At 44.2% G+C, this 115,343-nt stretch carries 100 protein-coding genes, 1 pseudogene and 1 riboswitch (2 of these 102 cut by a window edge); of the genes and pseudogenes, 54 read left to right on the top strand and 47 right to left on the bottom strand.

All coding sequences use genetic code 11. From position 1 onward, the window contains the following. The 12 genes from L4C35_RS15985 to L4C35_RS15930 form a co-directional block, all read right to left on the bottom strand. Window positions 1-1,430, bottom strand: partial view of an MMPL family transporter gene (locus L4C35_RS15985; protein ID WP_428463855.1) — the 5' portion only. It extends 859 nt beyond the left edge of the window; only the first 1,430 of its 2,289 coding nucleotides appear in the window; it begins with the start codon at window positions 1,428-1,430; its stop codon lies beyond the left edge, outside the window. 25 nt (window positions 1,431-1,455) lie between these two features. Beyond that, window positions 1,456-2,148, bottom strand: coding sequence for an outer membrane lipoprotein carrier protein LolA (locus L4C35_RS15980; RefSeq protein WP_428463830.1), 693 nt, complete (start codon window positions 2,146-2,148; stop codon window positions 1,456-1,458). Between the two features lie 4 nt (window positions 2,149-2,152). Beyond that, window positions 2,153-2,593, bottom strand: coding sequence for an acyl-CoA thioesterase (locus L4C35_RS15975; RefSeq protein WP_428463829.1), 441 nt, complete (start codon window positions 2,591-2,593; stop codon window positions 2,153-2,155). Window positions 2,594-2,610: 17 nt separating this feature from the next. Next, on the bottom strand, window positions 2,611-4,143 hold the full coding sequence (locus tag L4C35_RS15970; protein ID WP_428463828.1) for an HAL/PAL/TAL family ammonia-lyase: 1,533 nt from the start codon (window positions 4,141-4,143) through the stop codon (window positions 2,611-2,613). Between the two features lie 5 nt (window positions 4,144-4,148). Beyond that, a complete protein-coding gene (locus L4C35_RS15965; RefSeq protein ID WP_428463827.1) occupies window positions 4,149-5,864 on the bottom strand; it encodes a glycosyltransferase family 2 protein in 1,716 nt (571 codons plus the stop codon). Between the two features lie 3 nt (window positions 5,865-5,867). Then, complete coding sequence (locus L4C35_RS15960) at window positions 5,868-6,215, bottom strand: ApeI family dehydratase (protein WP_428463826.1); 348 nt, start codon at window positions 6,213-6,215, stop codon at window positions 5,868-5,870. A gap of 88 nt (window positions 6,216-6,303) precedes the next feature. Next, on the bottom strand, window positions 6,304-7,677 hold the full coding sequence (locus L4C35_RS15955; protein ID WP_428463825.1) for an AMP-binding protein: 1,374 nt from the start codon (window positions 7,675-7,677) through the stop codon (window positions 6,304-6,306). A gap of 10 nt (window positions 7,678-7,687) precedes the next feature. Next, window positions 7,688-8,287 carry a COG4648 family protein gene (locus L4C35_RS15950; protein ID WP_428463824.1) on the bottom strand — a complete coding sequence of 200 codons (600 nt, stop codon included), beginning with the start codon at window positions 8,285-8,287 and terminating at the stop codon, window positions 7,688-7,690. After that, window positions 8,287-8,544, bottom strand: coding sequence for an acyl carrier protein (locus L4C35_RS15945; RefSeq protein ID WP_048899615.1), 258 nt, complete (start codon window positions 8,542-8,544; stop codon window positions 8,287-8,289). The genes L4C35_RS15950 and L4C35_RS15945 overlap by 1 nt, the downstream gene beginning before the upstream one ends. A gap of 6 nt (window positions 8,545-8,550) precedes the next feature. Next, window positions 8,551-8,808 carry a phosphopantetheine-binding protein gene (locus tag L4C35_RS15940; RefSeq protein ID WP_428463823.1) on the bottom strand — a complete coding sequence of 86 codons (258 nt, stop codon included), beginning with the start codon at window positions 8,806-8,808 and terminating at the stop codon, window positions 8,551-8,553. Between the two features lie 31 nt (window positions 8,809-8,839). Continuing rightward, entirely contained in the window at window positions 8,840-9,616 is a 777-nt protein-coding gene (locus tag L4C35_RS15935; protein ID WP_428463822.1) for a lysophospholipid acyltransferase family protein, read from the bottom strand. Further along, a complete protein-coding gene (locus tag L4C35_RS15930) occupies window positions 9,617-10,357 on the bottom strand; it encodes a beta-ketoacyl synthase chain length factor (RefSeq protein WP_428463821.1) in 741 nt (246 codons plus the stop codon). A 139-nt stretch (window positions 10,358-10,496) separates the two neighbouring features. Here L4C35_RS15930 and L4C35_RS15925 point away from each other — a divergent pair, with 139 nt between their 5' ends. Together L4C35_RS15925 and L4C35_RS15920 are read left to right on the top strand one after the other, a co-directional pair. Further along, window positions 10,497-10,883, top strand: coding sequence for a hypothetical protein (locus L4C35_RS15925; RefSeq protein ID WP_428463820.1), 387 nt, complete (start codon window positions 10,497-10,499; stop codon window positions 10,881-10,883). 174 nt (window positions 10,884-11,057) lie between these two features. After that, window positions 11,058-12,125, top strand: coding sequence for a methyltransferase (locus tag L4C35_RS15920; protein WP_428463819.1), 1,068 nt, complete (start codon window positions 11,058-11,060; stop codon window positions 12,123-12,125). Window positions 12,126-12,184: 59 nt separating this feature from the next. On the opposite strand, the gene L4C35_RS15915 is transcribed toward L4C35_RS15920, so the two are convergent. Beyond that, window positions 12,185-13,063 (bottom strand): alpha/beta hydrolase, encoded by an 879-nt coding sequence (locus tag L4C35_RS15915; protein ID WP_428463818.1) that lies wholly within the window; start codon window positions 13,061-13,063, stop codon window positions 12,185-12,187. A 330-nt stretch (window positions 13,064-13,393) separates the two neighbouring features. Between L4C35_RS15915 and L4C35_RS15910 the strand changes: the two genes are divergently transcribed. Continuing rightward, window positions 13,394-16,690 carry a S41 family peptidase gene (locus L4C35_RS15910; protein WP_428463817.1) on the top strand — a complete coding sequence of 1,099 codons (3,297 nt, stop codon included), beginning with the start codon at window positions 13,394-13,396 and terminating at the stop codon, window positions 16,688-16,690. Between the two features lie 97 nt (window positions 16,691-16,787). On the opposite strand, the gene L4C35_RS15905 is transcribed toward L4C35_RS15910, so the two are convergent. Continuing rightward, window positions 16,788-17,954 carry a glutathionylspermidine synthase family protein gene (locus tag L4C35_RS15905; RefSeq protein WP_428463816.1) on the bottom strand — a complete coding sequence of 389 codons (1,167 nt, stop codon included), beginning with the start codon at window positions 17,952-17,954 and terminating at the stop codon, window positions 16,788-16,790. Window positions 17,955-18,163: 209 nt separating this feature from the next. On the opposite strand from L4C35_RS15905, the gene L4C35_RS15900 reads away from it, so the two are divergent. Then, the gene (locus tag L4C35_RS15900; RefSeq protein WP_428463815.1) at window positions 18,164-18,370 is read left to right on the top strand and encodes a ParD-like family protein; all 207 of its coding nucleotides are present in this window, start codon (window positions 18,164-18,166) and stop codon (window positions 18,368-18,370) included. After that, entirely contained in the window at window positions 18,363-19,136 is a 774-nt protein-coding gene (gene map / locus L4C35_RS15895) for a type I methionyl aminopeptidase (protein WP_428463814.1), read from the top strand. The genes L4C35_RS15900 and map overlap by 8 nt, the downstream gene beginning before the upstream one ends. A gap of 21 nt (window positions 19,137-19,157) precedes the next feature. Here the strand turns inward: map and L4C35_RS15890 are convergent, their stop codons facing one another. Beyond that, window positions 19,158-20,045: a LysR family transcriptional regulator gene (locus tag L4C35_RS15890; RefSeq protein ID WP_428463813.1), complete on the bottom strand. Its 888-nt coding sequence runs from the start codon at window positions 20,043-20,045 to the stop codon at window positions 19,158-19,160. 151 nt (window positions 20,046-20,196) lie between these two features. Here L4C35_RS15890 and L4C35_RS15885 point away from each other — a divergent pair, with 151 nt between their 5' ends. From L4C35_RS15885 to L4C35_RS15845, 9 genes and pseudogenes are all read left to right on the top strand, one after another. Beyond that, window positions 20,197-21,411: a serine hydrolase domain-containing protein gene (locus L4C35_RS15885; protein WP_428463812.1), complete on the top strand. Its 1,215-nt coding sequence runs from the start codon at window positions 20,197-20,199 to the stop codon at window positions 21,409-21,411. Window positions 21,412-21,580: 169 nt separating this feature from the next. Next, window positions 21,581-21,931 (top strand): hypothetical protein, encoded by a 351-nt coding sequence (locus L4C35_RS15880; protein WP_428463811.1) that lies wholly within the window; start codon window positions 21,581-21,583, stop codon window positions 21,929-21,931. Between the two features lie 329 nt (window positions 21,932-22,260). Beyond that, complete coding sequence (locus L4C35_RS15875) at window positions 22,261-22,701, top strand: hypothetical protein (protein WP_428463810.1); 441 nt, start codon at window positions 22,261-22,263, stop codon at window positions 22,699-22,701. Window positions 22,702-22,754: 53 nt separating this feature from the next. After that, a complete protein-coding gene (locus L4C35_RS15870; RefSeq protein ID WP_428463809.1) occupies window positions 22,755-23,288 on the top strand; it encodes a GNAT family N-acetyltransferase in 534 nt (177 codons plus the stop codon). 195 nt (window positions 23,289-23,483) lie between these two features. Continuing rightward, window positions 23,484-24,017 carry a molybdopterin adenylyltransferase gene (mog, locus tag L4C35_RS15865; RefSeq protein ID WP_048899633.1) on the top strand — a complete coding sequence of 178 codons (534 nt, stop codon included), beginning with the start codon at window positions 23,484-23,486 and terminating at the stop codon, window positions 24,015-24,017. A gap of 297 nt (window positions 24,018-24,314) precedes the next feature. Then, a complete protein-coding gene (locus L4C35_RS15860; protein WP_428463808.1) occupies window positions 24,315-24,593 on the top strand; it encodes a hypothetical protein in 279 nt (92 codons plus the stop codon). A gap of 921 nt (window positions 24,594-25,514) precedes the next feature. Next, window positions 25,515-26,947: pseudogene (locus L4C35_RS15855) on the top strand (EAL domain-containing protein). Between the two features lie 110 nt (window positions 26,948-27,057). Then, window positions 27,058-28,674 carry a methyl-accepting chemotaxis protein gene (locus tag L4C35_RS15850; RefSeq protein WP_428463807.1) on the top strand — a complete coding sequence of 539 codons (1,617 nt, stop codon included), beginning with the start codon at window positions 27,058-27,060 and terminating at the stop codon, window positions 28,672-28,674. A 143-nt stretch (window positions 28,675-28,817) separates the two neighbouring features. After that, window positions 28,818-29,153, top strand: coding sequence for a hypothetical protein (locus L4C35_RS15845; RefSeq protein ID WP_428463806.1), 336 nt, complete (start codon window positions 28,818-28,820; stop codon window positions 29,151-29,153). Window positions 29,154-29,183: 30 nt separating this feature from the next. On the opposite strand, the gene L4C35_RS15840 is transcribed toward L4C35_RS15845, so the two are convergent. Further along, window positions 29,184-30,092: a LysR family transcriptional regulator gene (locus L4C35_RS15840; protein WP_428463805.1), complete on the bottom strand. Its 909-nt coding sequence runs from the start codon at window positions 30,090-30,092 to the stop codon at window positions 29,184-29,186. Window positions 30,093-30,183: 91 nt separating this feature from the next. Between L4C35_RS15840 and L4C35_RS15835 the strand changes: the two genes are divergently transcribed. From L4C35_RS15835 to L4C35_RS15820, 4 genes are all read left to right on the top strand, one after another. Next, window positions 30,184-30,873 carry a CatB-related O-acetyltransferase gene (locus tag L4C35_RS15835; protein ID WP_428463804.1) on the top strand — a complete coding sequence of 230 codons (690 nt, stop codon included), beginning with the start codon at window positions 30,184-30,186 and terminating at the stop codon, window positions 30,871-30,873. A gap of 75 nt (window positions 30,874-30,948) precedes the next feature. Further along, window positions 30,949-31,938: a permease gene (locus tag L4C35_RS15830; protein ID WP_428463803.1), complete on the top strand. Its 990-nt coding sequence runs from the start codon at window positions 30,949-30,951 to the stop codon at window positions 31,936-31,938. Between the two features lie 37 nt (window positions 31,939-31,975). After that, the gene (locus L4C35_RS15825; RefSeq protein WP_428463802.1) at window positions 31,976-32,224 is read left to right on the top strand and encodes a thioredoxin family protein; all 249 of its coding nucleotides are present in this window, start codon (window positions 31,976-31,978) and stop codon (window positions 32,222-32,224) included. Window positions 32,225-32,376: 152 nt separating this feature from the next. Further along, window positions 32,377-32,898: an RNA polymerase sigma factor gene (locus L4C35_RS15820; protein WP_428463854.1), complete on the top strand. Its 522-nt coding sequence runs from the start codon at window positions 32,377-32,379 to the stop codon at window positions 32,896-32,898. Window positions 32,899-32,990: 92 nt separating this feature from the next. Here L4C35_RS15820 and L4C35_RS15815 read toward each other — a convergent pair whose 3' ends face one another. Beyond that, on the bottom strand, window positions 32,991-34,004 hold the full coding sequence (locus L4C35_RS15815; RefSeq protein ID WP_428463801.1) for a DUF3137 domain-containing protein: 1,014 nt from the start codon (window positions 34,002-34,004) through the stop codon (window positions 32,991-32,993). Window positions 34,005-34,192: 188 nt separating this feature from the next. Here L4C35_RS15815 and L4C35_RS15810 point away from each other — a divergent pair, with 188 nt between their 5' ends. Continuing rightward, window positions 34,193-34,762, top strand: a complete 570-nt coding sequence (locus L4C35_RS15810) for a LemA family protein (RefSeq protein ID WP_428463800.1) — start codon at window positions 34,193-34,195, stop codon at window positions 34,760-34,762. A 155-nt stretch (window positions 34,763-34,917) separates the two neighbouring features. Here L4C35_RS15810 and L4C35_RS15805 read toward each other — a convergent pair whose 3' ends face one another. Together L4C35_RS15805 and L4C35_RS15800 are read right to left on the bottom strand one after the other, a co-directional pair. Beyond that, entirely contained in the window at window positions 34,918-39,504 is a 4,587-nt protein-coding gene (locus tag L4C35_RS15805; RefSeq protein ID WP_428463799.1) for an SslE/AcfD family lipoprotein zinc metalloprotease, read from the bottom strand. A gap of 573 nt (window positions 39,505-40,077) precedes the next feature. Next, a complete protein-coding gene (locus L4C35_RS15800; protein WP_428463798.1) occupies window positions 40,078-41,028 on the bottom strand; it encodes an alpha/beta hydrolase in 951 nt (316 codons plus the stop codon). A gap of 488 nt (window positions 41,029-41,516) precedes the next feature. On the opposite strand from L4C35_RS15800, the gene L4C35_RS15795 reads away from it, so the two are divergent. Beyond that, window positions 41,517-42,620 (top strand): NADH:flavin oxidoreductase, encoded by a 1,104-nt coding sequence (locus L4C35_RS15795; RefSeq protein WP_428463797.1) that lies wholly within the window; start codon window positions 41,517-41,519, stop codon window positions 42,618-42,620. A gap of 58 nt (window positions 42,621-42,678) precedes the next feature. On the opposite strand, the gene L4C35_RS15790 is transcribed toward L4C35_RS15795, so the two are convergent. Together L4C35_RS15790 and L4C35_RS15785 are read right to left on the bottom strand one after the other, a co-directional pair. After that, window positions 42,679-43,653: a GGGtGRT protein gene (locus L4C35_RS15790; protein ID WP_428463796.1), complete on the bottom strand. Its 975-nt coding sequence runs from the start codon at window positions 43,651-43,653 to the stop codon at window positions 42,679-42,681. Window positions 43,654-43,666: 13 nt separating this feature from the next. Beyond that, a complete protein-coding gene (locus tag L4C35_RS15785) occupies window positions 43,667-44,359 on the bottom strand; it encodes an iron-sulfur cluster assembly scaffold protein (RefSeq protein WP_428463795.1) in 693 nt (230 codons plus the stop codon). A 166-nt stretch (window positions 44,360-44,525) separates the two neighbouring features. Beyond that, a riboswitch (Fluoride riboswitch) is annotated at window positions 44,526-44,647 on the bottom strand. A gap of 306 nt (window positions 44,648-44,953) precedes the next feature. Here L4C35_RS15785 and L4C35_RS15780 point away from each other — a divergent pair. After that, window positions 44,954-46,372: a cytochrome-c peroxidase gene (locus tag L4C35_RS15780; RefSeq protein WP_428463794.1), complete on the top strand. Its 1,419-nt coding sequence runs from the start codon at window positions 44,954-44,956 to the stop codon at window positions 46,370-46,372. Between the two features lie 76 nt (window positions 46,373-46,448). Here the strand turns inward: L4C35_RS15780 and L4C35_RS15775 are convergent, their stop codons facing one another. Then, complete coding sequence (locus L4C35_RS15775; RefSeq protein ID WP_428463793.1) at window positions 46,449-47,834, bottom strand: alpha-amylase family glycosyl hydrolase; 1,386 nt, start codon at window positions 47,832-47,834, stop codon at window positions 46,449-46,451. 381 nt (window positions 47,835-48,215) lie between these two features. On the opposite strand from L4C35_RS15775, the gene L4C35_RS15770 reads away from it, so the two are divergent. The 5 genes from L4C35_RS15770 to L4C35_RS15750 all read left to right on the top strand — a co-directional run bounded on the left by L4C35_RS15770 (window position 48,216) and on the right by L4C35_RS15750 (window position 56,159). Continuing rightward, window positions 48,216-50,936 (top strand): EAL domain-containing protein, encoded by a 2,721-nt coding sequence (locus L4C35_RS15770; RefSeq protein WP_428463792.1) that lies wholly within the window; start codon window positions 48,216-48,218, stop codon window positions 50,934-50,936. Window positions 50,937-51,183: 247 nt separating this feature from the next. Further along, window positions 51,184-52,584, top strand: coding sequence for an alpha-amylase family protein (locus tag L4C35_RS15765; RefSeq protein WP_428463791.1), 1,401 nt, complete (start codon window positions 51,184-51,186; stop codon window positions 52,582-52,584). A 367-nt stretch (window positions 52,585-52,951) separates the two neighbouring features. After that, the gene (locus L4C35_RS15760) at window positions 52,952-53,950 is read left to right on the top strand and encodes an ABC transporter substrate-binding protein (protein ID WP_428463790.1); all 999 of its coding nucleotides are present in this window, start codon (window positions 52,952-52,954) and stop codon (window positions 53,948-53,950) included. A 66-nt stretch (window positions 53,951-54,016) separates the two neighbouring features. Beyond that, window positions 54,017-54,916: an ABC transporter permease gene (locus tag L4C35_RS15755; RefSeq protein WP_428463789.1), complete on the top strand. Its 900-nt coding sequence runs from the start codon at window positions 54,017-54,019 to the stop codon at window positions 54,914-54,916. After that, window positions 54,909-56,159: a quaternary amine ABC transporter ATP-binding protein gene (locus tag L4C35_RS15750; RefSeq protein WP_428463788.1), complete on the top strand. Its 1,251-nt coding sequence runs from the start codon at window positions 54,909-54,911 to the stop codon at window positions 56,157-56,159. The genes L4C35_RS15755 and L4C35_RS15750 overlap by 8 nt, the downstream gene beginning before the upstream one ends. 114 nt (window positions 56,160-56,273) lie before the next feature. Here L4C35_RS15750 and L4C35_RS15745 read toward each other — a convergent pair whose 3' ends face one another. The 14 genes from L4C35_RS15745 to L4C35_RS15680 all read right to left on the bottom strand — a co-directional run bounded on the left by L4C35_RS15745 (window position 56,274) and on the right by L4C35_RS15680 (window position 72,110). After that, window positions 56,274-57,206 carry an endo alpha-1,4 polygalactosaminidase gene (locus L4C35_RS15745; protein WP_428463787.1) on the bottom strand — a complete coding sequence of 311 codons (933 nt, stop codon included), beginning with the start codon at window positions 57,204-57,206 and terminating at the stop codon, window positions 56,274-56,276. 669 nt (window positions 57,207-57,875) lie between these two features. Further along, window positions 57,876-58,493 carry a DUF1190 family protein gene (locus L4C35_RS15740; protein ID WP_048899673.1) on the bottom strand — a complete coding sequence of 206 codons (618 nt, stop codon included), beginning with the start codon at window positions 58,491-58,493 and terminating at the stop codon, window positions 57,876-57,878. 10 nt (window positions 58,494-58,503) lie between these two features. Beyond that, complete coding sequence (locus tag L4C35_RS15735) at window positions 58,504-58,920, bottom strand: DUF350 domain-containing protein (protein WP_428463786.1); 417 nt, start codon at window positions 58,918-58,920, stop codon at window positions 58,504-58,506. Window positions 58,921-58,948: 28 nt separating this feature from the next. Next, on the bottom strand, window positions 58,949-59,584 hold the full coding sequence (locus L4C35_RS15730) for a YjfK family protein (RefSeq protein WP_428463785.1): 636 nt from the start codon (window positions 59,582-59,584) through the stop codon (window positions 58,949-58,951). After that, complete coding sequence (locus L4C35_RS15725; RefSeq protein ID WP_428463784.1) at window positions 59,577-60,623, bottom strand: potassium channel family protein; 1,047 nt, start codon at window positions 60,621-60,623, stop codon at window positions 59,577-59,579. The genes L4C35_RS15730 and L4C35_RS15725 overlap by 8 nt, the downstream gene beginning before the upstream one ends. Window positions 60,624-60,655: 32 nt before the next feature. Then, complete coding sequence (locus L4C35_RS15720; protein ID WP_428463783.1) at window positions 60,656-61,342, bottom strand: PspA/IM30 family protein; 687 nt, start codon at window positions 61,340-61,342, stop codon at window positions 60,656-60,658. After that, window positions 61,339-61,740 carry a DUF2170 family protein gene (locus L4C35_RS15715; RefSeq protein WP_428463782.1) on the bottom strand — a complete coding sequence of 134 codons (402 nt, stop codon included), beginning with the start codon at window positions 61,738-61,740 and terminating at the stop codon, window positions 61,339-61,341. Before L4C35_RS15715 ends, L4C35_RS15720 begins: the two co-directional genes overlap by 4 nt. 561 nt (window positions 61,741-62,301) lie before the next feature. Next, window positions 62,302-64,296 (bottom strand): transketolase, encoded by a 1,995-nt coding sequence (gene tkt, locus L4C35_RS15710; protein ID WP_428463781.1) that lies wholly within the window; start codon window positions 64,294-64,296, stop codon window positions 62,302-62,304. Between the two features lie 90 nt (window positions 64,297-64,386). Further along, on the bottom strand, window positions 64,387-65,337 hold the full coding sequence (tal, locus tag L4C35_RS15705) for a transaldolase (RefSeq protein ID WP_428463780.1): 951 nt from the start codon (window positions 65,335-65,337) through the stop codon (window positions 64,387-64,389). Window positions 65,338-65,668: 331 nt separating this feature from the next. Beyond that, complete coding sequence (locus L4C35_RS15700; RefSeq protein WP_428463779.1) at window positions 65,669-68,497, bottom strand: ATP-binding protein; 2,829 nt, start codon at window positions 68,495-68,497, stop codon at window positions 65,669-65,671. A 296-nt stretch (window positions 68,498-68,793) separates the two neighbouring features. After that, window positions 68,794-69,123 (bottom strand): DMT family transporter, encoded by a 330-nt coding sequence (locus L4C35_RS15695; RefSeq protein WP_428463778.1) that lies wholly within the window; start codon window positions 69,121-69,123, stop codon window positions 68,794-68,796. A 146-nt stretch (window positions 69,124-69,269) separates the two neighbouring features. Then, entirely contained in the window at window positions 69,270-70,757 is a 1,488-nt protein-coding gene (locus L4C35_RS15690) for a transposase (protein ID WP_428463777.1), read from the bottom strand. A gap of 430 nt (window positions 70,758-71,187) precedes the next feature. Next, window positions 71,188-71,898, bottom strand: coding sequence for a purine-nucleoside phosphorylase (deoD, locus tag L4C35_RS15685; protein ID WP_062691591.1), 711 nt, complete (start codon window positions 71,896-71,898; stop codon window positions 71,188-71,190). A 41-nt stretch (window positions 71,899-71,939) separates the two neighbouring features. Next, on the bottom strand, window positions 71,940-72,110 hold the full coding sequence (locus L4C35_RS15680) for a XapX domain-containing protein (RefSeq protein ID WP_428463776.1): 171 nt from the start codon (window positions 72,108-72,110) through the stop codon (window positions 71,940-71,942). 610 nt (window positions 72,111-72,720) lie between these two features. On the opposite strand from L4C35_RS15680, the gene L4C35_RS15675 reads away from it, so the two are divergent. The 5 genes from L4C35_RS15675 to L4C35_RS15655 all read left to right on the top strand — a co-directional run bounded on the left by L4C35_RS15675 (window position 72,721) and on the right by L4C35_RS15655 (window position 76,988). Then, complete coding sequence (locus L4C35_RS15675) at window positions 72,721-73,236, top strand: porin family protein (RefSeq protein WP_428463775.1); 516 nt, start codon at window positions 72,721-72,723, stop codon at window positions 73,234-73,236. Window positions 73,237-73,434: 198 nt separating this feature from the next. After that, entirely contained in the window at window positions 73,435-74,775 is a 1,341-nt protein-coding gene (locus tag L4C35_RS15670; RefSeq protein WP_428463774.1) for an ABC1 kinase family protein, read from the top strand. A gap of 88 nt (window positions 74,776-74,863) precedes the next feature. Then, window positions 74,864-75,337, top strand: coding sequence for a GNAT family N-acetyltransferase (locus tag L4C35_RS15665; protein ID WP_428463773.1), 474 nt, complete (start codon window positions 74,864-74,866; stop codon window positions 75,335-75,337). Window positions 75,338-75,462: 125 nt separating this feature from the next. Beyond that, window positions 75,463-75,858: a DUF3302 domain-containing protein gene (locus L4C35_RS15660; protein WP_428463772.1), complete on the top strand. Its 396-nt coding sequence runs from the start codon at window positions 75,463-75,465 to the stop codon at window positions 75,856-75,858. After that, window positions 75,858-76,988 (top strand): HlyD family secretion protein, encoded by a 1,131-nt coding sequence (locus L4C35_RS15655; RefSeq protein ID WP_428463771.1) that lies wholly within the window; start codon window positions 75,858-75,860, stop codon window positions 76,986-76,988. The genes L4C35_RS15660 and L4C35_RS15655 overlap by 1 nt, the downstream gene beginning before the upstream one ends. A 98-nt stretch (window positions 76,989-77,086) precedes the next feature. Here L4C35_RS15655 and L4C35_RS15650 read toward each other — a convergent pair whose 3' ends face one another. Continuing rightward, entirely contained in the window at window positions 77,087-78,004 is a 918-nt protein-coding gene (locus L4C35_RS15650; RefSeq protein WP_428463770.1) for a M14 family metallopeptidase, read from the bottom strand. Between the two features lie 249 nt (window positions 78,005-78,253). Between L4C35_RS15650 and L4C35_RS15645 the strand changes: the two genes are divergently transcribed. After that, entirely contained in the window at window positions 78,254-78,634 is a 381-nt protein-coding gene (locus tag L4C35_RS15645) for a hypothetical protein (RefSeq protein WP_428463769.1), read from the top strand. Window positions 78,635-78,773: 139 nt separating this feature from the next. Here the strand turns inward: L4C35_RS15645 and arsB are convergent, their stop codons facing one another. Together arsB and L4C35_RS15635 are read right to left on the bottom strand one after the other, a co-directional pair. Next, window positions 78,774-79,799, bottom strand: coding sequence for an ACR3 family arsenite efflux transporter (gene arsB / locus L4C35_RS15640; protein WP_428463768.1), 1,026 nt, complete (start codon window positions 79,797-79,799; stop codon window positions 78,774-78,776). An 11-nt stretch (window positions 79,800-79,810) separates the two neighbouring features. After that, window positions 79,811-80,176 (bottom strand): ArsR/SmtB family transcription factor, encoded by a 366-nt coding sequence (locus L4C35_RS15635; RefSeq protein ID WP_428463767.1) that lies wholly within the window; start codon window positions 80,174-80,176, stop codon window positions 79,811-79,813. 265 nt (window positions 80,177-80,441) lie between these two features. Here L4C35_RS15635 and L4C35_RS15630 point away from each other — a divergent pair, with 265 nt between their 5' ends. Beyond that, window positions 80,442-80,660, top strand: coding sequence for a hypothetical protein (locus L4C35_RS15630; RefSeq protein ID WP_428463766.1), 219 nt, complete (start codon window positions 80,442-80,444; stop codon window positions 80,658-80,660). Window positions 80,661-80,982: 322 nt separating this feature from the next. Here the strand turns inward: L4C35_RS15630 and L4C35_RS15625 are convergent, their stop codons facing one another. Beyond that, window positions 80,983-82,008 (bottom strand): LysR family transcriptional regulator, encoded by a 1,026-nt coding sequence (locus L4C35_RS15625; RefSeq protein ID WP_428463765.1) that lies wholly within the window; start codon window positions 82,006-82,008, stop codon window positions 80,983-80,985. Window positions 82,009-82,071: 63 nt separating this feature from the next. On the opposite strand from L4C35_RS15625, the gene L4C35_RS15620 reads away from it, so the two are divergent. Further along, complete coding sequence (locus tag L4C35_RS15620) at window positions 82,072-83,352, top strand: serine hydrolase domain-containing protein (protein ID WP_428463764.1); 1,281 nt, start codon at window positions 82,072-82,074, stop codon at window positions 83,350-83,352. A 387-nt stretch (window positions 83,353-83,739) separates the two neighbouring features. Here the strand turns inward: L4C35_RS15620 and L4C35_RS15615 are convergent, their stop codons facing one another. Beyond that, complete coding sequence (locus L4C35_RS15615; protein WP_428463763.1) at window positions 83,740-84,135, bottom strand: type 2 periplasmic-binding domain-containing protein; 396 nt, start codon at window positions 84,133-84,135, stop codon at window positions 83,740-83,742. Between the two features lie 149 nt (window positions 84,136-84,284). Beyond that, window positions 84,285-84,623: a cytosolic protein gene (locus L4C35_RS15610; RefSeq protein ID WP_428463762.1), complete on the bottom strand. Its 339-nt coding sequence runs from the start codon at window positions 84,621-84,623 to the stop codon at window positions 84,285-84,287. Window positions 84,624-85,033: 410 nt separating this feature from the next. On the opposite strand from L4C35_RS15610, the gene L4C35_RS15605 reads away from it, so the two are divergent. From L4C35_RS15605 to L4C35_RS15585, 5 genes are all read left to right on the top strand, one after another. After that, window positions 85,034-85,750 carry a glycoside hydrolase family 19 protein gene (locus tag L4C35_RS15605; protein ID WP_428463761.1) on the top strand — a complete coding sequence of 239 codons (717 nt, stop codon included), beginning with the start codon at window positions 85,034-85,036 and terminating at the stop codon, window positions 85,748-85,750. Further along, on the top strand, window positions 85,740-86,228 hold the full coding sequence (locus L4C35_RS15600; RefSeq protein ID WP_428463760.1) for a hypothetical protein: 489 nt from the start codon (window positions 85,740-85,742) through the stop codon (window positions 86,226-86,228). Before L4C35_RS15605 ends, L4C35_RS15600 begins: the two co-directional genes overlap by 11 nt. A 127-nt stretch (window positions 86,229-86,355) precedes the next feature. Next, entirely contained in the window at window positions 86,356-86,610 is a 255-nt protein-coding gene (locus L4C35_RS15595) for a type II toxin-antitoxin system Phd/YefM family antitoxin (RefSeq protein ID WP_428463759.1), read from the top strand. Beyond that, complete coding sequence (locus tag L4C35_RS15590) at window positions 86,603-86,869, top strand: Txe/YoeB family addiction module toxin (protein WP_489685848.1); 267 nt, start codon at window positions 86,603-86,605, stop codon at window positions 86,867-86,869. The genes L4C35_RS15595 and L4C35_RS15590 overlap by 8 nt, the downstream gene beginning before the upstream one ends. 236 nt (window positions 86,870-87,105) lie before the next feature. After that, entirely contained in the window at window positions 87,106-87,594 is a 489-nt protein-coding gene (locus L4C35_RS15585) for a hypothetical protein (protein WP_428463758.1), read from the top strand. A gap of 170 nt (window positions 87,595-87,764) precedes the next feature. On the opposite strand, the gene yqeB is transcribed toward L4C35_RS15585, so the two are convergent. Both yqeB and yqeC read right to left on the bottom strand, forming a co-directional pair. After that, entirely contained in the window at window positions 87,765-89,363 is a 1,599-nt protein-coding gene (gene yqeB, locus L4C35_RS15580; protein WP_428463757.1) for a selenium-dependent molybdenum cofactor biosynthesis protein YqeB, read from the bottom strand. Between the two features lie 44 nt (window positions 89,364-89,407). Then, complete coding sequence (yqeC, locus tag L4C35_RS15575; protein WP_428463756.1) at window positions 89,408-90,322, bottom strand: selenium cofactor biosynthesis protein YqeC; 915 nt, start codon at window positions 90,320-90,322, stop codon at window positions 89,408-89,410. 27 nt (window positions 90,323-90,349) lie between these two features. Between yqeC and mocA the strand changes: the two genes are divergently transcribed. The 7 genes from mocA to L4C35_RS15540 all read left to right on the top strand — a co-directional run bounded on the left by mocA (window position 90,350) and on the right by L4C35_RS15540 (window position 100,177). Beyond that, window positions 90,350-90,940 carry a molybdenum cofactor cytidylyltransferase gene (mocA, locus tag L4C35_RS15570; RefSeq protein ID WP_428463755.1) on the top strand — a complete coding sequence of 197 codons (591 nt, stop codon included), beginning with the start codon at window positions 90,350-90,352 and terminating at the stop codon, window positions 90,938-90,940. Window positions 90,941-91,385: 445 nt separating this feature from the next. After that, entirely contained in the window at window positions 91,386-94,502 is a 3,117-nt protein-coding gene (gene ygfK / locus L4C35_RS15565; protein ID WP_428463754.1) for a putative selenate reductase subunit YgfK, read from the top strand. 14 nt (window positions 94,503-94,516) lie between these two features. Then, complete coding sequence (ssnA, locus tag L4C35_RS15560; protein ID WP_428463753.1) at window positions 94,517-95,845, top strand: putative aminohydrolase SsnA; 1,329 nt, start codon at window positions 94,517-94,519, stop codon at window positions 95,843-95,845. Between the two features lie 14 nt (window positions 95,846-95,859). Further along, complete coding sequence (locus L4C35_RS15555) at window positions 95,860-98,061, top strand: xanthine dehydrogenase family protein molybdopterin-binding subunit (protein WP_428463752.1); 2,202 nt, start codon at window positions 95,860-95,862, stop codon at window positions 98,059-98,061. Next, window positions 98,051-98,521, top strand: a complete 471-nt coding sequence (locus L4C35_RS15550; RefSeq protein ID WP_371701701.1) for a (2Fe-2S)-binding protein — start codon at window positions 98,051-98,053, stop codon at window positions 98,519-98,521. The genes L4C35_RS15555 and L4C35_RS15550 overlap by 11 nt, the downstream gene beginning before the upstream one ends. Then, window positions 98,515-99,408, top strand: a complete 894-nt coding sequence (locus L4C35_RS15545; protein WP_428463751.1) for an FAD binding domain-containing protein — start codon at window positions 98,515-98,517, stop codon at window positions 99,406-99,408. Before L4C35_RS15550 ends, L4C35_RS15545 begins: the two co-directional genes overlap by 7 nt. Window positions 99,409-99,754: 346 nt before the next feature. Next, window positions 99,755-100,177: a TIR domain-containing protein gene (locus L4C35_RS15540; RefSeq protein WP_428463750.1), complete on the top strand. Its 423-nt coding sequence runs from the start codon at window positions 99,755-99,757 to the stop codon at window positions 100,175-100,177. A gap of 3 nt (window positions 100,178-100,180) precedes the next feature. On the opposite strand, the gene L4C35_RS15535 is transcribed toward L4C35_RS15540, so the two are convergent. Together L4C35_RS15535 and L4C35_RS15530 are read right to left on the bottom strand one after the other, a co-directional pair. Beyond that, the gene (locus L4C35_RS15535) at window positions 100,181-100,321 is read right to left on the bottom strand and encodes a hypothetical protein (protein WP_428463749.1); all 141 of its coding nucleotides are present in this window, start codon (window positions 100,319-100,321) and stop codon (window positions 100,181-100,183) included. A gap of 126 nt (window positions 100,322-100,447) precedes the next feature. Beyond that, window positions 100,448-100,591, bottom strand: a complete 144-nt coding sequence (locus L4C35_RS15530; protein WP_428463748.1) for a hypothetical protein — start codon at window positions 100,589-100,591, stop codon at window positions 100,448-100,450. Window positions 100,592-100,842: 251 nt separating this feature from the next. Here L4C35_RS15530 and L4C35_RS15525 point away from each other — a divergent pair, with 251 nt between their 5' ends. From L4C35_RS15525 to L4C35_RS15500, 6 genes are all read left to right on the top strand, one after another. After that, window positions 100,843-101,382, top strand: a complete 540-nt coding sequence (locus L4C35_RS15525; protein WP_428463747.1) for a hypothetical protein — start codon at window positions 100,843-100,845, stop codon at window positions 101,380-101,382. Between the two features lie 740 nt (window positions 101,383-102,122). Then, complete coding sequence (gene ygfM / locus L4C35_RS15520) at window positions 102,123-102,917, top strand: molybdopterin-dependent oxidoreductase FAD-binding subunit (RefSeq protein ID WP_428463746.1); 795 nt, start codon at window positions 102,123-102,125, stop codon at window positions 102,915-102,917. A 2-nt stretch (window positions 102,918-102,919) separates the two neighbouring features. Further along, the gene (locus L4C35_RS15515; protein WP_428463745.1) at window positions 102,920-105,790 is read left to right on the top strand and encodes a molybdopterin-dependent oxidoreductase Mo/Fe-S-binding subunit; all 2,871 of its coding nucleotides are present in this window, start codon (window positions 102,920-102,922) and stop codon (window positions 105,788-105,790) included. Window positions 105,791-105,928: 138 nt separating this feature from the next. Further along, window positions 105,929-107,335, top strand: a complete 1,407-nt coding sequence (locus L4C35_RS15510; protein ID WP_428463744.1) for a nucleobase:cation symporter-2 family protein — start codon at window positions 105,929-105,931, stop codon at window positions 107,333-107,335. Window positions 107,336-107,423: 88 nt separating this feature from the next. Further along, a complete protein-coding gene (guaD, locus tag L4C35_RS15505; protein WP_428463743.1) occupies window positions 107,424-108,740 on the top strand; it encodes a guanine deaminase in 1,317 nt (438 codons plus the stop codon). Between the two features lie 308 nt (window positions 108,741-109,048). Next, on the top strand, window positions 109,049-110,431 hold the full coding sequence (locus L4C35_RS15500) for an NCS2 family permease (RefSeq protein WP_428463742.1): 1,383 nt from the start codon (window positions 109,049-109,051) through the stop codon (window positions 110,429-110,431). 201 nt (window positions 110,432-110,632) lie between these two features. Here L4C35_RS15500 and L4C35_RS15495 read toward each other — a convergent pair whose 3' ends face one another. Beyond that, a complete protein-coding gene (locus tag L4C35_RS15495; protein ID WP_428463741.1) occupies window positions 110,633-112,081 on the bottom strand; it encodes a sigma-54 interaction domain-containing protein in 1,449 nt (482 codons plus the stop codon). A 785-nt stretch (window positions 112,082-112,866) separates the two neighbouring features. Here L4C35_RS15495 and ygeW point away from each other — a divergent pair. Together ygeW and dpaL are read left to right on the top strand one after the other, a co-directional pair. Next, complete coding sequence (ygeW, locus tag L4C35_RS15490; RefSeq protein ID WP_428463740.1) at window positions 112,867-114,054, top strand: knotted carbamoyltransferase YgeW; 1,188 nt, start codon at window positions 112,867-112,869, stop codon at window positions 114,052-114,054. 171 nt (window positions 114,055-114,225) lie between these two features. Further along, window positions 114,226-115,343: the 5' portion of a diaminopropionate ammonia-lyase gene (gene dpaL, locus L4C35_RS15485; protein ID WP_428463739.1), read on the top strand. Its footprint extends 85 nt past the window's final position; the window shows 1,118 of its 1,203 coding nt (coding positions 1-1,118); its start codon is at window positions 114,226-114,228; its stop codon lies beyond the right edge, outside the window.

Raw genomic sequence — 115,343 nt, 5'->3', positions numbered from 1 at the left:
TGTAATAGCTGCTGCTGATCATTTGCCGTCACGACCAACATTTGCTGGCTGCTACTGAGTCCTGTGATGGCTTTAATGGTGTCTTCTTGTTGTTTTAAATCGTGTGGCAGTGCTTGTAGCTGGCGAATGTCATCGTTGTATTCAACATGGTAGAGGCCAACTAGAGCCAGGCTGAGTAATATCGCGGGCAGCCCTTTTCTAAATAGTGGTTGTTGCCACAGGGCCAACCAAGCGTGCATGGTGTGAGTGAGTGGTAGCGGCCGAGATAGACTCGGTTTAGCGGCCAAAACAGGGTACCAACATACTACCGTTGCATAGGCGGCAACGAGGCCAATGGCTGAGAAAAGGGATAGTTGTTGTAACCCAGGGAAGGGGGCGATCAACATGCCGAGGTAGCCAATTAGACTGGTGATGAGTCCTAGTGTAATGGCGGTAAAGATCTGTTTTAAACCTTTATTGGCATTCCAATGTTTCCCTGCGGCAAGGCGGTCGGTTAAAAAGTGGAACGCGTAGTCGATGGAAACGCCGATCAAGCTCGCACCAAAGACCAGGCTAAACAGGTGCACCTTGCCAAAAATGGCAACGGTGCCGACAAACGCGGCCAGTAAGCCACAGCCAATGGATAGCAGTGCTAAGGCTAATGGCAGTGGGCTGCGATATACCAGTAATAGCAATAAAATCACCCCCACTAGCGAGCCAAGTCCAATGGTGCTGATCTCACTTTTTGCGCTTTCAGTGCCGTGCTCAGCGTAGAAAACCACACCTGTATGCAGTAACTCAACATCGAATGCATCACGTATGCCTTGTTCAATATTTCGTAGTTCAGGCAATTGTTGTTGTAAGCGATAGCTGTACGGTGAATCGGCTAAGTCCGCACTGATCAGCACATACTGTTTGCCTTGATATTGAGTCGTCAGGTAACCCTTGTTTAACGCAAACTTGCCAGTTTGTTGGGTGAGCTGGGTTAAATAATCACGAAATAACAAGAAGGGGTCGCTGGCGAGTTCACGGCCAGTGACACCTGAAAATGGATTATAGAGCGATTGAATGACATATTGTGTTTGTTGTTCTGGGTGCTGTGTCAACCGCGCTTTTTGGTTTGTGGTAAGTAGTTGAAAGCGTTTAGGGAAATATAACTCGCCCCATGCTTTCTGAGTATCAATAGGCACCTTGGCGGTGATTTTGGTAAATAACGGTGAGGTGTGTAAGGCGTTATCAAACGCATCTGCCGCGGCTAACATTTGGCCTGCATCATCACTACCAACCAAAAAGATGACTTTGTTACTCATGCTGTTGGCAACATGATCAAAGGCTTGTTGGGCGACAGGGTCTTGGCGATTTTCGGGCAGTAACGCCAGTATGTTGGTCTCGATAGGGTTGCTACGCTGGAAAAAAAGCTGTTGCCCTAATGCAACAGCTAATAGCAGCATGACACACAGCCACGCGAGCGCCAGTTTAGAGTTGGAAAGCACGTTGTTCTTCTGCACTTAATGCCGCCGGCGTTGTTCGTTGATGAGAAAAATCGATCTGGGTGTTATCACCACGCACTTCATTGAGGCGAAGTTGATTGATGTGTTGATCGCCATTAATGGTGATGTCGCGAAAAACCGCGTTGAGCGGGGCAGACTTGGGCACTAAGACTAATTGCCATCCACTCTCTTGCTCGCTCAATGCCAGGTCAAACTGCTCCATCAATTGGCTGGTATCGCCTTTGAACAGTGATAAGAAAACGTGGCTAAAGTAAAACACCATAGGGTTATCACTAGCCGACATAACCTGCGCGGGTTGATCGCCAAACTGCTGACTGAGTTTATCCTGCGTCAGGGTTAAATTGACGGGGAAAGGCAGCGTTTGTTGCCATACGAGTCCTTGCTGTTGGGTTAGCAGAAAATGGCCTTGTGAAACCAAAGGTTGACTGAACATTTCCATGGTACGAGTCTGAGTAAAGTCACCACGCACAATGCTGTGTTTCGCTAACCGTTGTTGCAGTTCAGGCAGTGTGATTGTTTGCGCAGTTACCTGTGCATGCGTTACCTGTACATCAGTTGTGTGGGCGTCTGATGCTTGGACATTGGCGCAAAGGCTGAGCGAGCCTGCTAAGCCCAGCAAGTAAAGCGGCGCCTGCCAACGCTTATTAAATGGTTTCATTTTCTTACTCAGTTTTACCAGCATGGTAAGCCTCAACTTTGTCGGTAAACACCGTTGGCGAGACATAACACATCTCGCCGTTGTCTATGTGTACCGCCACTTGCATTGTATGTGCCTTGGTTAAACGCTTACCGCTATCAAGGTCGAAAATAACGTAATCGACCCGTAAGCGATTTTCCCACTCGGTCATGGTTGCACTAACGCGAATCGCATGATTGAAGGGTAACGGTTTTACGTATTTAACGCGCGTATCGATGATCGGCCAGACATAGCCCGAAGCCTGCATCTCGCGGTAGCTATAGCCAATTTTTTCCATCAGCGCATGGCGTGCTTCTTCAAAATAGCGAAAGTAATTACCGTGGTAAATTACGCCCATTGGGTCTGCGTCTTGAAAGGAGGTGACAATGGTCACCTCTGCAGTCAAGGGCTGTGCAATCTTGGTCATCGACAGCGTCCTTTTAATTAATACAGCGACCAGTGTTGTTGCTGGATCATGCTAATAAACTTACGTAGGTCAGCTTCTAGCGGGCGATCTTCAACCACAGGTTCGAAATCACTCAGTACTGCGGTTGTCATTGCTTTGAGCGCAGGGCTGAAGTGATTATCGTCTAACTCATTGTGTTTTTTGCGCAGTTCTAGTGCTTGAGTGGCTGCTAACAATGACGCAGCGGCGACTTGTTCGGTCAGTTGAAGTACGCGTAGACAGTCGCGCGAGGCAATTGTTCCCATGCTGACTTTGTCTTGGTTGTGACACTCGGTTGAACGAGAGAACACGCTCGCAGGCATGGTGTGTTTCAAGGCTTCGGCTGTCCAGGCTGAAATACCAATTTGTACTGCTTTAAAGCCGTGGTTAATCGGTTTACGTTCGCCCTCAGCACCCGTTAGGTTAAACGGTAAGCCATTGTTAAATTTGTAATCCATCAGCTGTGCCATTTGGCGGTCAAGTAGATCGGCAAGGTTAGCAACGGCTGTTTTAAGGGTATCCATCGCCATTGCAATGTGACCACCGTAGAAGTGTCCACCGTGCAGAACGCGCTCATTGTCACCATCAATGATTGGGTTATCGTTGGCACTGTTCAGTTCGTTTTCGATCATCTGGCGTAACCAAGGCAGGCTGTCTTGCAGTACGCCAATAACGTGCGGAGCACAACGCAGTGAGTAACGATCTTGTAGACGGTCACTGTTACGTGGTGGACGCTCTGATTGGAGATCTGAACGTAACCATGAGGCGATTTGCTGCTGGCCCGGGTGAGGTTTCACCGCAAATAAGGCTTCATCAAAGTGGAAGTCATTACCGTGCATACCAACTGATACCATCGCGGTAATACGCGTCGACAGCTGTGCTAGGTATTCCGCACGCTTGTAAGCAATACAGGCTAGCGCTGTCATTACTGAGGTGCCGTTCATCAATGCTAAACCTTCTTTAGGTTTTAGCTTGATCGGGTCGATACCTAATTCTTTGAACACTTCGGCAGTTGGGCGAATTTCACCTTTGTATAACACTTCACGTTCGCCGATAAGTGCAGCGGCAAGGTAAGACAGTGGCGTCAAATCACCGCTGGCGCCAACAGAGCCTTCTTGTGGAATACGTGGTGCGATGTCTTTGTTAATCAAGGTCACAATTTGATTAAGCAGATCATGGCTAACACCTGATACGCCTTGTGAAAGAGAACATAGACGGGTCGCTAGGACGGCACGCGCTTGTTGCGGGTCTAAATCTTCACCTAAGCCACAGCCGTGAAAGCGCGTTAAGTGTAACGGTAACTCATCGACTAAATCGGTTGGGATAGCAACGGTACAGGAATCACCGTAACCCGTGGTTACACCGTAGATCACGCCTTCTTCTTTGAGTAAGCGTTCAAGAAAAGCGACACCACGGTCAATTTTGTCATTAAAAGCGGCAGAGTTATTAAGTTCTGCATTCGCGCCATTAGAGATTGCAACGACGTCTTCAATCGTTAAACGCTCAGCGCCAAAAGTAATTGTCTTATTCATATAATTTAGTCTTTTTTATCACTTAACTGCCAGAAGTTGAAAAAGTTGTACCACTGAAGCGGTGCTTTCATCGTGTAGTGCTCCAATCGTTCCGCATAGCGGTCAACTGCAGCTTGTAATGCTTCGGTACGGTGTTTTCGCGGCAGCGTCAGCTGTTTAGAAAATGGTTCAAAGTACACGTCGAAATGGGGTGTTGCTTGCTGTTCGTCTCGTAAGCCAAACAGAAGATAAACAGGTGCTTTTAACACGCTTGCCAGCATGAATGGCCCTTGCGGAAATGGCGCTGGTTTTCCTAAGAAATTAGACCAGATAGAGCGTTGTTCTTTGGTGGTCGAGGTACGATCGCCAACAATCACTACCCATTCACCTTGTTCGATTTTTTGTTGTAATAAAATCGCGGTATCTGGCCCTAAAGCACTCACTTGAATCAAGTTCAGATCTGAATCTGGGTTTACGGCTTTCATTACAGAGTTAAAGCGCTCGGCGTGCTCGGTAAATACAAGTGCATTAATTTTAATGCTTTTATAGTCACGACTGAGCGCACGGCATAACTCAAGGTTACCCAAATGCGATCCTAAAATGACAATACCTTGTTTACTTTCAGTCAGCTCATCGAGGTGTTCACTGCCGTGCAGGGTAATATTTTGGGTGCTTAAATCGCCGCGCCACCCTGCCAGTTTATCTAGCATGGTATGGCCAAACGATAACAGGTGTTGGTAGCTATTAAAGGGGGTTGGTAGAGAAATCCCTTTTTCAGCAGCATATTGGTTAACTTGCGCTAAAAAGTCTTCAGACTCTTTACGTGCACGAGCTCCCGTTAAGTAGTAGTAACCAATGACTAACTTGAGCAAGGCGGCAAAGACACGGCGGCCAAATAGCGAATACACCGACATCAGCAACTTAATGCCAACCACAGTGCCACGTTCTTTTTGCTTCGACCAATGGATATTTGCGGCTGAATTTTGATCTTGTTGTGATGATTGCTGCTGTTGGCGACGTTTTAGAAGTCGTGGAATACGTGGCAACATACCGAAAAATAATCGAGTATGCATTGCACTGATTTTTATGTTGTCCCACAGAACATCGAAGTGAGATACGCCGTCTTCAGGGTAAATAACCTTGGTATCGATAAAGCGAATATCGCAGCCATCCCAATACATACGAACTAAGATTTCGGTATCAAAATCCATACGCTGACCAATTGTATTGCGTGACAATACTTTGATGGTCGGCCCGATAGGGTACGCGCGAAAGCCACACATGCTGTCTTTAATCGCCATCGATAGGGTTTCAATCCAAACCCATACATGGGTGACATAACGACCATATAAGCGTGATTTCGGCACCGATTCATCGTAAACCGGGCAACCTGAAATAACCGACGTTGGATATGAGTCGGCTTCATCAATGAGCTTAGGTAAGGCATCCAGATCGTGCTGACCATCAGCATCTATTTGAATCGCGTGGCTAAAGCTTTGGCGAAATGCTTCTTCAAAACCAGCAATAACGGCCCCGCCTTTCCCTTTATTTGTCGCAAGCGTTACCACGGTAACGTGAGCACGAAGGGCTTGCTCGGCTAAAATAGCTTTCGTTTCGAGGTTACTGCCATCATCAACAATAATGACGGGGTAATCATACTCAGCCAAGGCATCAATAACCGCAGGAACGGTTGTACCGTGGTTGTAGCAAGGGATCAAAAAGCAAGGGTGGAACGTTGTCATACTTTAATTACCTAGCTTAATACGACCTGATGAGTGCGTACCTGCATCAGAGAGGTAGCTGAAGTATAACTTTTGCTTATCTTCAACCCATTCAAGTTTTAGGGTAACAACCATGTCAGGTGTGATCGGTTCTTGAAACTTGATAACTTCCATTCCACCGAATTTCGGTGCAGCATTTAATAGTTGCTGACCGTAGTAGGTTGCCCAATCGATTTGACTTACACCCGGAAGAAGAGGGAATTGCGCAAAGTGGCCGGTAAAGTCGAGAATATCCGCATCAACACGCAGCGTTAGTGTCGCATGATGATCGGTGATTTGTTGATCGAGTATGGTTGGCTTTCTTTTGGTCATTGATATTTATTCTGCTTTATTAAGTGGTTGCTTATTGAGTGTAGCGGGTAGAAGCAACCACTTGTTGAAATAAGCACACGGCTACCGATTAGTCTGAAAATAGCGTGACAAGCGCTTGGAACTGGCGTTTACCTTGGCTATTTAATGGAATTTCTTCCACTGCACGAAAGCGACGAGGAACGCCTACGGGCTCTAACCATTGGCGTAGTTGCTGACGGATCGCTAACCACAATTTACCTTTACCGAGGTTTTCAAGTGCTTGTTTACCTTCTGGCGTTAACGTAATGACTGCCCCCAGCACTAGACGGTGGCCTTCATCGAGTGGTAACACTGCGGCTTCTTCCACCCAATCGAGTTGGTTCAGGCGCAATTCGACATCGACTAAAGAAATACGTTTTTCTTCGATTTTTACGATGCGATCAGCACGACCTTTTAGCTGAAATTGGTTATCTGCAAGTAGCTCACATTGATCGCTGGTTTGGTACCAAGCTGTTGCATCAATAAACGGCGATTGTAAGCGTAAGCATTGCTCGGCATTTAGCATGACTTGATGGCAAGGGAATAGCTGCCATGGTGTCGTTGCTTCATGCTGTTGGCGATAACCAATCCCTCCTGTTTCGGTACTGCCAAAGACCTCGACAGGTAAATGACCAAATAGCGCTTGGCTTTGTTGCGCTGCAGGGTAGGGTAAGGGGCCGCCAGATGAAAATATTTGGCGGTAAGGACGTGTTGTAGCCATATCTGCAAGACGCTTTAACAGCGCTGGGCTACTGATCAAGCTGGTATCGGAACAGGCCTGTGCCATGACTTGTTCAGGGTAAATGAGATCCTGACGAGCAAAAGTACGACCGCTGCAAAGTGGCCACAAGACGCGAAACAGTAATCCATAAATATGCTGGTGGGAGACAGTACTGGTGATTCTTGAACCTTGTAACTGCTCGCCCCAAATAGATTCAAGTACATCGATTTCTGTCGCAATGCCAGCTAACGATTTTTCGATGGCTTTTGGTGTACCGCTCGAACCTGAAGTAAACAGCGTGAGTTTAACAACATCAAGCTCTAATGCTGCCAGTTCAGAGAGCGTGAATTCGGCATTGCCATTACTGCTCAATGGCAGTGTCAGCGACGGCGTATTGGCAATAGCGGCAACGTCGTCATCGTGCAGTAAGATTTCAAATTGTTCAGCAAGTTCTGCTAAAGCTGCGGGCTGGTGGTTGCCCGGTAAAATAATATGTTTGTTGCTGTGTGCCAACGCCATGAAGGCAACAGCGAAGTAGTAACTGTCTGCAAAGCATAATGCCCAGCGCATTTGGGGCTGAGTATTGAGGTAAGCCGTTAACTCACACACATCATGTTGAAATTGCTGCCACTGGATATCATCTTGAAAAGCGACCAGCGAATCGGCTGGACGCTTTGCGAGCATGACATTTGCCAGTGAGGTATAGGAAATGGTCTGTGTCATGGCTGTCTCTTTACCCGTTTTTCTTGTCGTCTTGCTGCTGGTTGTTTTGTGGCTCGACCTCTTCTCGTACAAAGAAGCGAACAATGAACTCAGCGATAAATAAAGTACCAGCTGCTAAATAGCTAATCAGGCCATTATAAAGTGTCCATACCGCTAATGGCTGGAAACAGGTATATAGCGCAATTGAGCCATTGACGACAAAAAATGCACACCAAACCTTGGTGACCTTACGCGTGTATCGCACACCACTGGCGGGCAAATTGGGTTCTTGCAGGCGGGCTAAACGCTCAACTAAGGTTTCTTTTTGCCACAGGCTCATGCCGAATAAGCCAAGCATGAGTGTATTGACCACAACGGGGTAAAAAGTAAACCAGCCCTCTTGCTGAAAGACAGTACCCAGTAGCGTGAGTACAATACCTGTTGCGCCGCTTAGCCAAGCAACGTATTTAAGTTCTCGTAATCGAGTTTGGTTTCCAGCGATAATGCGTAGCAAAAATAAAAACGCTAGCAGCCCAGCTACAACCCCAAGTCCCCATTGGCTTAGGCCATAGTAAACTGCTAGCGGATAAGCCAATAAAGCAATCGCTGACAGAATAGTCAGCGCGCGCATTAGCTTTCCTTCAATAGTTCAATTACAGCATCAACCACATCATTCACGCTGCGTACTGATTTAAACTCTTCAGGTTTGATTTTTTTGCCTGTTAGATTTTGTAGGTGCACTACAAGATCCACAGCATCGATGCTGTCTAGGTCAAGCTCTTGATAAAGTTGCGCTTCTGGTGTGATGTCAGCAGCATCAATTTCAAATAATTCAACCAGCGCATCACGCACTTGCTCGAATACTTCGTTACGGTTTACGTCTGTCATAATGGATTACGCTTTGTTTGCTGCAATGTAGTTAGCTAGGTTTGCTACTGAGGCAAAGTGTTCACGAGTTTTCGTGTCATCGGCATCGATAACGATGTTGTATTTTTTCTTGATCGCAAGACCAAGTTCAAGTGCATCGATAGAATCTAAACCAAGGCCATCACCAAACAGTGGCGCATCGGTTTCAATGTCGTCGACAGCGATATCTTCTAAGTTTAGCGCTTCAATGATTAAAGCTTTTAATTCTGTCTGTAATTGTTCCATTAGAGCCTACTTGTTATGTCTATAGTCTTAATTAAGCCGAAGGCGGAAAGAGTACTTCCGCAAGGTGGCTATTCAAATGACGAGCAGCTGTTGTTACCGAATCTGCATCGTCAATAAAACGAGCGGTATGTATTTTATCTTTTACTTCAACGCGAAAAAAAGGTTTATTTTTTGGTACGTTATACCACTTACTTTCTTTGGTCAGAAAGGATGGCGATACCGTAATGTGAATTAATCTTATATCACTTCGAGTGCGTATCGCAATCTGCGCTGCCCCGCGTTGAAGTTTAGATTCTTGCTTAGGGGTTGTGCGCGTGCCTTCCGGAAATATCAGTAAAACATTGCCATCATTGAGGCGCTCTGAGCAGTCACTAATCAAGTTATCTGGATCGCGATTAGGAATATAGCCTGCTGCTTTCACTATGCCTTTTATAAAAGGGTTCTTCCAGAGGGCTGCTTTTACTAAGCAGTCACATTGTGGCATTCGAGACGCAATGAGAACGTAATCAATCAAACTTGGGTGATTAGCAATAACCAAGCAGTTACGATCTTGGCGTAGGATCTCTTCACCAATAAATTCATAATCAATAGCACCCGTAAATTTCATGGTGCGGCAGAAAAAAGCAAACGTACGCTGAATAATGGCTTGAACGCGCATTTCGCGTTGCTGTTGATTACGCGCTGACAAGGTCATTATTGGAAAGACAATGAAGGTTAACGCCAGAGCGCCTACGCCAAAAAGCGAGAAGCAAAAGCCCGTCGCAAAAATACGCCAATAGCGATTAAGGTTCACCTTCATGGATTTCATCTAGTTTGACTCTCTGCCAGTAACTCGCCAAATCCACTGGTTGCGCTGTGATTCAACTGACCACTGGGTACTGTTTCGATGGAAGTGTGAGACAAAATCGAGTGCATGCGGCAGCGGGTATTGCACTTGTGCATCACTACGTGCAGTCCAACTTAATTGATAGTTATCCCCTTGCGTTAATAGCATGGCGACAGCGTATCCCTCAAAATTTTCGTTAGTAAACTGGTGGTAAACATCAGGCACGGGTTGGTCAAAATCGACCACTAAAACTTGGTGTGAAGGGTTTTGTGCTAAATAGCTACTGGCCTCGATAAGGGCAGAAGGAAAAGTGTTTTCACCTGCGCTTAATGAAGAAACAGGAATCGCCTGCTTAGTCAATATGGTGTATAAGCCAGCCGCCGTATTATGAACGGATTGGGAAAAAGCAGTAGGTGAGGCGTCTTCGCCTGCAAGAATGTCTTGTAAAAGTTGAACAGTGCGAGTCAGCTCACCATGACGACTGGAAAAAATAATATAATCAATTTCTTGTTCTAAGCTGATGGCGATAGCAGATTGCACTGCTATTTTGCTGAGTGTACTCATGCGTCGACGTGCCATTGGCGGGATCAGATCGTGCGCGACAGCCGCCGATGGTGTAAGCCATTTATGATCGTTTTCCGCCCAACACAGCCAATCCGCATCAGAAGCTAAGCCAGCAGATAACGGCATCAGCTTTTTTATGTTGAAAGATATATTATTCATTTTCAATAGCTTACTTCTTCTTAGAAACGGAGTTTATTAAGATGAATGATAAAATCACTAGCGATTTTTCACTCAGGATATATGATTGCTAGCTAATAAATCAATGTTCTATTACAACTAAGTCGATTAAGGAACTCTCATGAAATTCATTAAAGGGCTTATTATTGCCGCTGTGTTAACCAGTGTTGTTGGCTGTAGTCGTACACATCCAGTTCTTAATGTTGAAAACGCACCTGTATCATATAATGTTAAAGTTGATCAGGTACGAAGCGCAATATTGCAATCAGGCGCTGATCGTGGTTGGATCATGCAAGAAACTAAGCCAGGTACGATTCGTGGTGAAATTACCAAGCGTACACACAAAGCAGTAATTGACGTTGAGTATAATGCAAAAACATATTCAATTCATTATGTTAGCTCTGAAAATTTACAGTACGAAAATGGTGAGATCCACCGTAACTATAATCGTTGGGTAAATAACTTAGATGTCGATATTAAGAAAAAGCTAGCAACGCTTGCGCTATAATTTAATTATACAGGTCGTCATTTTATATAATAGGCCAGTGCATTGTGCATATTGGCCTATTGCTACAAATAAAAAAGAGTATAGATAACAACCTATACTCTTTAATATTCTTAGAACGAATATAGCGACAAATTTAATAACGTTTTCTCATCTATATAAATAATTAGGTTTTTTGTGACTCAATATCAACAAGACCCGTTTACTGCTTTAGAAGCAAAAACGGAAGCTCAGAAATTGGCTTTTGCGCCTATCGTTTTTCACACCGCACGCACTCTTCGTGATCTTGGTATTTTAGAAGCACTCGATTCAGCAGGCAGCGAAGGCCTAAATGCCGATCAAATTGCAGCTAAAACGGGAGTGTCTGAATACGGTGTGAAGGTATTGCTCGATATGGCGCTGAGCGCATATATTGTGACATGGCAAAAACCTAACTATGTGTTAGCTAAACTAGGCTACTTCCTACAGCACGATGGAATGACTCGTGCGAATATGGATTTCACTGCGGATGTTTGTTACGCGGCAATGATGCACTTAACTGAAGCGATCACAGAAGGCACGCCAGCGGGTTTGAAAGAACTTGGTGATTGGCCGACGATTTATGAAGGTTTGTCACAGCTTCCTGAAAAAGCGAAAGAAAGCTGGTTCAACTTTGATCACTTCTATTCAGATCGTTCATTCCCTATTTTATTAGAGCGCGTGTTTGCAGCGAAGCCAAAGCGTGTGTTTGATATTGGTGGTAACACAGGCAAGTGGGCACTACAGTGCTGTAACCATGACGCCGATGTTGAAGTAACAATTATTGATTTGCCACAGCAGATCGAGATGGCGATGAAAAACGCTAAAGAGCAAGGTTTTGCTGAGCGTGTTAATGGTTTCCCTGCCAACATGCTTGATAAAAGCCAAACCCTACCAAGCGGTGCTGATGTTTGGTGGATGAGCCAGTTCCTTGACTGTTTCTCTCCGATGGAAATTTTAAGCATTCTTCGCCGCGTACGCGAAGCGATGGATGAAGATGCGACTGTGTATATTCTTGAACTATTTTGGGATGCACAGCGTTATGATGCCGCTTCATTTAGCTTGAATGCGACGTCGCTTTACTTCACCTGTTTAGCGAATGGTAATAGCCGTTTCTACCGCAGTGAAGACTTCCTTGAACTGGTTGAAGAAGCGGGCTTTGAAGTGGCAACCCGTACTGATGATATTGGTCTAGGTCATACGCTACTCGAATTGAAAGCGAAATAGCGTCCAGCCAATACATTCGCTAATCAACGGCGAATGCAGTGTCATTGCTATTGCTTCGTTTACAGTGATGGCACTGTTTGATTGTTCGCTAAGACCGTACTTGGTTCTTCACCATTCGGTGATAGATCTGGTGCGGTTTGTTGTAACCAGCCCACTAAGCGCTGCTGATATTCAGGGTGCTGAGTGGTTAATGCACGAGCATGCTTACACCCTGCTAAACGCCAAAATTCTTTTTCCCCTTGTAGCTGATCATAAATTCCCTCACCAAACTCGATAGGAACGACACTATCTTGCTCACAATGCAGTACCAATGATGGCGCGACAGGTAGGCTTTCAGCCACTTGGTTTGCGGCATAATCATCACGCATGATCAGGTGTACAACCCACGAGAATAACTCGCCAAATGCACCTTGCTCCACCACATGTTCTGCCGTGTCGATGTAGCTAGTAAAGGATGAATCTATGATCACGCCATCAATGGCAATGGGGTGATCGGCCCATGCACGAAGGAAAATATTTCCCCCTGTTGAGGTTGCTACTGTGTAGACAGGTTGGATGGTCGACGCTTTCACTTGCTCAATGTATTTGAGCACAGTTATGGCATCTAAGTAAGCGGCTTCGTCGCTAACAACCCCTGAAGAATGACCAAAACCTGAGTAATCAAACACCATTACATCGTAGCCATGCAGAGTGAGCCAATCGACTTTCTCTTGGGTTTCTTCCATGTGGCCGCTGTTACCGTGGAAATGAATCACAGCCCCTTGTGGCACTGGGTGTTCGGTTGGCAACCATAGGTATGCGATGTCGTTACCTGATTGCGATGTCAGCCAGCGAACTTCTGGGTTCAATGTGGCGCTTTTAGAGGGTGAGAAGAAGGTGCTGTTGGCGCAGCCTTGTAAATATAGTATTGCTAGAAAAAGCACAATCGATCTCAGCATAGTTACCTCTCACATTGCCTTTTGCTAGCAGCCTCGCTTTTACTAGCTTGAGTAAGTAATACGCACTTTGATGCGTTTTGGATCTGAGAGTTTAGAAAATAAGGCTTCCAAGCCAAGGGACTGAGAGTTAATAGACTGAGTATAAAAGGAATAAATCTTTATTTTTTTTGTATGAAAAGTCGGTGTTTCAAGATATTAACTGTAATGATGAGAGGTTAAAGGCAGAACTGTGCTTGTAAGTCGAGGGGATGAGTGTTAGTTATGTACGCTGTTCATAATAAATGAAATCATTGTCATTCACAAAACAGATGAGTATCAAGGAAAGGTCTTATGCCAACAACCTCGATTAAGTACCTCTGCGCATTCGTTGCAGCATGCTCAGCGTCTATGACTTACGCTAATACCGCCCCGCTTTGGCTGAAAAATACCGCTTTATCGCCCGACGGTAGTCATATCGCTTTTACTTATCAAAGTCGGATTTATATCGCCCCGAGTCAAGGTGGTGATGCGCGTGCGCTGACGAGCGGTGAGTTTTATCCGCATGCATTGACCTGGTCATCGGATAACGCCACTTTGGCCTTTGCGGCTAATCCCTTTGGTAACGATGATGTTTTTACTTTGTCGTTAGACAGTTTGGCAATGAAGCGCCTGACTTATCACTCAGGCAGTGATGTACCTACGGCATTCACCCCGAATGGACAACAGATATTGTTTTCCACCACGCGTGCCACGGCTGCAGATCAAGATTTTTATAGCCAAGCCAGTCCGTGGTCATTTGGTACACCAGGTAACCAGCTGTATGCTGTTAGCCTTACTAACAGCGCCATGCAAAGTGTATTTGCTATTCCTGCTCGCCACGCGATGTGGAATCCTCAGCAAGATAAATTGTTGTATAACACGCCTCATAAAGATCAGCGTTACCGTAAGCACCAATCTTCGTTTGCTGTTCCGACTATTTGGCTCTTTGATGCAAAAACGAAGCAACACCGTCAATTAACGCCAGACCGTGTCGCGGCACAATCGCCAATCTGGGATCACACCCGTGCAGGCTTTTACTACCTGAGTGAGCAAAGTGGTGATTTTAATGTTTGGTATTACGATTTAGCGACTAAAAATACATCGCAGCTTACTCGGTTTAGCAAGCACCCTGTGCGAGACTTAACCGTTGCCGACAATGGGGATATTGCCTTTTCTTACCGTGGTGAGTTATATCGCTTGGCAAAAGGGAGCGATAAACCTCAGAAAATTGCGCTAAACATTGCTCAATTTTCACCAAGTAAAGATCGTTATTTTACTGCCAGTCATGCCTCGGCATTTATGCCTGCAACCCCAGATGCTGATACCGATTCTAACGAAATGCTACTGGCGAGTTACGGTGATATTTTTGCTTTAGATACAGAGAAAGACAAAGTGCAGCGTTTGACTACTTCAGCGGCTGCCGAGCAACAAATGGTCTATACCCCCGATGGATATGGTGTGCTTTATGCGGCATTAAGAAATGGCAATTGGGGTTTATATGTTACCCGATCATTAGGCGATGAAGAGTCGTTATCGGTAGCACCTGTAGTGGATGAAGCGCCTTTCTTACAAGTAGACGGAGTAGACATTACGCAGCCTCAATATTCCCCTGATGCGACTAAGCTCGCGTTTGTTGTTGGTGGCCGCTCGCTCCATGTTATTGAGCTTGAAGATTACGATCCCAATAAAGCGCTACCTGCTAAATTAATTAGCACCTTGAAAGGCACTCAAAAACTGGCATTGGGGAATGAGCTTATTTCACCAGAAAATGTGAGTGAACGAGGAAGCCTACAATTTACCTGGTCGCCAGATTCGAGCCAGCTTGCAGTGCACGTTAACCCATCACCATACAATAACGACATTTTGGTGGTTGATGCTGAAGGTAAAAAGCCTGCAGTGAATGTGTCACAAAATGGCTTTTATAACACTTTGCCGAAGTGGAGCGATGATAGTCGTATTCTTAGTTGGTTATCGACCGAGGGCGGGCTGAAAAGTACTGATGGTGAAGATGCAAACTATGTCATCAAAGGGGTGTTTACCAATGGGCAGGCTAAGGCAGACTACCAAAACGAAGTAGAATTAGAAGAGGATGAAATACCGTCTTATCCTTTCTCGGCGCGTAACCTTGAATACCGCCAAGCCTTTGAGTTTCCATTCTCGGGTAATATCCTCGATTTTGCCTTGGCTGGCGATCAGCTGTATGTGGTGGATGCTAAGCAGACCCCAGACGGCGATGAGTTGACTCGTAGCTTTGTGTACGATATTCGTAAGCAGCAAACCGAGCCATTGTTCAATGATTTACCGCTCGCAATGGCAAGTGTGATACGTCCGCAACAAGGGGTAATGTATTTACAGTTAGACACCGATGTGGTGAAAGTTGATTTGGACACCGCAGAACAAACCTATATTCCGATTAATTTGCCGATTGATTATCGCCATGAACCGCGCAAAGTGGCGGCTTATCAGCAAATGTTGAAGCAAACCGAGCAGCTTTATTATCGTCAGGATATGGGCAAGGTCGATTGGCAATACTACAGTCAGTTCTACCAGCAGTTTTTACCGCATATTAATAATGATAAAGATTTTGGGGTGTTGATCAGTGAGCTGTATGGCGAACTGAATGCTTCTCATACCGGTGGATACGGTGAGCCTCGCGATGCCTATACCGAAGATGCTACCGCAGCGCTTGGTTTAGTGTTTACCAGCCAACAAGCCGTTAGCTCGGCGAAAACACCGAGAGAAGGGTTGGTGATTGATAGCATTTTGCCGGGCGGCCCTGCCGATCTTGGTGACGTAACGCTGCGGGCGGGGGATAAGCTGGTGGCGGTCAATGGTCAGCCTGTCGCGACCTTGCCTGAGTTGGCAAAAGCGCTCAACCACAAAGCTGATCAACAAGTAGAATTGACCCTAACCAAAAGTAATAAGCTGATAAATAATAAAGAGTGGCATGTTAGGATCACTCCAACAGACAGTGAAAGCCTATCAGCATTGACTGCCAAGCGCTGGGAGATAGAACGCCGTAATTATGTGACCAAGCAAACTCAAGGCAAAGTCGCCTACGTTTACTTACCAGACATGAGCAATGCATCGTTCCAACACTTACGCTCTGAAGCACTAGGGCGTTTCCGCTCTGCTGAAGCCTTGATCCTTGATGTACGCTTTAATGGCGGCGGTTTTTTAGCCGATACACTGATTGAGTTTCTCACTGCGCGTAAAGTTGCCGATGTGGTGCCGCACGCAGGGCGAGCCGCTTCAGATGCGAGTCGTCGTAATTGGTTGAAACCCTCGTTAGTGATTGCGAACTCGGCATCATATTCTGAAGCTTCTGCGTTTAGTCAGTATTTCCAAGATCTGAAGGTCGGTCCTATCATAGGTGAACCTGTACCTGGTACGGGGACTGCAGTCACTGGGTTTCAATCTGACGTATATGACGGAATCCGCTATCGTTTCCCGTATCTGCCCCTTAAAAATATGAAAGGGCAATATTACGAGAACTTAGAGCTTCAGCCTGATGTTTTGATGCTTAATACCCCAGAGCAAGTGTCAAAAGGTAAAGATGCACAGCTAGATGCAGCGATCAGCGAAGCGATGAAACGGCTAGCACCTTAGTACGCGACGAGTACTTTAGTTAACAGATCACAGCCTCATGATGAATGAGGCTGTTTTTATATATCCTGTGTTTTTGGTGGAAAAGCCTGTTGGCTGACTATCCCATGATCACATGCGGAATATAGCGTGACATATCTTGGGTGACCAGCGAGCTGTCCTCGCGAATGGAGATGCCAGCAGCTTCATCATTGACCAGCCAACTGCCGATTAACGTGTAGTTATCACCAAATTTAGGCAGTGGATGAAAAGCCTGGTAAATGACCCCTTCCTCGCCGTACGGGCCGTCGACCCGTAAAGTTTGTTGCCCATTTTGTACCACGGTAATATTGGCACCTTCACGCGCAAATAGCGGCTTTACGACATAGTCTTTTAGCGTCGATAATTCACGATCATCGGCGAAAAAGGCTGGAAGTAAATTGGGGTGCCCCTTAAATTCTTTCCATAATAAAGGCAGTAAGGCTTTGTTACTCAGCACAGATTTCCACATCGGCTCTAGCCAGTTCACTTTAGCTTGATCTAAATATTGTGCGTAGTCTTCACGGAACATGTCTTCCCACGGATAGAGCTTGAACATCCAGCGGATAGGGGTGTCTTTGAGATCGGTAAATTCGTTGTTTCCATTGATACCAATGTCTTCAACGTGAACGAACGCCGTCGATAAACCCGCTTCTTTGGCGCAATCTTCGATGTATTGCACTGTGCCGCGATCTTCAACTGTGTCTTTACAGCACGAAAAGTGAATGGTTTGCCCAGGCTGCATACTGGATAGCTCTTTGAATCGTTTGATCAACAGTTCTTGTAGCAAATTGCATTGATCAGCATCGCGACGCAGTTGGCCATTATCGACCAAATCTTCAAGCCACAACCATTGCCAAAAACCCGTTTCATAGAGTGAGGTTGGGGTATCGGCATTATTCTCATATAACTTCGCAAAGCCTTTACCATCGTAGGCAAAATCGAGTCGAGAATAGAGTGAGGGCTCTTGACGTTTCCACGAATCCAGCACGTTTTGCCACATGTTTTCTGGAATTTGAAAGCGCTGTAACCAGTATTCGTCTTTAACCACTTTATCGACCATGGCTAAACACATTTGGTGGATCTCTTCGGTGGGTGCTTCGAGATCTTGTTCGATCTGTTTTAAAGTAAATTGGTAGTAAGCCGTTTCGTCCCAATAAGGATCGTCGTACATAGAATGAAAACCGAAGCCATATTCTTTCGCTAATGCACGCCAGTGCGGTCTTTCCTGCGCATTGATCCGAAGCATGGGTGTCCTACCTTAGTTTTTATTATCGTGCTGATACGCAAGCGAATATGCCACTTACCTCGTGATGATAGCAAGCGATCTTGCTGTGATTTTTAGCCTATTTCGCACATTCACTCAATCATCCTCCTAAATGTCATTGCGCTTTACCTGGTTATACGAACTGTATATGATTTATATATAGCAAGTGTATTTAATATTAAGGGGTTACGATGGGAATCGTTAAAATTTCAGAAGAGCTGCATGAAGAAATTCGTAAAGCCAGTGGCGCAATGTCGCGCTCTATCAATTCTCAAGCTGAGTTTTGGATCAAAATGGGCATGATGGCTGAGCTCAATCCCACGCTGTCTTACAACGAATTAGTGCGTAAATTATTGCAGAGCGAGTCTTTAACTTTACAAGGACTGATCAATGATTAATGTTGTAATTAAAACACCTGAGCAAATAGCGCTGATGCGTGAATCAGGTCGCATGCTAGCCGATGTATTCACTATGCTTGATAGCTTTGTTGTTGCGGGCGTAACCACGATGGAAATCAATGATCGTGTTGATGACTACATAGTAAATACACTAAATGCCCGCCCCGCCAGTAAAGGGCAGTATGACTACCCTTATGTCCTGAATGCGTCGATTAATGACGTGATTTGCCATGGCATGCCGCAAGCGCACCGAGCATTGAAAAATGGCGACATTATCAATCTCGATATTACGTTAGAGAAAAATGGCTACATTGCTGATTCCAGTAAAATGTACATGATTGGCGAAGTGTCACCGCAAGCGCGTGAGTTGGTAAAACAAACGTATAATGCGCTTTGGAAAGGGATTGAGCAGGTAAAGCCGGGCGCGCGTTTAGGTGATATCGCACATGCGGTACAGCAACATGCGGAAAAGCATGGCTATAGTGTTGTGCGCGAGTATTGTGGCCATGGTATTGGTCAGGAAATGCATGAAGATCCACAGGTATTGCATGTGGGTCGCGCAGGTACGGGGATGGTGCTCAAAGAAGGCATGACTTTCACGATTGAACCTATGATCAACCAAGGCACCTATCGGACCAAAACAAAAAAAGATGGCTGGACGGTTGTCACCCGTGATAAGAAATTGTCGGCACAGTGGGAGCACACTGTTGCGGTCACCCGTGATGGCGTTGAAGTATTAACCCTGCGCCCGAACGAACGCGAGTAATGGGCTCTACTGGTCGTCATGTTATTTTGATTGCAAGGTTTGAACAACACTGGCCAAACGATCGCGAATAGCAAGTTCAATATCCGATAGCACTTTGTTCTTTGGCCAAATAATATCGTATTGAGCGCTATGTTGTGTGGCAGAAAAACTAGGCTTGAAGGTGACGATCCCCTCAGGTAACGGTGCCGATTGATCAACCGCCAGAAATGCCCAGCCAATATTCGCTTGTAAGGCAGCCAGTAAGGCATCGTAGCCTTCGCAATACCAGCGCTGCGATGACATTGCCACCGTTTGAATCAGTTGGCTGTCTAACATTGAGCTAGCAACAAGTTGCGTTGCTGTTGCTAAATCATCATTGCTAATTTGTCGCTTATGACGAAATGGGTGCTGTTTGCCACAAGCAAATATGTAGCTAATATGCCCAACGGCGGTGAATTCATAAAAGCTGGAATTGCTTTCTAAACTTGGCGTCAGTGCCAAGTCGATTTGGTTGCTTTTAACTAGCTCGAAAATTTGAGTACTCGCTTTACGCACTAATTTTAATTGCATTATCGGATACTGTTTATGGATGTGCTGTAGCCATGCCATGAAAGGTGCTAAGGGTAAATCTTCATCAAACGCAATCGTCAACGAGACGGGTGAGCCTGCCGAAATTAATGCCGCACTATTTTCAAACCGTTCAGCACTATCAAGTGCAAGCTTGGCGCTGTCATACAAAGCCAACCCCGCCTCCGTTACCTGCGGGTATTTTCCTTTTCTATCGAACAACACCACATTTAATTCATCTTCAAGTTTAGCAATGTTGCTGCTGATGGTGCTTTGCTGGCGGCCAAGCTGGCGTGCTGCGGCGCTGAATGAACCGGTGTCAGCAGCTGCGATAAAACTTTTGAGCAATTCTGAATTGATCATATTGATAATAGATTCGAGAAGTTAGGTATCAAGTATAGATGGTATCGATGGAAACCAGTTCAAACTATTTCTAATTTGCTGTGATTATGTCGTCAAGCCAAGGCAAACCGCCTTAATGCATTTTGCTTTAATGTCATAAAGAAGAGTATTAATGATGAAATTATCAAAAGTTGCTGCACTTGTTGTTCTTGCTAGTATTTTCTCGACGGGTACCGCTATGGCTTCCGACACGCCAGAGTCTAAGTTTTATGAAGGTTACAGTATTTCTGAAATTCCGATGGATGCATTCCAGCAATGGCCTTACTACACCTATGCCAGCATGCACATTAAAGACTTTGTGCGTTACGGTGTGTTTGAACTACCTGCTAGCACAACGCCTGCGCCTATCAAGTACGACATTCAAGACAATATTATTACGCCAGCGCTGCGTGCTGATTTGATCAGCAATAATGTGAAAGGTTTTATGGTCATGAAAGACAGCGCTGTACTCGCAGAACACTACGATAATGGCTTTAAGCGCGGCATGCTCAATAACCTACAATCAGCCTCTAAAACTTATGTCGGCGTATTACTAGGTAAAGCTGTCGATGCGGGACTCATTGATTTAAATGCGCAAGCGAAAACCTATTTACCTGAACTTGAAGGTTCGATTGTGGGTGATGCGTTAATTGGCAACATTGCTCGCATGGATAGTGGTATCGAAGCGCTTGGTAACTATCATACGCCGGGTTCAAATGGTTACGAGTGGGAAAAAGAAATCGGCCTGCAAAACGCTGGTGAACCTATTGGTCATTTGAATGCCATTAAAAATGCCAAGGCGAGTAAATATAAGCCTGGTACTCATTGGGATTACTCGGACCAAAACACTGATGCGCTTGCGCTTATCTTAGCGAAAGTAAATGGTAAACCATTCGAACAGCTGCTCAGTGAACTTCACCAAGCGATCGGTGGTCATGACCCTATCGAGATTGCTAAAACATCTGATGGCACTACATCGCCATCGTATGGGATTAATACCAGCCTGCTCGATTTTACGTTATTTGGTCAATACATCGCCCAAGGCAAAGTCGGCAAAGCATTTTATGCTGAGTTAGACGATACAAGTGATGATGTACTATTCAAAACCCCAGGGGCTGGTGAGTTTCTTTCTGCTGGTGGAGATGTATCGTATGACATGCAATCGTATTACATCAAAGATAAGAAGATCATCTATTCGCACGGCTCTTTTGGTCAATCGACCTTTAGTGATTTAGAGACAGGTATAACGGTTGCGTTCTTGCAAGACTGGTCAACGAATACAGACCCAGACAAGCTCGTAGTGATGCTTGAACGAGCGACCGAAGTAATTGAAAAGTTACGTAAATAATCAACTTTAGCTAGCGCTGAACACGCTCGGTTGTTGCAGCTAACACCACTCGTTTAACGACGAGTGGTGTTTTTGGTAGCGGAAAGCCATGGGCACCGTTTTTATTTGATCGCATGTTATGACGGTTTAAGTATAAAATAGCCGCATCAGTTAAAAAGGTTATTAAACAATGCAACAAGATCATTTTGTCGAGCTAGTAAAAGAACTAAGCCAAAAAGAAAACTTACCACAAGTATTAGAAGCGCTAAAAGCGGTTGAAGATCAAGAAGTCGCAGAAGCTGCCGTTTCTCTTACGGGCCAATTTAGTCTTGCTGAAATTGAAGGCGAGAAGCGTATTTACCACGTATTCACGGAAGCGAACGACGACGGTGAAGAGCAAGAATACGCAGAGTGGGTGATGAACGAAGACGATGACGTGATGGTTTTCATTGCTTGGTTCTTCTACGCAATGTTCGAAATGAAGCAAAAAGACACTTACCAAGCGGCAGGTCGTACTTACCAGCAGCCAAAGCGTCGTTAATTGTATGATTACCAATCTCACCTTGATTGGTATATTGCCTCCTAGTGACGGCTTAATAATGTCAGAGTTGACGCTTATTAAGCGAATGCTTTACTAGGAGGTTATTTCCTCTGTTAGCCTTTCTCATTTTCTGACTAACTCTTCTGATTTTCTCGCTTTTTTTGATCTCGATGTACTTTCTTGTTATCGAATAATGCAGCATTCATTTTTCCCTATTACTATGATATTTCTCAGCATAGTGCGATGACATGAGTTATCAGCCAGCTAGGAGTGGGCTAGGCTAGGTCAACGGAGATCTGGTTTAATCTGAGTGATTATAGGAGAAATGGATGTCGAGCTATAAACAGCGCCAGCAATTGCAGCTTTTTTATCGTGAATCTGAGCGCGTACGCCTGCTAGATATTGATCAACTGCCAGCGATGAATAATCACGAAATGGCTGATTTTCATTTGTGGTTAGAGAATAAGCGTGATTTTTCAATTGCTGATACTGAGTGTCGTTACTGGATAAAAACCTGTTCGGCAGGTCATGTGACAGAATTACAGTTTTTTCCTGACGGGACCTTGGATGAGTTTACGCTGTTTCGTCGTGAGCATGCGAAAGGTATTTGGCATCTGGAAGATGGCGTGATCCATGTTGAGCTTAATACCGCCCATAATAACTACCGCTACAGTATTTATGCTAACCGTTTAGCAAACATTCATTCAGCGGTTGAGTACAAAAATGGTGCTTTACATGCGTATTTAAAATTGGCACAAGTACGTGGTTAATCAGAAAAAATAACGCGTTTTAGCATAGATGATAATAACGAAGGGGAGCCCCTATGTTTGCAAAAAAAGTGGATGACGAACTAGAACTGGTACTGGTTCATCCTGCTCTAGCAATGAAATATGCCACTGTAGTAGAAGCTAATCGTGAATATTTATCACAATGGATGGCATGGGCACCCTATGTGAAAACTGAAGATGATTTTAAAGCCTTTGTGAAAAATTCTTTACTGGATTACGCCAACGGCAAAAGCATGGTGTGCGCGATTGAGTATCAAGGGATCTTAGTCGGCAATATCGCGTTTAATACCATCAAACCAGAATTGAAAATGGTTGAAATTGGCTATTGGCTTGATGCCCGTTATCAAGGTCGCGGCATCATGACCCGTTGTTGTCAGGCAATGATCGATATTGCGTTTAACCACTTCAAATTGGAAAAAGTGCAGATTTCAGCGGCGAAAGATAATTATGCGAGTCGCGGTGTGTGTGAGCGCTTAGGGATGACGCTTGAAGGCGTGATCACCAATAAAGAAGTCGTCAGCGGTCGTATTCTGGATCATGCCGTGTATGGCCTGCATAAACCTCAATAAGCCAGACAGCACTATGACGATCTTTGTATAGTGCTTCGGCATTAATTCAACATGCTGGCTTTCACTTAGTAACGCGCTACATTAAGTTGCATCTGAAGTCTAACTTATCAGAATCTACCCCTTGAGCTAACGGAGCTATTTATATTAGCATTACAGCAACACAGGTGATGGCGTTAACCGCCAGAGGGATAAAAAATGACAAAAGCAAAAATCGGTATTGTAACGGTAAGTGATCGTGCAAGTGCGGGCGTGTATGAAGACATTTCAGGCCAAGCGATTATCGATACACTAAACGACTACCTCACGTCAGAGTGGGAACCGGTTTATCAAGTGATCCCTGATGAGCAAGATGTGATTGAAGCAACATTGATCAAAATGGCAGACGAAGACAACTGTAGTCTTATCGTCACAACGGGTGGTACAGGCCCTGCGAAACGCGACGTAACACCTGAAGCAACAGAAGCTGTGTGTGATCGCATGATGCCAGGCTTTGGTGAGCTAATGCGCGCAGAGTCACTTAAGTTTGTACCAACGGCAATTTTATCGCGCCAAACTGCAGGTCTACGTGGTGATAGTCTAATCGTAAACTTGCCAGGTAAACCTAAATCAATCCGTGAGTGTCTGGATGCGGTTTTCCCTGCAATCCCATACTGTATTGATTTGATGGAAGGTCCATTCCTTGAATGTGACGAAGCGGTAATTAAGCCATTCCGTCCAAAACAAAAGTAATAAAAGACTTACCTTTCTGCTCATAAACATAAAATGAGCCGTAAATTGAGTAAATAAGCGCTTCTCGTTATTCGAGGGGCGCTTTTTTGTTTAATACAGCGTGCAATTTTATCAAGACAAATCAAAATATGATCTTGCTCTAAACTATTAAAAAACAAGGTTTTTTAAACTTGGCTTTTCGACGGAACAGTGAAGCGGTTCATTGAGAATTTAGTCACTTTTACGTTATAACAATCGAGGACATTATCAATATTGCCGAACGTCATTAATTCGGTACTGCATTCAAGGATTTACTCAATGGACATCAAAAAAAGCTGGGGATTCATTTCATTACTTATCGGTATGGCTTCGCTATTGTGGGGCGGTGTTTCACTCGGTGACATGATGGGTCAACATCAAGTTGTCAGTGACATAGGTGGTTTTTTTACTGCTGGTGGCCATGAGTTTTTTGATGTAAATAGTGCCGCACAAATTGCCGCACAAGCAAAACAAAAAAATATGATTATCTTTATCACTGGGGTTGGACTTTCAGTGATAGGTGCTCTTCTTATGCGTGGCCAATGGCGTAATTTATAGTTGCTACGAGTAAGTCCCCGACGTTTATCCTAATCTTTCATGATAGTCATATGCTGTGCGTTTGCTATACATGTGGGCTGCAGCAATTCGTGATGCTTAACACTTGGATAAGTTGTTGGTGGGTCAATGAATTCGTCATGGCTGATGCTGAATAATATGATCAATATTAAAGGGGGGATTTGGTCGAGGAGAGGCAACTTTTCAATTTTATGAATACCGTCAATTTTGTGCTACGAGGTGATTTTGTATGATTTTTGACACATTGAACAAATGATGAGTTTTGTTCAAAATTTAGCGTGGTTCTATGTGGAGCTAAATATACATAAACTTAAATATTAAAATTAACATTCGATGTAAATTTAACCTATATTAAAACTGCGGTTATATTTATAAAATCAGATAAAGATAATTTTATTTTTATCGTCAAAATTCCAACGTTAAACGACATTATTTTGTCTTTAAATGTCGGCGGTAACACATTACTCAATGCGCCATTATGACTTGTTGGGAATTATTTAAAGCGTGATTTCTCTATGGATTGTGCAAGGCTTTTACTGATCACCACCCTATAATCAAGGTTAAGATGTTGAAGTATAAGGGTTTATTTTATTGCTCTTAAATAGTGGATCGCTGTGATCGCCTTATTTGTGACTTTATTGTTTTTTATTAAACAATCTTTAAATATGCCATACGGAAATAATATTGAAGTTACTATGGTGATACTTTAAAAACACGTTAATACCTATTACTATTACCACTTCCCTCCTTGAAATAAATTCATATCACACACACTTAATCGCTATAAATGTTCGCCATTGAATCTATGTTTTTATTAGGTGGTTAGACCAGATATTAATTGATATTAATGTCAAATCTGTGATTCTTGTTCCACTTCCTTGTGGCTATTTTGCGATAAAAATCATGGTATTTGCTTCGATAAACGTAACATTGTTATGCGGTTTTACTATGCTTATTGCTCTATGTGCCTTGTTGGCAGCTAAGGCTTCGAGAGAGAAAAAAAAGCGTTCGTTTACTCAATTACGTTTAGAGCGAGAACAAAAAAAACAAAAATTAAAAAGTCTTTTTTGTGAAGAAAGCCAGTTACCTAATATTAATTATATTCAAAAAAAAATATTGAGTAACAGTGAAGTCAATAGTAACGCTCATCACATCATGCATGTGATATGTGTTGGGCGCTCTTCTGATTATTATCGTTTCTTTGATTCAAAAACAAGTCGAGAAATAAAAACACAGCTTCACAACCGTTTAAATAATGCTCTTTCTCCAAGTGTGATTGGTTTATTTGAAGATAGATATATTGTGGTTGTTTTTGCGAAAAACTCGTCATGGACGAAAGAACATATTATTGAGCAGCAACAAAGAGTGCAGCGAACTCTCCCACATGAACAATTGGTGGATGGTAAGTATCTTCCGTTTGATTACTCTGTTGCGAGTATGTCTTTTTCTAAGAAAGATATTGCTAAGGGGAAGAGTTTTCTTTTTAAAAAAATGGCTTTCTGTGTCAATGAATCCGTTAAATCTATCGATGGTTTATATATTTATAGCCATAGTGACTATAAACGTAGTCTTCGCCAACACCAGATTATTCAATATTTAAGTCAAGATATACGACAGGGCGGTGACCAGTTTGAACTTTGCTATCAGCCTATATTTCATAGTACAGATACATCTAAAGTTAATATCTGGGAAATTTTACTAAGGTGGAAGCGAACAGAGTATGGTGGTCCTGGTGAATTTATGCCTTTGGTTGCGACAAAACCGCATTTGCATTATTCATTGACTATGATGATTTTAAATAAAGTTATTGAGTATGCACTATTGAGTGAAGAAGTGCTGCCCAATGTCAGTATTAATGTAAGCAATTCTGATCTCATGATGGTGGATTTTTTCGATGATGTCATGATAGCAACAGAGAGATTCCCAGAATTAAGGTCTAAAATAATTTTTGAGGTGGTTGAATATAGTGAAATGCTATCAAAAAAGCATGTGAAAGATAATATAACTAACCTGAAAAAACTGGATTTAGATTTGCCATTGATGACTTTGGTTGTGGCTATTCGAACCTTCAGCTGTTAACAGAGAAGCATTTTGATTTTATTAAAGTTGATAAATCCATAATTGGAATGTGCGAACAAGATACCGTTGCTTACGAAACGTTGAAATTTATACTTAAACTTTCAAAGAGTATTAATGCAGGCTTAGTGATTGAGGGGGTTGAAACGGCTCAACACCTAGCATTCGTACCTGAAAACCCCAATGTTTTTATACAAGGATTTTTGCTGTCGAAACCCATTAAGTTAACGTCGACGTTGAGCATGATCCCTAAAGAATAATAATACACCAATAATAATTTACTTTCAGACAGCGATAAAACTAACAGCATTGTGTTAGTTAATATACTAATAAAATTCACTTGAATGTGAATATTAAAGGAAATACAGAGATGTTTTTGAATAACTTAACGATAGGCAAAAAAATTGCCGTTTCATTTTTTATTATTACAATAATCAATGCGATTTTTGCCGTCATTTCTAATTCTGGTTTAACGAATATTAAATCTAATATTATTAACTATACTGACGACACATTACCCGCGTATGAAAAATTGAACAGTATTTACGATGATGTTGCTACATTACGTCGTAATCAGATGGCAACTTTATTGAGTGATAAAACGATTAGTAATGTTTCGACATTAATTAATGCTATCGATAAAGAGCTAGCTTCTTACGGTGAAACAGTGTGGCCAGGTGAGGAAAAAGATTCTTTTGACCGTTTGATGAGCGCTTGGGGTGAGTACACTAATAGCATTAGGGTTTTTAACAAACAAATTGCAGTAAATAATAAAGTAGGAGCATCTCAAACGCTTCTTACTGACTCGTACTCTTCATTCAAAGAAATAGATCTAGAAGTTAAAAACTTAAGCCGACTATTAAAATTGGCAATGGACAATAATCGAACTCAAATTCTTGATTCGGTCAGTAATTTATCGAACTCATCAATATTGAGTAATATTGCAATTTTAGTGCTAATGGTATCGATGACGTTAATTTTAACAAAGCTGATTTGTAACCCACTGCACCTGATTGTTAAGCAAGCGAATGCCATTGCAGAAGGTGATTTATCGACTCATGTCGATCGTCGATCTATTGGTAATGATGAACTAGGTGAGCTCGCGGATGCTTCTGCATTGATGCAAAGTAATCTGCGCCAGTTAATTGAAGAAATCATTTCTGCTGTTACCCAGTTAAGTAGTGCCATTGAAGAGATGAATCAAATTTCTGAGCTGTCCACCAAAGGCATGCACGACCAACAATCTAAAATTGCCCAAATTGCGACTGCCATGACAGAGATGAAATCATCGGTATCGGATGTTGCGCAAAATACGGAAAAATCAGCGCTTCAAGCAAGTAATGCTAATCAGCAAGCCAAAGAGGGCGCACAGAGTAATCAAGCCATGGTGGACTCTATTCAAGAGATCTCGCAAGTAATTGGTGAAGCGGGCAATACGGTATTAGAGCTAGAAGAGCAGTCTCACCAAGTTAACATTATTGTCGATGTCATCAGAAGCATTGCTGATCAAACTAACCTTCTTGCCCTGAATGCCGCGATTGAAGCCGCGCGAGCGGGTGAATCGGGTCGAGGCTTTGCCGTGGTTGCTGATGAAGTGCGAACGCTGGCGGCCCGCACTCAAGATTCAACGGGTGAAATCACTTCTGTTATCGAGAAGCTCCAAGTATTTGCTAAACAGGCAAAAGATGCGACTGAAAAATCATGTACCTACATTGAAAACTATTCAGGGCAAGGTATTCAATCACTGAAGTTGATGAGCTCAATCGAAGACACAGTGTCAGATATTTCAGATATGGGTACCGAAATCGCGAGTGCTTGTAGTCAGCAAGACGCGGTTGCAGGTGAGCTAAGTTGTCATATCGAGACGATAAATGTGGCTTCACAGGAAGTCGCGGAAGGGGCGCAGCAAACTGCCGTAGCATGTAACGAACTTAGCCAATTATCTTCGTCACTACATGATGCAATGAAGCGCTTCAAACTTAATTAAACGTCGTCATTTCAGCCGTTAGTTCCCCAAATCACATACGATTTGGGGATTTTTTTATCTTACGTTTCGCCTTTAGGCTTTGAGTGACCAAGGTGTATTAGAATCCAATCAAGCGCTATTTAGTGCTTATCACTGGGGGTTATATGAATGGATATCAGAAATCAGCACAACCACAGACGCAAACATTGCTTAGTGACACCCTGCGCCTCCCTCCGCCACCATCTCGCTTTTCCACCCAAGTTGCTGACGAGAACATTGAGCTATCTCAGCAATTCGCAAATTGGAAACACTTTGCGACGGCTCTATCGAAAAAACTGGATAATAACCAAGATCAACCTGATAGCGATGAATCTGAACCAAGATCAAGCCAAGATCAGCATGCAGACATTGAAAGCGCCCTGTTACAAGAAGACGAACGCTTTTTACAAGAAGTACTGCGCTCATTGCGAAAACTTAATGGTAAAGTACAGATCCGTTAACCTTCGTACTGCTTAGTTCAGGCCTATTACTCAAATATCTCGCAAGTGTTCTTTGAAGTATTCCACCAACAGCTTGGTGCGTTTGGGTAAGTGCTCACGCTTAGGATAAAGAATATACAAAGGCAATATTGGGTCTGTTTGCCATTGTGGCAGGAGTTGCACTAGGTTATTGCGTTGTGCTGTTGAGAGTTTTGACAGTGCAAATTCGTCCAACATAGCAACACCACTGCCACACATCATGGCATCGACCATAGCCCCAACCAGATTCACACTAAATGCACTTTGCAGCTTAACCTTTACTGTTTCTTGGGTGTTTGCGTTGGTAAAGCTCCACTTATCTAAGGTGAACTCGGTATTGCGATACAGTATATGGCGGTATTTACCGAGCTCTGCAGGGTGGGTGATTAACCCGTGTTCTTCGATATAATCCTTATGGGCAAACGGCTTACAATATCGAGCGCGGAGGAAATGGCCCACATACCCTTCGGGCGGTGTCTCTGTGAGGTAAAATGCCACGTCAAAGCCTGATTCAATTAAGTCGAGCGGCTTTTCCGTAAAAATCACCTCAATGTTTAATTTAGGATAGCGGCGACTCAATTTAGCCAAAGGTTCGGTCAGGATTAAAGAGCCAAAGGAGGCAGAGGCCGCCACGCGCAACTTTCCTGCAATTTGATCGGCATCGATCAATGAATCATTAATGTTTTCCGCTTTTTCAAACAGTGCTTTAACTTGTTTGTAGAAGCTAAGACCATCCTGGGTCAGGTTAAATTGGCGCGTCGTTCGTTGGATCAGTTGCACCGATAAAATCTCTTCAAGCTGTCTTAACTGACGGCTGGCATGTGCATTTGAGCACCCAAGCCTGTTTGCTGCTCCCGCAATGCTTTTCTCTTCACATAGCGCAATATAAGTCGGGATGTAAGGTAGCCACTTTATTTCCATATGGTAATTCTGTGTATCTAAATGAGCTCTACTGGAAATAATAGGGGTTATCTAGACTCTCGACAATCTTATTTATCGCGAGGGTTTTTAAATGGACGTATTTAATAGTTGGCTAGCAGGTCAGAACTTAAAACAGCAGGTTAACCACCCGAATATTGAAGTGGGTGAACACAGTTATTACTCGGGCTTTTATCACGGAAAGTCGTTTGAAGAGCAGGCAGTACGCTATCTCTTGGGTGATAAGTCTACGCAGTCTGCTTGGCAAAGCGGCGTGTTTGGCGACGTTGATAAACTCCGTATCGGTAAGTTTTGCTCTATTGCTTCAGGAGCCACTTTTATGATGGCAGGCAACCAAGGCCATCGAATTGATTGGATTTCCACGTTCCCTTTTTCTACTGAAGTCTTTGGCGAGGGAGTGAAAAACGGTTTCCAACGTGCGGGAGATACGGTGATTGGTAATGATGTGTGGATTGGCAGCGAGGCCATGATCATGCCAGGGGTGAAAATTGGTGATGGTGCTGTGATTGGGGCGCGTTCGGTGATCACCAAAGATGTTGCACCTTATTCGGTGGTGGTCGGTAGTAACGTGGTAGTGAAGAAGCGCTTTACTGAGCAAGCCATTCAAACCTTATTGCGTATTCAGTGGTGGAATTGGCCGTTACCACAGCTTAAAGAGGCGATGCCTTTATTATGTAGTGGTGATATTGACAAGCTGGATGCTTACTTCGTCGCGCAGTTTGCGTTAAACGATAAGGATGATCTTGATTTGTTATTGGGCTAAAAGATTTTAAAAAAATGTGCATCCTTTTGGTACCTGCTACGTGTTATTAGCAAACCGTAATTAGGACGTACAAACATGTTGGAGATCTTCACTCAGTTAGCGGATTGGCTGACTTACACTGTGTTCAAGCTCTCACCTGATACCTCTGTTGGGATTGGGTTTCATTTCTTTGTCGAAGACACCAGTAAGATTTTGGTATTACTGGTGTCTCTTATCTATGTTATTTCTTTTATTCGTGCCAGCCTGAGTGTTGAGAAGGTGCGTGATTACTTACAAGGTAAGCATAAAGGAATTGGCTATTTTCTTGGTTCTACCTTTGGGGCGATCACCCCATTTTGTTCTTGTAGTTCTATTCCACTGTTTATGGGCTTTGTGTCTGCACAGATCCCCATTGGCGTCACGATTGCGTTTTTAATTACCTCACCTTTGGTCAATGAAGTGGTCGTCATCATGCTGGGCAGCTTGCTTGGTATCAAGTTTACCGTGATGTACGTCGCAATAGGGATGTTACTGGGCATGATGGGTGGTGTGATATTAGATAAATGCCAAGCACATCGCTGGTTACAACCTTTCCTTGCCAAAGCCTATCAACAAGTCGGGCAGGCGCAATCACAACAACAGACCCAAGAGCCGACACCTCAAAGGATGACCATGAAGGATCGTCATGCCATCGCTGCTGGCGAAACGAAGACGATTTTTGGGCGGGTGTGGAAATGGGTGATTATCGGGGTTGGACTAGGTGCTTTTATACACGGTTTTGTGCCTGCCGAATGGTTCGAACAAAACCTTGCCAGCGGACAATGGTGGACAGTGCCTGTTGCGACCCTGAGTGCCATACCTATTTATGCTAATGCATCGGGTGTGGTGCCTATTATGGGATCGCTACTAGATAAAGGCATGCCAATTGGCACCACATTGGCATTTTGCATGGGGGCGGTCGCCGTGAGTTTGCCTGAATTTATCATGCTGAAACAAGTGATGCGTTATCGCTTATTAGTGGCTATTGCAGGGTATTTATTGATTGCTATTTCGATAACAGGTTGGCTGTTTAATGCCTTCTATTGATGCTTTTTACCAATGCTTTTACCAAAAGGAATACACAATGAAAACAATTCAAGTTTATGGTTCAGGTTGTAAAAATTGTACCGTTACCGCAGATCGTATCACTGCTGTTGCGGCTGATCTGGGTCTTCATATTCAGGTTGAGAAAGTCACCAGTCTAGAAGCCATCATGTTAGCTGGCGTGATGAGTACCCCGAGTGTAGGCATTGATGGGGTAATAAAACATACGGGTTCTGTGCCATCTCTTGAGCGAGTGCACGAATTGCTAACGGAAGATGTTGTAGCCTAATATTTGTCACGTACTGGAGCGTATTCGCGTTCTATAACGGGCGCAATTATTAATGAAGTCGCTTTGTCCAAAACCGCTTTCGGTGAGGGTACAGCGGCTTTTGTGTTTTCTTTTTGGGTTCTTCTGATATGGGAATGGCGATGAAGTGTCTGATGAAAGCGTGGGGCGAAGCTGAGCCGCAGCTTTATAGTTGGCTGCTAAAACAGACGCAAAGCCAACATGAAACAGAAGACATCATGCAAGATGTGTTTCTCAAGGGAATGCGTAATAGCGAGCGTTTTTGCGATTTACAAGATGGTAAGTCGTGGCTGTTCAAAATCACTAAAAATCATTTTATCGACAATGTTCGCCGTAAAGTTTATGCCGTCGAAATTGATGAACTGAAAGCAAATACCACTATCCCACCTGTGATGACACAGCTGCAAACCTGCTTACCACGTATTTTGCCATTACTAACTGAAGAAGAACGTAATATCATTGAACAGTGCGATCTCAATGGGATGACGCAACTTGAATATGCCAAATGCCATCAACTCAGTTTGGCGGCCACCAAAGCCCGCCTTCGCCGAGCGCGTATGACCTTAAAAAGCAAATTAGTGACCGAATGTCGGGTCGAACAAGATCACAGCGGTGTGTGCTGTTTTAAGCGCTTGGATATTGCCCCTGAGGAGTGATTTTTTAGCGGCGAAGATGATTAGAGTCAAACTCTAATCATCTTCAAAGTCGGGTTTACCTCGCTGGGAACACGGCGCCTTAGTGCAGTTGCTTACAGGCGGGTATTATTTTGCTTCAGTAGCTCCGCTAAGGTAAATATGTATTCCATGTCGGAAAATAAGGACTCAATTGTTTGCTGATAATTTAACGGCTCGTTCATAGGAAGAGTTGCTGAGAAAAAGTCTCTTTTAGTTGGTATTTTTATGGTCAGAAGTTTATCTTTAAAGCAGGCTTCGACCTTACCGCCAAAGTGTTCATTTAGCTCAGATAATGTCTCCATCATATTTGGCGTTAATAAGTAACGAGCTTCAACCTGATCTGAACCATATACTTCAAACTCTTTTTCAAATCTTGGGTCTTCTAACTTAACGCGAGATAAGTCATTATGCTTTGACGATTGTCGCCATCCTTTATCTTGTACAACACAAACAGTGCTTGAAAATCGTTTCTTTTGTTGGATTTGTATTAGAGCACCTTTGAATAAAATTTTGGGGACATTGTTTTGGTCTGATGAGGTTTTTAGTGATAGTTCATAAAAATTAAAGTTATTCCCTTTCCAACAGCCTTCAAGATGATCGGATATTTCCATAGAACTATATTCAGGGAAAATACCGTGCTGCTTTAAATCGCCGAGTTTACTTCTTGTCTTTTCTTCATTATGTGGGTTTAGTTTGAATTTTTTACCAAAATACTTAAGAACAAGTGGGAAAATAAGACGATGAGTTTCGTTCGTAAAGTCAGCCTGCTCCCCGTTAATCCAAGAACTGAAGGCAAGTTTTATTATTAGTGAAACACTGGCTACAGCAAATGCATATATAGGATATGGCTCTGAAGAGAAGTGATTAGCATTAATGATAAAAAAGATAAAAGCTAAAAGGCTAGCGAAAAGCACTAGTGCACTTAATAAATAGAAAGGGCCGCCAATGATACGGCGACGCATCAAACGGTCCTGTACATCCAAGCGCTGCTGTTCTAACTTTTGGCACTTAGGAAATATTTTCTGTTGATAGTACTGTGTAAATGCTTTTCTTTGGTAATTAGGTATCCTAAAAAAAGGGACTTCCATTTTTTCTAATCCATTGATGGTAAGTTATTAAACCACCAACAATGCCATTGTCTTTTAATCGCTTCTATACTGTAGGTAAATCGATTTGTGAAATGTTGGAACTAGATATCATTTTTATCTTTATGCTCGAATGAAAATACGCGAGATTTATGCTTTTATGTGCCGATGATTTCAATTTGGACGATAAGATGGACTTAATGAGTTTTAGCATAATAGCTGTTGTTGGTGTGTTGTATTTTTTGTATGTAAGAGTAATAAAACGACGTAATACAGCTCTTGAAGCATTATCGGGCATTGATGTGCAATTAACAAAACGTCATAACCTTATGCCTAATATCTTAAAAATAGCGCAGCGGTTAATGACGCATGAAAAAACATTACTACTAAAAATAACAGAGCTCCGAACTAGTCTAAATAATGAATATAATAAGCAAGATACCAATGCGATTAAAAAGCATATAGATGACGCAGTAGCGTTGGATTCTTCGCTTTCGCAACTTATGGTTTCTGTTGAAAATTACCCTAAAATTAAATCAGATAAAGCCATGGTTGAAGCGATGGCGACATACAATGAAGTTGAAGCTCATATCAGTGCTGCTCGACGCTTTTACAATGCAGCGGTGTCTGATCTAAATTCTTCCGTTCAAATTTTTCCTAGTTCGCTCATTGCGAAAATCATTTCTGTAAAAGCCATGCCTTTCTACCGTGCGGATGATGCTCATCATGTACCTGTAGATGTTTCTGATTATTTGAAATGATATCGCCTTAACAATTAAGTTTGCCGCTTCCTGTTGGCGAGCCTATATGTGTACGAGTAGTGATATCTCCAGCTTAATTTCAATAATGAATAAAAAAATCCCCCGACAAGGTCGAGGGATTTGGTTCACACTGTCTACGCTATAAAGCTTTAACTTTATTCGCCGTAAGTCAGTGAGTTAACTGCAAGCGGCCCATTCTTTGGTTTATCTAGATTTAGTTCGGCTAACTTATCTATTCCTTGGCGACTAATACCACCATCGTACACCTTGCGGCCATCAGGATTGGTCATCGAGGTTTCGCCCACATTCCAAGTGGTAAAGAAATCACTTAGATCGTAGCCAGACACGTAAGAGCTACATACCATCATCAAGTCACCACCAGATAAGCCAGTTTCTTGCGGACTACAGTAGTTTGTGCCGTTACGCCCTTGCAGCGTATCGCCTTGTACGTCACCTCGAGCCTTGCGGTGCATTAGCTTGATCATATTCCAGCCTGCATCTTTGCCGTAAATCGCTGGTTTGTGATCGTCATTTGCGTACCAGTTATCTAACGAGAAGTGACTCTTCGCCCAGATCTTCAACTGACCAAACATCACCAAACGCATACCTGCATCACCATTAGCCCAAGCGTGATCACCGTTAGCATTTAGCCACATTGGCGCTTTTTGAATATCGGTAGCAATACGATCCATTTGCGGATTGTCATTACGGCCTTCAAGCTCTTGCATGTACAACGCCAGCAAGTTGTTGGTTACTTCGGTACTGCCTTCAGCCACAAAAGGTGCTGATGCCAAGTTATGGCCTACTTCGTGCCAAATTAGCCAATCATCTACAGCATTGGTTGGCACTGTGTTTCTATTGGCATTAAAGCCCGTGTTCATCACAGGGTAACCTGAGTGCGCGGCACCAATTGAGATTTGCACATCATTCACAAAGCGATGGCGGAATCCGTCTAGTGTGGAGTAAGTAAAGCGACGGTGTTGACCATCGGCAACAACTTCGTCACGGCCATAGAAATCACTCGCCGCGTCTGCGAAACGGTTCATGTCAGTAGCGAACTTATTAAGGTCAGCTGAGTTACTGTTTCGTACGTTATTGATTGGCGTAGTGTAAATGAATGAACCTGTATCCAGCTCTGCAATTGGTGCAGCGGCTGAACTAGGATCGTTTACCCAATTGCCATCTTTCCACCAAGCTGCTGTTTCAACATTACTAAAGTTGAAGGTAGCAGTGCCTTGATCTTTTACTTTTGGCTGAACGTAGATCAAACCACCGTAAGGGGCTTTAAAGCTCAGGCTAGTACCGTCGTAATGGTAGCTAGTTTGCATGCGTGGTGGACGCTTCAAGCTCACTTCGTGGTTAGGTTTACCTGTTAGGTCATCTGCCATCATTACAGTGATCCTTGCTTCAACCCCACCGCTAACTGTTACTTCTTGTAACTGAGGTGCCCATAAACCTGTCGATTGATTATTACCCGCAGAGTAGGAAACAGCCTTGCCATTGGTTTGGATTGTTGCTGTACCACTTGAGCCTGCACCAGCCGTACGGCCTGGATACATTGTGGTGTCTACCGTGATCTCGTGATCCCAGTAAGAGCGACCAAGCATAATTCGTGTTAGTGGTTTTTCCATGTAGTTCAGTGGGTAGCTTGGGTTTAGCTGGCCACTAAGTTCACCTTCACCATGGATCATTCCGTTAGCCACGAGTGATGCTTTTAGATCAACTGGGCAATTGGCTTCACCAGCGTTAACTTGATGCTGACCGTCGGTATAACAGTTCAAGAACTGCACCGCTTGTTTGAAGCCAAGCTCGTCTTGTACGCCAGTTTGGTAGCGGTACGGGTTGTCGTTCCACATCCACACCGAAAGGTTATCGTAAGTTTGGTTTAATTCGGCTTTAGATAGGCGAATACCTTGCGTACCTTTGCTGCGGTAGTAGATTTCATGGTTGTACAGCGCAGTGAAGTTAGATCCCAAGTTCGCGGCTTTCACCATGCTTTCAATCACATCTTTGCTGATAGGGTAACGATCAAAGTCAGCACGGTAGTAACTACCACGGACGGTAACGCCATCACCCGCACGCGTTTCAATACAGTTGAATTCGTATTCGTACGGGTTTTGACAAACCGGTGTACCTTCGAATGCTTTTTGTAGTTCTGCGATAGCGGCTTCACGCTGCTCTGCTGTGTCCACAAAAATACGCGCCTGTTTGGTGACCATTACTGGCGCACTGTTTGCGTCAAGCTCTGGTGTACCGTCGGCATTGAGTTTTGGCATCTCGTAAGTTGGGATCTCAAACTTGATCTTGGTTTCGTCTTTAATCCACTCAACTGTACCATCTTGATGAACTGTAAATGGCTGCTCACCTTGGTTGTCTTGGAAGCGCTCCAGTACCACCATGTCTTTTTGGCTCTTCACATGCAGGTTAGGATACGGCGCCTGACAGTAGTAAGAACTGCCACAGAATGCTTGATTGGTTGGCGTAACGTTTTGACCACCCAAAGAGACCCCCGCGGCATCACCCAAACGACCAATAGGCTCAGGGTTGGTGGCTTGAATAGCGTCCATAAACAACACGTTACCGCCGTCATTGATGTATTTGATCAGCGCTGTGATGTCGTCTTGGCTTAGATTCGGGTTTTCCAAATCAGCAACGAAGAGGTTAGTCATCCCATCTTGAATTAGTCTTGGCGGGTAGGCCTGAAGGAGCAAGATAGGTGTTTCCGTCGCAGAGAGGCCACTAAAGCCACCTTTAGAGAGTTTTTCTACGGCACTAAAACCGTATTTTGGGCTAACAAAGAAGTCGTACTGTCTGCCTAGTGTCGAGTGGTGGTATGCCGCGTAAGCGGAATCAATGTTGGTTGCAACCTTGATGCCTGCTGTTGGCGTACCGTTATTAAACCATTGGAACAGGTTGGCGAAGAAACGCTTCATGCTGCCGTGATCATCGTGTAACGGGTTTTCAACCGTCTTCACGGTACAGGTTTGGTTTGCACTATCTATGTGTAATGCACGGTTAGCCCAATAGTTGTCAGGACATGACAATATGCTTGGGTACATGCCATTCCCCATAAATACAACTTTACCCGTACCTATGCTACCAGCGGTAACAAACGGGAATCCGTAAGTGGCATTGTCTTTCGATACCAATGGGATAGGCTGCATCTGAATACCTGGGTATTCAGCAATGTAAGGCTTGCCTTCACGAGTCCAAGCTTGTTGTTTACCGAAAGGGATTTCGTGGTTTTTATCTGTACGAGGCATCATGATAGGGAAAGCTTCGTTCGAGATATTTAGCGCACGCATACCACGGGTATAGCCCGTTGCACCGTAGAAGCTGCCGTTATCGTTAAAGACATGGAAGCTATCAACGCCCGTGAATATTTTAGTCAGTGATTCGGTGACGTATTTACCGCCGTTATCAACCGAAAGTGCGTTAGGTAAGCTGATCGCGCGGTAAGAGATAGGATTTTGATTTAGCTCACCATCAATGATCGCCGTTAGCCCTTCGCTAAATTGTGCTTCAAACTCATTCGGCACTTCATAGTTAGAATCACCAAGTTTGCCACCGCTAGGTAGCGCAAGATTAATCAGCTCATTGATGACATTTGGATACTGGGCAAATGTTTCATGAATTTCTGGTGTGATCGTAAATGCATTGCCAGTACTTACAGCATAACGTTCAATCAGTGCTTGAATATTTGCTTTAGTCACCGCATTGTCTGTGACATCTGTCAGTTTGTAATCAACCTGATTACCTAATACTTTACCAAACTCAAAGGTGTCGATACCAAAGGTAAGGGTGTCGCCCCACAGATATTCAAATTCGCCGTTTTCGTCCGTCACCCCTGTTGAATGCGCCGAGAAGAAGCTCACGCCAGCAATCGGCTTACTATTCTTGCCACTATTATCAGTTAGCTTGCTGCGAGTAAGTACTTGTGCGTCGGCGCTCGGTTTATAGGTGTAGCTTGCTTCGGCATTTGCTGATACAAAATCCGCATTGAGGTTACTATCAGCATCTGGATCTACGGTAGGAACGATCGTGTTATCTACGTGTGAGCTTGGCGCTTTACCGACTTCGTCTGTGGCTTTTTCTTCAAGAGACTCAAAGTAAGCTTCTACCACTTTTTCATTATCAACCTGTTGGTAGACTTCTTCGATACCAAAAGAGTCATATTCTTTAAGGCAGATCGCCTCGTCTGCTTCACAGCTATCGATAGATTTCAGCACAGTGGCTGCGTTTTCACCATGTTGTCTTGTTAGCTCAAACGAGGTTTCAACCGTATTGTTTGCAGCAGTGGTCAGTGACTTACTTTGTGATGTTGGTGGAAATGGCGCGGTAAAATCACCCAGAATGACGGATCCTAAGGTGCAGCTAAATGGTGTACCTTGGGACACTTCAAACGTGCCATCGGTTAAGCGAACGCCATTACAATCGACATCACCTTTAATCATTTTGCCAGATGCTAACAGTGAGCCCACGTAGGTCGTTGTTGGAATAACTTCTGTCGGTGGAATCGTTTCTATTGGTGGCAGAATGTCAGTCGGCGGAATGGTCTCTGTCGGTGGAATCGTTTCTATTGGTGGCAGAATGTCAGTCGGCGGAATGGTCTCTGTCGGTGGTTTAATATCTTCAGGAATGATTGTATTTCCTGTGGTAGTGTCATCATTACAACCACTTAGAAAAGTCGAGGCTATAGCAAGAGCGAGTATATTTTTATTTATTGAGCTAAGGCTGATCATAAATAGGTTCTTAAAAGAAAATGATTAAATTAGGCAAAGCTTCATCGATGAACCAATAGCATTGATAAAAAACTATTCAATCATGTATGAAACTAGCGACAATTATCCCTATAAAGCGGCATTTAATGCAAATGCTGAATGATTTCTTGGTGTTTGATTGTAAAAAGACATATTTAGTCTTCTAAATAAATGACATGATGGATTTTATTTTCATACGTGAACTAATATCTCACTTCAATTGCTCATCCTTTATGGGTTTACAATTGGAAATATAATTCACATGATTTATAAATAATTAAGAGGAGTTATTTATAAATAATCACGCACAAACGATGGCAGTAAACCGGCTTATTCCATGTGTGTTTCTTTGAATTCAAATAAACGGTTAATACTGACTGGTTGTTATTGCGTCAATTTATAAATTTCACTTCTGGCTTACTTGCTTGTATGTTGAGTTTTACCGAGGATTTTCTAGTCTAAATTGTGGGGTAAAAGAAAAGTAGGCACGGATGAAAAGGTCAGCTGCTGCGCTGACCTTAATGATAAGTAGGCGTGAGTAGATTCAAACTATAGCTATAGCACGTTATAACAATTCAAATTACCATCAAATTGCATGCCTGCTTTTACTGGGTTCTTACCATCGAACACACGGCTAAAGAAATGTTTAATGGTTGGGTTTTCTAATGCGGGTTTGTGCCATAAGCGATGGCTGTCATTAGCGCCAGCCGCGTCGGTGAAGTTGTAATAGGTCGCATATTTGGCATTCATATTAGCGGCGGTATTACCGATACGATCTGGATTGATAAAGTCAGAGAAATCGAGCACATCATCGGTTTCATTGACGGTCACCAGCACACGGCTGCTTTGCCCAAGCGTATCAAGCCACGATGCATGGCCTGGGTTATCAGCATCGGCTTGATGAAGAAGAATGTTCTTAAACATAGCGGCTTGGTGATCATAGTCTGGTACCTGCACCATAGACTGCATTAAGTAGTTGCCCAAGCTATGAATCGCAAGGGTCTGGATTTGTCCTTGCTTGCGGGTTTTATTTCGGTTGGTTTCAACAAAGCCGTTTAACTTATCGAGCAAGCGTTCAAACGCCATCGCAGAACGACGAGCATTCTTACGGGCGCGTTTGTATTCGCTGATCTTACGTAAGATAAAATTAGGCCCCGGATTCGACGGCCAAGAAAAGGCGATCACATTCACGCCATACGCTTCTATTTCTCGGCATTTTTTGAGGTTTTTCTCAACACTTTGATTAAACCCATGAACAAACAACACGCATGGGCTATCAGCATTGTCACATTGTTCAAATACAGCCTCTAAAGGTGTTTGCACTTCATCGGCAATGTCGCCTTTATGCATGATTGGCGCTTCATCCATCAGCGCCAGTGAGAAGTTCCCTTCATTGTCTTGCACTGCTTTCGCCACCCGCAAAACTTCGGCACCTTGCGCATTAAAGTTATCGCCAAAGAGTAGCGGATCATCGGTGATGTTTCGGTTTGAGACAAAATAAATCATGGTGTTTTCCTTAACTATTCAGTGAATAGCATCTGAATCCATACATACCTGTTGGTCTGCTATTGCTAGCCTGAAATCATATGAATCTACACCGAGGAAATACGCTACACCCTATACCTGTCAATGCCCGAAATGCGGGGCTTGGAGATACGTCATAAGGAAGAAATCAGGGCTTTCCTAGAACTGTCAGGCTGTTGTGACCAACGCCTTTTCTGCTGACAGCGTCATAGGAGTGAACGAAGCAGAAAATTGAATCGCATTAAGTATAGTAAAGGGAATTCAATATGCAAGATGTTGCGATGGTCCAAGATATCCCCACAACCAATAGTGATATATCTCACACTAACTTAATCCAGATTAAGGATTTTCCTCGTTTTTCGCGTCAGTATGGCGGCCATTCATTGCACTCGGTGTTAGCACTCGCTTTTAAAATAACATAGCTAATACAAGGTAGATGACTCCCTACACACGATTTGAGAGGACTGGACTTGAGCATTTTGTTTTCACAAGGCCGTATTGGCAACATGACCCTAAAGAACCGCTTTGTACGCAGCGCGACATGGGAAAATATGGCAACAGAAGATGGCCACATGACGGATAAGCTGTACGCCATCTACGAAGAACTTGCGCAAGGAGAGGTCGGTTTAATCGTGACTGGCTACGCGAACATTGTTGAAGAAGAAAAGCCCAATGCAGGCATGATGGGCATGTATAACGATTCTTTCATCGATGAATACAAAAAGCTGACTGAGTTAGTACACACCAACGACTCTAAAATCGTGATGCAATTGGCGTACGGTGGCACAAAAACGACCTATAACGTCGGTGAGCGAATTATTTTTGCCCCAAGTGATGTGCCTGAAATGGGTACGAAAACGCAGGGTAAAGCCATGACCAAAGACGAGATTGATTATATCGTTGAGGCATTTGCTCAAGCCAGCCGTCGTGCACAAGAATCAGGTTTTGATGGGGTAGAAATTCATGCTGCGCACACTTACCTAATCAACCAGTTCTTAAGCCCTTATTACAACCGTCGTGAAGACCAATACGGCGGTAGCCTAGAGAACCGCATGCGTTTTCTGGTCGAGATCTACACGGCGATCCGCAAACTGGTAGGGAATGATTACCCTATTCTGGTGAAGCTAACCGCAACCGAATTTTTCGACGGCGGTTTAACTTTCGATGAAACGCGCATTATCTGTAAGCAACTTGAAGCGATTGGCGTCGATGCGATCATCATCTCGGGCAACATTCACGGTAAAGCCAATGACATGATCGGCCAGCAGTTTGATGGCTATACCTTGCAAGAAGAAGGCTATTTCCATCAATATGGCGATGTGATCAGTCAGGATGTCAGCGTGCCTGTGATCACTGTGGGTGGTTTGAGCGATATCGACGCGATTGAAGCTATTGCAGAGAACACCAATATTCAGTATTTCGCATTATCACGTCCATTACTGGCAGAGCCGCATTTGATCAAACGTTGGCTTAGCGGTGATAAAGTCGAAGTTGATTGCGAACGCTGCTCTAAATGCCGTACCCGTCGCGGTAACTTCTGCGTAGTGTATAAAAAACGCAAAAAAGTAGCGTAAAGCTAGGAATAAAACAAAGCCGCTGTAGTTACAGCGGCTTTGTTGTTTCTATATGACCTTAATGATGCAACTGCTGATCAACCGCCACAGCTAACGCAACGGTTGCACCTACCATAGGGTTATTTCCCATGCCGATGAAACCCATCATAGCTACGTGGGCAGGTACGGATGAACTCCCAGCAAATTGGGCATCGGCGTGCATGCGGCCCATGGTGTCAGTCAGGCCGTAAGAAGCAGGGCCCGCTGCGACGTTATCTGGGTGTAAGGTACGGCCTGTACCACCGCCTGATGCGACAGAGAAATACGGTTTTTGCTGGGCATTGCGTTCTGATTTGTAGATCCCCGCCACAGGGTGTTGGAAACGGGTTGGGTTGGTTGAGTTACCCGTAATGCTGACATCCACTTGTTCGCGATGCATGATAGCCACCCCTTCGCGGACATCATCGGCGCCATAACAAAGAATGTTACCGCGTAATTCATTAGAGAAACGACGGCGGCTCACTTCGATTAACTCCCCCGTATCGTAATTAAATTCAGTGCGCACATAGGTAAAGCCATTAATGCGTGAGATCAGGTAAGCGGCATCTTTACCTAAACCGTTTAGGATCACTTTCAGTGGTGTTGTTCTTGCGCGGTTAGCGTTCATTGCAATTTTTATCGCCCCTTCCGCCGCAGCGAAAGACTCATGACCCGCCAAAAAAGCAAAACATTGAGTGTCTTCATTTAATAAACGTGCCGCAAGAGCGCCATGGCCTAAACCGACTTTTCGTTGTTCAGCCACGCTACCCGATTTACAAAAGGCTTGTAGCCCTTCACCTATGATATTAGCGGCGGTTTCTGCGTTAGCGGCTTGGCGATATAGCGCTAATGCGGTGCCCAATGTATAAGCATCGCAGGCATTATCAAAAGCGATAGGTTGGGTGTCTAATACAATATCTTGTGGCGCAATCCCAAACGATAGGCAGTATTGTTTTGCCTCTTCTAACGACGACATGTTCATTTCTTGTAGGTATTGGTTTACTTGTGTGTTCATGATGCAGCCCTCGTTATGCTTGGCGTGGATTGATGGTAGTAACAGCTTCGCTAAAGCGGCCATAAACGCCTGTTGCATCGACCATGGCCTCTTCGGCAGGTACGCCTTTTTCAACACTTGCCATCATTTTTCCGAGGTTGAGGTATTGGTAACCAATTACTTCGTTGTTGTCGTCGAGTGCCAGTTTCGTTACGTAGCCTTCGGCGAGTTCCATATAACGCACCCCTTTAGCAGATGTGGCGTAACTGGTGCCGACTTGGCTGCGTTGGGTTTTCCCTAAGTCTTCCAGTGCAGCGCCAATTTCTAAGCCGTCTTCAGAGAAGGCAGATTGGCTGCGGCCATAAACAAGCTGTAAGAAGATTTCACGCATGGCGACATTGATAGCATCGCAGACCAGGTCGGTATTGAGCGCTTCAAGCAGGGTTTTCCCCGTCAGAATTTCTGCCGCCATTGAAGCGGAATGGGTCATGCCCGAACAGCCAATAGTCTCGATAAGCGCTTCTTCGATAATGCCCTTTTTGATATTAAGGGTGAGTTTGGCAGCGCCTTGTTGTGGTGCGCACGTTCCCACGCCATGGCTTAAACCCGAGATGGCAATAACGTCTGTTGGACGGATCATTCGGCCTTCAACAGGGATAGGCGCAGAGGGGTGTAAATCGCCACGTTGAACGGGACACATAGATTGAATTTCAGAAGAGTATTGCATGGCGTTTTCCTTAAAATGTCAGGAAAACAAGTGGGGTTGGCGTGTTATGTCCCTACAGAAAATACTACCAATTTGAACAAGTCGCGGATCGAATACTAACGGTCACGTGTTTGTTCAGATTGATATGAGCCACATCCGTCGCTCACCAACAGTTACACCTGTTTTCTTTTCTGTAGGAGTCATCAGCCACATGGCGGTTGTTACCAATCCCATCAATTATCAAATCATTTTTACTGAGTTAATTAACGGTATTGGTATGGTAGGTGGAACCCCATCACCTTTGCTAAATATGCTACTGCTAAACTCTGTTGCGCTGCAATCGACTTTTTAGACGCGTTTTCTCTATAAAATGGCTTCTTTAGTATGAAATGAGCATAAAAACGTGATGAGTATCACGCGGTTAGTTAGGGCGAAGGGGGGGATGAATAATCACCATTGTTCGTTTTGTTATGTTACTAAACCATGGGTAAAGTAAGGTTATTATTGGTTATAAGACACAAGACAGGATTGGGCTTGCTAGTTTGATTATTAAATACGGGGAAATATAAGCCCCGATTAAAAAATAATAATCATGTTGGCTAGAGGGTAGTATTGATGAATACTCCTAAACTGATCACGATGGCTGTCGTACTGACATCTGTCGTGGCTTGTGATGACGCTGTAGAAGAAGAAAGTACCAACCCAGTTGTTTCCGTGATAACTGAAGATACGAATGTGTCGGCTGAACAGCCGCCTGAAACACCATCAGAAGATGATTCCGATGGTGGTGGGGATGACGGTGTTACGCCACCTCCCGCTGGGGGCGGTGATGATCCAACGCCGCCAGATGATGGTTCAGGTGACGGCAGTGGTGGTAGTTCGGGAGGGGGCGATAATTCTCCAGAACCAGAACCAGAACCAGAACCAGAACCAGAACCAGAACCTAAAGTGGATATCGATGGCTTACCTTTACCTGATTTAAGTCAGTCGGGTGATTTCGAAGCCTATGTCGATGGCCAACCGCAATACTATACCCGTATCTCAGCCAGCTTTGGCAATGTGGCTGGCCAAGACAACACCCCGTTTGATAATCGAATAAAAAATGCAGGCGCCAACCTAGGCCGTGTACTTTTTTATGATAAGCGGCTCTCATTAAGCAACACCGTTGCCTGTGCGTCTTGTCATCAGCAAGAACATGGCTTTTCAGATCCGAACGTTTTTAGTGATGGTTTCGATGGCGGGAAAACAGGCCGTCATTCCATGAGCTTATCCAATGCGGCTTACTATTCGCCAAAAAGTTTTTTTTGGGATGAAAGGGCTGACACACTGGAAGATCAAGTCTTGATGCCGATCCAAGACGGTGTCGAAATGGGGATGAACTTACTCGATCTTGAAGTGAAGTTAGGACTAACCAGCTTTTATGGCCCCCTATTTAATGCCGCGTTTGGCGATGAAGCAATCACCAGTGATCGTATATCAAAAGCATTAGCGCAATTTATTCGCGCTATGGTGAGTTACCAATCTAAGTATGATCAGGCCTTTACCGTGGGTACCTGGAATGATCCTAATTTTGAGGAGGTATTCACTGAGCAAGAAATGCTGGGGCTGCGTTTATTCTCTGGTGTACCTGGTGATCGTAATGGCTCGCTAGGGTGTGATACTTGCCATCATACTTCAGCGCATACCGCGGATCAGGCACATAATAATGGTATTGATGGGGATAATGCTCCCGACCAAGGGGCTGGTAATGGCTTCTTTAAAGTGCCGTCGCTACGTAATATTGCGGCTAGCCCACCTTATATGCACGATGGTCGTTTTTCGACCTTGATGGATGTGGTGGAATTTTATAATAGCGGCGTCCAAGCACATCGTAATTTAGCGCCAGCATTACGCCGTAATGGCAGCCAATCGGGCCCACCAGTGCGGTTTAATCTCAGTCAAGAAGAGAAAGATGCCTTAGTAGCCTTTATGAAAACCTTAACCGACGACACCTTGCTAACGTTACCGATGTTTAGCGATCCGTTTGAGGAATAATCTTACTCATCCTGCTGGCAATAAAAACAGTTTCCCTGCTTGCCGAGTCGATTACCGACTCGGCTTTTTTTCCTAATCAGCAATAAGCAATCAGCATGGCACAACTGTTTGCGGGTAACGTCAGTGTCTGCTCATCAGGGTTAAAGCAGACCCCTTGTTGCGCTAATATTTCTTGGCTCATCTTTGTTGGCACATTAATTTGGGTGCTATGCATGCCTTTATTGATTGCCACTAAGCCTTCACTATGACCGCGTGAAAAGACCAAGAGATCTGGTGTTTGATGAAGCACTGTCATTGGCTTGCTATGCATGCGGTTATGAAAGTGGATCATTTGCTGCAATGTTGGGTTTTTCCAGCAATCGAACCAACGTGGTTTACCGGACTTATTGTTAATACCGCTGGTATCAAGATCTGAATAAATTAGTGGCACACCGCCATCTCGGCCAAGAATGTAGCAATACGCCAAGCATTCAAGGTGTTCTGGCATGACTTGATCTAAGAAAACATCGTTGTTCGGGATGTCATGGGTAATCGCAAAGGTAATGGCACGATCGTGTGCTAAAGCTGACCCAAGCGAATAAGGGTTTATCAAGCTAGCCATGGTGCTATCAGGTTCTGATAACGTATTTTTAAGGGTATGAAATAACGGGAAGTCGTACGCCCCCAAATATGTATTGGCCAGATAGGGCTGCAAGAATAACTCGTACTCTTCTTTTGTTGCACCACCATCAGTAATGATTTCGCCAAATACGTGGGTCTCACTGCTGATTTCATCGTCCCATACTTGGTGAAGATGCTCGAGTGTCATGTGTTTAGCCGCATCAATACGGAAACCTTTTACGCCTAATTGTTTTAGCGCTTTTAGGTATTGCTTTTGCGCTTCAACTACTTTTTCGGTGTACTTGAGGGTCGGCAAGCCAGGGTCGCGATCGCCACTACTGATACGGCCGTGCTGGACTTCCCATGGATCGGTCCAGTCTTTGATCGGAAAAGCTAAAACAAAATCTTTGTCGGTGAATAAGGGCTGAGTTAAGTCGCCGAACAGGGTGAGCTCTTGGTAGTGCGCTGGGTACTGTTGGTAGTCAGCCAGCACCTCGGTATTGGGGTAGATTAGCGCTTCGTTGATTTCTTCTTCGTTGGCCATGTGATTAAAAACAACATCAACGTAAACGTGGATATTCTCTGCCGACAGGGCATGAATCATGGCTTTAAAATCAAGTGTATTACCGAGTTGGTTGTCGATAACACGATAGTCTTGTGGCTGATAGCGTTGCCACCACTGGGTTCCTTGTTCCGATTTAAGAGACTTCATCGGAGGAGAAATTAAGACGGCTTTAAAACCAGCCTCAGCAATTGCCGATGCTTGTTCATTAATACGGCAATAAGGCCAGTCAAACGCATGCAAGATAACGTTTGTTGCCTGCGAGTCAATGGCGTTGATTGGGTTTGAAATTGCTTTCATCGTAAAACAACCTTTTTAAATATTGGTTGAATAGTAATGCGACTTTACTACGAAAACCTCCTCTCTTTATTGAAATCAGAGGGTAGGAGTCGCAGGGATGAGACGCGATGAGTCAGATAACCCAAGGTGGATAGCTCTTTATTACATCAGATGTTTACTGAAAATTATGCAACTGGATATGCGGTATAAGGCGGGTTTTGCATCGTAATGCGGACATTTAAGAATGGAAATATGCTAGCTAGATAACATAACTGTCAATTATATCGATAAATATAGCTGAGGTGGATGTTTTCAGGTGTATCTAAATACTACTCTGGTAAAGTGCATCGTAATGAAGCGCCCATAATAAAGCCGCAAACATTGTGAACTAAGTTCAAAAAAATGAATGGAGAACGAGAAGTAACCATGTATTTTAACGCTGATTCCAACATTCAGCCATCACACTCATCAATGACAATTGGCGTGGTCGTTCCTTTACTTAGTGGTTTTTATTTAGGTGAAATCACCTCTAGTTTGCGTTTGATCGCTCAACAAAAAGGGGTGAATTTAATTCTTATTCGAAGTGGTGGTTTTGAAGATTACAGCCATCCTTTAGCGTTCGATCATCTCGATGGTCTTTTTACTATCTTAGATTCAGCCTCTCCTCAATTACTTCAACTCGCCATAGAGAAAGGCATAAAAGTCATGTCCCTTGGTTACACTTACTCAGGGCTTGAAGTGGAAACAATCCGCAGTGACCAAAGGCAAGGTATTGAAGCGGCCTTTAATCATCTTGTAAAACTTGGCCATAGAAAGATTGGTTTTTGTGGCAATTTGGCTGTGGAAGATATTCTAATTCGTTTCAAAGCTTATCAAGAGCGATGTGAATATTGGGCTATTACTGCCCAACCGGATTGGATCTTTGCTGTTGAAGAGGCGACCTTACCGGGTGGGCGTGATGCGGGTCGTCAGTTTGTTGCGCGTAATTCCGATTGCACCGCAATTATCTGTGCGACGGATTACAATGCGGTAGGGCTGATAGAGCAATTAAAAACGGCCAATATTTCAGCCCCTGAGCAGCTAGCGGTTGTGAGTGTTGATAATACATTACTTGGCGCACGTTTCGACCCGGCTTTGACCACGATTAATCAACAGCTAGAGCATCTTGTCGAGCGGGCGTTAAGCCGTTTGATTGAGCGTATAAAAGGGGAGGCTTATCAGGCCAATGAAATCGTCATCCCCCAGCAGTTGATAGTGCGTGACTCGTGTGGTTCACCACCGAATGAAAAGTGCTCTAATGACAATATCAGCAATGTACGTCAACAGCTGTTAGATGATTTAGCTAATCGACCAGAAGCAGTGCATGAATCCTTCTTCAATCTTGCTCAGCATGGTTTTCATTCTTTGTTAAATTTACCGAGCGTTTATGAGGTATCGCTAAAGTGGGCATCGTTTGCATTGAACTACCGCGCTGATGGGCAAGATAATTTATATGTAACGCAGGGATGTGCGATGGGTGAAGAAGCGTTGCACGGTAAAGATATCGCCCAACATGCATTCTCATTAGCACAATATCCCCCGAATAAACTTCATAACTACACTTTACCTGACCCCTACCTTATTACTTTACTTCCTATACCCGAAGAGTCGAATGGCTTATGTGGTGTCGTTGCTGTGGTTGATGATTTGCATTCTTCTTCTAGTGCAAGTGGATACAGCATGTTTAATAACTATTTAGATATGTTATCGCTATTTATCGAGCGTGATGCCTTGGTTGAATCGGTGAGGTTGCGTGAGAAGAAATCCAAGGATATGGCGACTAAAATTCGACATTTGGCGTATTACGATACGTTGACTGGCATTCCTAACCGTATCATGGTGAAAGAACAGCTCGAACGTCATATTCAACAGCGCCCTCGCGTTCCTCATGCTGTGATGCTAATGGATCTTGATCGGTTTAAGTTCGTTAATGATACCTACGGTCATGATGTGGGTGATGCGCTTCTTCAGCATGTCTCTGCGGCCTTACGACGTGTGAGTCGTCGCAATGATATGTTGGCGCGATTAGGGGGGGATGAATTTTTATTCTTTTGTGATGTATCGACAGACTCAGAAGCTTTGCTGCTTGCGAATCGAATATTAGCGGAAGTGGAAATCCCTTTCTTGTTTAAAGGCTTAGAACTCACCACTCAAGGCAGTATTGGTATTGCTTTTTACCCCCAAGATGGCGCAACAGCGGATGATCTGATTAAAAAAGCGGATATTGCAATGTATCGCGCTAAGCGACATAGCTCGGTGAACGCAATGCTATACGACTGTTCGATGGATTCTGATGTGCAGCTACAAGCAACATTAGAGCAACTGCTGCGTCAGGCCATTGAAAATGAAGATCTTAGCGTGCATTTTCAACCGCAATATAATCCATACACAGGTAAGATCTATGGTGTAGAAAGCTTGGCGCGGTGGTATTCACCGACATTAGGGCATATTAGCCCCGTTACTTTTATTGCTGTGGCAGAAGAGAGCGGCTTGATTTACAAGCTGGGTGAGCTCATGACGCGTAAATCGGTGCGCGAGCATGTACGTTGGTCTGTAATGTATCCCGAGCACATATTAAAGCTGTCGATTAATGTGAGTCCGGGTCAGTTGATGCGTCCCTATTTCGCTGATGATTATATCGACCTTATTTTGCAAGAGGGCGGCAACCCTAAAAACATTATTATTGAAATCACGGAAACGGCAGCGATCACAGATCTTGAACAGTGCGTAGCGGTCTTAAACAAGTTTATCGATATTGGTTTTGAAGTGGCACTCGATGACTTTGGTACTGGCTATTCATCCTTGTCACTGCTTAAGCAGCTTCCACTGAAATACGTCAAAATAGATCGTTCATTTATTATGGATATCGATACCGATCAGTCGAGTAACGATATTGTGCGATCCATTGTGATGATGTGCCATTCTTTTGGGTATTGCACCTTGGCGGAAGGTGTTGAAACGCTAGCACAAATTGAGCGGGTGAAAGAGCTAGGTTGTAACCTCATCCAAGGGTATGTGTATAGTCGTCCACTGCCTATTGCAGAGCTTGATTTGTTATTACAGCGTGAATATAACCAGATCTAGTTAAGCGGGGTCATCTATCCCTATCTGTGCAGCACCTTCACACAATGAAAGATTATTGTCCTACCGAATCTGATATTAGTCACAGCTTCTGCGGCTAGGTGTCTTTTTTTGCTTTTAAAGTGTCTACATTCCTGTTCATCGCACTACTGCATAGCAACTTCTACCTATCCTACATAATAAGCGAAGATTGCTGGTGGCGTGGTATCCCCAACTTATCCTTGTTAATCATTGTATAGAGATACCCAATATGCCGAATAAACCGTTACTGTTAGCTATGGCTGTTTCAGCAAGCTTATTTGCTACTTCTGCTCAGGCAGATGTCATTTTGCATGCCTTTAACTGGAAATATAGCGATATTACTGCGAATGCGAGCGCGATTGCGCAAGCTGGCTACAAGAAAGTATTAGTTGCCCCTGCAATGAAATCATCAGGCAAAGAGTGGTGGGCACGCTACCAGCCTCAGGACCTGCGTTTAATTGATTCAGAACTCGGTAATAAAGAAGACTTAGCAGCCTTAATTGCCGCACTGAAAGCACAAGGTGTTGAAGTGTATGCTGATGTTGTTTTAAACCACATGGCCAATGAAAGTTGGAAGCGAAAGGATCTTAACTACCCTGGGAAAGATTTACTGGATGCCTATAGTCAAAACGCCGCTTACTACAATCGTCAGACATTATTTGGTGATTTAGCTGTGGGCCAGTTTTCGGAGAATGATTTCCACCCTGCTGGCTGTATCAGCGATTGGGATAACCCAGGTAATGTGCAGTATTGGCGTTTGTGTGGTGCTGATGGCGATACGGGCCTGCCTGATTTGGACCCTAATCATTGGGTTGTACAGCAGCAGAAAAATTATTTATTGGCATTGAAAAAAATGGGGATCAAAGGATTTCGTATCGATGCCGTCAAGCATATGAGCCCGTATCAGATTGATCAGATCTTTAGCCCTGAGATCACGCAAGGTATGCACGTTTTTGGTGAAGTGATCACCAGCGGCGGCAAAGGCAACAGTAGCTATGATAAATTCTTAGCGCCGTATTTGAACAATACTAATCATGGAGCGTATGACTTCCCGCTGTTTGCTTCGATTCGCTCGGCGTTTTCGTTTAATGGTGGCATGAACTACCTGCAAGATCCGCAAGCATATGGTCAAGCCTTACCAGATAACCGTGCCATCACTTTTACTATTACGCATGATATTCCAACCAATGACGGCTTTCGCTACCAAATTATGGATGCTGGCGATGAGAAGTTAGCCTATAGCTATATATTAGGTAAAGATGGTGGCACGCCTTTGGTTTACAGCGATGACTTGCCTGATAATGAGGATAAAGATAACGGACGGTGGGCTGATGTTTGGAACCGTTCAGACATGGTGAAGATGGTGGGTTTTCACAACGCCATGCAGGGTAAAACCATGGAAGTGATGTTCAGCGATCAATGCATGTTGATTTTTAAACGAGAAAAAGCAGGGATTGTTGGTATCAATAAATGTGGAGAAGCCCGTTCATATACCGTCGATACCTCACGATATGAATTAAATTGGCACCAAGCGTATCGTGATGTTTTGAGTGGTCATTCTGAAACAGTTACATCACGCTATCATACCTTCACTATTCCTGCTCGAACCGCGAGAATGATGAAAATTTAGCCGATAATACTCTTTGGTTACATTTTTTTTTCGTTTTTTTTGATAAGGCCTTAGCACATAAGCTAAGGCTTTTTTGATCTATTCGCCCTGCCAATAATACAGTTATAAATTCTATCGCCAACCGTGTGGGACAAGGGAAATCGCGTGAATATATGGAGTGAAGCATTTTTTTAGACGCATATATGACACCACAATTATTACAGCACTAAACATTTGCTTGGGGCTGTGATGCTGTAATCTATTGATATTGGTGCTGGTTTTTCTCATAAAATGTTCAATAATTATTTAGTGTGCAAAGTATGGTATCTTATTGTTAGCACGCCTTGATGTGCTGCATGGAATGGATAATAAATAAGGAATGTTTTATATGCGAAAGTTACTCGCAACTTCAATACTATTAGCATCTGCTTCTTTTTCGGCTTCTGCTGAGGAATGTGGCAAGGTAACCATTGCTGATATGAATTGGAACTCAGCAACCCTCATCGCTCATATTGACCAATTTATTCTCGATAAAGGCTACGGCTGTGATGCCGAGCTTGTTCCTGGCGATACAATGCCAACGGGTACCTCCATGATTGAAAAAGGCGAGCCCGATATTGCGCCTGAAATGTGGAGTAACTCGATGAAAGAAGCCTTGGATCGAGGTGCGAAAGATGGTCGTTTGCAATTTGCAGGCTCCACACTTACAGATGGCGGTGAAGAAGGATTCTGGGTACCCGCTTATATGGTTGAGAAAGACCCTTCTTTGGCAACCATCGAAGGCGTTATTGCCAATGCAAAATTGTTTGAACATCCTGAAGACAAATCGAAATCTGCATTCATGAGCTGTCCTGCTGGCTGGAACTGTCAGATCACAGCGGGCAATCTTTTTAACTCGATGAAACTAGAGGACGCCGGTTTTGAACTGATCGATCCAGGCTCAGGTGCGGGTCTATCAGGTTCTATTGCTAAAGCTTATGAACGTGGAGAGGGCTGGTTTGGTTATTACTGGGCGCCAACGGCCGTTTTAGGTAAGTACAAAATGGTCAAAGTGGATTTTGGTTCAGGCATTGATGCTGATCACTTCCGTTCTTGTATCACCAAAGAAGAGTGTCTTGACCCTAAAACAACCATGTATCCACCATCACCGGTTGATACGATTGTAACAACGTCATTCTCAAAGCGTGCGCCAGAAGCGATGAGTTACTTAAATGCGCGTTCTTTTAGTAATGCACAAATGAATGAGATTTTGGCGTGGATGGAAGAGTACCAAGCTGATGGCGAAATTGCGACGGAGCATTTCCTGACAGAATACCCACAAACATGGACTACATGGGTATCACCAACGGTAGCTGAAAAAATTAAAAAGGCTTTATCTGAGCTTTAATTGTGTAATGGCCCGCCGCTATGGCGGGCTTTTTTGTATAAATACATACTCAAGGATTGATGTTGTATGTCTGAACAATCTTGGTTAAGTGAAATTCCGCAATTGGATCGACACCAATTGCTGGAAATTAGAAAAACATTGGATGGCGCATATCGCGCATTTTCACGTGAATATGGCGACGCTATCGAAGCGGTCTTTGATCCTTTGTTGTCCTTTCTTATTTGGTTCGAAAAACTGTTACTGGGCACGCCTTGGTGGCTCGTCATTGCTGTACTAGCTGGTTTGGCTTATGTTGCTAGCCGTTCTTGGAAATTAACCTTAGGCGTTGTTGTTGCCTTCTTCTTAATTGGCTTTTTTGGTATGTGGGATAACACCATGCGTACCATGAGCATTATCTTAGTCTCCACATTTGTCGCAATAGGGCTCGGGATCCCCATTGGGATCGCAATGGCGCGATCGAATCGCGTGCAATCGTTCGTGACTCCGCTACTCGATATTATGCAAACCATGCCAGCGTTTGTGTACCTGATCCCTGTGGTGATGCTATTGGGCATAGGTAAAATCCCAGGTGTTATTGCTGTTGTGATTTATGCCATTCCGCCTGTTATTCGTTTAACCAACTTAGGTATTCGATTGGTCGATAAAGAAGTGTTAGAGGCTGCAACTGCCTACGGTGCAAGCCCAACACAGCGTTTATTTGGTGTGCAGCTACCACTCGCGATGCCCAACATTATGGCAGGCATTAACCAAACCATCATGATGGCCCTGGCAATGGTAGTGATCGCTTCTATGATCGGCGTTAAAGGGCTCGGTCAACCAGTACTGAAATCTATTACTAATCAATACTTCACGTTAGGTCTACTCAATGGCTTGGCTATTGTGGCACTGGCAATTATTTTTGACCGCGTATCACAAAGCTACGCAAAACGTACCCAGCAGCACCTTGGAGGACATGATCATGGATAAGGCGACCCAAGAACCACTGATCAGTGTAAAAAACTTATACAAGGTCTTTGGCCCCAATGGCAAGAAGGTACTTGAGCAAGTTAAAGCGGGTAAATCAAAAGATGATATTTTAGCTGAAACCGGTCATACCGTTGGTTTGAGTGACATCAATGTGGATGTTTACCCCGGAGAAATATTTGTGGTTATGGGGTTGTCTGGTTCGGGTAAATCGACTCTGATCCGTCACTTTAATCGCTTAATTGAGCCAACCGCAGGTGAAATTGTGGTGCAGGGCAGTGATGTCATGACCCTTAACAGTAAAGATCTACAAACCTTCCGCCGCCATAAAATGTCGATGGTGTTTCAACGTTTTGGCTTGATGCCTCATCATACCGTGTTGGATAACATAGGTTACGGCTTACAGATCCAAGGTGTTGCGAAAGACGAACGTAAACAACGTGCGATGGAATGGCTTGAAACGGTTGGCTTAGGGGGCTATCAAAGCCAGTTTCCTGCCCAGCTCTCTGGTGGTCAACAGCAGCGTGTTGGTTTAGCGCGCGCCTTGTGCACGGATGCAGATATTTTGTTGATGGATGAGGCGTTCTCAGCGCTCGACCCTTTGATTCGAAGCGAAATGCAAGACCAGCTGATTGAACTGCAAGAAAAGCTCCATAAAACCATCGTCTTTATTACCCACGATTTGGATGAAGCACTGCGTTTGGGTGATCGTATTGCTATCTTGCGTGATGGTGTATTGGTACAGCAAGGGCGTCCAGTGGATATTCTACTCAACCCAGCTGATGACTATGTAGAAGCTTTTGTTAAAGACGTTAACCGTGCCCGCGCTTTAACAGTAGAAACAGTGATGAAGCCACAGGTGGTTCGAATTTCAGCTGACACTATTGGTGAAGCGGTGGCTGAAATGCGTAAGGCAAAAGATGACTATGGTTATTACGTCAACGATGACGGCTACCAAGGTGTTATTACCCAAGAAACGCTCGAGAATGTAGAGAAGGCCGATTACAGTAAGGCCATCGACGCATCGTTACTGGAAGATGTACCCGCGATTCAAAGTGATGCCTTATTGGAAGCGGTTATTCCTGAAACCTTAGACAGTGATCACCCGCTACCTGTGCTTAATGCTGATGGGGATGTTGAGGGGCATTTATCTCGTTCAACACTGGCAGAAGTGCTCAGTGAGCACAATAGTGCTGAGGAGAGTGATGAAAAAAAGCCGACGACAAATAAATCATTAGCTGCCTAGGTTAATCATTTACGCCTGATAATTCACAGCTTATCTAGCGAACTGCAATAATCAAAAAAGCACACGCAAGTGTGCTTTTTTGTTACTTGTGTTTAGCGATTTATTACGTTGTTGTTATAAACAGCTGATCCGAAATGCGTCGTTTAATTCAAGAGGCAGCACCAAGGTACTAAACTGCATCTGCTTCGATTGCGTACACATGGCATTTCTAGCGGATTCATCATCAACATATTTCTTTAAATATTCAGCATTTAGCACTGCCTTCCCATTTTGAATAAAGGGATTAAGCAAATGACACTCGTTATATTCGGTGCACGATTCATTAATTGCAAAGTCATAATAATCAACCAGTTCAAGAATTTGGTCTAGATCGTTTTTAAGACCAATAGATAAATTGAGTTGGTGGGCAGTATTAGCCACTGCACGATTATACGCGAGCTGATCGGTATTCGATAAATTAATGCCAGTGCTATTTGAGTAACCGTCCATATTATCGAGCTCGACCCCATCACAACCTTTTTCTTTTGCTAGCTCTAATCGTTTGGTCATGATTGAAATAACATTCGTCGAACGAATATCTAGCCAGCGTTCACCTGGCCAACCATCAAGGTTGTTACCTAAATCACTTTCTTTGAATTCATTGGCATCAGGACGCCAGTTTTCATAAGAGCCTGCAGAAAAGTAACAAATAACTTTTTTGCCTGACTGTTGTAAACCTTGAATAAGATCTGTTGATGAATCAAATAAATCAATATTGTAAATATCGACATTATAAGAAGTATTCACTGTACCGCTAAGCTGCCATTGCCAAGTTGTTAGCGGGCCCGGACGATACCAACTACCGTTAGTGATAGGGGCAACATTTGGATCGAGCTTAGGTACTTCAACAGGGGGAACAACCGGTGGTGTAGGCGTTGTTGGCCCATCTATTGGCGGTGCTACAGGGGTACTCCCTGAGGACTTGTCGTTGTTTTCTGCTTGATCTGATCCTGAATTACAACCAGCAAGGAATAAAGATGAAACCAATACAGCAGATAATAATCGCATAAGCTCTCATAATATTTATTATCTATTAATAATAGATATGTAGACTTGAGTTCTAGATATACATAAACATCAAGCCGAAATATAAAAGCGGCTTGTAATTAATGTATATTTGATAGCAGTTAAACTTTATAGCTGTTGCTATTAATGAACTTTAGAAAATACGTCATCGCAAAATAAATCAAGTATGTTGGTTTATTTACATTGAAAAGTGCTAATTAATAAAATTATCACAATTATAAAAATGATTCATACACGGTGTAACGTGTGATGCTGCTAATTTAATCAACTTTTACACTGAGTTTCAATATGCAATGGTTTTAACGAAGCATGATTTAACAAATTGATGACAATAAGGCGAGAGTGAAACCAGAGTGAATACGCGTTTATTTACGATGTGATAATAATAAATATAAGAGTGAATTGTTTATTAATTAGTGAATGATAATAAGCAGTTGCTGGTGAATATGTTTGTATGGATTCCCGCGCTGTGATGAACAGGCAGTGATGTTCTTTGAGTGATTGATGCTTTTATGAAAATAAAAACATTTGTGACGCTGTGATCTAACTCTCATATAAGGTTACGACAAGTTATGAGCTAATCGAAAAGCACCAATACCGCCTGACAATTTGTATTGTATGAGCGGTATTGGAACAGAGCTTGAAACGAGGTTAGCCTCCCCAGCTCTTACTGGATGATTTACTGCTGCTCCAGCCTGATTTAGCTGACACACTAGAACCAAAGCCACCACGTGAAATCGTGCGGCTGGTGGTTGCTTTCGGCTTCATCTGATCTTTACCGACTCGTACCGTTGTTTTGCGGTATGAGCTGCGGCCATAGTCATAGCCATCTGCTGTTGTCCAGCGGTCGTAGAATACGCTGCCTGGGTAGTAAGAACGGAACATCGGCTGTGAGTAATAACCACGGTTATTATCCATCATACGGGCGAACATAAAGCCTGCCATGGCTGGCATAAACCAGTTATTGCCTGGTGATTGCATACAACCATTTGAGCCAAATTCAGCCACACAATCATTCATTGATTGGTATTTTGGTGCTGTGCGAGAGGCTTCTTGTAAGGCAAACTGATACGCTGATTGACACTGCTCTGTGTAGCTTGGGTTATCGCTAATACAATCATCGAGAGAGTGGTAGATCTCGGCTTCTGTGCTGTTATCGCTACAGCCTGTTAGTGCTACACCTGCAAATACTGCGGTTAGCGGTGTCACCATGTAGGGACGCCAGTTTTTACGCATGCTGGCGAGGACGACGCGTTCACTTCGTTTCATCGTCCGTCTCCTAGTATTTCATGCACGCAGCGTTTAAGAGGCCAACCGAGACCGAGGTTGCAGCCATCAAAATACCTGCTGGGATTTCACCCGCTTCAATGCGTTCAACGATTTTAGGCATAAAACCAAAGCGCATAATAACAAAGGCAACCTGCTGTGCTACGAGTGCGACTAGGCCCCAAATAGCAAAATCAATTAAGTTGACTGAGTTAGAAGCGGCACCTGCAATCGCTAGGCTATAGCCTAACACTGAGCCCGATAATGCGATGGCTGCGGCTGTGTTTTGGTCTTCTTTTACCAACTTCCATTCGTCATATGGCGTAAAGCGGACATAGACAAACTTGAACAGCATCAAGAAGACTAATGACAGTGAGAAGTACAGTAAAAATGCGCCAAGGCCGGCAAGTGATTGACTAAAAACGTCCATGATAAATCCTATAACTATCTAATGTAGGTTAACCGATTAAGGTGAAATCTGTTGGGGTGAGGTTAAAGCCAGTGCTTGTGACTAGGCTCCATTCAGCACGGTTATTGATGATTTTTTCTTCGCCAGATACCATGAGTGACTCATATTGTTCAGTTGCCGCTTCACGTTCATAAACCATCACAAACTGGTCGGTTTCACTTACCGTACCGTCCAAGAGATAGGTTTTTTCTGTCATGGCGACAGGGCGCTCGTTTTCCCATACTTTTTCAAAATCGTACCCTTCAAGCTGTTTGCTTGGTAGGACAATTTGGTTATCGAGGGTATCTTGCCACTGGCTTTGTGTATCTATGGGTTTGGTATGGTAAAAATAGTACAGTTTCACTTCGCTAACATCGGCTTCTGAACGTCCATGCTGGAGGACTTGCACAAAGCCGTCATCGTCGGTGTAGTAACGCAGCAGGCGGGTTTGTTCATCTAAGTTAACTTCCCCCACGGCTTGGATTAAATGGGTGCGTGCTGCGCCTTCAATGATTAAGTCTGGCTCAATGAGCTTGAGCTTTAAATCATCCAGTTCAAAGGCACCACCAAGGCGTAAACCAAGCACTTCTGGCGCTTCAACTTTGGGTGCTTCCGGCGCCATTTTCTTTTTAAGCCAATCAAACATCGTGCTCTCCTAATGTGTGCCAGTGAAAAGTATTTACGCGTTCATCGGCGATATAAAACAGCTTGGCATTTGCTGTAACCACTTTATTGAGTGGCGGATTCAGTTCCACACCTTTACCAGTATCAATGGCAATTAGAATCGCATCATGCTGCTTTTTAAATAACGAGAAGAGGGGGGCTACCGTCGTCTCTTCTTTGTCGCTTGGGAAGTTTACCGAATATTGGGTCATCCCTTTGTTGGTGCTGAGCAATTCATGGTGAAGTTCGCTCGAGCCAGGATCAACTGCCGCTTTGGCTAACATCTCAACAGATACAGAAGGAATGCACTCTGCATTTGGGCAGTGTTGTTTTAGCAAGTCACTCAAGGCTTCATCGTTGAAGTAAGCCAGTAAGTGCGCCTCTGGGTTTTGGTTTGAACAATATAATGATGCTGATAGGGTGACATCATCTTCAGGGTTATCGATGATGATGCAATCGGCGTCAGCGACACCTGCTCGTGCCATTCCTGCTTTGTCGGTAAAGCTGACGACACGAACAAATTCAATTTTGCCTGGTAATGGATTTTCCATTTCAGGGCGAACGCATAGCACGATATCACGGCGACCTTGCTCTTCGTGCAGCAGCATATTGAGCAGGCTCAGGGTGCGTTGTTCATTCCAGCCGAGCACAAGAATGTGTTTATTCACTTTTAAACTCCGTTTTCCCATTAGCCCGCCTTTCCAGTAATGGATCAGCAAGCTAGCGATACGGCTAACACCGATGGCAAACAAACCTAGACCACCGGGAATAACAAATAGGGCAACCACCCATTTTCCGAGGTCTGTGGTTGGCGACATGTCACCATAGCCAACGGTTGAAGCTGTAACAAAGAGGTAGTAGATGAAATCGGTCAACGAGTGAGTAAGTGCATGCTCACCTGCAAAGCGCAGTAATAGCCAGCTGATTGCTGCATACATTATTGACGATAACAGCAGGTTTCGTCCGCTCAATTGACCAAATTGGGTTAATACCCAGCGACGTAAGAGTAACCACATCGACATCCACAACCTCCTTTTTCACACTTGGTAAGTGGTTATTTACCTAGAATACGTGCTAGTTCATCTTCTGCTGATTGTGTGCCACCTGGAGTAATCCCCGCTTCTGCGAGTTTCTTATCAAGGCTGCTACCAGATTGCTCTTCAGCCATTTCAGCGGCAGCTTCTAGTTGTGCTGATTTTTCAGCTTGGCGGCGTTTGATACGGTCGAGTGACTCAACAGCAGTGTGCATTTTTGCGTTAGCACCAACATTGGTTGCTGATACTGCACTTTGCGCTTTTTGTACGGCTTCATTTGCTTTAACGACATCGACTTGCTGCTCAAGTTGACGCAGTTTGTCTTTGGCTTGGGCAATGTTTGTGCGCATGCTCTGTTCAGATTGCGTGAATTGATCCAAGTAAGTTTGCTCAGCTTGTTGTTCGTTACGAAGCGTTGCGACTTTTTGTGCACACTCTAAGGCAAGATCTTGTTGGCCTTTATCCATTGCAGCACGAGCGTGAGTTTCGTACTCATTAATGCCTTGCTCGAAGCTCGCGACTTTCTGTGATGACATTTTGCGCTTAGCGACAATTTTCACTAACGCTTCATCAGAGCGGCGTAGTTCAGATTTTGCTTCACGGATTTCTTGGTCAAGAATACGTAATGCTTGATTGTCTGCAACTGCTTCAGCCGCTTCGTTTGCACCGCCTTTAAGGGCTGTTACTAGTTTTTTCCAAACACTCATGCTGCATTCTCCGCTAGGTGGTCTTGGTAAAGCTCAATGAAAGCTTCAACATTTCGGTATAGGGTCGCCACTTCAATAACGACACTTTCCGCTTTTGATTGTGAAGATAACGAACCAAAGGCAACGTAGTAACTTTCGCCGTTTAGGTCGCTTAGGCCAATGGTTGATAGTGGGAACATTTTATGGGTACGCAGTACAAATTCGTTCAGTGCACTAACGTCTTTAACTTGTTGTTGTGCAAACAACAGGACTTCAACCAAAATTTGCTCGCCAGCTACCGCAAGATAAGCTTCGATTTGGTCTTCATTCTTGATGATCAGTGTTTGATCGGAAGCTTCAACTTTCCAGCCATCATGTGCGCTAAGTAACGATTGAAGTTCAGGTAGTTGCCACGTCATTGTGAGCCCCTTTTTTAGTGTGTTTAACATAGTGAACGAAGGCGTGAGTTACCTTCGCTACAATGTGTATTAGATCCAACAAAATGGAAAAACGTTCAATTTACTTTGTATCAAACGGTATAAAAGTGAAGCCAAAAAACGCTCACATATTATGACGTTATATCCATGATATAGCTGCAAGTTTAAACAGATATCAGATAAATTGTGAAGAGATTAGGCTTTTTTATGTAACGAGTCGTCAAAAAACAGACACTTCATACTGAGCTTGTGCCACAGAGGATGGATGGCGGGAACAATTAATGAGCACTTATGGTGCAACGAAAAGACGAATAACAAAGAATAATTGCACGTAGACAAATACATTTGGGGTGTATTTATAGGCATCGACGCCAGTCCTTTTTTATTCACGGGAATGTGAGATAAAAAAAAGCCGAACAACTGTTCGGCAATATAAGAAGGGATTCTGTTCTAGCTATCTGAAGAAAGTTAGAACTTTTATTTTTAGTATTCGTATAGCGAAATAACAGCGTTAAGTGATGTCACTTAACGCTGTATTGATTATTACGCTAGTAGTTCTTTTGCTGTGTTCACTACGTTTTCAGTGGTGAAACCGAACATTTTGAATAGCTCGCCTGCAGGTGCAGATTCGCCAAATGTTGTCATGCCGATGATCTTGCCACCGAAACCAACGTACTTGTACCAGAAGTCAGCAATACCTGCTTCAACAGCAACACGTGCCGTTACGTCTGCTGGTAATACTGCTTCGCGGTACGCTGCGTCTTGCTTGTCGAACACGTCTGTTGCTGGCATAGAAACAACGCGAACCTGACGACCTTCAGCCGTTAGTTGTGCTGCCGCTTCTACTGCTAGTTCAACTTCAGAACCTGTTGCGATAAAGATAAGTTCTGGTTTGCCAGCACAATCTTTCAGGATGTAACCACCTTTAGCGATGTTAGCAACTTGCTCTGCATCACGTGGTTGTTGCGCTAGGTTTTGACGCGAGAAGATGAGCGATGTTGGGCCATCTTTACGTTCAATTGCCAGTTTCCAAGCTACCGCTGATTCAACTTGGTCACATGGACGCCATGTGCTCATGTTTGGTGTTAGACGTAGAGAAGATACTTGCTCAACCGGTTGGTGAGTTGGACCATCTTCGCCCAGGCCGATTGAATCGTGCGTGTAGACTTGGATGTTTTGCACTTTCATTAGTGCAGCCATACGCATTGCGTTACGCGCGTATTCCATGAACATTAGGAAAGTTGCACCGTATGGTACGAAACCACCGTGTAGTGCAATACCGTTCATGATAGCTGTCATACCGAACTCACGTACACCGTAGTGGATGTAGTTACCTGAGAAGTCAGCAGCTGTTAGCGATTTAGAACCCGACCACATCGTTAGGTTAGAAGGCGCAAGGTCAGCCGAGCCGCCCATGAATTCTGGTAGCATAGCACCAAATGCTTCTAGTGCATTTTGTGATGCTTTACGTGATGCGATGTTCGCTGGGTTAGCTTGAAGATCGGCAATGATTGCAGATGCTTTTTCTTCCCACTGTGCAGGTAGTTCACCGTTTACACGACGCTTGTATTCTGCTGCTAGCTCAGGGTAAGCCGCTTCGTACGCTGCGAACTTCTCGTTCCAGCTTGCTTCTTTTGCTGCGCCTGCTTCTTTCGCATCCCACTCTGCTGCAATGTCAGCTGGGATTTCAAATGGACCGTGGTTCCAACCAAGGAATTCACGTGCCGCTGCGATTTCTTCAGCGCCTAGTGGTGCGCCGTGACAATCGTGTGAGCCCGCTTTGTTTGGTGAACCAAAACCGATGATAGTTTTAGTACAAATAAGTGTTGGACGACCTGTTTCCGCTTTTGCCGCTTCAATCGCAGCGTTGATTGCGTCAGCATCGTGACCATCAACCGCAGGGATCACATGCCAGCCGTACGCTTCGAAACGCTTAGGCGTATCGTCAGAGAACCAACCTTCAACTTCACCATCAATAGAGATACCATTGTCATCCCAGAATGCAACAAGCTTGCCTAGGCCTAGTGTGCCAGCAAGTGAACATGCTTCGTGAGAGATACCTTCCATTAGACAGCCATCGCCCATGAACACGTATGTGTTGTGGTCAACGATATCGTGGCCTTCTTTGTTGAATTGTGCAGCTAGGGCTTTTTCAGCCATCGCCATACCAACAGCGTTAGTGATGCCTTGGCCTAGAGGACCCGTTGTTGTTTCAACACCCGGTGCGTAACCGTATTCAGGGTGACCTGGTGTTTTAGAGTGCAATTGACGGAAGTTCTTTAGATCATCGATAGAGAGATCGTAACCTGTCAGGTGAAGTAGAGAGTAAATTAGCATTGAACCGTGACCGTTAGACAGCACGAAGCGGTCGCGATCAGCCCACTCAGGGTTTTGTGGGTTGTGGTTCATGTGGCCACGCCACAGTACTTCAGCGATATCAGCCATACCCATAGGTGCGCCTGGATGACCAGAGTTTGCTTGTTGTACGCCGTCCATGCTTAGGGCACGGATTGCATTAGCTAATACTTTACGTTCCATATTGGTTTCCACTATAGAATTTGTTTGAAACAAAAAACGATAAAAATAAGAAAGCGGCTATTAGGCCGCTTTCTGAAATAGATTTTAGTCTTATAGACGCTCAGCAATCATTGTTTCTAGTTTGCCTTGGTCAACCGCGAAGTTACGGATACCTTCAGCTAGTTTTTCAACGGCCATTGCATCTTGGTTGTGATCCCATAGGAACTCAGCGTGAGTCATTGCCGCTGGGCGCTCTTTGGTACCGTTAGAGTCGATTAGTTTCTCTACGACTTCACCTTCAGCAGCTTCTAGTTCAGCAAGCAGCTGAGGGGCGATAGTTAGGCGATCACAGCCAGCAAGTTCTAGGATTTCACCGATGTTACGGAAGCTTGCGCCCATAACAACAGTCTTATAACCGTGCTCTTTGTAGTAGTTGTAGATGCTAGATACTGAAACAACACCTGGATCTTCTTGTGCTTCGAAATCACGACCTTCTTTCGCTTTGTACCAGTCCATAATACGGCCAACGAAAGGTGAGATAAGGAATACACCCGCTTCAGCACAAGCACGCGCTTGAGCAAACGAGAATAGCAACGTTAGGTTACAGTTGATGCCTTCTTTTTCTAGGACTTCAGCTGCGCGAATACCCTCCCAAGTAGAAGCCAGTTTGATCAGGATACGGTCGTTAGTGATGCCAGCATCGTTGTACATTTTGATCAGTTGGCGTGCTTTAGTAATGCTGCCTTCTGTATCGTAAGAAAGACGAGCATCAACTTCTGTAGAGATGCGGCCAGGTACAACGTTAAGAATTTCTTTACCAATGCTGACAGCTAGCATGTCGCAAGTATCTTGCACTTGCTGTGCTTTATCGTTGCTTTGCTCTTTTGCGTAAGCAATCGATGCATCAATAAGAGGTGCATATTCAGCGATTTGAGCGGCTTTCAGGATCAACGATGGGTTCGTTGTTGCGTCTTCAGGCTTGTACTTGCTGATTGCTTCAATGTCACCGGTGTCAGCAACAACAGTAGTAAGCGCGCGCAATTGTTCTAGTTTAGTGCTCATATCTATCAACCTTTTACGTATTGGACTTGTCTCAATGCTAGTTCAGATATTGATTAACAAGATTATCTTTACTGCCTTGTGACATTTTATGTTTGTACCAAAGAATCACTACGTGAACATTTGGTTTGCTTGAGAGCAATTGATGGAATGATAATTATCTTTTTGGCATATTCTGTCAATTATAAAGCACGCTAAACCGTGCTTTGATCTCATTTATTCCATCATTTCTACCAGTTCACAGCTTTTTATCGTCTTTGGTTCGTTAACTGCGACCTGATTCAAATCTAATTTGAATGCGCATTTGATCTGCATGGTGATCAAATGCGCACCATTAGATGCTGTTTTCGACTTCATCCAGCGTATGTTCATGGATCTCATGGATTAACATGGCGAGCTGTTTACGCAGTTCAGCGAGATCTTCCTCTAGCGGCAAGGTATTCGTTTTCACCTGTTTTTCGACAATGGTGGCCGCTTGGCGAACAGCGCCTGCACAGATACTGCCAGAGGCGCCTTTTAATGAGTGGCTGATAAGAATGGCCCGACTAAAATCTTGTTCAGCGAGTGCTTGTTCTAATTTATCAACATCATGATCATGCTCGGTGGCAAACATGACTAAGAAGGTTTGAACTATCTCGTAATCACCATCCATCATCTCAAGTAATTCAGTTAACTCAACATGGTGATAATTTGGATGCAAATGACTTGAATGTGCGCTGCTACCGATCAATTGGGTAGGTGAGTCGCTCGCTGAGTGGGTAGCTAACACTTCCGCAGCTGTAACCTGATTGTTGCTTGAGGGTGGGGTTGGCCTTGAGCTAAGACTGCTTTCTACTTCTGCCCGTAGTTGCGCCATTGCGGTGATTTTAGTTTTAAAGCGCTGTAGTGCATCTAATAGTTTTCGCTCATCCAGAGGTTTGGTGATCACGCAATCAACCCCAGCCGCCATCATATTGCGTTGGGTTTCTTCAAATACATCAGCGGTGCAAGCAAAAATAGGCACTTTGCGGGTGTCGGTACGTAAACGTCTGATCCGCTTCGTTGCTTCAATGCCATCCATCACTGGCATGTGATTATCCATTAAAATAAGGTCGAACAGCTGGTGCTGCAAAATATCGAGAGCTTCTGCGCCATTTTCTACAGCGGTGGTGATGAAGCCCCTTTGTTTAAGGAAGGAATCAATGATCAGGGTGTTTAAGTGATTATCTTCCACAATCAATACTTTTAGGTGTTGAAAGGCACTTTGATCAAAGCTGATCTCTGGTGTTTGCTGAGGTTCGTAATGGCCTTTTTGTAGCGTGAGGTTGACGGTAAATGTGGCTCCTTTTCCCTCGATGCTTTCAAGCTGAACATCACCCTGCATAAGTTCGGCTAGTTGACGGACAATACTGAGCCCTAATCCCGTGCCACCAAAGCGGCGGCTGGTTGATATTTCAGCCTGGGCAAATGGATCAAAAATCTGATTAATACGATTTGCCGCGATGCCGATACCCGTATCTTGGGTGATGATCGTCAGTTGTTTTTCATTGCTTGCTTGGCCGTTCTGGAGCCGCAAAGTGACATTCACTTCGCCTTCTTCGGTAAACTTAATGGCATTACTGATCAGGTTAAAGAGTATTTGGCGGATACGTGCTTTATCGGCATAGAACCAGGCGTTTTTATCTAACTCGCAATGAATGTGAAAGGCAATGCCTTTCTCTTTGGCTAACGAGTGGTAGGTACTTTCTATGGTGCCGACTAAGTCAGTAAAACAAAAATGGGTAGGGTCGAGTTTAAGTTGCCCTTGCTCAATCTTTGAAAAGTCCAAAATGTCATTAAGCAAAGACATCATGTGTTTGCCAGAATCGAGTAGCGTATTGAGATGGTGTTCTTGTTCGCGAGTCAGATCGGTTTTTAATAATAGCTGAGACAGGCCCAACATCCCGTTCATTGGGGTGCGGATTTCGTGCGATAAATTGGCTAAGAAGGCGGATTTGGCCTGATCGGCAGACTTGGCTTTGTGTAGCGCCTGATTAAGGCGATTGGTGTCATAAGCAATTCGTTCAGCCCCTTGGTTTAGGGCATCATGCAGTACTTGAAATTCATGGGGGCCTTTAAAGTGCTTACTGGCTGCAAAGTTACCCAGTTTAAAGTGGGCGGCGAACCGTGACAGTTTTGCTAATGGATCGGTGATGCGTTTAGTTAATACAACAGCCAGCGTGACGATAACCAAAGCGGTAAAGAGCAGTGCCAACATAAAATAATGTTGTAGCGCATCAATAGAACTGGTGACAGTCTTTTGCGGTGTGATAGTCACTAAAGACCAATTCGGTAAATCGGGGCCCTGTAATGAATCAATGGTTGTCACAGTCGCGGTAAATGACGCTTGGTAGCGATCTTTATATTGGATAATTTGCGGCTGAGTACGGTTGATGTTTTGTGCTTTTAGGTTGAATTTAAAGTCGGCAAAGGTTTGCAATGCTTGGCCTTGATAGTCACCCGCCAGCATGATATCGCCTTGCTGGTTAACAATAAACGCAAAGTCGGTATTGCTGATTTGTTTACCTAAAAATCGCAATCGGGCATTGATTTCACTTAAACGGTATTCAACCAGTAGGTAACGTACCGCTGTGCTATCGGCGACTCGGGTGATTAAAAATAAGCAAGGCGCTTGTGCTATGTTGGGCGGTACAAAGAGATACACCTGTTTACCCGAGTTGAGGTACTGCTGTTCTAGCTGATTAAAATTATCGATACTAAATTTGGCCACTTCTTGGCTCAGGTTAACAGCACCTTGATGTGATGAATCGATGACTTGGTAGGTTGGCGTGGCGTAAAAGGTACTTTTTTCGATGAGATGAATCGCATTGTAAACGGATTCACCAGCCGTTAATTGTTGAAGGTATTTACTGATGATAGCTGGCGAGGCAGAGATTAATGGTGACGATGTCAGTATGGGGGATTGGGCAAGATCGCTGAGTTCTTTGACGTGACGCTGAATAAGGTCGTCAAGGTTCTGGGCTGCAATATTGGTTCGGCTGATCATGCCACTCGCAATTTGATCTAATGCTACCGAAGTGAGTTTTTCATTGCTGATCCAGCTGTACATAAATGCAGGCAATATGCCAACGCATAGCATACTGGCTAATAAAATGGGTTTAATACGGTTTGGGAAAAACTGCATGTCCGACTATCCCTGTAACGAATGCTGATGAATTGATACGTGTTTTATTTAACATCTCGTAAACAAATATATCAGCATGGATATGCAGGGAGTGAGGTTATCGGAATAATTTAGCTGTCAGGATCAAAAATCTGTGAGCAATTCATCATTCTGCTGTTGTTACTGAGGGCGGCGTAGCAGTAATCATGCTCACTTTATTGCTTATTCGTTTGAGGGCCGCCCATATGTAGGAGGATTCTTATGCGTTATTTAAGCGCTCGGGCTGGCATAAGAATCTTGCGTCTAGTCGGCGAAAATTAATGGCTGTGAGGTGCGCCTGACAAATTAATAATCGCGATACCTATGGCGACCACTACCATGCCAAGCCACACTTTGGCATCCAGATGCTGTTTGTAGATAATACTAGACATCGCCGTGACAAGGACTATCGCCATTCCAGCCCACATCGCGTGAACAATACCGACTGGCAGTGATCGCATAGCTTGGCCCAGAAATAGAAAAGCAAGAAGGTGACCAAGAATAACAATGCTACTGGGTAATAAGTTGGTGAAACCATTTGTTGCACGCAATGCTACATGTGACGTTGCTTCTGCCATCACACCTAAAATAAGAAATAACCAACCCATAACACCCTCTAATCTATGTTTTCCAAAAGAGAGCACAGTTTAATTGTTTATTAATAAATGATAATCACCACTTTATATAAATTACTTTTACCACTTGGTAATAATAAGGGCCGCCACCTCTTGTTGTCTAGGTGGTGGATAACGGTTTAGTTCAGCAATTGCTCTAGGGTTAGCGGCGCTGATGTTAAGCCCATTTGTTGAGCTGGGGTTTGACCTGTCTTGTCTTGTCGACATAGGTTATGCCAAGCACGATAAATATCGAGTAACGGTAATAAACCTGCAGGACGAAGTTTGCGGCGAGGTTCATTCACTAACTGTGCAAATTGATCGTGGAATCGTTGCTGATACGCTAATACAGCACGATCGGTTGCAGTATTTAGCCAGTAGCGCTCGTTTTCTTTTTCACCAGCTAAGTGACAAATGCCTTTGCTAATGTCGTTATTACGGGTGAATGCCCAGCGATCTCGCCACCAACCTAGCAAAACAATATCTATGCGATCAGCTTCCATATCGGATTGCCATTGTTCGTCCTGCTCAACGTAGACAGGATGAATGGTTTTTGCCTTGATGCGATCCAAGAAAATAGACACAACGGCTGAGCGCATCAAAGGTTCTTGCGGCATGAAAATCGCAAGTTGTTGGTTGTATTCCAGTTGGCTAGCAAGCTGAAGGTAATGTGCATACACAGTGTATTGTGGTCTGATCAAGCAGCCTTTCGTTGGGTAATTAATACGTGCTTGGTTACTGAGTGGGTCTTCGAGTTGCGGACGTGATAATACTTCACGGTATTTATTATCGACTCGCGCCAAAATACCCTGCGAAGGTGGAGGGGGATTGGTCTCAAGTAAGGCTGATGGCGGTGCCATGAAGCGCGTTCCCACTTGAAATGGGTCATGCTCTAAGTATTTATCATCTTGATCGGCGGCTTGGTAGTTCAAATGCTGACCAACAACATAGCCAGACGTTGCCTCGCAAGTCGAAATCCACAATACACCATTGCTACTCTGCGGTTGCAAGCTCGTCAGATTAGAAGCAAGTGAGAGATCCTGCGCGTGCTTGAAGAGGCGTGCATCAAACATAGCAAGCTGACGACGACAACGGCTGGCAATATGAGACAGTTGATCGTAAAAGGTTTTAGGATTCATGCTCAAGCGGCGACAAATATCGCGAATGGCATAGCCAGTGAACAGCATCGCCAGCAGTTTTTGTTGTACTAAATGTTTGTTATTAAAGCCAGACCAACGATCAACGAAAGTGCCTTGGCAGCTTTTACAGCGATAGCGTTGACGATCACCACTGTAACCAAAAGCGTGATATAGGTGGCGGTGCGTTAATACGGCAAGCCCTAAGTTTTCACATTTTGGGTTACTACAGGCAGGTAAACCACTGCATTGGGTGACCTTCAAGCGAGTCAGTTCTTCTACGACATCACTATTACTCAGAACGGGCGGAAATGCGCCACACTCCCTGCACACTAATGTTGGTCGTTCTGGATTGGTTCGCTGAATGACATAATCATCAACGTTTTTAGAACCATAGTTACAGCAGCCTACGGTTTTACAGTGGTTAAGCTGTAAATGTTCGACGGCCTCAGGTAATAAAGGCTGGATGGGTTGAATGGGTTGTGATGTCATCATGTCAGCTTATTACCATCTAGAATCAAAATATAGAATAACAGTGCGGAGTGAGTGTTACTGCTGATAGACCAAGGTTTTTAAGGTTTGGCCGTATATGAATTTGGGGATATTAGCCGCCCAAAAAGAAGCGAAGGAGAAGGTTACCTGACAGAGTATGCATGCTAATAAATAACATCAGCGTTTGCTTACTCTATTCATCAAATTGTGTAAGACGCCACATTTTACAAAATATTGAGCAGCAACCTTGCTAATACCTCGTAAGTATACGAGCTATGCCTTTGCTTCCTTATGGGCACTAATAACAAACTGCACTGAGACTGTGCCAATAGCAGTTTGGTATTAGCTAAGTGTTCTTGGTTTGATGTTCTGTGTGCTTAGCTGTAAAGGGTAGCGATGTCTCGGGGAAAACACCGCCACCAAATCATACTTAGATGCTAATTGCTGTTTCTAGGGCAACTTTCATCATGTCGTTGAACGACTTAAGACGATCATCTGAGCTTAGTTTCTCACCGCGCTTGATGTGGTCAGATACCGTTAGAATCGTTAGTGCTTTTGCACCTAATTCAGCAGCAACACCGTAGATACCCGCCGCTTCCATATCAACACCAAGAATGCCAAGCTTTTCCATTTTAGCGAATAGCTCAGTTTCAGGGGTGTAGAACAGATCAGCCGTAAATACGTTACCAACACGTACCGGTACTTTTTGTTCACGTGCGTGATGAACCGCTGTTTCAAGAATGCCGTAATCAGCAATTGCAGCGAAATCGTGGTTGCTTAGACGGATACGGTTTACTTTCGAATCTGTCGATGCACCCATAGCAACGATAACATCCATAAGATTAACATCGTCGTGTACTGCGCCACAGCTACCGATACGGATGATGTTTTTAACACCAAAATCTTTGATCAGCTCGTGTGCGTAAATAGAGCAAGACGGGATACCCATGCCGTGGCCCATCACAGAGATACGCTTACCTTTGTAAGTACCTGTGTAGCCAAACATATTGCGCACATCACACACTTGCTTAACATCTTCTAAGAAGGTATCAGCAATCAGTTTTGCACGTAGCGGGTCGCCTGGCATTAGGACTGTTTCAGCGAAATCACCAAGTTCTGCATTAATATGTGGGGTAGCCATAGCTCACTCCTGGAATATTTGAATGTAATTAAAAGACTAGATTAAGCGAAAAAACGTTCAACAATGCTTTGATACGCCACACCGCCTAGGTAAACACCGACAATCCCCATTATTCCTGGCAGCACGGGTGGCGCTGGAAGTGGAAGCTTTATTGCCGTAAAAAATATTCCCACGATGAAACCTGCAAAGGTCGCAAGTAGAATCTCGCTCATGTGTTTACCCTCGTTGTGTGTCGCATTACAAAATACAAATGTTGACGGCTTTTTAGCTCTAATGGCCTTTTGTTTATTGCCGTTCGATATAGGGCTAGTTTAGAGAGCTAAGCACTAATGTCTCGCGATCACGATCACATTTTGCCTTACCACGAAGCGAAAAACACCTGTTGATTACCAAAGGTGTTGAAATCGGGAGCGTAATCGTTTGCTAAGTGTTCTGTCATTAAGCCGCTTTGTAGCAGAGTATCTAATTGCGTATTCCATATAGTCATGATTTTTAAGCGTTAATAACCATTGCTGTGTAATGTAATAGCAAATGTATGTGTTTTCATTGAAATGTGACTTTGTAATGGATTGCATCCTGATTAGTGATTTTATAACAGCTCATTGCATTTTCTATCATGATTTTTCGGCTTTATTTCAGCGAGTGCATCCTTGCAGCCTTATCAAGGTGGTCGCTTTATCACGCAAACGAAATTGTTGAACTGTGATCCAAGTTGCCTGCAATACTGGCACAGTGTTTCAATTGGACTAATTATTGAAGGCAGGGATACGCAAAGTTGTACCGTCACATCCCATAATTAAGAGTCAATAAGGAGTGAATGGCATGAAAAGGAATTGCATCATAGGTTTGTTAGCACTGTTACCTTTTACCGCGTCTGCGGATTTATTAGGAGTGTCTGTGGGGGCGAGTGCAGGGGCTTCGCGTATCTCATATGATGGTAATAGCGACTATGGCTATGAATACGGCATCAATGCGACTTACCATATTAATGATATTTTCAGTGTTAACGCCGGCTTTGTTCAAGGCAGCGCAGAAGTGGACTCGAAATTAGCGTCGGTAAAAAACGACATTGATTATACCTCTTTCCCAATCACGCTTCGTGGTGACTTACCTTTAGTGATAGGCTCACTTTACGCGAAAGCAGGCACAAACTATTACAATGCTGACCGAGAGCTCGCAGGCAAAAAAAATACTGAAAAAGGCTGGGGGTTCACTGGTGGGGCGGGCGTTGTTCTTACTTTTATTCCTGTTGTTGATTTAACCTTAGGCTATGAATACCGTGATATGGGAGGGATCAGCAATGATGCCTTTATCCTTTCGGTTGGCGTTGGTATTTAGTGGGGCATGTAAGTATTTAGTAAGGCGTGAGGATCGGCTTTAATCCTACATAATGACTGCAAGAATGGGTTCATTAACGTTGAAAAATTGAACCCTATTTCCATTCCTTTCGTATCTTCTCTTGTTCAGGCTATCTAACAATGCGATGTTCACTGCGTCCTGTATCTTAAACCTTAGAAAGTCATTTAGAGTGAGACGATGAAAAGTACTGATAAAACGTATGCCAAAGTCCCCCGTAGCCGCTTGTCTAGAATGAGTAAATTGGGGTCATTGGCCTCGCGTGTTGCTGGTGGCATGGTTGCCGAAGGCGTGCGTCAAATAGCGAAAGGACAAAAGCCTAAAGCCAGCGACTTGTTATTAACCCCCGCTAATGCCAAACGCGTGGCCGATCAATTGGCGCAATTACGCGGCGCTGCTATGAAAGTGGGGCAGTTGTTATCGATGGATGCGGGGGATTTACTGCCACCAGAACTAACAGATTTGCTTGCGCGATTACGATCTGATGCCAAGCCGATGCCGATTAGCCAGCTCAACCATGTACTGGAGAGTGAATGGCAGCCTGAGTGGCAAGATACATTCAACCAATTCACCTTTTACCCGATAGCCGCGGCCTCTATTGGTCAGGTGCATTCAGCCCATACTAAAGATGGACGGTATTTGGCGCTCAAGATCCAATACCCTGGGGTGAGAGAAAGTATTGAAAGTGACGTTGATAACGTAGCGACGCTGTTAAGAGTATCGGGCTTGATCCCGAAAGAAGTCGATTACCAAGGCTTGTTAGAAGAAGCCAAAAAGCAATTGCATGACGAAGCAGATTATTTATTAGAGGCTAAGCTGTTGCGCCAATACGCTAGCTTACTGGCGGACGATAGCAACTTTTTGATCCCTGATGTGTTCGATGATCTGACCACACCCAATATTTTAGCGATGAGCTTCGTTGAAGGTGAAGCAATAGAAAACTTGGTTAATGCGCCTCAAGCAGTAAGAGATCGTGTCATTGAATTAGCCTTTACCTTGCTGTTTCGGGAGATTTTTGAATTTCGATTGGTCCAAACGGATCCCAATTTTGCCAACTTTCAGTATAACCGTGATACCAAGCAATTAGTCTTATTAGATTTTGGCGCGACCCGTGTATACCCTGCATATATTAGCGAGGGCTATCAGCAGCTCATGAATGGTGCAGTTGACAATAACCGTGAGAGAATGGATGAAGCTCTCGCCAGTATCGGCTTTTTTAGTCAGCCGATTCGTGACGAGCAACGCCAAGCCGTTATTAACCTGTGTGAGCAAGCATGTGAGCCATTAATGCATCAAGGGTGCTATAACTTTGGTGATACTGATCTCGCTAAGCGGATTAAAGAAGAAGGTACGTCACTCAGTATGGACAAAGGGTATTGGCATACACCTCCTGCGGATGCGATATTTTTTCATCGTAAATTAGGCGGCTTGTATTTATTAGCAGCCAAGCTTAATGCGAAAGTCGATGTCAGCGTGCTGTTTGCACCATACCGACAAGCAAAAAAGACAAAACTGTCTTAATCGCTTGTGGCTTTTGATTAGAGCAGGGCTGCGCCAGTCGAGTGACTTGCGGATAGATACATTTCATCAATGGTATACAAGGATGTTTATGATAGAAGCAGTTCAGCGTGATGATTTATCTGCTGTTATTCATGTTATTGAGCAAGCCATTCATCAGACTCTTGCGGTTTCTAAAGATGAAGCAGATAGCTTAGTGGCTGGCTGTGTGGATGAAGGGCTAAAGAGCTTGTTAATCCCTAGCGGCTACATCTATTTGTTATACCGTCACAAACAGCGGGTTGTTGGCGTCGTTTTACTCAAACCAGATAATCGTTTGAGCTGTTTATTTGTCGATCCTGCTTATCATCGACAAGGTATTGCATCATCACTTTTACAGTCGGCACTGATACAACGTTATAAAGACGACCCTGCCGCTGTTATTCGCCTAAATGCGTCAACCTATGCTGAACCGTTTTATCTGCATCATGGCTTCCAAAAAAATGGTGAAAAGAAAGAGTTACCGGGAGGCTGTATTCCTTTCTCTGCGCCAATAGAGCAATTGATCATTAATAAATGTGATTAATATAAATCAGCTCGACCACTGATTTTGCATTGTAATTTAATAAGTTCCGTTTGAATTCTGCTAGTTTTAATGAAGGTGAGATATAACAGAATAATAAATAGGTTGTCATCTTTTAGGGAGGAAAGATGTTTTTAGACTACTTTGCACTTGGGTTATTGGTGTTTGTCGCATTAGTGTTGTTTTACGGCATTATTGTCATTCACGATATCCCTTATGAAATATCTAAAGAGCGGGATCATCCGCATCAAGATGCCATTCATTATGCGGGTTGGGTAAGCCTGTTTACCCTGCATGCGCTTTGGCCGTTTTTATGGATATGGGCTACCTTATGGCGTAAAGATCGTGGGTGGGGTTTTCAAAAAATTCAGGCTGAGCAGAACGAGCTGCATCATCAAATCAATACCTTATCAGCTCAAGTAGAGTTACTGAGCCATAAGGTGGCAACGCTTGAAGGGCAACCGAGCCAGAGCCAGTCTGATGTAAATCAATCAGGAACTAATCAAACAGGGGAGGAGAAGTAATGGACTTACTCTTAATCCTCACATACGCCGCATTGTGTGTATTTCTTTTTAAAACCTTCAATATTCCATTAAACAAATGGACAGTGCCAACGGCCGTGCTTGGTGGGGTTATCTTAATCGGTACGTTAATTCTACTGATGAACTACAACCACCCTCATACCAATCAAGGGACGCAGTTTTTTGTGAGTACCCCGATTATTCCGGGTGTGCGCGGCCGTGTGACAGAAGTACCTGTTAAAGCGAATGTCTTACTTAAAAAAGGGGATGTGTTATTTAAAATTGATCCTACGCCATACCAAGCAGAAGTGAACCGCTTAACAGCCATGTTGGCGGAAGCAGAACAAGATGTGTTGGAACTAGAGGCGGGATACAAAGCCAGCCAAGCCAGTGTTGCAAAAGCGAAAGCTGAACGAGACCGTACCTTGGCACAATTTAAACGCTATGAAAAAGGCTACAAGCGTGGCGCGTTTACAAAATCAGATGTCGATAATCGTCGTCAATTTTACTTAAGTGCTGAAGCGACCTTAGAGGCGGCCAACGCTGAAGAGCGTCGAGCAAAATTGGCGTTTGAATCTGAGATCTTGGGTGAGAACACCACCACAGCGCAAGTCCAAGCCATGCTGCGTAAAGCGGAGTTTGATTTGGATGAAACCGTGGTTTATGCGCCAACAGCAGGTTATGTGACGCAAGTGACGCTGCGCCCAGGGATGATGGCACTACCTATGCCACTGCGAACTGTGATGACCTTTGTGCATCAAGAAGAACAGTTCTTCGTGGGTGCTTTTAGGCAAAACTCGTTACTGCGTTTAAAGCCTGGTTTTAAGGCCGACATGATTTTCCGCGCGCTTCCGGGTAAAACCTTCCGAGCCGAAGTGGTGGAGGTGTTACCTGCAATCGGTGAAAGCCAAGTACAAGCGCAAGGGACATTATATAGCTCAGATATGCTAAGACGCCAAGGTCGTCCTTTGGTGAAGCTACGTATGATAGATGACATTACCCACTATGCGTTACCACAAGGGACCAATGTCGAAATCGCTGTGTACTCTGACAGTTTTGAGCATGTGTCGATTATGCGTAAAGTACTCATTCGTATGAAAAGCTGGCAGAACTACTTGTACTTAGATCACTAAAGCAACATGCAGTGAAGTGTTTTTTGCTGAATGAAAAAAGGCGGTGAAGATTATTCTTCGCCGCCTTTTTCTTGAGTCACGTTATTGCGTCGTTTGGATTAGATACGCGCTTTCACGTAATCAAGTGCACCTGTAATGGCCGCTACTTGTGCGTTATTACAATCTTGATCTGTTACGTGCTCACTGTCTGGGTAGACTTCTGTTGTGGTGCCGTAAGTACAGTCAGTGATGCCGTTACACAGGCTCAGTGCCTTCATTGGGTAGTTGATCACGCCCTCTTGCTCAATCTTTTCACCAATGATCTTGCCTTCACTGTCTGGTGGCGCGATGTGTGTCACGCGGCGAACAGAATCAATGACGGCTTTTTGGAAGTCAGCTTGTGGGTTTTCAGTGTCACCTACTGTGTAGAAGCCATCTGGCACGCTATCTTCGATGTACTCTTTACCATCACGTGCAGACAGTGCTGGGCGGAATTCTTCTTCGTCAGTGTCTGTGGTTTCGTGAAGGTCGATATGCACTAGCACATTACCTAAAGAGTCAGCTAATTGCATTAGCGCGGCTGATTCTTCTGCTGGGCTATCGGCAAAGAAAGAACGGTTTGGGTCAATCGCTAGCGGGTTCCAACGGTTAATGGTTTCGTAGCCCCAAGGGCTCACACAAGGTGCAACAACAATATTGAATGTATCGCTGTATTGCTCTGCATGTGTGTCTAAGAACTGAAGCGCGCCATGAACACCACTGGTTTCGTAGCCGTGAACACCACCAGAAATCAAAACAGTTGGCTTTGAGTCGTCCCAGTTTTTCGTTTTCAGTGAAAGCAGGGGAAAGCGTTCTACATCGTAAGACAGCGCGCCATACTGGCTCAGATCAAATCGGTCTGCGAGTGCGTTAATTTTTGTCACAACTTCTTGTTGGTAAGAGCGCTTAACCGTCACTTGTGCTCGCCATTGTGCTTTTTCTTCATCGCCCCATTTTTGGCCAGGAGTACCAATTGGGTATGTGTGCGAACTTTTCATAATATCCCTTCGTTTTTCCACTGAATGAAACTGTGCATTGAGGATAAATCACCAGCTAGTATGAAACAAGCACCTCATTTGAACTGCTTGCTGGCGATTACGTTGGGGAGATCTGTCTGTGTTACTACTACGAGCTTGGCCTAGAGAAAAGTTTAAGTGAAAATCATAATGTTTTTCATCAAACCTATTGATTGTTAGTAAATGAACACTGTATTATAGGTTTGTTGTTAAACATAATAAGAGCAGAACATGACTCAACTTAAAAAAGTTTTATTAATTGGTAGTGTATTAGCAGTAACAGCGGGTTGTTCAAGCATCGCTGAAAGTTTGGTTGAAAGTCATACCAGCCAAAATGGTACTGAAGTATTGATCGGCCAAGCAGTACCAAAAGAAGCGATGCAATGTAAATTGCTACTTAATGAAGTACGTGAATGGAAAATCACCGATCGCGCTACTCCTAACCTAGGAATGGAACGCTTAGTTAGTGAAGTATTAGAGCCAGCAGTAGAGCTAGGTGCTAATTACGTCCACCTAGATATCCCATCTGAAGTGTCAGTAATGGGTGTGCCAGTGACCATTTTAAGTGATGCACAAGCAAACTATTACGATTGTGAATCTACTCAGTTTTAATATCTGGTGTTTCAGTAAAGTAGGTGCTTGTAAAGCACAGCCATTGTTATGCAAATAGCCCTATTTACTGAAAACAAAAACGGCTTATCATCTATGTGGTAAGCCGTTTTTCATAAAATCTAGAGACTAAATTTAGCCGTTAACTTGTTGCTTCGCTTACCGCAAAATCCCCACGTGTTTTATTAGCATAAGCCACCAACGACAGCATCACGGGTACTTCAACCAATACGCCAACCACAGTTGCTAACGCAGCGCCTGAATGGATACCGAATAGGCTAATCGCTACAGCCACAGCAAGTTCAAAAAAGTTAGAAGCACCTATCATGGCGCCTGGTGCGGCGACTTTGTGTGGTTGTCCCCACTTTTTCATCCAGATGTAAGTAATCGCAAAAATCAGATAGGTTTGAATTAATAACGGCACGGCAATAAGCACAATATCCAGCGGATTATCCATGATGGTTTGTGCTTGGAATCCAAACAGTAAAATTACCGTACCCACTAAACCTACAATGGAAAATGGCTTTAAGGTCGCGCCAAGTTTATCGAGTTTAGTTTGATTATTCACAACGCGACGGGTGACAACACCTGCCACTAAAGGCACCACAACAAACAGCGATACCGATAGAATTAAAGTATCCCAAGGTACGGTTACATCTGTCACGCCAAGTAAAAAGGCAGCCAGCGGTGCGAACGCCACCACCATGATTAAATCATTAATCGACACTTGTACTAAGGTGTAGTTGGCATCGCCTTTGGTGAGCTGGCTCCAAACAAACACCATGGCAGTACAAGGCGCCACGCCCAGTAAGATCATGCCAGCAATGTATTGATCGCCAAGTTCAGGGCTGATCCACGGGCCAAAAATATAACGCATGAACAGCATCGCGAGCAGCGCCATAGAAAAAGGCTTGATCAACCAGTTAACCACCACAGTAATGATCAACCCTTTAGGACGACGATGAACATTTTTTACCGAAGTGAAATCAACCTGCATCATCATTGGGTAAATCATTAACCAAATAAGCACAGCAATAATTAAGTTGATCTGTGCGTACTGGATGTTACCTAAAGCAGTAAATAAATCAGGAAGTTGTACGCCAAGGAATAGCCCTGCAATCATGCCAAGACCCACCCAAACACTTAAAAAGCGTTCGAAAATACCCATGAGAAGCCTCGTTATTTAGTTTTTCTATCAGCAGCACAAGCCGCTGAAGGACAGATAGAAGTAGCCGTTGGTGTTGCACAGTTTTGGTTGTCTTCGTTCGCGCAGCACTCTTCGGTCATGTAACCGATCAAATCAAGCATCAAAGGAATGTCAGCGCGGTAACGTTGAAAACGACCTTCTTTCGTTACTGTTACTAACCCCGCATGGAGCATGGCTTTTAAATGAAATGACAATGAGTTTGGTGCTACATCCATCTCTGTAGCCATTTCGCCAGCAACCAACCCTTGGCTTCCTGCTTTGACTAATAGACGCCAAGCGTCCAGCCGTACACCAGAAGAAAGGGATTCAAATATATTCGTAGCTTGTTCTTTATTCATATTTCGATAATACAAGAACTATTGAAATGATCAAGCTGTGAGCAGTTGGAATCTTTGATTGTGTGTGGTTTCCAGTCCTGTTCTGGATTCTTTTCGGCCAAACTGGACTGGATTTTTTGTCTTATCTATTTGTTTTTAAATGACTTTAAAAAATCGATGAATTTGGCGAAATTCCGGTTTCCAGTTTGAGTGGTTTTTAGGTGGTTTTCGTGAGGAAAGTGCAGTTAGCGCGGTTATTGAAGAGCAAAAGCAATTCTTTGCTGATATGGCTAAAAACCTTGGTATGGACACAGATGATCCTGCTTCGAGAGAAGGTCAGTTCATTGCAATAGGTCTAGCCAACTATACCCCTACAAATGTTATTGGTCATTGTGATAAGTGCTCTGATTGCTCACCAAGGGGTGATGATTGGGTTTGGAGTTTGAAATGGCAGCAAGAAGAACGCGCAAAGCATGTCGAGTGGCTTGATAAGATAGACTTTTAAAATAAGCTAATTCGAATTTCGTTATCACAAGACTAGGCTCTGACTCATTTCTGTCCAGATGTGGGTTACGAGAATTGTAATAAGGCTGTAAACAGGCCGATATGCAGATTGAGTACAAAGTACAGTCGTTGACTGATCTCAATACAATATTATTGTATACACTGTGTAGTAATGCAAAGCCCTAGAGTTGTCTTCTACTTGAATAAAGCGGCTTAGCCATTATTCGAGCTTTCTGAGGTGGAAACCGAATCGGAGGGCGGTAGTACAATATGTTTATATTGTGCGTCGGCAGGCTGCAGTGCTTGCTCGTGCAGATCAAGGTTTATTGAGCCCCGTTAGTAAACAACTCAACCAGTCGTCTTGCCACTGGCCCTCGGCTAACATCAGATAGCCAAATCGAATCCACAGACCATTCCAAATCATGGTCGTACTCAACTTGAAACTCCAACAGCTCTCCTTTATCTAGTGCATCCTGACATTCAACTAATGGCAGGTTTGCCCAGCCTGTGCCATTAATAGCCAACGATTTTGCCATATGGAAGTTATCAACATGCAATAGGTGGTTGCTGTAGTTTTGAGTATTCACGCCAAGTCGGTTGATAGGAGCGAGTACGATTTGCTTCATGGTGCGAATTACGTTGGGCTCAATGGGGGTATCTAAAGATAGCCTTAAACGCTTTGCATAACCTGGCGACATGGTGCGAACAAAACGAAAATCAAACAGCTTGTGATTGATAATGTCCGATGGGTAATCAAAACTGCTCAAGACTAGGCCTACGTCAGCCTCTTTCTGCTCAAGCATCGCTATAACCTGTTGAGTGTTGCCACTGAGAACTTCAACATCAGTGGCGGGAAACTCTTCAGCAATCTGAGCAATGGTAAGCTCTGGAGAAAATGCATTGAGGGTACTATCGATGGCGACTTTGATTGTCGCTTCATTATCTTCCAAGCAGAGCTGTACACGTCTTTCAAAGTGCTCAACCTCATTCAAAATCGCCTTAGCAGGGGGGTAAAGGGTACTGCCATCTGCGGTTGGGGTAAGATGACTACCGTTGCGAACAAACAGAGCTAAACCTAGATCCAACTCAAGGTTGTTGACTCTTCGGCTATAGGTAGATGCATGCTTACCATACTTTTGTGCCACCACCGCAAAGCTACCAAGCTCATAAGTGTACATAAACGCCTGTAATTCACTCAAATTGAGGGTTGCTAAGCTATTTAACACGGCTTTTGTTCCTAACGATAGAATTCTACCTTGCATTTTATGCATGGCTACCAAGTTTGTCGAATAATTGGTGTGACGTAATATCAAAATCAAGAAAGCAAGGTGTTTGGTTAAATATCTCATAGAGTTACCGGCTGAGTTATATGAACCTATCGCCATTTTTATTCAATCTCGGTGGATTACATCATGAAAAAAACTATCGTAGCAGTAGCTGTTGCTCTAACAACTGCTTTTAGTGCTCAAGCAGCAACTCTTCACGCTCCAGATCAGGACTACATTGCTTCAACAGCGGCTTGGGGTATTGGCCAATCAAACTGGGATAGTGGCGCAAATAACAAACTCACTTACCAGAACGCTTACAAGTACACTTCAAACATGGAAATGGGAAAAGGTGCTTGGACTCTTGAGCTTGGCAAAGCATCTGGCTTCGATATCGATACAGTCAAAGTACACGATGTTGATGGTACTGAACTTACGCTAACAGAGATGCTACGTGACCGCCTAAACTACGAGTCAGTAGTGGTACTTAAAAATGGCAAGTTAATCACAGAGTCATACTGGAATGGCATGCACAAAGATAAACTGCATCTAATGATGTCTTCTACTAAATCTCTGGTATCTATGACCCTTCAAACGCTAGTCATGGAAGGAAAAATTGATATGGATGCGCTTGTGACTAAGTACATTCCTGAGCTAAAAGACTCTGGTTTTGGTGATGCAACGGTTCAAGAGATTGCAGACATGCGCTCTGGCGTTAAGATCGAGTTCACTCCAGGTCTTATCTGGGATGAGCGTGAAATGCATATCGTAGAGTGGAACGGCGAGAACAAGTACCCAGAACACCCAGACATGCTATCTATGCTTGAGACGCTTGGTCAGCGTGATGATGTGAAAACTGGTCAAGCGTTCGATTATCAAGGCGTAAACACGGAGGTGCTTGGTGAGCTAATTACTCGTGCTTCTGGCAAAAATGGCGTTGATGCTATAGAAGAGCGCATCTGGAAGCGTATTGGCGTTGAAAACAACGGCCGCATGATTACCAACAAAAAAGGTCTGGCGGCATTTGATGGCGGCATGAACGCAACCACTCGTGACTTCGCTATCCTAATGGATGTGTTAATGAACGAAGGTAAGAACCGTAAAGGTGAGCAGATTGTTCCTAAGTCATTCATCGATAACCTAATCGCTGGTAACGAAGAAGTGAAATCTGCTTGGCAATACGATGGCTTCTCGGCACTTATTCCAACAGCTTGGTATAAAGATCAGATCCGAGTTCTAAACTATGAAGGCCTTACTTACCTAGTATTTGTGGGTATCAATGGGCAGGTTACTATAGGTGAGCCTAAGACGGGTATTGTAATTGGCTTAAACGGCGCGCAGCCTGAAATGCAAGCAGCTCGTACCGTGGGTATGACAATGATGGAAGTGGCTCCAAAGCTTCTTAAAGCGATAGCTGCTGCTAAGTAAGTTCACTCAATCACTATACAGCCCTGCTACCCTATAGAGAGTAGGGCTTTTTGCATTAAAAATGGTAATAGGTTTTGTTGATGGTTGTAGCAATATTTGGGGCATTTCGTGTTACCCCTCGAGTTAGCAAACTTTTGGACATCAAAGCGTGAGTATGCATGCTTAAAGTTACTTGATCACTTACGTCTTTCGGCTTGATCAATATAGAGTGAAACTGTTAGGTGGAAAGTGCCATGCGTACCGCTACAAAAATTTATATTTGACCAGCCCAGCATCATAAAAAATTAGTTGATGATTGATGCCATTTCTAGATAGTTTAGTCCGTTTGGAAGTGTAACTGCATAGTGTGGAGTGGAAGGGCTGACTTACTGCACGCAGAGTCAGCCTTTAAGATTCAATCAATGATTTAATCATCTTATACAACCACAAGTGCTTTTTGCTTTTTCTATTTTTCTTATGAATATAAGCACATAATCGCAATGTTGTAAGTTCTTCAAAATTAGTCACTTTTATTGCTCTGAGCCCTTCCTCACAATGTTGTACAAAGTTTTCTAGAGTCGGAGCAATTAAGTCAGATTTCAACACAATTTCACGAATACTGATTGCTGATGTGCTTCTATGAACAACATTAATCTCTAGTCCTTTCTTAGCAACAACTTGCTCAATAAGGGAGGTATGGAAAGTAGGTACAGGTAATGCCACCGTAGAAAAAGGCGGTAATTTCTTAGTCAGAATGTACCTTCCAATTGATGCCGAGACAGTCAAAGAGCAAGCAGACAACATGTACAAAGTAACTGGTAAGCAATAGAGTTCTCAATCAATTGAGCTAGTATTCCTAGTTAAAAGGTGTGCTAACGAAGATGCGTAACACACCTTTGCTTCATTTCTTGCTAGAAATGCCAATTCTCCGATTTTAACTTACTGAATAATTTTCAGTCCATTCGGGTAATAAAGGTTTGCTCGTCATCCACAAAAGCTACAAAGCCGCCGTGATAGATAAACACCCGACCACGTCCCTCAACTAAGCAGGCAAGCTGTGGGTTCAAATCTTCTTCGTTACTCTGGCTTTGAAAAGTGCCAGTATCGGTGATTACGCCGCTGAGTGTAGGCAAATATCCATAAGTGCGCTTTGCTTGATCAATCAGATTCAATTCGCTGGCGGTGGAGAAGCACGAGGGGATCGCACCGGCTTCTTCGATAAATATAGTTTTCAGTTCTTCAAAAGCTGTAATCACCAGCCAGTCGATGCCGTTAACATGATGGATAAACATAGAGTTTCTCGGTAATTCTGATGTGGATATTTTACCACTATCAGGGGAGAACGTAGTAGAGATTAAGTTGTTAAATGCGGTAATTCTGTGCTATTTCGAACATTCACTAGGCCAACTTGAAACACGATTTTGTCCAGATGTGGGTTTGCATTTTTTAAGGGGGAATATACGTATCTCCTCTTTCCTTTGCTTATCAGGTGTGGCGATATGATGCTGGCAAGCGGGTTTAGCGCGAATTATGTGTAAAGGTTGCGTAGGAAATGGCTGTTATGGCTATAAATCGAGTTGAAACTGATGATGTTATAATTTCAAAATTAATAGTAGCAGCTCGCATAGAGCGTTGAGCACGATGACGGATGAATTCCATATGAATATAATACCTTATTAATTATATTCATATGGCACCCGATATGGATCAGAAAAAGAAAAAACCAAAAGTAACTCTTGTTCAACTGAGAAAGATTTGGCCAAACGATTCAGTTGTTAGTGACTCATTTTTAAAGGAAGTAGCTGCGGAACTTACAGCCAGTCTAATTATAGGAAAAATTGATAATGAACTTAGACTTGCGCATTTTCTTGCTCAGGTTAAGCAGGAAGTTGGATACAGTTTTAGATTAGAGGAAGACTTAACGTATAGAGAGAAGGCCCTAACCTCTTTGTTTTCTTACTATAGGAAAAATCCTGAGCTAGCAAAAGAACATGCTTATGACCCTGTAAATAAAAAGAAGGCAAACACAACAGCTATCGCGAATCATGCGTATGCTAATAGAAATGGAAATGGCAGTATTGAGTCTGGTCATGGTTGGAAGTACCGTGGCCGAGGTATGATTCAGCTTACAGGGAAAGCTAATTACAGCTCTATTCAAGCAAAGCATAATAACTTATGGTCAGAGAGCAAGGACTTTGTTGCACAGCCTGATTTACTATTAACAGCTAAATATTCGGTACGCTCAGCTTTAGTTTTTTGGATGAAGCATGATTTATACATAAAAGCAGATAAAGGTAGTACTAAGAGTGTAACGGACTCAATAACAGCTATTGTAAATAAAAATACGTCTAGTTATGGTAAAAGGCATGAGCATCTTAAGTCTATTATCACTAAAAAGGTGTTTAACGATGTGTTCTAAACTATTCAAACTCTTTGCTTGTTTAACGATCCTTACAAGTTGTAATGCTTACTCGAATGGCTTTACACTGAAAGTTTATTCTGATAACCAATACATATTAAAACAATCGAGTCATATTGGTAATGATGTAATTATAGATATGCAAGGAGGGAATGAGTTATTGCTTGTTGGAGAGTATAATGTAACTTGTAAGGGAGATAATTACATAGTGCCTCTTGTTAAAGGGGATATTGATAATGCTGAATCTAATGCTGAATATTATGAGTATGTTGTATTTAGTTCTATCGGTGGTAAATTTACCCCTTTAAAGACGATTAGCTCATTTAATGTTATAAGCCGAGACTCTGGTGAGTTGGTAGAGAGTCATGTTTTAAACCCTAAGGCCGCAGATTTTTTGGATACACTTTGCACATACATAGTTAATAAAACTAATTATGAATACCCTGTTCAAGTCATTGGTAAAACCGAGACTAACTAATGTCTGTGGCATAGCCATAAAATGGCTGTTACCTGCGATCATTTAAGTTATGTGCAGTATCTTGTACAAGTCTGACTGTTGGGTTAGACTTGTGCAATAACGTGTACAACTTAAATTGAGGTTAATTATGCGTATTGTTTCTTTTACTGAAGCAAGGAATGGCCTGAAATCAGTGCTAGATGGTGTCGTTAACGATGCAGATTGCACTGTTATCACTCGTCGAGACTCAGAAGATGCAGTTGTTATGTCAATAGATTACTACAACAGTCTTATGGAAACCGTTCATTTACTTAAATCACCAGCAAATGCTGCTCACTTAAATAAATCAATTGAGCAGTTTAAAGCGGGTAAGGTAACAGAACGAGATATCATCGATGAGTAGAATGTTAGCTTGGACTGATGCCGCTTGGGATGACTACTTATACTGGCAAAGTCAGGATAAGAAAACGCTCAAGCGCATTAATAAATTAATCGTAGATACAAAACGTTCACCTTTTGAAGGGATTGGTAAACCTGAAGCTTTGAAAGAAAATTTAGCTGGTTTCTGGTCACGTCGTATAGACGAAGCAAATCGCCTTGTTTATGCAGTCGACGAAATTCACATTACCATCATTTCTTGTCGCTACCACTATCAATTTTAATACTTTCGAATTTTATCTTCTTATGTAAATGACATAATAGTAAATACAGTAAAGGTTTGTGTCCGTCGATTATCTTTATAGTCACTGTTTTTTAGTTGGAAAAGTTGAGTGATATATACTATTGCATTCGTTTATATATAAGGCTTAGCAAAGCTGCAATAAAATAAATATTTTCTGTAATGTCAAAATATCAAGATGTTGAAATTAAAATTACAAACCAGCTAGAGAGTTAATCTATGTTTAGGTTGGTCGTATTATTAGTTACATTAGCTGCATTGCCAGTTTTTAGTTCCCCAGAGAGAGAGACATTAACGTTAGACTGGATGATGGTAAATCATTCTGAAATTGAGTTAATTTTAGGAAAAAAAGAAAAAGTTTCAGTGATACCAATAATTAATACATTGGTCGATATTTGGTCGAAACGCGATGGTGGTATATCCGGAGAGGTGTCACCACTAATTGTTAATGCTTTAACGACCAACACTGAATATACATTAAGTATGATGTCAGCTTATCCTAATTCTTTTCAGGATTGGCTAGAAGAATTAGATGGTATTGTTTTTACCGACTTAACTGGTTTGGAATCTGAACATCTTAACAAAGAAAAGGATAACCTTGTTCAGGCACTAAAAAATTACACTAAGAATGGCAATTCAGACTTAGGTGTATTTGCACAGAGGCTTATTAAGCGCCTAGAGTCGATATCTATTCAGGTTGTTGATTAATTGTCTGTCAAAAGCTAACAAACCCTCCCGTTTTAACTCGGGTCTACGTAACTTAAAATGCAGCCCAGCTTGATGAATACAAGTTGATGAATACAAGCCAGGCTGTATGCGACCCTAGTTATCTTAGAAGTGACTTGCTAAAGGTCAAGGTAAAGGGACTAGGTCCTTGATTAGCTTACTCGCTTGTGTTCAAGGTGTAACATGGCTTCTAATACGCTACCTGCAATTGCACGTGCTTTATCTGATACCGTCGTGTAATCGGCTTCCGCACCTCTAGGGTCAATATCACCAATCTTAAAGCCTTCTCGAACGGTTAGGCCATCGTTTAATAGTCCGCGTACCATTCCGCTTAGTGGCGCGATAACAGGGCTGTCACCGATATGGGCAATGACATCACCTTCTTCAACCAGATCGCCAAGTTTGACGTGGTTATGCATGACACCTGCACATGGGGACCTAAGTACGCGTTGATGGGTATAGCCAGCAATATTGCCAGGAACACCAGTATTTGGCTGGGTTGAACCGTGGTAAATCACGCGGCCTAAATGATGGCCTCGATTGGTTTCAATAACGGCATCACAATCTTTACCTGCGGTAAAACCCGGGCCTAAGGCGATGGTAATTGGCGCCATGTCTTTTTGAGTACCGAGATTGTGCTTGGCAAGGATAGCATCAACCAAGAATGTGGGTTTTAGTGTCTCTGCCGAGCTGCAATCTTCATCAATCACGACTGGAATTTGGTTGCGGTCAATGATATCGAACACTTTGTCTTTGTTATTGGCTTTGCAGGCTGTGATCCCTTCTACTTCAATCGGTTTGCCATATAAGCACTGCCCGAACGATACGCCGCAGCGGATCATGGTGGGTTTGGCTATATCTGTCATCACGACTTTGTAGCCAGCATTGAATAAGCGAACAGCAACACCGGTTGATATGTCTCCTGCACCGCGCAGTAAGACCAATTTATTGCGGTTAAGGCGGGTGTCGTCTTTCATTTGGCCGCCTGCTGACTCATGTTTCACCTTGAGGATTTCCGCCATAATGCTGATGGCGATCTCCTCTGGTGTTTCAGCGCCGATATTGAAACCGATAGGGGAGTGGATATTTTTGATCCTATCTTCATCGACACCACTCTGGCGCAGGTGAGTAAAAAGTGCCTGTACTTTTCGGCGACTCGCCATTAGGCCGGTATAGCGGGTTTCACAGTCGACGACTTTGGATATAGCATCTTGATCTTGGTGATTCGTTGCTATGACGACATAGCTGTCTTTGTTGATATTGAGTTGCTCGATAGCCAGCTCCATGGTATCGCCGAGTAGACGTTTGGTGCCGATTGGAAAATGCGCTTCGTCGAGACTGTCGGCATAGGCATCGGCGACTGAAATATCGAAACCCAGTACGTGGGCAGCTTGAGCAACGGCACGGTTGACATGCCCAGCGCCAATAAGAATCAAGCTAGGGCATAAACCATAAACGTCGATAAACACTGTCATCGCGCCACCGCAATCCATCCCCATCGCATCAGGACCATTGCGGGTCATACGTCCTTTTACAACGCGTGGCTTTCTCTCTTGTAGCGCTTCCAAGGCTTGTTCAATCACATATCGCTCAATCATCCCACCGCCAACGGTGCCTGTGATAGTGCCATCAGCCTTGATGATCATCTGGCCTGAATGGCGTGGTGCCGAGCCGCGGGTTTCTATTATATTGGCAAGTGCAAATGGCACATTCTCTTGTTCTAGTTGGGCTGCCTTGGCAAATATATTCATTATTTATGACCTCTGTACTGACGAAGTCAGGTAGCTGCTATGATTCAGTGGCATGACTCAGTGGCATTAGCTACTTGTTCCTTCAAAATGACTTTTTTGATTGGTGTTTCCGCTTGCATTTCCGTTAGCCAAACTGCGGTGAGTTGTGGGCTGTTTGCCAGCACTTCTTCTGCTATCTTGCTCATTGTTTGCGCATCATTGGCTAGGTCCATTTTGTTTATCAACCAGATCTTTTTTGCTGTTTTTGGGGTTGATTTAAAGAGCCCTTGCGGATGAGATATCAACGATTGCAATACTTGAACATCAATCACATCACCTGGTTGGCACTTGGTCATCGCTGAAAAATCTGGCCAACGGTGGATGTGACAGGGATCTGCCTTGCGGTTGATGGCTTCTGCGCCAGTGACACCAATCACCATGTTTGAATAACTTGGAATGCAAGGTTCATTCCTATTAGGTGCTTTTATTGGTAGAGATCGCGAACCATCGCCTTCAATAATAAAAACAGTGAAGGGACCATCGTTTTCGAACATTTTTATCTCTTTTTCAGATAGGCCTAATACTTTTTGTTTGGGTGTTTTTAAATGATCCGTTATCAATGATTTGTAGATAAAAGTGATTGTAGGATCACAAATACAAAATGCGTTTTGTGCTGAAGAATGATGCTTGCTATCTATTTTATCGTCTTTTTTGCAATTTATAGCCTCTAGAGGAATAATATAATCAGCTTGTTCTTGAGTAGGTAAATACATTTTGGTTGTTGTTGTTACACATACCGAACAGCCCCATTGCTTGAACTTTTTTGCTAACCAAAATGCCGCCGATGTTTTTCCACCACCGCCGACTAGAGTAATAAATAAAGGGGTGTCTTTAGATGTTAAAGTGTATTTATATAACTCAGACAAGATAAATTCATTTGGATTGTTTTCAATTAATCGAGTCTTCATCTGATAAACCATAAATGTTATTTAATGAGTGTTTTTATTATGGATAAAAAATTAACTCCCAAGCATGTAGACTGTGTGATACCTGCGGCAGGTTTATCATCAAGAATGGGAAGTTGGAAACTCATGCTACCTTATCAGCAGCATACAATCCTTGATGCAAGTATCGAAAATGCGCTCTCATTTTGTAGCAGAGTGATTTTGGTTGTGGGCCATAGGTGGTTAGAACTTGTTGAAAAATATAAGGATAATGAAAGAGTGCTATTGGTGCGTAATGAGAGTTACAAACAGGGCATGTTTAGCTCTATCCAACAGGGACTCAAGCATGTAGAGAGTGATTACTTTTTTATTACCCATGGTGATATGCCTTGTATCCCCTCACATATATTCCACGATTTATGGTTAGCACGAGGCGGATGTACTGTGTTTCCTGGCAGTGCCATACGACCGGGCCATCCTGTGCTGATCCCTCATCGCTTAAAAAACACCGTGATTAATGCCGATATAAAATCATCAATGAAAGAAATTCTTTTCCGTGAACAAGTTAAATATCTAGAACTGGATGTAGAAGAAATACATTTAGATGTGGATACGCCACAAGCTTATAAATATTTGTGTGAAATGTCACATTAGCACTATCAATTTGATAGTTTATTCTGGTGTTATTATTAATGTGATAGATATAGCATGTTTATATCACATTTTGTTTTTCTTTTTTATCGGGTTTGTTTTTTTATTGCGACGTAATACCTATCAGTATGATTAATATCAAACTGATAGCTTTTTTATTAATATGATAGCCTTTTTGTTTAATTAATAATCATCCTCATTTGTGGGGTGTGTTTATTGATGGTTTCTTGTTGTAGATAAATTCGTTTTTTTTCCTCTAGTTATCAAACCCGTTGAATTTTCGACTTCGCTCACGAAATTAATTAATAAATTACTAGGTTTTAATAATGTTAAAAAGTTTGGCTTAGTAGTTGCTCTTTAGCTATTAACGTATTTATACGCTTTTGCCCTACACATTGTGTAAATAAACGTGCCTAGAAGAAAAAGAATAACATCAAGGAGATCTATCATGGGAGACATCATGCGTCCCGTTCCGTTCGGTGAGTTACTTAACCGAATGTTTAGTGAATATAAGCAAAGTAAATCTATCTTTGGTATTCCAGAAAAACAGTTCTACCGCAAAGCGAGCAACACTTCGTTGTCGGTATGGGGAGAGTACTGTGAAACCCCTGTCGGCCCTGCGGCGGGACCCCATACTCAACTTGCCCAGAATATCATTACATCATGGTTAGCTGGTGGTCGTTTCATGGAGCTGAAAACTGTCCAGAAGCTTGATCAACTTGAACTAGCAAAGCCATGTATCGATGCGGAAGATGAGTGTTTCAATACCGAATGGTCGACCGAATTTACCCTTATTAAAGCGTATGATGAGTACTTGAAGGCATGGGTGGCCTTACACTTACTGGAAGAGGTCTTTGCGCCGAGAACAGACGGTGAGAGTAAGTCATTTATCTTCAATATGAGTGTGGGTTATGACTTGTCTGGGATCCAGACTCTACCTATGCAGACATATATCCACGATATGCTTGATGCGAGTGAGCACCCCAATTTTGCCCGCTATACCAGCGAGCTGAAAGCCTTCATTCAAGATCCTGAGTTTATTCGTGAGTATCAGCTAGAAGATAGATGCGATCATTTGAATGCCATGGTTGATGCGATTCCTGCTCAGTTAACCCGTGGTGTTACCCTTTCTACTATGCACGGTTGTCCTCCTCATGAAATTGAAGCGATTTGTCGTTACATGATTGAAGAGAAGGGGATCAACACCTTTGTTAAGTTAAACCCAACGTTATTGGGCTTTGAGCGTGTCCGTGGGATCCTCGACAATGCTGGTTTTGATTATGTCGCACTGAGCGAAGAGTCTTTCAGCCACGATCTACAAATCGAAGCGGCTAAAGAGATGCTGCACCGTTTGGTTGACCTAGGCAAAGAGAAAGGCATCGGCTTTGGCGTTAAGCTTACCAACACCCTAGGTACCCTCAATAAAAAAGGCCGCCTACCTGATAAAGAAATGTACATGTCAGGCCGTGCCTTGTTCCCGCTGTCTATCAATGTGGCGTTAGAACTGTCCCGCGAATTCAACGGCACACTGCCAATCTCATACTCGGGCGGTGCCAGCAAATTCAATATCCGCGAGATCTTCGAAACAGGGATCCGTCCTATCACTATGGCGACTGATTTGCTTAAACCTGGTGGTTACCTTCGTTTGTCTGACTGTGCCAAAGAGCTAGAAGGCAGTGACGAGTGGGGCATGGGCAAGGTCGACTTGGTCAAGCTAGAGGCATTAGCAGCAAAATCCCTTGATGCCGATTACGTCCAGAAACAGTGGCGTGGTCCTGAAGAAATCAGTGTTAAGAAAGCCGTGCCACTGACTGACTGTTATGTCGCACCTTGTGTGACCGCGTGTCCGATTAGTCAGGATATTCCAGAATATATCCGCTTGATGGGTGAGCATAAGTACACCGAAGCGCTCGAAGTCATTTACGCCCGTAATGCCCTGCCTTCTATTACTGGTCATATTTGTGATCACCAGTGCCAGTACAACTGTACTCGCCGTGATTACGAAGGTGCGCTCAATATCCGTGAGATGAAGAAAATCGCACTGTCCAAAGGTTGGGATGAGTATAAAGCTAAATGGCATGAGCCAAGCCTAGATACGGCCAAACACCCAGTTGCGGTGATTGGTGCAGGTCCTGCGGGACTTTCTGCAGCTTACTTCATGGCGCGTGCGGGCCACCCTGTTACCGTGTTTGAGAAAGAACACAATGCTGGTGGGGTGGTGAAGAATATTATCCCTCAATTCCGCATTCCTGCTGAAGCGATAGAGCACGATATTCAGTTCGTGAAAGATCACGGGGTCAACATTGAATACGGTTGTAACCCAGCGCTGACAGTCGATGCACTTAAGCAAAGTGGTTTCAAATATGTCTGCTTGGGTATAGGCGCAGACAAAGGCAACCCAATTGCACTTTCTGGTGGTAACACCAATATCTACAAGTCACTGGAGTTTCTACGCAGTTTCAACGATGGCGACGAGCTCAAGCTTGGCAAACATGTGGCCGTTGTCGGGGCTGGTAACACCGCCATGGACAGTGCCCGTGCTGCACTGAAAGTGCCGGGTGTTGAGAAGGTGACGATTCTTTATCGTCGTACTATCGCGGAAATGCCAGCCTACAAAGAAGAATATGAAGAAGCGGTAGAAGATGGCGTGCAGTTCATGTTCTTAACTAACCCAGAGCAGTTTGAGGCGGGTGGTAAGTTGACCGCGCGTGTTATGGAGCTGGGTGAGCCCGATGAGAAAGGCCGTCGCCGCCCTGTTGCGACAGACATGACGGTTGAGCTTCAGGTAGATGCCTTGATCACTGCGGTAGGTGAGCAATCAAATTGCGAAGTGCTTTCTCGCATGGGGATCCCGATGGGAACCGATGGCTGGCCAGTCGTCGACAAAGAGAGCGGAGAAACCGAGGTTGAAAATGTGTTCTTGATGGGTGATGCCCAGACAGGCCCATCATCAATCGTGTCGGCAATCTCAGGTGGTCGCAAAGCGGCAACAACCATCTTGGTCCGTGAAGCACAGGCCGATGAGCAACTTGAAGCTAAATCTGATGTGCAGGTTGAAGCGGTATACGCGCGTAAAGGTGATATCCAGGTTAAGTTGATTGCAGCTAACCAGTTGGAAGAAACGGACCGTGAGGCGTTCATCGATCAAGAAGCAAAACGCTGTTTGGAATGTTCATACATTTGTAGCAAGTGTGTCGACGTCTGCCCGAACCGCGCCAATATTTCGCTGCCAATTCCAGGCTTCCGTGACCAGTTCCAGACATTACACCTAGATGCGTACTGTAATGAATGTGGTAACTGTGCTCAGTTCTGCCCATGGGATAGCAAGCCGTATAAAGACAAGTTCACGCTATTCAACTTGCGTGAAGACTTTGCCAACAGCACCAATGCCGGATTCTTCGTTGATGGTGAGGAAGTCTTGGTTCGCAGTCACAGTGAGATTTATTCCTTCCGTATTAATGAGCAAGGCAATGTGGACATGCCAGAATCGCTCGCCGATGAAGCGACGATTATTAACTATGTCATGGCTAACCACAGTTACTTGCTTGGCAAAGTAGACGTTTAGTGAGGAGTCAGGGAATGTTAGTACTCAGAAACGCAACAGCGGTGCAGTTTGAACCTGCACTGATCAAAGAAGGCGTCGATATTGTTATTGATGGCGACAAAATCAAGGAAGTTGGCGCCAATTTGGCCGCTAATTACCCTGATGCCGTCATCAAGGATATGGCCGGAAAACTGGTTATGCCGGGCATTGTCTGCTCTCACAATCACTTCTATTCGGGATTGGCGCGCGGGATCATGGCAGATATCAAGCCAAGCCCTGACTTCATTTCGATACTGAAGAACCTGTGGTGGCGAATGGACCGAGCCTTGGATGAAGAAGCTGTGTACTACAGCGGCTTGATTTGTTCGCTCGAAGCCATCAAGTGCGGCTGTTCAGCGGTGATTGATCACCATGCATCGCCAAACTATATCGCAGGCTCTTTAAGTACCTTGCGTAAAGGGTTCATGAAGGCGGGCTTGCGTGGCATGACTTGCTTTGAAACCACTGATCGTAACCACGGCATGAAAGAAATGGTGGCAGGCGTTGAAGAAAATATCGCGTTTGCCCAGTTGATTGACAGTGCGAAGGCAAAGGGCGACGAACCTTACTTAGTCGAAGCTCATATTGGTGCACATGCGCCGTTTACCGTCACCAACGACGGTCTCTCTATGATGGCTGAAGCGGTACAGGCTACGGGGCGTGGGATCCATGTTCATGTGGCAGAAGATCGTTACGACGTGACCCATAGCCACCACCACTATAGCCAAGACATAGTTGAGCGTTTAGATAGTTTCGGCTTGATCAACGAGAAGACGTTACTGGCGCACGGTTTGTTCTTATCCGATAAGGATATTGCCATTCTGAACGCTAAAAACGCTTTCTTGGTCCACAACGCCCGTTCGAATATGAACAACAGTGTGGGTTACAACGACAAACTGACGCGATTCCAGCATGTCGCACTGGGTACCGATGGTATCGGGGCTGATATGTTTGAAGAGTTGAAGTTCGCCTTCTTCAAACATCGTGATGCGGGTGGTCCGTTGTGGCCTGATAGTTTCTTACGTCACTTATGGAATGGTAATGAAATTTTGGCCCGTAACTTCGGCGCGAAATTCGGTCGTCTAGATGCAGGCAACAAAGCGGATTTAACCATCCTTGATTACACCAGTCCGACACCATTGGTTGCGGATAACCTCGCGGGTCATGTTGCCTTTGGCTTTAATGCGGGCAATGTGAATAGCGTGGTGGTGGAAGGTCGCTTTGTTTATGAAGATCGAGCGTTCCCGTTCGATGTGGCGCCGATATACGCAGAGGCTCGCAAGGTCGCTAAGCGTTTATGGCAAACCATGGATCAGTTGGATTAATGTGAGATCCCGTTATGGATACGGTAAATACGCGCTTTAAGTGGGAGGAAGCCACAGGAGCTGCGAAATATATTGCCGATCGCCATTACGAGGGGCTATTAGAAGGGCGGTTTTATCGCTCTTCTTGCCCTCGTGGGCGGATTAAATCGGTAACACTTCCATCATTGCCTGATGGCTATCATATTTTTGGTGCAGATGATGTTCCCGGACAGAATGTGCTGCCCATTGTCGAAATCGACTGGCCAGCGTTTGCTGAGCAAGAGGTGCGGTTTGTCGGTCAGGTGATCTACTTGGTCGTCGGGCCTGATCCTGATGTCGTTGATTCTCTTCTCAATGAAATCCATGTTGATTATGAGCCGTTGACACCTGCCTATACCATAGAACAATCCAAAGCACTGAAAGACGGTGCCATTCATGCTGATAACAATGTCCTTGATACCCATATGCTGACCAAAGGGGACATTCAAGCGGGTTTCGCCAATGCGGTTACCATCATTGAAGAGACCTGCTCTACGAGTTATCAAGAGCATATCTATCTAGAAACGCAAGGGGCAGTTTGTTATCTACAAGATGGCAAAGTGGTCCTCGAAGGTTCGATGCAGTGCCCTTGGTATGTGCACCACACCATGGCGGTTGTACTGGGCCATGACAATGTTAGGGCGATCCAATGTCCAACAGGTGGCGGATTTGGCGGTAAGGAAGATTTTCCTGATGTGCTTGCAGCGCCATTGGCTGTTGCTGTCGAGAAATTACAACAACCAATCAGGCTTATCTTTGAGCGCGGGGAAGATATTGCTACTACCTCTAAACGTCACCCTGTCACTTTTCATTATAAAACCGGTGTTGATGCCAATGGCAAGATTGTCGCTATGGACATCAAGTTCGATGTTAATGCTGGCGCCTATCTGAGCTTATCAGGCATCGTGTTGCAACGAACCATCACCACGGCAACCAATGTGTATGACATTCCCAATGTCCGTGTTGAAGGCCATGCTTGGGCAACGAATACCGTGCCGACGGGGGCCTTCCGCGGATTTGGCTCACCACAGAACTGCTTCTGTATGGAAACCCATATCCATCACGTCGCTAAAGAAGTTGATGCAGATCCTGTCACCTTCAAACAACAGCATATGCTGACATCTCAATCCCAATCGCTGACTGGTGCTGAAATATTCGGTGAGTTAGTGCTTGATGAGATGCTGCAAAAAGTGCTCGATATGTCGGATTATCAGCGCAAATTCGCCGAATTTAGCCAGATGGAAGAAACACATCCTGAGCGCCTTAAAGGCAAAAGCAAAGGTATAGGATTAGCGATATTCCAGCATGGCTGTGGCTTTGCAGGTGATTTGGAAGACACGCTAGTCAGGGCCAAAGTCAAATTGGTTAAAGAGCCTGACGGCACGGTGCAAATCCTCGCGTCTAATACAGATATAGGCCAAGGGCTAAGCCTGACTTTCCGTAAAATCGTGGCAGATACTCTGAATAAACATATAGATCTTGTTCAGGTTGCAGTGCCTGATACAGGCATCGTCCCCGATTCTGGCCCAACAGTGGCTTCGCGCTCGATCTTGATCGTCGGCTATATTCTCGAAAAAGCCGCGAAAAAGCTGAAAAAAATGTGGTTAGAAGGCGAATCACAAGAGATCGTTGAGGTTTACTGTAAACCTGACTATCACCAGTGGAATCAAGACACTTACCAAGGTAATGCCTACCAAGCAACCAGCTATGGCGCCAATGTAGTCGAAGTTGAGGTCGATATGGCAACAGGTGAAGCTGAAATTACTGGCGCTTGGGCGGTATATGACATAGGTAAGGCTATCGACGGTACGATTTTCAGAGGCCAGATTGAAGGTGGTTTGGTGCAGGCACTGGGTTATGGCAGTTGCGAGAAGCTAGAACTCACCCAAGATGGTGTTTTTGCTCAGCGCTCAATGGCCGATTATGTTATCCCGACAGCGCTTGATGTTCCTGCCATTGGTAGTGCACTTGTCGATAACCCGTACCCTTATGGGCCAAATGGCGCCAAAGGTGGCGGTGAGCTAACGCATAATGGTGGCGCGGCTGCATTTGCTGCTGCGGTTGAGCATGCCATTGGCGTGCCACTCTCATCGATACCCGTTACGCCAGAAAAAGTGTGTGAGGCACTGGCTGATGGAAAAAGCACGCAAATTAAGACAATAAGTGCTGGCAATGGAGAACCTATCAATGAAGATTGAATTCTACCTTAATAGCGAACTTGTCGCTGTAGACGTTGAGCCCATGCAGTCTTTACTTCATACCTTGCGCGGCACTATGGGACGCACAGCAACCAAAGAAGGGTGTGGAGAAGGTGAGTGTGGCGCCTGTTCGGTACTCTTCAATGGGCGCTTGGTCAATGCTTGCATGATGCCTATCAGCCAAGTTGAGGGCGGTGATGTCATGACGCTTGAAGGCTTACGGCAGACCGAAAAAGGCCTGTGCGTGATCAATGCGCTGCTTGAGGCAAAAGGTGTGCAATGCGGGTTCTGTACGCCAGGGATGGTATTAGCGCTCTATGCCTTGCTTGAAGTTGATCCTAACCCATCTGAACATGCTATTCGCACTGCTATTTCAGGCAACCTTTGTCGCTGTACGGGCTACGGGATGATTGTTGAAGCTGCTAAGATCGCCGCGCAAAAAGGAGAGGGCTTATGGTAAATGTCTATCGGCCTGAAACCTTGGCTCAGGCATTGGATACCTTGTCGACAGGCAAGATGACAGTGTTCTCTGGGGGCACGGATTTGATGGTTCAGCATGGCGTTAGGGCAGGGATGTCACCTCGATTTGAGGACGACGTATTGTTTGTCGATACCATCGATGAATTACAATACATTTTGACGACCGACCACGAAGATGAGAACAATCAAGAGCAAGCTTTGTATATTGGATCCGGTGTTGTACTGGCCGATATTGAGCGTAATCCCTTGGTGCCTTCGATACTTCGTCAAAGCGTCGCTAAAATTGCAGCCCCCGCCTTACGTAATCGCGCCACATTAGCAGGGAATATTTGCAATGCGTCGCCTGCCGCTGATTCATTGCCTGCCTTGTATGCGCTAGATGCGCATGTTGTTTTGTCATCCATTCATGGACAAAGGGAGATGGCATTGAAAGATTTCATCTTAGCGCCAAGGGTCACCGCGCTAAGGGAAGATGAAATGCTCACTCATATCATTATTCCACACCATGATTTGCCAGAGGTGTTTTACCACAAAGTAGGGACAAGAGCGGCGAATGCGCTGAGCAAGCTATCAGTGGCTGGCTTGGCGCGTATCAAGCGTTTTCCAAAGAAAGCACCAGTGATAGAGGATTGGCGTGTTGCATTCGGCGCGGTAGGGCCCACTGTCGTGCGTAGTCGTGAATTGGAGTCTTTGGTTATCGGCCGGTCAGTGGAAACATTGGCTAAACCCAAATTTATCGCTCAGGTTGTAGACTGCTATCGCGAAATCATTCGCCCAATAGACGATCAACGCTCGACGGCGACTTATCGCCAGCAGGCCTCGCTGAATCTACTCACTCGTTGGTTAGAAGGACTATCAAGACGTTAATTTTACTCTGTTTCGTGTTTTCCTTTGTTATTCGAGTTGGGGCCGTTTGGCCCCTTTTTTTGTTTAGATAACTTGTCTTGTTCAAGGGCGTGTCAGCGTGAACACAATTAGCATCTTTACCCCAGAAGATAAGATGAAGCTCAATAAACAGTTATTTTCGGGGTTGATATGTTAATAGATCGCAAAAATCAAGCTGTTGAAAGCAGCCCCTGTACTTTGTATATTCAATTTGTAACACAGCAATGTGAGACAGGATTCACATATTGTTATGATAAAGTCACTAAGTCATTGTTATTTTGTCTCTGAATCATTAAGTCATTAATGGTATCTAAATAGGAGAAATATCATGACAACCGTGTTTATTAGTCATAATCACCAAGATAAGCAGTACATTGATGCTATCAAAGCAACACGCCTTAACTCTAATCATCCATTAGAATTTGAAGACCGCTCTTTGGCTGAGGCGATATGTAACGAATATGGCCACACTAATCGTCGTCCACCGAACGACTTTCGCTCGGAACCAGTACAAAAAGAGATAGCAAAGTTACTTGGTAGCTCCCATAAGCTATTAGTGCTTGTCGGTAATGATACGCACAGTAGATTATGGGTAGAGTGGGAAATTGCGCAGTTTTTGAAATACAATAGCGAAAAGAATATTCTAGTTATGCGCACACCTGATAATGTTTATGCTGGCGCCCCACACAGTGTGCATCATTTAGAGCTATACGCATGGGATCTCCAACGTATAGCTCAGTGGTTAGGTTAACAACTATTTACCGTTCTGGTTAGGGTTGAGCTGCTTACCTCGATTCCCATGTACCTGCGAATATTGGCGGTTATTGCCGGGTGCACCTTTATTCGCATTTTTCATGTTGGCGTTATTGTTTTCAGGGGTTACTTTCTTCGTCATAATACTCTTCCTCTAGGTTAAATAATGAGTGCACTGGCATACAATTATTTCGTTTTTTCTGGGTAGTTGCTGCGGCCTTTACCCGATGGGCGATCTGTCTTACTTGGGAGGTTAGGGATCTTGGTTTTACTCATCGCTGTATTCCCAATCTTCCGGACGCTCATCGTAACCGCGTGATTGCCAGTAAGCATCGTTGTTTTCATTTAGCTGATCTGAGTGGTTATCTAAATCAGCTTGTGTCGGTTCATAGCCATCTCTGAATTCACCCATCGTATTCTCCTTATCTTGTCAGGTGTACTTTTAGCCTAATCTAGACAGCTGCGGCTGATAAGGGAAATGGATAGGGAAAGTGTGTCTAAAACGGTGAAACTACTTCTAGAGCTATGTTGCAAGGCATACAATTAAGTTAATTAATGCTGATAAAAAGAGAACAACGGATGTCAAAAACAGAGAGAAAACTTTCAAAGGAATTGGCTGAGGGGCTTGCTCACGTACTTCGTGATGAGTTGAAAAGAGATAATATGAGTCAACCTGACTTTGCAGATGCGTATTATCGTGATGTGGTTGATGTAAATGCCGAAACATATGATCTTGAGAAGCACCAAGAACGATTTAAAAAACTACTCAATAAGCCTGAAAGTCGATCACCAGAGAGAATTGCAAGCTATCACCGCTATTTTTTTCAACGCTATCGTGCCGATGGCAAGCACACATATGCAGATAAACAAGCGGCGTGGGATATGTTTGTAGAACTCGATACCAGTATTGCAACACGCCTATTAGAAGGTGGCGATATTGAAACCGCGTTATCCCGTCTTGCATCCTTATTTACTTTCCATCGCCAAACGGCGCATAAGCATGGCTTTGGTTGCCGATTTTATTATGAGACCGTGAATGAAGTATTTGAAGAAAATCTGCGCCCTTTTACCGCGAAATGGCATGGCCAACTAGAGTCACTTAGAACGCATGCCGAGCAAGAAAAGTGTTGCCGAGAGGAATTGGAAAATACTCAAAAAGTACTGGCTAATCTGAAAGAAAGACTGAATGATATTTGCCATTAGTGTTTTACATTTGTAAGACAAGGTTTCTTTTACATTAAAAACCCTCGCTCATCCTGAGCCATTACAAGTAACGCGACTAATGCTTGTTTTTACTAACCGAGTCAGGTACTGCGTTTTGCTGCTGGATCGTAGGTTTAGTTTTACTAACTCTGTACCGATGAGTTAGCGTTGAAAGTCTAACTTGCTTCTGCCCAAGTACGTTTATTATGATCTTTATTGATGCTTTTATCATAAAAACTGACGCTAATCGCAATGCACTAGACTGGATTATATTCACTCGCTTCCTGCGCGCTTTTAAATTGAATATGATTAGATTCAGCGCAAAGGGACTAGCCTGCTTAACGGCAATAAGTAAGCCTAAGCAGAGGATCTAGTCTAGTTCCGAGATAAGCCTGCCACCATAGGGTGATAGTTTCCATGCTATCACCGCCATTCATATCATATTGATAGCCCCTGATATTATTTTGATATCACCATCCCCCGTAGTGATAACCGTTATTATTTAGCGGGTAAGGTCGAGAATAATCAGTAAATAAAAAGGAATATTTGTCCCGACGGTGATGCCAGTTTGGGCTAAATTTCTGACTCCGCTCACGAATATTTTCCTTAAATAATCGGTTTTAGCAGCTTGGCGTGTTTGTTGCCTTTTTAGTTTTTAAGACATTAATAACGTTCCGTAGAGCCATTAGGTTGAACGCATGGTGCAGGAATAACAACGATAATGCGAAAAGGCAATTAATATGATTGAACAATATCTAACGCCTGATACCCCTGCTCAGGCACTTGAATTCAAGCAGTTACATGGCAATGACGCCATTTGGTTTGCTGGGGGATCTAAAATCAATGCAGCACCGACTAAAACGGATAAAACGATAGCTATCTCTTTGGGAAAACTGAATTTATCTCAGATCGAGCAGCAAGGCGATAGCTTACATATCGGTGCGATGTGCCATATCCAGCAGTTGATTGACCATGAGCTTGTCCCAGTGGCCTTAAAGCAATCTGCGGCGTTTATCTATTCCCGTCATATTCGTAATCAGGCCACTTTGGGTGGCGAGATTGCCGCACGACAGCCAGAGGCATTATTAATACCTAGCCTACTTGCGCTGAAAGCAAAATTGAAACTGGCCAATGGTCAGGAGGTGGATGTTGAAGATTACATCAACAACGATGAGCGAGCGCTTATCGCCACTGTCATTATTCCAGATAGCAGCCTGACTTGTATTGGTTACAACATTACTCGCTCTGCGGCGGGGCTAGCGATTGTGACGGCTGCGGTATCGATTGATAAGCAAGGCAACAAGGTCATCGCGCTTGATGGCGTTTCGCCGTTGTATCAAGGTGCGGCTCGTCCAATTCGTCTTCGTGATGTCGAAACACAAGATTTAAAAGGGGAGCTGCTAGAGCAAGCCGTTGCCGATGCTATTTACCCAGAAGCTGATATTCGCGGCGGTGTGGAGTACAAGCGATATATCGCAGGTGTTGTGATCACGGATTTGATGGCTGAATGTCAGCACATGGTAGAGGAGGCATAATCATGACGATTCAATTTACCTTAAATGGCCGTCCTCAATCTTTGGAATGCCGTATTGGCGAAAATGTGCAGACATTGCTGCATTCTATGGGTTACCACTCGGTTCGTAATAGCGATGATGGTTGGGGTTATGCGGGATCGGATGTGATCTTGCTGAATGGCGAATTAATTAACGCTTCCTTATTGATTGCAGCCCAACTTGAAGGCGCGGAAGTGAAAACAGCGGAAGCCCTTGGCGAGTGGAATCAGTTAAGCCTAGTTCAGCGGACGATGATCGATGTGGGCGTGGTGCAATCGGGGTATAACGATCCCGCATTAGCGTTGATCTTGACCGATCTCCTTGATCGTATTCCACAGCCAACGCGCGATGAGATAGATGATGCGCTATCTGGCTTGTTTAGCCGAGATGCGGGTTATCAGCAGTTCTACGAAGTGGTTGAATTGGCCGTGAAGCGCCTTGACGATCCTGCTTACACTCAACAGTTTGCGCCAGAATTTCGTGATGACTTAGCGGTGGTTGGTAAGAACTGTCCGAAAATTGACTCGGCGAAGATGGTGCAAGCCAAACCATGCTATGTTGAAGATCGGATCCCCGCTAACGCATGTGTTATTAAGATGCTGAGAAGCCCGCACGCTCATGCTTGGATCAAGCACCTAGACGTGTCTAAAGCTGAAGCACTCGCGGGTGTGGTATCTGTGATAACGCACAAGAATTGCCCTGATATTCCTTATACACCAGGTGGCCAGAGTGCACCTGAGCCGTCACCGCTCGATCGCCGTATGTTTGGCCAAAAACTGCGTCATGTGGGTGACCGTGTGGCTGCTGTTGTCGCTGAATCAGTGGAAATTGCAGAGCAAGCGTTGGCACTGATTGACGTCGAATACGATGTGCTTAAGCCTGTCATGAGTATTGATGAGGCGATGGCTGCAAATGCGCCGATCATTCATAACGAACCCATAGAATATGGCGTGGGTGCGCCTGATGATTTAGAAGAGCAGAACCGAAACGCCGATCCGCGTGAAGGTAAGTTAATCGTGAACTTCCCGATTGGTTGTTTCCCACGCAAAAATATTGCCGCCAGTGTTCGTGGCCATATCGGCGATCTCGATAAGGGCTTTGCGGAAGCGGATAAGATCATCGAACGTACTTACGAATCGAAACAGGTGCAACAACTGCCTGTTGAAACCCATATCTGTTACAGCTATATGGATGGTGATCGTATTGTGATGCACGATTCGACTCAGGTGCCTTGGCACGTGCGCCGTCAGGTAGCAAAAATTCTTAATGTGAAGCAGAACAAAGTCCACATCGTTAAAGAGCGTGTCGGTGGTGGATACGGCTCTAAGCAAGATATTTTGTTGGAAGATGTGTGTGCATGGGCGACGTGGACGACAGGCCGTCCTGTGTATTTCCACCATACCCGTGAAGAAGAATTTATCTCTAACTCAACCCGCCACGTTGCCAAAGTGGTGGTGAAACTCGGTGCGAAGAAAGACGGCACACTAACAGCCATTGATATGGATTTCCGTGCCAATACCGGCCCTTACGGAAACCATGCGCTGACGGTGCCATCAAATGGTCCTGCCTTATCCTTGCCTTTGTACCCATGTGACAATGTGGACTTCAGGGTCACCACGTATTACTCCAATATTTGTCCGACTGGGGCTTATCAGGGTTACGGTGCACCGAAAGGCAACTACGCACTGACGATGGCAATGGCCGAAATGGCAGATGAGCTTGGCATTGACCATCTAGATATGGTTGAGAAGAACCGCGTTGTTGAAGGCCAAGAGCTGAAAATTCTCGCGGCTATCGGTGAAGGTAAAATGCCTGCCAGTGCGCCTAAAGTTCACAGCTGTGCCCTTGGACCTATTTTGCGCGAAGGTCGCAAGTTGATTGAGTGGGACAGTCCGAAACAGGATGACGGTGAATGGAGAGTGGGCCGTGGTGTGGCGATTATCCAGCAAAAATCCGGTATTCCCGATATCGACCAAGCGAACTGCCAAATCAAAATGGCATCGGATGGTACCTTCATTGTTCACTCTGGTGCCGCAGATATCGGTACTGGCCTTGATACCGTAGTAAGCAAACTGACCGCTGAAGTGCTTTGCTGCCCGATGGATGACATTACGATTCATTCAGGGGATACCGATCATGCGCCGTTTGATAAGGGAGCTTACGCCTCATCTGGCACATGTTTCTCTGGTAATGCGGCCAAGCGAGCAGCTGAAGCAATGCGCGAGAAAATCCTTAAGTGCGGCGCTGAAATGCTGGGTGAACCCGTGGAAGATGTCGCTATTGTGGCGCCGGGTTTAGTGAAAGGTAAGCAGGGAGAAGTGAACTACTTCGATATTGCTCACAAAGCGGAAAGCGGAACAGGCTGGGGGCAATTATTGGCTTCAGGTTGTTTCACCACACCAGAATTTGCCTTCCCTTATGGCGCGAACTTCGCTGAGGTAGCGGTGAATACGCGTACGGGTGAAATCCGTCTCGATAAGTTCCATGCCTTGCTCGACTGTGGTACGCCAGTTAACCCAGATCTCGCGTTAGGGCAGATCTACGGTGCCAGTATGCGCGCCATTGGTCACAGCTTATATGAAGAGCTGATTTATGATGAGCATGGTGTCCCTGTGACGCGCGACTTGAAGAGCTATGGTGCGCCGATGATTGGTGATATCCCGCGTGATTTCAAAGCGGTGTTAGTACCAAGTGATGATCCGATTGGCCCTTATGGTGCGAAATCGATTTCTGAAATCGGTGTTAACGGTGCAGCGCCAGCGATTGCCAGTGCAATTCATGATGCATGTGGCGTTTGGATGCGAGATTGGCACTTTACACCAGAGAAGGTTCTACAAGGTCTGAATAAGCTGTAATCAATGCGAAGGCGGTCATTTCCAGTGGATGGGAAATGGCCGTTTTTTTTGTCGGGTTATCGACGGGTAAGCAGGGATAGGCTCTGGTTGATCACGTTGTAAAGACCCTAGTGTTTCACAGGTACGGATGGAACTGAAATGAAACTGCTTTATAACGTGGAAGATAAGCCTCCAATGGGAGCCGCAATTCTCCTTGCCCTTCAACATATGCTTGCTGCTATGGGGGCTATCATTGCCGTCCCTTTAGTCGTCGGTAGTGCGATTGGTTTACCAACTGAACAAATGGTTATTTTGGTCAATGCAGCGCTGATGGTCTCGGGCGTGGTGACTATCATCCAGTGCAAAGGGGTTGGTCCTGTTGGGATCCGACTTCCAGTGGTGATGGGGACCAGCTTTACCTTTGTGGCTATATCAATTTCTATTGGACTGGACTCGGGTATTTCCGGAATATTCGGTGCATCACTGGTGGGTTCGTTAGTGATGATCATTGGTAGCCGTTTCATGCCACAAATCAGGAAACTCTTTCCACCTGTGGTGTCTGGTACCGTGGTGGTCTTGATTGGTCTGACAATTTTGCCTGTCTCTGTCGATTGGTTTGCGGGTGGTTTTGTTGGGCAAGAGCATTACGGTCAAATCAATAACTTGATGTTGGGTTTATTGGTGCTGGTTGTGGTGATTGTACTGTCGCAACTTGGTAAAGGGCTAGTCTCTGCTGCTGCAATCGTGATCGGAATGATGGTGGGTTACATTGTCGCGATCTTCATGGGAGTGGTGGACTTTACGCCGGTAAAAGAAGCCAAGTTCTTCTCCTTGCCTGAACTCTTACCGTTCGGGTTAAGTTTTACAGTCAGTGGCGTTATTGGGATGTCTATTGCTTACCTAGTAACCATCATGGAATCGACAGGTGACTTTTTGGCCTTGAGCGATGCCACCCATACCAAGTTGACTGGGAAGAAACTATCAAAAGGGATCTTATGTGATGGTATCGGTAGTGCCCTTGCATCGGTATTTGGTGCCACCCCCTTTTCATCATTCAGCCAGAATGTCGGTATTGTTTCGATTACTGGCGTAGCGAGTCGCCATGTAGTCGCGGTTACTGGTGTGATAATGCTGATTGCAGGTATGTTCCCGAAACTGGGGGGGATTGTGGTCACCATTCCTTCACCTGTGCTAGGTGGCGCAGGACTTGTGATGTTCGCCATGATCATCTCCGCGGGTATTGGCATCCTGTCACGAATTAACTTTACCAAACGCAATATGCTTATCATCGCTGTCGGGGTTGCCTCGGGCATGGCGGTAACGGTTCGCCCTGAAATCTTAACCTATATGCCTGATTCCATTCGCGTCATTCTTGGTTCAGGTATTACGACGGGCTCTTTAGTGGCCTTGGGCCTTAATATTGTTTTAGGCATTAACCGAGCCGATGAAGCTGAGAGTGCGAATGAAAAACGCGAAGCGTTGAAAGATCAGATTAAAGAGTGTGAAGAATGTGAAAAAGCATTGGCTGAGGAAGATGCCGTGCAGTCACGCGAGCAACAAGTTTAAGCCCTACAATAGAAAGAAATTGGAAGAAAATAACGCTGGAAATAACGGTTCCCTACTACTGTCCAGCACGAAAAGATAAGAGGTAATCATGGAATATACCCAATCAGTTAAAGCGATAAGAGCGTCTATCTTAGATATCGCAAAGGTTGTCGACAAACCTGAAGATATAGAGCAGAACATCCGCTTTATTGAAGATGGTTTGATGTTAGTCGACAACGGGCGTATCGAGTGGGTCGGTGAATGGGAAGAGGGTAAAGATCAAATCCCGCCAACGGTCCGAATCCGAAGCTACCCTGGCAAAATTGTGATGCCCGGTTTTGTTGATACCCATATTCACTATCCACAGGCCGAAATGGTTGGCGCCTATGGCGAACAGCTATTGGAATGGCTGAATAATTATACCTTCCCGACTGAAGCGCGCTATAAAGACAAAGATTATTCTCGCGAAATGTCGACCTTCTTTATCAAGCAGTTACTGCGAAACGGAACGACAACCGCCTTGGTGTTTGGCACGGTTCACCCTGAATCGGTTGATGCACTGTTTGAAGAAGCTGAGAAGATCAATATGCGGATGATCGCCGGTAAGGTGATGATGGACCGCAATGCACCGGAATACCTGCTGGATACGCCAGAGATTGGTTACAACCAAAGTAAAGAATTGATTGAACGTTGGCATAAGCGTGGCCGTTTGTTGTATGCCATTACCCCTCGCTTTGCACCGACTTCGAGCCCAGAGCAACTCGCTATGGCAGGACGGCTTAAGGCAGAGTATCCAGATACTTACGTACATACTCACTTATGTGAGAATAAGGATGAAATTGCTTGGGTGAAAGAGCTTTATCCTGAGCAGGACGGGTATTTGGATGTGTATCACCACCACGGCCTAACAGGTTCTAAGAGTGTATTTGCTCACTGTATCCACCTTGAGGATAAAGAGTGGGATTGCCTACATGATACCGATTCAGCCATTGCATTTTGCCCTACATCTAACCTCTACCTAGGGAGTGGGTTGTTTAAGATGCAGGAGGCCTGGAAGCGTAAGGTGAAAGTCGGCATGGGCACTGATATTGGTGCAGGGACAACCTTTAATATGCTGCAAACGCTGAACGAAGCTTACAAGGTTATGCAGTTGCAACAGTATCGACTCTCAGCATTCGAAGCGTTTTATTTGGCCACTCTAGGGGGAGCAAAATCCCTCTCTTTGGATCATCTAATTGGAAACTTCGAGGTGGGTAAAGAGGCTGATTTCGTCATTATCGACCCTTGTTCGACACCATTACAGCAACTTCGCTACGACAGTTCGCGTAACTTGTCTGATAAGTTGTTCATGCTAATGACATTGGGCGACGACCGAAGCATCTACCGAACTTATGTCGATGGCAGGTTAGTTTACGAAAGAGGTTAAATTTTACGCAAACGGTTTCGTTCGAAAATGATTTTTTGACAATGCAGGGTGAGCGAGGCGTATAATCGCCGCCAATTTAGCTTGCCTAGCCCCAGTTATTTGCTCGAGGGATATTCCTTTTGGGGATTGATGAGTTCTGTTAACTGGGGTTGTGTCGATAAAAAAAGTCAGCAACATTTATAACGTGACGGACAAGTCACAGCCCCAATAAAGCAATCGATTGCTACGGGGCGGGTTGAGAGGAAGCTCAACGTTTTCGAGGTGTTCAGGCTGCGAGCCTAACACTCAATTTTACAAGGAATTACATCATGTCTGAGAATAGTTCGATTCATCATGAATCCACAGTGGTAGAAGAAGACACATCCCGTAAAGGCGGGTTGGATGGGTATTTTAAAATTTCCCAACGCGGTAGTAGTGTAAAACAAGAAGTGGTCGCGGGTTTGACGACATTTCTGGCAATGGTTTACTCCGTTATTGTGGTGCCGAGCATGCTTGGTGCGGCGGGATTTAACCAAGGGGCGGTGTTTATTGCCACGTGTCTAGTTGCTGCGTTTGGCTCACTACTAATGGGGCTTTGGGCAAACCTGCCGATGGCTATTGGTTGTGCGATCTCCCTTACTGCGTTTACCGCATTTAGCTTGGTACTGGGGCAGGGGATCAGTATTCCCGTTGCGCTAGGTGCTGTGTTCTTAATGGGTGTGGTGTTTACTGCCATTACTGTAACGGGTGTGCGTCAATGGATATTGACGAACTTACCGTCCGGAATCGCCCATGGCACAGGGATCGGTATTGGCTTGTTTTTGCTATTGATTGCTGCAAATGGTGTCGGTTTGGTGGTGCAAAACCCGCATGCTGGCCTACCTGTCGCATTGGGTGAGTTCACTTCGTTACCTGTCCTGATGTCGATTGTTGGTCTGGCTGCGATTTTCGGCCTAGAGAAGCGTCAAGTTCCCGGTGGTATTTTGCTGGTGATTATTGCGATTTCAATTTTTGGTCTGATATTCGATCCTAACGTGACCTATCAGGGGCTGTTTGCGATGCCATCGTTTGGTGGGGAAGGTGAATCGTTATTGGGTACCATGGATATTATGGGGGCACTGAACCCAGTCGTGATCCCAAGTGTGTTGGCGTTGGTGATGACGGCTATTTTTGATGCAACAGGTACTATTCGTGCGGTTGCTGGTCAGGCGAAACTACTGGATAAAGACGGTCAAATCATTGATGGTGGTAAAGCACTAACGTCGGACTCCGTGAGTAGTATTTTTGCTGGCTTTGTGGGTGGAGCACCTGCGGCTGTGTATATCGAATCAGCAGCAGGTACTGCCGCTGGTGGTAAAACGGGGCTGACTGCAACGGTTGTTGGTGGCCTGTTTGTATTACTACTGTTCTTGTCGCCACTGAGTTATTTGGTCCCAGCTTACGCTACGGCGCCAGCTTTGATGTACGTTGGTCTGCTAATGATGAGCAACGTCAGCAAGTTGGATATGGCTGACTCAGTAGATGCGCTATCTGGCCTTATGTGCGCAGTATTTATTGTACTAACAGGGAATATCGTTACTGGTATTATGCTTGGTTTTGGTTCTTTGGTGATTGGTCGGGTAGTTTCTGGTGAGGCGAAACGCTTGAATGTCGGAACAGTCATCATTGCCATTGTGTTGGTCGTCTTCTACGCAGGAGGTTGGGCAATTTAGTTTTGACTATGTACCCTTTAGTTGCTGCCATAGTAAAAGTAGGCAGCAACTGAAGAGGCTTATAAAAGCCCCCGTTTTATCTTGTGATCTCAATAAGACCCCCGCTTGGTATACAGTAGTCTTATCTGATACGTAGCTAACTATTATTGGTACTCATGGTTGATCTTTTTTGATGTGTTATTGATGACTTAACCTATCGCATCAAGAGGCTCTATGGTTGTTGAGTTCGTATTTTTTGATTTTACGATACAAGGTTGCAATACCAATCCCTAGCTCTTCGGCGACCATTTTTCGGTTACCAAGACGATATATCGCTTCCTCAATACGGTTCCTTTCCATATCTTCTAGGCTCATCGAGTAATCATCGTTATAGGCTTCCTCTGGACATGCCGCTGCTGGTGATTGTTCAAAGTGCGGCGGAAGCAAGTCAATGTCGATTTGGTCACCTTCAGGTACGATGTTGACAAGATATTCAATTAAATTGCTGAGCTCACGTACATTCCCCGGCCAATGATAGGCATTGAGACGGCGCATCGCTTCAGCACTTATTCCTGGGTAGACCACACCGATTTTTTGGGTGTGATACTCAAGAAAGTAGTTAGTCATCAATGTGATATCGCCTTCTCGTTCCCTTAACGGAGGCAGTTGAAAAGGGATCACGTTAAGGCGGTAATACAAATCTTCTCGGAATTTATTGGTGGCTATCATTTCTTGGAAGTTATGATTGGTCGCAGAAATAATCCGAATGTCCACTGGTACAGCGTTATTTGAGCCAATTGGCATTACTTTGCGTTCTTCCAGTACACGAAGCAGCTTCGCCTGCAGCGTCATCGGCATGTCGCCAATTTCATCAAGAAAGAGGGTTCCTTTGTTAGCGGCTTGGATCAAGCCGTTTTTGCCCTTATTAGAGGCGCCAGTAAACGCCCCTTTGACATAACCAAACAATTCACTTTCCAGCAAGGCTTCAGGAATAGCGGCACAGTTGATGGCAATAAATGGTGATTGGCTTCGATCACTGAGGTTATGTACTGCATTTGCAATAACCTCTTTACCTGTGCCGCTTTCACCATTAATCAGAACACTCGAAGGGCTGCTGGCAACGCGAGTAATCATCTTTTTGAGTTGGCGCATCTTGGGTGATTCACCAATGACAGTACTGAGAAGCGAGCCATGATCTTGAATCGTAAAATCGCTATTGGGTTGATGGTAAGCCATCAAAAATAATTGCTGTCCCTGTGTGTTATAAAACTGCCCAACAATTAATTTTTGCCATTCACCTTGTGAAATAATATGTTGTTGATGGCTTTTTATTTCATTATTGTGAAGTGACAACGATCGAATTTTAATTTCAAGGTCATATAAAGCGTCCTGCTTTATATTTAAGTTATTAAGTGCTGGCTGGTTACCATACTTAACCCGATTGTTTTCATCGAGCACTAATACGCCTTGGTCCATGTTTTCAATAAGATGAGTAAACACCTCGTCGAGACCTTTATTTTTACTGTTCTTTTCGACAACTTTGGATACAACTATTTGCGCGATGTGTTTAACGTAGTCTGAAAAAAGTTGGACATTATCCTTGATTCTTTCTCGTGAATCTTCAGTGAATGCGACAAGACTGATCACCCCTAAACATCGATCTTCGATCATGATTGGTACGCCAAGGAAGGCCATTTCACGACAAGAACTTTTGTTTTTACACCCCTCGCATAAAGGGTCTGTTCTAGATTTGACTACAACTTTTTCTTCATTTGTCTCAATGATATACCTGAAAATCCTTGAGCTTGTGTTTAGTTTTTTGCCAAAAAATTTACTGTAGGGGCCAGTACCTGCAATTCGAACCAAATCGGCATCGACAACTTCGGCATCAATTTTTAACACTGCCGACAACATTTGGGTGAACCGAAGGATTGTTGGTTGCAACTGCATTAATTCTGAATGAGAGGTAGCATTCTGCATATTATTCAAACTATTCCTTTAATGATAAAATTAGCATAAATGAAAAAAAAATAGACTGTTTGGATATTTGTCAGGTTTTTCTAATTGAAAAGACCAAAATGGAAGGCTTTTGTTACCAAGATCATCTTTAAATATCAAAATGATATTCCATCGCTCTTATCACTATCATTTTGGCGTAAAGGGCTGATACATCTTTGATAGTTTTTATGCCATTTAACTTTCCTTTTTTATAACAGAGCACTTAATGCCTCTCACGCCCCAGTATCTATGGGGAGGGAAAGGTTATTTATAAATAATCTTGGTGGGAATTAATATTGGCACAATTGTTGATTGTTACTTAGTCAAGTTCTGAATTATCTACATGTATTAACCGTATTTTATTATTGAACATTCTAGGGTCACTATCTATTAAGCGACAGCCCTGTGATGAGAAGTATTGTCAGGGACGCATAACAATTAAAACCGGGAAGGAAAATATGAAGAGCATCAATGAACTGATCAAGGAAATTAATGAGCTAAAATCTGAATTACACGACAAAGACTTTTTATTGACGTGGGAGCAAACCCCGGAAGAGCTTGAGCGTGTACTGAAAACAGCCCAAGTACTAAAAGCTATGCGTCAGGAAAATATTTCAACTAACGTGTTTAACAATGGTCTTGGCATTTCTCTCTTCCGCGATAACTCAACGCGTACCCGTTTCTCATATGCATCAGCGATCAACATGCTAGGGCTTGCTCAGCAAGATTTGGATGAAGGTAAATCTCAAATCGCCCATGGTGAAACCGTGCGTGAAACCGCCAATATGATCTCTTTCTGTGCTGATGCTATCGGCATTCGTGATGACATGTATTTAGGTGCGGGTAATGCCTACATGCGTGAGGTGGGTGCTGCATTAGATGATGGCGTCAAAGAAGGTGTGTTACCTCATCGTCCTGCACTGGTTAACCTACAGTGCGATATCGACCACCCAACCCAGTCTATGGCTGATTTGGCATGGTTGGAAGAACACTTCGGCAGCTTAGAAGAACTGAAAGGCAAGAAAATCGCGATGACTTGGGCTTACTCGCCAAGCTACGGTAAACCATTGTCAGTACCTCAGGGCATTATCGGCCTGATGACTCGCTTTGGTATGGACGTGACGCTAGCGCACCCTGAAGGTTATGACCTTATCCCTGAAGTGGTTGCAGAAGCACGCAAAAATGCGGCTGCATCTGGCGGTAGTTTCACGCAAGTAGCCAGCATGGAAGAAGCATTTAAAGATGCTGATATCGTGTATCCAAAATCTTGGGCGCCTTACCAAGTGATGGGGCGTCGTACAGAGTTGTTACGCGCGAACGATCATGATGGCTTGAAAGCACTGGAACAAGAATGTCTGGCACAGAATGCTAACCATAAAGATTGGCACTGTACCGAAGAAATGATGAAGCTAACCAAAGCGGGTGAAGCATTGTACATGCACTGTTTACCTGCCGATATTACGGGCGTGTCTTGTGAAGCAGGCGAAGTGGAAGAGTCGGTATTTGATAAGTACCGTATTGAAACTTATAAGGAAGCCAGCTGGAAGCCATATGTGATTGCGGCAATGATCATGAACCGTAAATACCAAGAGCCAGGACTTATCCTACAAGAACTGCTGGATGATGCGAAGAAGCGTGTTAAATAACACAGTCGCACCACGAACCTTCACCTGCCTAGCAATACTTTTTAGGTGTTTGTTAGGCAGGGAAATACCTAATCAAACTGTTTGTCTTATGCAAGTCTACTCGCGGGGATAATCCCTTAGGTTTTTGAATAACCCCGCCTTTTCTTTCTCTTATTTTTATGAGGTATGGTCGTGTCTACGTTCACTCTAAAAATGGAGATCGCCGATAACCGCCACTATAACGGTCAGCTTTCTCCACTATTCACCGCCATCGAGGCGGAAAAAGCCCGTGCATTCCATCAAGCGGTGGAAGGATACCAACCCACACCACTACATTCTCTTGACTGCCTAGCAAACGTCATTGGTGTTGGGAAAATATTAGTTAAAGATGAAGCCTACCGCTTCGATTTGAGTGCTTTCAAAATGCTGGGTGGGGCTTATGCCATTGCCCGTCTACTGTGTGATGAGTTCAAGCTCGATATCAATGCTTTTGATTTCGCTAAATTAAAAAACGATATTACAGAAAAAATGACTTTTGCAACGGCAACCGACGGTAACCATGGTCGTGGTGTCGCGTGGGCAGCCAATAAACTCGGTCAGAATGCTGTTGTGTACATGCCAAAAGGCGCGGCAGATGAGCGAGTGAATAATATCAGAGCGTTGGGCGCTGAATGTATTGTCACCGACATGAATTATGACGATACCGTGCGCCTTGCCATTAAAACAGCGAATGAAAACGGCTGGAAAGTGGTACAAGACACAGCATGGGAAGGGTATACCGAAATTCCTACTTGGATCATGCAAGGTTACACCACCATGGCGGCAGAAGCGGTTGATCAAATGACAGCCATGGCTGTAGAACGTCCGACGCATGTTTTCCTTCAAGCCGGTGTTGGTGCGATGGCTGGTGGTGTGCTTGGTTACCTGTGTGATCAGTATGGCCCAGATAAATTGCATTCAGTTGTTGTTGAGCCAGATAACGCTGACTGTATCTACCGTTCTGGTATCAGCGAGAAGGGTGAAATGGTCAATGTTGATGGCGATCTTGCCACCATCATGGTCGGCCTGGCCTGCGGTGAACCTAACCCTATTGGTTGGCCAGTACTTCGTGATTGTTCTACCCAGTTTGTTTCTTGCCAAGACAGTGTTGCGGCACTCGGGATGCGCGTACTCGGCAACCCACTAGGTAGCGATCCAAGGATTGTTTCTGGTGAGTCAGGCGCCGTCGGTGCTGGCTTGCTTGCTGCTGTGCACTTTCACCCAGAAAAAGAACAATTGATGGCGAAACTCGGCCTCAATAAAGACTCAGT

Source organism: Photobacterium kagoshimensis (assembly GCF_050337045.1).
Classification (GTDB): domain Bacteria; phylum Pseudomonadota; class Gammaproteobacteria; order Enterobacterales; family Vibrionaceae; genus Photobacterium; species Photobacterium kagoshimensis.
Note: the sequence above shows the minus strand (reverse complement) of the source record. Positions and strands in the feature narration are given on the sequence as shown.

What these genes read in the sequence shown, in the direction of transcription:
- L4C35_RS15980 (WP_428463830.1), bottom strand. Translation starts at nt 2,148, where the DNA reads ATGAAACCATTTAATAAGCGTTGGCAGGCGCCGCTTTACTTGCTGGGC.
- L4C35_RS15975 (WP_428463829.1), bottom strand. Translation starts at nt 2,593, where the DNA reads ATGACCAAGATTGCACAGCCCTTGACTGCAGAGGTGACCATTGTCACC.
- L4C35_RS15970 (WP_428463828.1), bottom strand. Translation starts at nt 4,143, where the DNA reads ATGAATAAGACAATTACTTTTGGCGCTGAGCGTTTAACGATTGAAGAC.
- L4C35_RS15965 (WP_428463827.1), bottom strand. Translation starts at nt 5,864, where the DNA reads ATGACAACGTTCCACCCTTGCTTTTTGATCCCTTGCTACAACCACGGT.
- L4C35_RS15960 (WP_428463826.1), bottom strand. Translation starts at nt 6,215, where the DNA reads ATGACCAAAAGAAAGCCAACCATACTCGATCAACAAATCACCGATCAT.
- L4C35_RS15955 (WP_428463825.1), bottom strand. Translation starts at nt 7,677, where the DNA reads ATGACACAGACCATTTCCTATACCTCACTGGCAAATGTCATGCTCGCA.
- L4C35_RS15950 (WP_428463824.1), bottom strand. Translation starts at nt 8,287, where the DNA reads ATGCGCGCGCTGACTATTCTGTCAGCGATTGCTTTATTGGCTTATCCG.
- L4C35_RS15945 (WP_048899615.1), bottom strand. Translation starts at nt 8,544, where the DNA reads ATGACAGACGTAAACCGTAACGAAGTATTCGAGCAAGTGCGTGATGCG.
- L4C35_RS15940 (WP_428463823.1), bottom strand. Translation starts at nt 8,808, where the DNA reads ATGGAACAATTACAGACAGAATTAAAAGCTTTAATCATTGAAGCGCTA.
- L4C35_RS15935 (WP_428463822.1), bottom strand. Translation starts at nt 9,616, where the DNA reads ATGAAATCCATGAAGGTGAACCTTAATCGCTATTGGCGTATTTTTGCG.
- L4C35_RS15930 (WP_428463821.1), bottom strand. Translation starts at nt 10,357, where the DNA reads ATGAATAATATATCTTTCAACATAAAAAAGCTGATGCCGTTATCTGCT.
- L4C35_RS15925 (WP_428463820.1), top strand. Translation starts at nt 10,497, where the DNA reads ATGAAATTCATTAAAGGGCTTATTATTGCCGCTGTGTTAACCAGTGTT.
- L4C35_RS15915 (WP_428463818.1), bottom strand. Translation starts at nt 13,063, where the DNA reads ATGCTGAGATCGATTGTGCTTTTTCTAGCAATACTATATTTACAAGGC.
- L4C35_RS15910 (WP_428463817.1), top strand. Translation starts at nt 13,394, where the DNA reads ATGCCAACAACCTCGATTAAGTACCTCTGCGCATTCGTTGCAGCATGC.
- L4C35_RS15905 (WP_428463816.1), bottom strand. Translation starts at nt 17,954, where the DNA reads ATGCTTCGGATCAATGCGCAGGAAAGACCGCACTGGCGTGCATTAGCG.
- L4C35_RS15900 (WP_428463815.1), top strand. Translation starts at nt 18,164, where the DNA reads ATGGGAATCGTTAAAATTTCAGAAGAGCTGCATGAAGAAATTCGTAAA.
- map (WP_428463814.1), top strand. Translation starts at nt 18,363, where the DNA reads ATGATTAATGTTGTAATTAAAACACCTGAGCAAATAGCGCTGATGCGT.
- L4C35_RS15890 (WP_428463813.1), bottom strand. Translation starts at nt 20,045, where the DNA reads ATGATCAATTCAGAATTGCTCAAAAGTTTTATCGCAGCTGCTGACACC.
- L4C35_RS15885 (WP_428463812.1), top strand. Translation starts at nt 20,197, where the DNA reads ATGATGAAATTATCAAAAGTTGCTGCACTTGTTGTTCTTGCTAGTATT.
- L4C35_RS15880 (WP_428463811.1), top strand. Translation starts at nt 21,581, where the DNA reads ATGCAACAAGATCATTTTGTCGAGCTAGTAAAAGAACTAAGCCAAAAA.
- L4C35_RS15875 (WP_428463810.1), top strand. Translation starts at nt 22,261, where the DNA reads ATGTCGAGCTATAAACAGCGCCAGCAATTGCAGCTTTTTTATCGTGAA.
- L4C35_RS15870 (WP_428463809.1), top strand. Translation starts at nt 22,755, where the DNA reads ATGTTTGCAAAAAAAGTGGATGACGAACTAGAACTGGTACTGGTTCAT.
- mog (WP_048899633.1), top strand. Translation starts at nt 23,484, where the DNA reads ATGACAAAAGCAAAAATCGGTATTGTAACGGTAAGTGATCGTGCAAGT.
- L4C35_RS15860 (WP_428463808.1), top strand. Translation starts at nt 24,315, where the DNA reads ATGGACATCAAAAAAAGCTGGGGATTCATTTCATTACTTATCGGTATG.
- L4C35_RS15850 (WP_428463807.1), top strand. Translation starts at nt 27,058, where the DNA reads ATGTTTTTGAATAACTTAACGATAGGCAAAAAAATTGCCGTTTCATTT.
- L4C35_RS15845 (WP_428463806.1), top strand. Translation starts at nt 28,818, where the DNA reads ATGAATGGATATCAGAAATCAGCACAACCACAGACGCAAACATTGCTT.
- L4C35_RS15840 (WP_428463805.1), bottom strand. Translation starts at nt 30,092, where the DNA reads ATGGAAATAAAGTGGCTACCTTACATCCCGACTTATATTGCGCTATGT.
- L4C35_RS15835 (WP_428463804.1), top strand. Translation starts at nt 30,184, where the DNA reads ATGGACGTATTTAATAGTTGGCTAGCAGGTCAGAACTTAAAACAGCAG.
- L4C35_RS15830 (WP_428463803.1), top strand. Translation starts at nt 30,949, where the DNA reads ATGTTGGAGATCTTCACTCAGTTAGCGGATTGGCTGACTTACACTGTG.
- L4C35_RS15825 (WP_428463802.1), top strand. Translation starts at nt 31,976, where the DNA reads ATGAAAACAATTCAAGTTTATGGTTCAGGTTGTAAAAATTGTACCGTT.
- L4C35_RS15820 (WP_428463854.1), top strand. Translation starts at nt 32,377, where the DNA reads ATGAAAGCGTGGGGCGAAGCTGAGCCGCAGCTTTATAGTTGGCTGCTA.
- L4C35_RS15815 (WP_428463801.1), bottom strand. Translation starts at nt 34,004, where the DNA reads ATGGAAGTCCCTTTTTTTAGGATACCTAATTACCAAAGAAAAGCATTT.
- L4C35_RS15810 (WP_428463800.1), top strand. Translation starts at nt 34,193, where the DNA reads ATGGACTTAATGAGTTTTAGCATAATAGCTGTTGTTGGTGTGTTGTAT.
- L4C35_RS15805 (WP_428463799.1), bottom strand. Translation starts at nt 39,504, where the DNA reads ATGATCAGCCTTAGCTCAATAAATAAAAATATACTCGCTCTTGCTATA.
- L4C35_RS15800 (WP_428463798.1), bottom strand. Translation starts at nt 41,028, where the DNA reads ATGATTTATTTTGTCTCAAACCGAAACATCACCGATGATCCGCTACTC.
- L4C35_RS15790 (WP_428463796.1), bottom strand. Translation starts at nt 43,653, where the DNA reads ATGAACACACAAGTAAACCAATACCTACAAGAAATGAACATGTCGTCG.
- L4C35_RS15785 (WP_428463795.1), bottom strand. Translation starts at nt 44,359, where the DNA reads ATGCAATACTCTTCTGAAATTCAATCTATGTGTCCCGTTCAACGTGGC.
- L4C35_RS15780 (WP_428463794.1), top strand. Translation starts at nt 44,954, where the DNA reads ATGAATACTCCTAAACTGATCACGATGGCTGTCGTACTGACATCTGTC.
- L4C35_RS15775 (WP_428463793.1), bottom strand. Translation starts at nt 47,834, where the DNA reads ATGAAAGCAATTTCAAACCCAATCAACGCCATTGACTCGCAGGCAACA.
- L4C35_RS15770 (WP_428463792.1), top strand. Translation starts at nt 48,216, where the DNA reads ATGAATGGAGAACGAGAAGTAACCATGTATTTTAACGCTGATTCCAAC.
- L4C35_RS15765 (WP_428463791.1), top strand. Translation starts at nt 51,184, where the DNA reads ATGCCGAATAAACCGTTACTGTTAGCTATGGCTGTTTCAGCAAGCTTA.
- L4C35_RS15760 (WP_428463790.1), top strand. Translation starts at nt 52,952, where the DNA reads ATGCGAAAGTTACTCGCAACTTCAATACTATTAGCATCTGCTTCTTTT.
- L4C35_RS15755 (WP_428463789.1), top strand. Translation starts at nt 54,017, where the DNA reads ATGTCTGAACAATCTTGGTTAAGTGAAATTCCGCAATTGGATCGACAC.
- L4C35_RS15750 (WP_428463788.1), top strand. Translation starts at nt 54,909, where the DNA reads ATGGATAAGGCGACCCAAGAACCACTGATCAGTGTAAAAAACTTATAC.
- L4C35_RS15745 (WP_428463787.1), bottom strand. Translation starts at nt 57,206, where the DNA reads ATGCGATTATTATCTGCTGTATTGGTTTCATCTTTATTCCTTGCTGGT.
- L4C35_RS15740 (WP_048899673.1), bottom strand. Translation starts at nt 58,493, where the DNA reads ATGAAACGAAGTGAACGCGTCGTCCTCGCCAGCATGCGTAAAAACTGG.
- L4C35_RS15735 (WP_428463786.1), bottom strand. Translation starts at nt 58,920, where the DNA reads ATGGACGTTTTTAGTCAATCACTTGCCGGCCTTGGCGCATTTTTACTG.
- L4C35_RS15730 (WP_428463785.1), bottom strand. Translation starts at nt 59,584, where the DNA reads ATGTTTGATTGGCTTAAAAAGAAAATGGCGCCGGAAGCACCCAAAGTT.
- L4C35_RS15725 (WP_428463784.1), bottom strand. Translation starts at nt 60,623, where the DNA reads ATGTCGATGTGGTTACTCTTACGTCGCTGGGTATTAACCCAATTTGGT.
- L4C35_RS15720 (WP_428463783.1), bottom strand. Translation starts at nt 61,342, where the DNA reads ATGAGTGTTTGGAAAAAACTAGTAACAGCCCTTAAAGGCGGTGCAAAC.
- L4C35_RS15715 (WP_428463782.1), bottom strand. Translation starts at nt 61,740, where the DNA reads ATGACGTGGCAACTACCTGAACTTCAATCGTTACTTAGCGCACATGAT.
- tkt (WP_428463781.1), bottom strand. Translation starts at nt 64,296, where the DNA reads ATGGAACGTAAAGTATTAGCTAATGCAATCCGTGCCCTAAGCATGGAC.
- tal (WP_428463780.1), bottom strand. Translation starts at nt 65,337, where the DNA reads ATGAGCACTAAACTAGAACAATTGCGCGCGCTTACTACTGTTGTTGCT.
- L4C35_RS15700 (WP_428463779.1), bottom strand. Translation starts at nt 68,497, where the DNA reads ATGCAGTTTTTCCCAAACCGTATTAAACCCATTTTATTAGCCAGTATG.
- L4C35_RS15695 (WP_428463778.1), bottom strand. Translation starts at nt 69,123, where the DNA reads ATGGGTTGGTTATTTCTTATTTTAGGTGTGATGGCAGAAGCAACGTCA.
- L4C35_RS15690 (WP_428463777.1), bottom strand. Translation starts at nt 70,757, where the DNA reads ATGACATCACAACCCATTCAACCCATCCAGCCTTTATTACCTGAGGCC.
- deoD (WP_062691591.1), bottom strand. Translation starts at nt 71,898, where the DNA reads ATGGCTACCCCACATATTAATGCAGAACTTGGTGATTTCGCTGAAACA.
- L4C35_RS15680 (WP_428463776.1), bottom strand. Translation starts at nt 72,110, where the DNA reads ATGAGCGAGATTCTACTTGCGACCTTTGCAGGTTTCATCGTGGGAATA.
- L4C35_RS15675 (WP_428463775.1), top strand. Translation starts at nt 72,721, where the DNA reads ATGAAAAGGAATTGCATCATAGGTTTGTTAGCACTGTTACCTTTTACC.
- L4C35_RS15670 (WP_428463774.1), top strand. Translation starts at nt 73,435, where the DNA reads ATGAAAAGTACTGATAAAACGTATGCCAAAGTCCCCCGTAGCCGCTTG.
- L4C35_RS15665 (WP_428463773.1), top strand. Translation starts at nt 74,864, where the DNA reads ATGATAGAAGCAGTTCAGCGTGATGATTTATCTGCTGTTATTCATGTT.
- L4C35_RS15660 (WP_428463772.1), top strand. Translation starts at nt 75,463, where the DNA reads ATGTTTTTAGACTACTTTGCACTTGGGTTATTGGTGTTTGTCGCATTA.
- L4C35_RS15655 (WP_428463771.1), top strand. Translation starts at nt 75,858, where the DNA reads ATGGACTTACTCTTAATCCTCACATACGCCGCATTGTGTGTATTTCTT.
- L4C35_RS15650 (WP_428463770.1), bottom strand. Translation starts at nt 78,004, where the DNA reads ATGAAAAGTTCGCACACATACCCAATTGGTACTCCTGGCCAAAAATGG.
- L4C35_RS15645 (WP_428463769.1), top strand. Translation starts at nt 78,254, where the DNA reads ATGACTCAACTTAAAAAAGTTTTATTAATTGGTAGTGTATTAGCAGTA.
- arsB (WP_428463768.1), bottom strand. Translation starts at nt 79,799, where the DNA reads ATGGGTATTTTCGAACGCTTTTTAAGTGTTTGGGTGGGTCTTGGCATG.
- L4C35_RS15635 (WP_428463767.1), bottom strand. Translation starts at nt 80,176, where the DNA reads ATGAATAAAGAACAAGCTACGAATATATTTGAATCCCTTTCTTCTGGT.
- L4C35_RS15630 (WP_428463766.1), top strand. Translation starts at nt 80,442, where the DNA reads ATGGCTAAAAACCTTGGTATGGACACAGATGATCCTGCTTCGAGAGAA.
- L4C35_RS15625 (WP_428463765.1), bottom strand. Translation starts at nt 82,008, where the DNA reads ATGAGATATTTAACCAAACACCTTGCTTTCTTGATTTTGATATTACGT.
- L4C35_RS15620 (WP_428463764.1), top strand. Translation starts at nt 82,072, where the DNA reads ATGAAAAAAACTATCGTAGCAGTAGCTGTTGCTCTAACAACTGCTTTT.
- L4C35_RS15615 (WP_428463763.1), bottom strand. Translation starts at nt 84,135, where the DNA reads ATGTTGTCTGCTTGCTCTTTGACTGTCTCGGCATCAATTGGAAGGTAC.
- L4C35_RS15610 (WP_428463762.1), bottom strand. Translation starts at nt 84,623, where the DNA reads ATGTTTATCCATCATGTTAACGGCATCGACTGGCTGGTGATTACAGCT.
- L4C35_RS15605 (WP_428463761.1), top strand. Translation starts at nt 85,034, where the DNA reads ATGGATCAGAAAAAGAAAAAACCAAAAGTAACTCTTGTTCAACTGAGA.
- L4C35_RS15600 (WP_428463760.1), top strand. Translation starts at nt 85,740, where the DNA reads ATGTGTTCTAAACTATTCAAACTCTTTGCTTGTTTAACGATCCTTACA.
- L4C35_RS15595 (WP_428463759.1), top strand. Translation starts at nt 86,356, where the DNA reads ATGCGTATTGTTTCTTTTACTGAAGCAAGGAATGGCCTGAAATCAGTG.
- L4C35_RS15590 (WP_489685848.1), top strand. Translation starts at nt 86,603, where the DNA reads ATGAGTAGAATGTTAGCTTGGACTGATGCCGCTTGGGATGACTACTTA.
- L4C35_RS15585 (WP_428463758.1), top strand. Translation starts at nt 87,106, where the DNA reads ATGTTTAGGTTGGTCGTATTATTAGTTACATTAGCTGCATTGCCAGTT.
- yqeB (WP_428463757.1), bottom strand. Translation starts at nt 89,363, where the DNA reads ATGAATATATTTGCCAAGGCAGCCCAACTAGAACAAGAGAATGTGCCA.
- yqeC (WP_428463756.1), bottom strand. Translation starts at nt 90,322, where the DNA reads ATGGTTTATCAGATGAAGACTCGATTAATTGAAAACAATCCAAATGAA.
- mocA (WP_428463755.1), top strand. Translation starts at nt 90,350, where the DNA reads ATGGATAAAAAATTAACTCCCAAGCATGTAGACTGTGTGATACCTGCG.
- ygfK (WP_428463754.1), top strand. Translation starts at nt 91,386, where the DNA reads ATGGGAGACATCATGCGTCCCGTTCCGTTCGGTGAGTTACTTAACCGA.
- ssnA (WP_428463753.1), top strand. Translation starts at nt 94,517, where the DNA reads ATGTTAGTACTCAGAAACGCAACAGCGGTGCAGTTTGAACCTGCACTG.
- L4C35_RS15555 (WP_428463752.1), top strand. Translation starts at nt 95,860, where the DNA reads ATGGATACGGTAAATACGCGCTTTAAGTGGGAGGAAGCCACAGGAGCT.
- L4C35_RS15550 (WP_371701701.1), top strand. Translation starts at nt 98,051, where the DNA reads ATGAAGATTGAATTCTACCTTAATAGCGAACTTGTCGCTGTAGACGTT.
- L4C35_RS15545 (WP_428463751.1), top strand. Translation starts at nt 98,515, where the DNA reads ATGGTAAATGTCTATCGGCCTGAAACCTTGGCTCAGGCATTGGATACC.
- L4C35_RS15540 (WP_428463750.1), top strand. Translation starts at nt 99,755, where the DNA reads ATGACAACCGTGTTTATTAGTCATAATCACCAAGATAAGCAGTACATT.
- L4C35_RS15535 (WP_428463749.1), bottom strand. Translation starts at nt 100,321, where the DNA reads ATGACGAAGAAAGTAACCCCTGAAAACAATAACGCCAACATGAAAAAT.
- L4C35_RS15530 (WP_428463748.1), bottom strand. Translation starts at nt 100,591, where the DNA reads ATGGGTGAATTCAGAGATGGCTATGAACCGACACAAGCTGATTTAGAT.
- L4C35_RS15525 (WP_428463747.1), top strand. Translation starts at nt 100,843, where the DNA reads ATGAGTCAACCTGACTTTGCAGATGCGTATTATCGTGATGTGGTTGAT.
- ygfM (WP_428463746.1), top strand. Translation starts at nt 102,123, where the DNA reads ATGATTGAACAATATCTAACGCCTGATACCCCTGCTCAGGCACTTGAA.
- L4C35_RS15515 (WP_428463745.1), top strand. Translation starts at nt 102,920, where the DNA reads ATGACGATTCAATTTACCTTAAATGGCCGTCCTCAATCTTTGGAATGC.
- L4C35_RS15510 (WP_428463744.1), top strand. Translation starts at nt 105,929, where the DNA reads ATGAAACTGCTTTATAACGTGGAAGATAAGCCTCCAATGGGAGCCGCA.
- guaD (WP_428463743.1), top strand. Translation starts at nt 107,424, where the DNA reads ATGGAATATACCCAATCAGTTAAAGCGATAAGAGCGTCTATCTTAGAT.
- L4C35_RS15500 (WP_428463742.1), top strand. Translation starts at nt 109,049, where the DNA reads ATGTCTGAGAATAGTTCGATTCATCATGAATCCACAGTGGTAGAAGAA.
- L4C35_RS15495 (WP_428463741.1), bottom strand. Translation starts at nt 112,081, where the DNA reads ATGATCGAAGATCGATGTTTAGGGGTGATCAGTCTTGTCGCATTCACT.
- ygeW (WP_428463740.1), top strand. Translation starts at nt 112,867, where the DNA reads ATGAAGAGCATCAATGAACTGATCAAGGAAATTAATGAGCTAAAATCT.